This window comes from Staphylococcus sp. ACRSN, from assembly GCF_022346615.1.
Classification (GTDB): domain Bacteria; phylum Bacillota; class Bacilli; order Staphylococcales; family Staphylococcaceae; genus Staphylococcus.
The window spans coordinates 1-115,343 of sequence record NZ_JAKRNS010000002.1 but is presented as its reverse complement, the minus strand read 5'-3'; the positions used below and the strand labels follow the sequence as shown (position 1 = coordinate 115,343).

At 31.9% G+C, this 115,343-nt stretch carries 100 protein-coding genes and 1 riboswitch (1 of these 101 running past the window's edge); of the genes, 36 read left to right on the top strand and 64 right to left on the bottom strand.

What is annotated here, in order from left to right:
• From MHZ36_RS02255 to MHZ36_RS02245, 3 genes are all read right to left on the bottom strand, one after another.
• Nucleotides 1-146 carry the beginning of a betaine/proline/choline family ABC transporter ATP-binding protein gene (locus tag MHZ36_RS02255; protein ID WP_239229326.1) on the bottom strand. 1,033 nt of this gene lie to the left of the window's left edge, so only the first 146 of its 1,179 coding nucleotides appear in the window; it begins with the start codon at nt 144-146; the stop codon falls past the left edge of the window.
• A gap of 410 nt (nt 147-556) precedes the next feature.
• Nucleotides 557-1,114 (bottom strand): TetR/AcrR family transcriptional regulator, encoded by a 558-nt coding sequence (locus MHZ36_RS02250; protein WP_239229325.1) that lies wholly within the window; start codon nt 1,112-1,114, stop codon nt 557-559.
• A 102-nt stretch (nt 1,115-1,216) separates the two neighbouring features.
• Nucleotides 1,217-1,807, bottom strand: coding sequence for a YdeI/OmpD-associated family protein (locus MHZ36_RS02245; RefSeq protein WP_239229324.1), 591 nt, complete (start codon nt 1,805-1,807; stop codon nt 1,217-1,219).
• 188 nt (nt 1,808-1,995) lie between these two features.
• Here MHZ36_RS02245 and MHZ36_RS02240 point away from each other — a divergent pair, with 188 nt between their 5' ends.
• Complete coding sequence (locus MHZ36_RS02240) at nt 1,996-3,333, top strand: APC family permease (protein WP_239229323.1); 1,338 nt, start codon at nt 1,996-1,998, stop codon at nt 3,331-3,333.
• Nucleotides 3,334-3,548: 215 nt separating this feature from the next.
• Here the strand turns inward: MHZ36_RS02240 and MHZ36_RS02235 are convergent, their stop codons facing one another.
• From MHZ36_RS02235 to MHZ36_RS02220, 4 genes are all read right to left on the bottom strand, one after another.
• Nucleotides 3,549-4,727, bottom strand: a complete 1,179-nt coding sequence (locus MHZ36_RS02235; RefSeq protein WP_239229322.1) for an MFS transporter — start codon at nt 4,725-4,727, stop codon at nt 3,549-3,551.
• Between the two features lie 324 nt (nt 4,728-5,051).
• Nucleotides 5,052-5,819 (bottom strand): ABC transporter permease, encoded by a 768-nt coding sequence (locus MHZ36_RS02230; RefSeq protein WP_239229321.1) that lies wholly within the window; start codon nt 5,817-5,819, stop codon nt 5,052-5,054.
• On the bottom strand, nt 5,816-6,466 hold the full coding sequence (locus MHZ36_RS02225) for an ABC transporter ATP-binding protein (RefSeq protein ID WP_239229320.1): 651 nt from the start codon (nt 6,464-6,466) through the stop codon (nt 5,816-5,818). The genes MHZ36_RS02230 and MHZ36_RS02225 overlap by 4 nt, the downstream gene beginning before the upstream one ends.
• 136 nt (nt 6,467-6,602) lie before the next feature.
• The gene (locus tag MHZ36_RS02220; RefSeq protein ID WP_239229319.1) at nt 6,603-7,379 is read right to left on the bottom strand and encodes a CPBP family intramembrane glutamic endopeptidase; all 777 of its coding nucleotides are present in this window, start codon (nt 7,377-7,379) and stop codon (nt 6,603-6,605) included.
• Between the two features lie 178 nt (nt 7,380-7,557).
• Here MHZ36_RS02220 and MHZ36_RS02215 point away from each other — a divergent pair, with 178 nt between their 5' ends.
• Nucleotides 7,558-9,135, top strand: coding sequence for an FMN-binding glutamate synthase family protein (locus MHZ36_RS02215; RefSeq protein WP_239229318.1), 1,578 nt, complete (start codon nt 7,558-7,560; stop codon nt 9,133-9,135).
• A gap of 148 nt (nt 9,136-9,283) precedes the next feature.
• Here MHZ36_RS02215 and MHZ36_RS02210 read toward each other — a convergent pair whose 3' ends face one another.
• Nucleotides 9,284-9,799, bottom strand: coding sequence for a thioredoxin domain-containing protein (locus MHZ36_RS02210; protein ID WP_239229317.1), 516 nt, complete (start codon nt 9,797-9,799; stop codon nt 9,284-9,286).
• A gap of 185 nt (nt 9,800-9,984) precedes the next feature.
• On the opposite strand from MHZ36_RS02210, the gene MHZ36_RS02205 reads away from it, so the two are divergent.
• Entirely contained in the window at nt 9,985-11,061 is a 1,077-nt protein-coding gene (locus MHZ36_RS02205; protein ID WP_239229316.1) for a M42 family metallopeptidase, read from the top strand.
• Between the two features lie 307 nt (nt 11,062-11,368).
• Here MHZ36_RS02205 and MHZ36_RS02200 read toward each other — a convergent pair whose 3' ends face one another.
• Nucleotides 11,369-12,187, bottom strand: a complete 819-nt coding sequence (locus MHZ36_RS02200; protein ID WP_239229315.1) for an SDR family oxidoreductase — start codon at nt 12,185-12,187, stop codon at nt 11,369-11,371.
• A gap of 237 nt (nt 12,188-12,424) precedes the next feature.
• Here MHZ36_RS02200 and MHZ36_RS02195 point away from each other — a divergent pair, with 237 nt between their 5' ends.
• The 13 genes from MHZ36_RS02195 to hisIE all read left to right on the top strand — a co-directional run bounded on the left by MHZ36_RS02195 (nt 12,425) and on the right by hisIE (nt 26,747).
• Complete coding sequence (locus MHZ36_RS02195; RefSeq protein ID WP_239229637.1) at nt 12,425-13,963, top strand: AbgT family transporter; 1,539 nt, start codon at nt 12,425-12,427, stop codon at nt 13,961-13,963.
• 234 nt (nt 13,964-14,197) lie between these two features.
• A complete protein-coding gene (gene ppx / locus MHZ36_RS02190; protein ID WP_239229314.1) occupies nt 14,198-15,724 on the top strand; it encodes an exopolyphosphatase in 1,527 nt (508 codons plus the stop codon).
• 66 nt (nt 15,725-15,790) lie between these two features.
• Nucleotides 15,791-17,950: an RNA degradosome polyphosphate kinase gene (locus tag MHZ36_RS02185; protein ID WP_239229313.1), complete on the top strand. Its 2,160-nt coding sequence runs from the start codon at nt 15,791-15,793 to the stop codon at nt 17,948-17,950.
• 206 nt (nt 17,951-18,156) lie between these two features.
• Entirely contained in the window at nt 18,157-19,458 is a 1,302-nt protein-coding gene (locus MHZ36_RS02180) for a D-serine ammonia-lyase (protein WP_239229312.1), read from the top strand.
• Between the two features lie 378 nt (nt 19,459-19,836).
• Nucleotides 19,837-20,652 (top strand): ATP phosphoribosyltransferase regulatory subunit, encoded by an 816-nt coding sequence (locus tag MHZ36_RS02175; protein WP_239229311.1) that lies wholly within the window; start codon nt 19,837-19,839, stop codon nt 20,650-20,652.
• A 21-nt stretch (nt 20,653-20,673) separates the two neighbouring features.
• Entirely contained in the window at nt 20,674-21,291 is a 618-nt protein-coding gene (gene hisG, locus MHZ36_RS02170; RefSeq protein ID WP_239229310.1) for an ATP phosphoribosyltransferase, read from the top strand.
• The gene (gene hisD, locus MHZ36_RS02165; RefSeq protein WP_239229636.1) at nt 21,281-22,531 is read left to right on the top strand and encodes a histidinol dehydrogenase; all 1,251 of its coding nucleotides are present in this window, start codon (nt 21,281-21,283) and stop codon (nt 22,529-22,531) included. Before hisG ends, hisD begins: the two co-directional genes overlap by 11 nt.
• Before the next feature lie 5 nt (nt 22,532-22,536).
• Nucleotides 22,537-23,541: a pyridoxal phosphate-dependent aminotransferase gene (locus tag MHZ36_RS02160; RefSeq protein WP_239229309.1), complete on the top strand. Its 1,005-nt coding sequence runs from the start codon at nt 22,537-22,539 to the stop codon at nt 23,539-23,541.
• Nucleotides 23,519-24,097 (top strand): imidazoleglycerol-phosphate dehydratase HisB, encoded by a 579-nt coding sequence (hisB, locus tag MHZ36_RS02155; RefSeq protein WP_239229308.1) that lies wholly within the window; start codon nt 23,519-23,521, stop codon nt 24,095-24,097. Before MHZ36_RS02160 ends, hisB begins: the two co-directional genes overlap by 23 nt.
• Nucleotides 24,094-24,690 carry an imidazole glycerol phosphate synthase subunit HisH gene (gene hisH, locus MHZ36_RS02150; protein WP_239229307.1) on the top strand — a complete coding sequence of 199 codons (597 nt, stop codon included), beginning with the start codon at nt 24,094-24,096 and terminating at the stop codon, nt 24,688-24,690. Before hisB ends, hisH begins: the two co-directional genes overlap by 4 nt.
• Nucleotides 24,665-25,369, top strand: coding sequence for a 1-(5-phosphoribosyl)-5-((5-phosphoribosylamino)methylideneamino)imidazole-4-carboxamide isomerase (gene hisA, locus MHZ36_RS02145; RefSeq protein ID WP_239229306.1), 705 nt, complete (start codon nt 24,665-24,667; stop codon nt 25,367-25,369). Before hisH ends, hisA begins: the two co-directional genes overlap by 26 nt.
• Entirely contained in the window at nt 25,366-26,124 is a 759-nt protein-coding gene (hisF, locus tag MHZ36_RS02140) for an imidazole glycerol phosphate synthase subunit HisF (RefSeq protein ID WP_239229305.1), read from the top strand. The genes hisA and hisF overlap by 4 nt, the downstream gene beginning before the upstream one ends.
• The gene (gene hisIE, locus MHZ36_RS02135; protein ID WP_239229304.1) at nt 26,121-26,747 is read left to right on the top strand and encodes a bifunctional phosphoribosyl-AMP cyclohydrolase/phosphoribosyl-ATP diphosphatase HisIE; all 627 of its coding nucleotides are present in this window, start codon (nt 26,121-26,123) and stop codon (nt 26,745-26,747) included. The genes hisF and hisIE overlap by 4 nt, the downstream gene beginning before the upstream one ends.
• 71 nt (nt 26,748-26,818) lie before the next feature.
• Here hisIE and MHZ36_RS02130 read toward each other — a convergent pair whose 3' ends face one another.
• The 3 genes from MHZ36_RS02130 to MHZ36_RS02120 form a co-directional block, all read right to left on the bottom strand.
• A complete protein-coding gene (locus MHZ36_RS02130; RefSeq protein ID WP_239229303.1) occupies nt 26,819-27,724 on the bottom strand; it encodes an ABC transporter substrate-binding protein in 906 nt (301 codons plus the stop codon).
• A gap of 229 nt (nt 27,725-27,953) precedes the next feature.
• On the bottom strand, nt 27,954-28,469 hold the full coding sequence (locus MHZ36_RS02125) for a GNAT family N-acetyltransferase (protein WP_239229302.1): 516 nt from the start codon (nt 28,467-28,469) through the stop codon (nt 27,954-27,956).
• Nucleotides 28,470-28,538: 69 nt separating this feature from the next.
• Entirely contained in the window at nt 28,539-29,243 is a 705-nt protein-coding gene (locus MHZ36_RS02120; RefSeq protein ID WP_239229635.1) for an SDR family oxidoreductase, read from the bottom strand.
• A gap of 167 nt (nt 29,244-29,410) precedes the next feature.
• Here MHZ36_RS02120 and MHZ36_RS02115 point away from each other — a divergent pair, with 167 nt between their 5' ends.
• Complete coding sequence (locus tag MHZ36_RS02115; RefSeq protein WP_239229301.1) at nt 29,411-29,680, top strand: DUF1413 domain-containing protein; 270 nt, start codon at nt 29,411-29,413, stop codon at nt 29,678-29,680.
• A 210-nt stretch (nt 29,681-29,890) separates the two neighbouring features.
• On the opposite strand, the gene MHZ36_RS02110 is transcribed toward MHZ36_RS02115, so the two are convergent.
• From MHZ36_RS02110 to MHZ36_RS02045, 14 genes are all read right to left on the bottom strand, one after another.
• Complete coding sequence (locus tag MHZ36_RS02110; RefSeq protein ID WP_239229300.1) at nt 29,891-30,082, bottom strand: hypothetical protein; 192 nt, start codon at nt 30,080-30,082, stop codon at nt 29,891-29,893.
• Between the two features lie 199 nt (nt 30,083-30,281).
• The gene (gene uidA, locus MHZ36_RS02105; protein ID WP_239229299.1) at nt 30,282-32,075 is read right to left on the bottom strand and encodes a beta-glucuronidase; all 1,794 of its coding nucleotides are present in this window, start codon (nt 32,073-32,075) and stop codon (nt 30,282-30,284) included.
• 45 nt (nt 32,076-32,120) lie between these two features.
• On the bottom strand, nt 32,121-33,524 hold the full coding sequence (locus MHZ36_RS02100; protein ID WP_239229298.1) for a glycoside-pentoside-hexuronide (GPH):cation symporter: 1,404 nt from the start codon (nt 33,522-33,524) through the stop codon (nt 32,121-32,123).
• A 508-nt stretch (nt 33,525-34,032) separates the two neighbouring features.
• The gene (locus MHZ36_RS02095; RefSeq protein ID WP_239229297.1) at nt 34,033-35,247 is read right to left on the bottom strand and encodes a helix-turn-helix transcriptional regulator; all 1,215 of its coding nucleotides are present in this window, start codon (nt 35,245-35,247) and stop codon (nt 34,033-34,035) included.
• A 97-nt stretch (nt 35,248-35,344) separates the two neighbouring features.
• Nucleotides 35,345-36,703 carry a gluconate:H+ symporter gene (locus MHZ36_RS02090; RefSeq protein ID WP_239229296.1) on the bottom strand — a complete coding sequence of 453 codons (1,359 nt, stop codon included), beginning with the start codon at nt 36,701-36,703 and terminating at the stop codon, nt 35,345-35,347.
• 214 nt (nt 36,704-36,917) lie between these two features.
• Nucleotides 36,918-38,459, bottom strand: coding sequence for a gluconokinase (gntK, locus tag MHZ36_RS02085; protein WP_239229295.1), 1,542 nt, complete (start codon nt 38,457-38,459; stop codon nt 36,918-36,920).
• A gap of 35 nt (nt 38,460-38,494) precedes the next feature.
• A complete protein-coding gene (locus MHZ36_RS02080) occupies nt 38,495-39,175 on the bottom strand; it encodes a GntR family transcriptional regulator (RefSeq protein WP_239229294.1) in 681 nt (226 codons plus the stop codon).
• A 159-nt stretch (nt 39,176-39,334) separates the two neighbouring features.
• A complete protein-coding gene (locus MHZ36_RS02075) occupies nt 39,335-40,054 on the bottom strand; it encodes a MerR family transcriptional regulator (protein ID WP_239229293.1) in 720 nt (239 codons plus the stop codon).
• Between the two features lie 129 nt (nt 40,055-40,183).
• The gene (locus MHZ36_RS02070; RefSeq protein ID WP_239229292.1) at nt 40,184-40,879 is read right to left on the bottom strand and encodes a GTP pyrophosphokinase; all 696 of its coding nucleotides are present in this window, start codon (nt 40,877-40,879) and stop codon (nt 40,184-40,186) included.
• Between the two features lie 175 nt (nt 40,880-41,054).
• Complete coding sequence (locus tag MHZ36_RS02065) at nt 41,055-41,468, bottom strand: DUF2188 domain-containing protein (protein ID WP_239229291.1); 414 nt, start codon at nt 41,466-41,468, stop codon at nt 41,055-41,057.
• Nucleotides 41,469-41,726: 258 nt separating this feature from the next.
• Entirely contained in the window at nt 41,727-43,652 is a 1,926-nt protein-coding gene (locus MHZ36_RS02060; RefSeq protein ID WP_239229290.1) for an FUSC family protein, read from the bottom strand.
• Nucleotides 43,653-43,992: 340 nt separating this feature from the next.
• A complete protein-coding gene (gene budA, locus MHZ36_RS02055) occupies nt 43,993-44,691 on the bottom strand; it encodes an acetolactate decarboxylase (protein WP_239229288.1) in 699 nt (232 codons plus the stop codon).
• 151 nt (nt 44,692-44,842) lie between these two features.
• Complete coding sequence (locus MHZ36_RS02050; RefSeq protein ID WP_239229286.1) at nt 44,843-45,130, bottom strand: putative quinol monooxygenase; 288 nt, start codon at nt 45,128-45,130, stop codon at nt 44,843-44,845.
• 64 nt (nt 45,131-45,194) lie between these two features.
• The gene (locus MHZ36_RS02045) at nt 45,195-46,472 is read right to left on the bottom strand and encodes a pyruvate MFS transporter (protein WP_239229285.1); all 1,278 of its coding nucleotides are present in this window, start codon (nt 46,470-46,472) and stop codon (nt 45,195-45,197) included.
• A 256-nt stretch (nt 46,473-46,728) separates the two neighbouring features.
• Here MHZ36_RS02045 and uptA point away from each other — a divergent pair, with 256 nt between their 5' ends.
• Together uptA and MHZ36_RS02035 are read left to right on the top strand one after the other, a co-directional pair.
• Nucleotides 46,729-47,337, top strand: a complete 609-nt coding sequence (gene uptA, locus MHZ36_RS02040) for an undecaprenyl phosphate transporter UptA (RefSeq protein ID WP_239229283.1) — start codon at nt 46,729-46,731, stop codon at nt 47,335-47,337.
• Between the two features lie 1,611 nt (nt 47,338-48,948).
• Complete coding sequence (locus MHZ36_RS02035) at nt 48,949-50,901, top strand: fructose-1,6-bisphosphatase (protein WP_239229282.1); 1,953 nt, start codon at nt 48,949-48,951, stop codon at nt 50,899-50,901.
• Between the two features lie 188 nt (nt 50,902-51,089).
• On the opposite strand, the gene MHZ36_RS02030 is transcribed toward MHZ36_RS02035, so the two are convergent.
• Nucleotides 51,090-52,865 carry a cation:proton antiporter gene (locus MHZ36_RS02030; RefSeq protein ID WP_239229634.1) on the bottom strand — a complete coding sequence of 592 codons (1,776 nt, stop codon included), beginning with the start codon at nt 52,863-52,865 and terminating at the stop codon, nt 51,090-51,092.
• Nucleotides 52,866-53,478: 613 nt separating this feature from the next.
• Between MHZ36_RS02030 and MHZ36_RS02025 the strand changes: the two genes are divergently transcribed.
• Nucleotides 53,479-54,894 carry an anion permease gene (locus MHZ36_RS02025; RefSeq protein WP_239229281.1) on the top strand — a complete coding sequence of 472 codons (1,416 nt, stop codon included), beginning with the start codon at nt 53,479-53,481 and terminating at the stop codon, nt 54,892-54,894.
• Nucleotides 54,895-55,301: 407 nt separating this feature from the next.
• Here the strand turns inward: MHZ36_RS02025 and MHZ36_RS02020 are convergent, their stop codons facing one another.
• The 5 genes from MHZ36_RS02020 to MHZ36_RS02000 form a co-directional block, all read right to left on the bottom strand.
• Nucleotides 55,302-55,862, bottom strand: coding sequence for a cysteine hydrolase family protein (locus MHZ36_RS02020; protein WP_239229280.1), 561 nt, complete (start codon nt 55,860-55,862; stop codon nt 55,302-55,304).
• A 168-nt stretch (nt 55,863-56,030) separates the two neighbouring features.
• The gene (mhqD, locus tag MHZ36_RS02015; protein ID WP_239229279.1) at nt 56,031-56,627 is read right to left on the bottom strand and encodes a methylhydroquinone degradation carboxylesterase MhqD; all 597 of its coding nucleotides are present in this window, start codon (nt 56,625-56,627) and stop codon (nt 56,031-56,033) included.
• 45 nt (nt 56,628-56,672) lie between these two features.
• Nucleotides 56,673-57,569, bottom strand: coding sequence for a VOC family protein (locus MHZ36_RS02010; protein WP_239229278.1), 897 nt, complete (start codon nt 57,567-57,569; stop codon nt 56,673-56,675).
• Nucleotides 57,570-57,602: 33 nt separating this feature from the next.
• Nucleotides 57,603-58,559: a ring-cleaving dioxygenase MhqE gene (gene mhqE / locus MHZ36_RS02005; RefSeq protein WP_239229277.1), complete on the bottom strand. Its 957-nt coding sequence runs from the start codon at nt 58,557-58,559 to the stop codon at nt 57,603-57,605.
• A 64-nt stretch (nt 58,560-58,623) separates the two neighbouring features.
• Nucleotides 58,624-59,058 carry a MarR family winged helix-turn-helix transcriptional regulator gene (locus tag MHZ36_RS02000; RefSeq protein WP_239229276.1) on the bottom strand — a complete coding sequence of 145 codons (435 nt, stop codon included), beginning with the start codon at nt 59,056-59,058 and terminating at the stop codon, nt 58,624-58,626.
• A 228-nt stretch (nt 59,059-59,286) separates the two neighbouring features.
• On the opposite strand from MHZ36_RS02000, the gene aldA reads away from it, so the two are divergent.
• Nucleotides 59,287-60,714, top strand: coding sequence for an aldehyde dehydrogenase (aldA, locus tag MHZ36_RS01995; protein ID WP_239229633.1), 1,428 nt, complete (start codon nt 59,287-59,289; stop codon nt 60,712-60,714).
• 123 nt (nt 60,715-60,837) lie between these two features.
• On the opposite strand, the gene MHZ36_RS01990 is transcribed toward aldA, so the two are convergent.
• On the bottom strand, nt 60,838-61,806 hold the full coding sequence (locus MHZ36_RS01990) for a metal ABC transporter solute-binding protein, Zn/Mn family (protein ID WP_239229275.1): 969 nt from the start codon (nt 61,804-61,806) through the stop codon (nt 60,838-60,840).
• Between the two features lie 190 nt (nt 61,807-61,996).
• Between MHZ36_RS01990 and MHZ36_RS01985 the strand changes: the two genes are divergently transcribed.
• The gene (locus tag MHZ36_RS01985) at nt 61,997-62,275 is read left to right on the top strand and encodes a GNAT family N-acetyltransferase (RefSeq protein ID WP_239229273.1); all 279 of its coding nucleotides are present in this window, start codon (nt 61,997-61,999) and stop codon (nt 62,273-62,275) included.
• A gap of 442 nt (nt 62,276-62,717) precedes the next feature.
• Here MHZ36_RS01985 and MHZ36_RS01980 read toward each other — a convergent pair whose 3' ends face one another.
• Nucleotides 62,718-63,263, bottom strand: a complete 546-nt coding sequence (locus MHZ36_RS01980; protein WP_239229271.1) for a tubby C-terminal domain-like protein — start codon at nt 63,261-63,263, stop codon at nt 62,718-62,720.
• Nucleotides 63,264-63,418: 155 nt separating this feature from the next.
• Here MHZ36_RS01980 and MHZ36_RS01975 point away from each other — a divergent pair, with 155 nt between their 5' ends.
• From MHZ36_RS01975 to MHZ36_RS01955, 5 genes are all read left to right on the top strand, one after another.
• On the top strand, nt 63,419-64,222 hold the full coding sequence (locus tag MHZ36_RS01975; RefSeq protein ID WP_239229270.1) for a VOC family protein: 804 nt from the start codon (nt 63,419-63,421) through the stop codon (nt 64,220-64,222).
• Between the two features lie 568 nt (nt 64,223-64,790).
• Nucleotides 64,791-65,615, top strand: a complete 825-nt coding sequence (gene licT / locus MHZ36_RS01970) for a BglG family transcription antiterminator LicT (RefSeq protein ID WP_239229269.1) — start codon at nt 64,791-64,793, stop codon at nt 65,613-65,615.
• Nucleotides 65,616-65,891: 276 nt separating this feature from the next.
• Nucleotides 65,892-67,841: a beta-glucoside-specific PTS transporter subunit IIABC gene (locus MHZ36_RS01965; RefSeq protein ID WP_239229268.1), complete on the top strand. Its 1,950-nt coding sequence runs from the start codon at nt 65,892-65,894 to the stop codon at nt 67,839-67,841.
• Between the two features lie 16 nt (nt 67,842-67,857).
• Nucleotides 67,858-69,288: a 6-phospho-beta-glucosidase gene (locus tag MHZ36_RS01960; protein WP_239229267.1), complete on the top strand. Its 1,431-nt coding sequence runs from the start codon at nt 67,858-67,860 to the stop codon at nt 69,286-69,288.
• 18 nt (nt 69,289-69,306) lie between these two features.
• A complete protein-coding gene (locus MHZ36_RS01955; RefSeq protein WP_275432125.1) occupies nt 69,307-70,761 on the top strand; it encodes a glycoside hydrolase family 1 protein in 1,455 nt (484 codons plus the stop codon).
• A gap of 125 nt (nt 70,762-70,886) precedes the next feature.
• Here the strand turns inward: MHZ36_RS01955 and MHZ36_RS01950 are convergent, their stop codons facing one another.
• The 5 genes from MHZ36_RS01950 to MHZ36_RS01930 all read right to left on the bottom strand — a co-directional run bounded on the left by MHZ36_RS01950 (nt 70,887) and on the right by MHZ36_RS01930 (nt 75,681).
• Nucleotides 70,887-71,546, bottom strand: coding sequence for an NAD(P)H-dependent oxidoreductase (locus tag MHZ36_RS01950; RefSeq protein WP_239229266.1), 660 nt, complete (start codon nt 71,544-71,546; stop codon nt 70,887-70,889).
• Nucleotides 71,547-71,680: 134 nt separating this feature from the next.
• Nucleotides 71,681-72,484 (bottom strand): Cof-type HAD-IIB family hydrolase, encoded by an 804-nt coding sequence (locus MHZ36_RS01945; RefSeq protein ID WP_239229265.1) that lies wholly within the window; start codon nt 72,482-72,484, stop codon nt 71,681-71,683.
• 134 nt (nt 72,485-72,618) lie between these two features.
• Nucleotides 72,619-73,149, bottom strand: a complete 531-nt coding sequence (locus MHZ36_RS01940) for an NAD(P)H-dependent oxidoreductase (RefSeq protein ID WP_239229264.1) — start codon at nt 73,147-73,149, stop codon at nt 72,619-72,621.
• Nucleotides 73,150-73,238: 89 nt separating this feature from the next.
• Nucleotides 73,239-74,768, bottom strand: a complete 1,530-nt coding sequence (locus tag MHZ36_RS01935) for a sodium:solute symporter family protein (RefSeq protein WP_239229263.1) — start codon at nt 74,766-74,768, stop codon at nt 73,239-73,241.
• Nucleotides 74,769-74,799: 31 nt separating this feature from the next.
• The gene (locus tag MHZ36_RS01930) at nt 74,800-75,681 is read right to left on the bottom strand and encodes an N-acetylneuraminate lyase (RefSeq protein WP_239229262.1); all 882 of its coding nucleotides are present in this window, start codon (nt 75,679-75,681) and stop codon (nt 74,800-74,802) included.
• A 220-nt stretch (nt 75,682-75,901) separates the two neighbouring features.
• Between MHZ36_RS01930 and MHZ36_RS01925 the strand changes: the two genes are divergently transcribed.
• Nucleotides 75,902-76,771, top strand: coding sequence for an ROK family protein (locus MHZ36_RS01925; RefSeq protein WP_239229261.1), 870 nt, complete (start codon nt 75,902-75,904; stop codon nt 76,769-76,771).
• A 130-nt stretch (nt 76,772-76,901) separates the two neighbouring features.
• On the opposite strand, the gene MHZ36_RS01920 is transcribed toward MHZ36_RS01925, so the two are convergent.
• On the bottom strand, nt 76,902-77,699 hold the full coding sequence (locus MHZ36_RS01920) for a MurR/RpiR family transcriptional regulator (RefSeq protein ID WP_239229259.1): 798 nt from the start codon (nt 77,697-77,699) through the stop codon (nt 76,902-76,904).
• A 159-nt stretch (nt 77,700-77,858) separates the two neighbouring features.
• Here MHZ36_RS01920 and MHZ36_RS01915 point away from each other — a divergent pair, with 159 nt between their 5' ends.
• Entirely contained in the window at nt 77,859-78,533 is a 675-nt protein-coding gene (locus tag MHZ36_RS01915) for an N-acetylmannosamine-6-phosphate 2-epimerase (RefSeq protein ID WP_239229257.1), read from the top strand.
• 58 nt (nt 78,534-78,591) lie between these two features.
• Here the strand turns inward: MHZ36_RS01915 and srtA are convergent, their stop codons facing one another.
• The gene (srtA, locus tag MHZ36_RS01910) at nt 78,592-79,167 is read right to left on the bottom strand and encodes a class A sortase SrtA (protein WP_239229255.1); all 576 of its coding nucleotides are present in this window, start codon (nt 79,165-79,167) and stop codon (nt 78,592-78,594) included.
• A gap of 302 nt (nt 79,168-79,469) precedes the next feature.
• Between srtA and MHZ36_RS01905 the strand changes: the two genes are divergently transcribed.
• Nucleotides 79,470-79,979, top strand: coding sequence for a GNAT family N-acetyltransferase (locus tag MHZ36_RS01905; protein WP_239229254.1), 510 nt, complete (start codon nt 79,470-79,472; stop codon nt 79,977-79,979).
• 166 nt (nt 79,980-80,145) lie between these two features.
• On the opposite strand, the gene thiC is transcribed toward MHZ36_RS01905, so the two are convergent.
• The 3 genes from thiC to MHZ36_RS01890 form a co-directional block, all read right to left on the bottom strand.
• Entirely contained in the window at nt 80,146-81,882 is a 1,737-nt protein-coding gene (gene thiC, locus MHZ36_RS01900; protein WP_239229253.1) for a phosphomethylpyrimidine synthase ThiC, read from the bottom strand.
• 110 nt (nt 81,883-81,992) lie between these two features.
• Nucleotides 81,993-82,093, bottom strand: a riboswitch (TPP riboswitch).
• Nucleotides 82,094-82,230: 137 nt separating this feature from the next.
• On the bottom strand, nt 82,231-83,136 hold the full coding sequence (locus tag MHZ36_RS01895) for a phosphatase PAP2 family protein (RefSeq protein WP_239229252.1): 906 nt from the start codon (nt 83,134-83,136) through the stop codon (nt 82,231-82,233).
• Between the two features lie 369 nt (nt 83,137-83,505).
• Entirely contained in the window at nt 83,506-84,183 is a 678-nt protein-coding gene (locus MHZ36_RS01890) for a haloacid dehalogenase type II (RefSeq protein WP_239229251.1), read from the bottom strand.
• Between the two features lie 268 nt (nt 84,184-84,451).
• Here MHZ36_RS01890 and MHZ36_RS01885 point away from each other — a divergent pair, with 268 nt between their 5' ends.
• A complete protein-coding gene (locus MHZ36_RS01885; protein ID WP_239229250.1) occupies nt 84,452-84,718 on the top strand; it encodes a hypothetical protein in 267 nt (88 codons plus the stop codon).
• 574 nt (nt 84,719-85,292) lie between these two features.
• Nucleotides 85,293-87,392 (top strand): helix-turn-helix transcriptional regulator, encoded by a 2,100-nt coding sequence (locus tag MHZ36_RS01880; RefSeq protein WP_239229249.1) that lies wholly within the window; start codon nt 85,293-85,295, stop codon nt 87,390-87,392.
• A 244-nt stretch (nt 87,393-87,636) separates the two neighbouring features.
• Here the strand turns inward: MHZ36_RS01880 and MHZ36_RS01875 are convergent, their stop codons facing one another.
• From MHZ36_RS01875 to MHZ36_RS01845, 7 genes are all read right to left on the bottom strand, one after another.
• On the bottom strand, nt 87,637-89,097 hold the full coding sequence (locus MHZ36_RS01875; protein WP_239229248.1) for an ABC transporter ATP-binding protein: 1,461 nt from the start codon (nt 89,095-89,097) through the stop codon (nt 87,637-87,639).
• 11 nt (nt 89,098-89,108) lie between these two features.
• The gene (locus MHZ36_RS01870; protein WP_239229246.1) at nt 89,109-89,831 is read right to left on the bottom strand and encodes an energy-coupling factor transporter transmembrane component T; all 723 of its coding nucleotides are present in this window, start codon (nt 89,829-89,831) and stop codon (nt 89,109-89,111) included.
• Nucleotides 89,831-90,415, bottom strand: a complete 585-nt coding sequence (locus MHZ36_RS01865) for an MptD family putative ECF transporter S component (protein ID WP_239229245.1) — start codon at nt 90,413-90,415, stop codon at nt 89,831-89,833. Before MHZ36_RS01865 ends, MHZ36_RS01870 begins: the two co-directional genes overlap by 1 nt.
• A 224-nt stretch (nt 90,416-90,639) precedes the next feature.
• Nucleotides 90,640-92,367, bottom strand: a complete 1,728-nt coding sequence (locus MHZ36_RS01860) for a glycosyltransferase family 2 protein (RefSeq protein ID WP_239229244.1) — start codon at nt 92,365-92,367, stop codon at nt 90,640-90,642.
• A 60-nt stretch (nt 92,368-92,427) separates the two neighbouring features.
• Nucleotides 92,428-94,116 (bottom strand): teichoic acid ribitol-phosphate polymerase TarL, encoded by a 1,689-nt coding sequence (gene tarL, locus MHZ36_RS01855; protein ID WP_239229243.1) that lies wholly within the window; start codon nt 94,114-94,116, stop codon nt 92,428-92,430.
• 100 nt (nt 94,117-94,216) lie between these two features.
• Nucleotides 94,217-95,245: an alcohol dehydrogenase catalytic domain-containing protein gene (locus MHZ36_RS01850; protein ID WP_239229242.1), complete on the bottom strand. Its 1,029-nt coding sequence runs from the start codon at nt 95,243-95,245 to the stop codon at nt 94,217-94,219.
• The gene (locus MHZ36_RS01845; RefSeq protein WP_239229241.1) at nt 95,238-95,954 is read right to left on the bottom strand and encodes a D-ribitol-5-phosphate cytidylyltransferase; all 717 of its coding nucleotides are present in this window, start codon (nt 95,952-95,954) and stop codon (nt 95,238-95,240) included. Before MHZ36_RS01845 ends, MHZ36_RS01850 begins: the two co-directional genes overlap by 8 nt.
• Nucleotides 95,955-96,442: 488 nt before the next feature.
• Here MHZ36_RS01845 and MHZ36_RS01840 point away from each other — a divergent pair, with 488 nt between their 5' ends.
• Nucleotides 96,443-97,780, top strand: a complete 1,338-nt coding sequence (locus MHZ36_RS01840; protein WP_239229240.1) for an aspartate aminotransferase family protein — start codon at nt 96,443-96,445, stop codon at nt 97,778-97,780.
• A gap of 147 nt (nt 97,781-97,927) precedes the next feature.
• Here the strand turns inward: MHZ36_RS01840 and MHZ36_RS01835 are convergent, their stop codons facing one another.
• The 5 genes from MHZ36_RS01835 to pgsB are packed head-to-tail and all read right to left on the bottom strand — an operon-like array spanning nt 97,928 to nt 102,367.
• The gene (locus tag MHZ36_RS01835; RefSeq protein WP_239229239.1) at nt 97,928-99,520 is read right to left on the bottom strand and encodes a gamma-glutamyltransferase; all 1,593 of its coding nucleotides are present in this window, start codon (nt 99,518-99,520) and stop codon (nt 97,928-97,930) included.
• Nucleotides 99,521-99,522: 2 nt separating this feature from the next.
• The gene (locus MHZ36_RS01830; protein ID WP_239229238.1) at nt 99,523-99,681 is read right to left on the bottom strand and encodes a hypothetical protein; all 159 of its coding nucleotides are present in this window, start codon (nt 99,679-99,681) and stop codon (nt 99,523-99,525) included.
• Nucleotides 99,671-100,741 (bottom strand): CapA family protein, encoded by a 1,071-nt coding sequence (locus tag MHZ36_RS01825; RefSeq protein ID WP_239229237.1) that lies wholly within the window; start codon nt 100,739-100,741, stop codon nt 99,671-99,673. The genes MHZ36_RS01830 and MHZ36_RS01825 overlap by 11 nt, the downstream gene beginning before the upstream one ends.
• A 14-nt stretch (nt 100,742-100,755) precedes the next feature.
• The gene (pgsC, locus tag MHZ36_RS01820) at nt 100,756-101,208 is read right to left on the bottom strand and encodes a poly-gamma-glutamate biosynthesis protein PgsC (protein WP_042740332.1); all 453 of its coding nucleotides are present in this window, start codon (nt 101,206-101,208) and stop codon (nt 100,756-100,758) included.
• Nucleotide 101,209: 1 nt separating this feature from the next.
• Complete coding sequence (gene pgsB / locus MHZ36_RS01815; protein WP_239229236.1) at nt 101,210-102,367, bottom strand: poly-gamma-glutamate synthase PgsB; 1,158 nt, start codon at nt 102,365-102,367, stop codon at nt 101,210-101,212.
• A gap of 449 nt (nt 102,368-102,816) precedes the next feature.
• Here pgsB and MHZ36_RS01810 point away from each other — a divergent pair, with 449 nt between their 5' ends.
• Nucleotides 102,817-103,140 (top strand): hypothetical protein, encoded by a 324-nt coding sequence (locus MHZ36_RS01810; RefSeq protein ID WP_239229235.1) that lies wholly within the window; start codon nt 102,817-102,819, stop codon nt 103,138-103,140.
• 149 nt (nt 103,141-103,289) lie between these two features.
• Nucleotides 103,290-104,447 carry an ArgE/DapE family deacylase gene (locus tag MHZ36_RS01805; RefSeq protein ID WP_239229234.1) on the top strand — a complete coding sequence of 386 codons (1,158 nt, stop codon included), beginning with the start codon at nt 103,290-103,292 and terminating at the stop codon, nt 104,445-104,447.
• A 91-nt stretch (nt 104,448-104,538) separates the two neighbouring features.
• Here MHZ36_RS01805 and MHZ36_RS01800 read toward each other — a convergent pair whose 3' ends face one another.
• A complete protein-coding gene (locus MHZ36_RS01800) occupies nt 104,539-105,426 on the bottom strand; it encodes an AraC family transcriptional regulator (RefSeq protein WP_239229233.1) in 888 nt (295 codons plus the stop codon).
• A gap of 104 nt (nt 105,427-105,530) precedes the next feature.
• On the opposite strand from MHZ36_RS01800, the gene MHZ36_RS01795 reads away from it, so the two are divergent.
• Complete coding sequence (locus tag MHZ36_RS01795; protein WP_239229232.1) at nt 105,531-106,436, top strand: DMT family transporter; 906 nt, start codon at nt 105,531-105,533, stop codon at nt 106,434-106,436.
• A 103-nt stretch (nt 106,437-106,539) separates the two neighbouring features.
• On the opposite strand, the gene MHZ36_RS01790 is transcribed toward MHZ36_RS01795, so the two are convergent.
• The 7 genes from MHZ36_RS01790 to MHZ36_RS01760 form a co-directional block, all read right to left on the bottom strand.
• Nucleotides 106,540-107,511, bottom strand: a complete 972-nt coding sequence (locus MHZ36_RS01790; RefSeq protein WP_239229231.1) for an alpha/beta hydrolase fold domain-containing protein — start codon at nt 107,509-107,511, stop codon at nt 106,540-106,542.
• A gap of 108 nt (nt 107,512-107,619) precedes the next feature.
• Nucleotides 107,620-108,138 carry a GNAT family N-acetyltransferase gene (locus MHZ36_RS01785; protein WP_239229230.1) on the bottom strand — a complete coding sequence of 173 codons (519 nt, stop codon included), beginning with the start codon at nt 108,136-108,138 and terminating at the stop codon, nt 107,620-107,622.
• Between the two features lie 186 nt (nt 108,139-108,324).
• Complete coding sequence (locus tag MHZ36_RS01780) at nt 108,325-108,654, bottom strand: thioredoxin family protein (protein WP_239229229.1); 330 nt, start codon at nt 108,652-108,654, stop codon at nt 108,325-108,327.
• A 117-nt stretch (nt 108,655-108,771) separates the two neighbouring features.
• Nucleotides 108,772-109,746: a D-cysteine desulfhydrase family protein gene (locus MHZ36_RS01775; RefSeq protein ID WP_239229227.1), complete on the bottom strand. Its 975-nt coding sequence runs from the start codon at nt 109,744-109,746 to the stop codon at nt 108,772-108,774.
• Between the two features lie 106 nt (nt 109,747-109,852).
• Entirely contained in the window at nt 109,853-110,404 is a 552-nt protein-coding gene (locus MHZ36_RS01770; protein WP_239229226.1) for a GNAT family N-acetyltransferase, read from the bottom strand.
• Between the two features lie 533 nt (nt 110,405-110,937).
• Nucleotides 110,938-112,983 carry a glucose-specific PTS transporter subunit IIBC gene (ptsG, locus tag MHZ36_RS01765; RefSeq protein WP_239229225.1) on the bottom strand — a complete coding sequence of 682 codons (2,046 nt, stop codon included), beginning with the start codon at nt 112,981-112,983 and terminating at the stop codon, nt 110,938-110,940.
• 227 nt (nt 112,984-113,210) lie between these two features.
• The gene (locus MHZ36_RS01760; RefSeq protein ID WP_239229224.1) at nt 113,211-114,605 is read right to left on the bottom strand and encodes a YfcC family protein; all 1,395 of its coding nucleotides are present in this window, start codon (nt 114,603-114,605) and stop codon (nt 113,211-113,213) included.
• Nucleotides 114,606-115,343 lie beyond the last annotated feature (738 nt).

Genomic DNA, 115,343 nt, shown 5'->3' with positions numbered 1-115,343 from the left:
TTTATCATACGTAGTGCAGTCGTCTTACCACTGCCACTTGTACCGATAAATGCTATAAATTCCCCAGATTCTATATCCAATGAAATATTATCTACGGCTTTTTTCCCACCACCATAGATTTTAGTTAAATTCTCAATCTTTAACATATGGCCATTCCTTTCTAATGCTATGTAAGTTTTATTTTTAAATGCTAAAATCATAAAAAGGCTACTTGTGGATGTTATACAAATTCTAAAATAAGTAAAAACATGAGCACAAATAGCCCTACATTTGTATGATTGTATATAGCAATATTTTGAAAATGCTAAACACGACACATTCAAACTCTATTTTGTTCATCCTACAATTATTTAGATACCCTAACTTTCTCTAAAAAACACGCTATATTCAACTTTAATGAGTTACACACATTCGTTAGTGTACCAACTGGACGGTTTAGTTACAACCCTATAACTATCAAAATAAAGGGAATAACCGAAGTTTAAACATCGGCCATTCCCTTTACATGAAAGCGATACAGTCACATTTCAAAATTCCAAATATTTTATGAAACTTTTTATGAAAATGCATTGTTATCTGTTACTTTTGAATAATATGTTAGTCTTTCTAATATCTGTTCTCTCATTGATTCATCTATAGCATCTAAACCGAATATTTCAGATAACCATAATCCATCAACCGCAAGCCTCATGATTGTTGCATCTACTTTATCTAATCCATCATTTTCAATGTATGATTGCCATGACTTATAAGTATCTTGTAAAGGTGTTAGTAAATGTCTATTGTTCCCTTCAGCCGCTAACATGCTTGATGTTATTGCCGCGTTTTCAGAACGATGCTCTCGAGTAGCTTCGATAAAAGCACGCACCCACTTCCCTTGAGGTTGTGTATCAGATACAACGCGTTCATCTACATTATCACGATATAATTTGTCAGCATGCTCCACTAAACCTTGGATAAGTCCAGCTTTCGTTTTAAAATGATACAATAAACCGCCTTTACTTACACCAGCACGTTTAGCAACAGCATCTAAAGTTAAATATTCACTACCATATTCATTAACAATTGCTGCCGCCGCTTCTAATAATTGTATTCTCTTTGAAGTTCTAGGCATTCATACACCTTCTTTTTTTAATATAATATTACTGTTAGATATTACTACATTTTAATCAACATAACATATTTCATTTAAATAATTTATCCTAATGTTAAAAATTTATTTGTCATTCATTCCTTTACCATCCAATATATGATCAACGTATTTTTCAACACGCTGTTCCCTAGTAGATGCTCTTTTCGCTTGTCCTATATGATACATGTATTGGCGTTGTCTACCGGGCGTTAATTTGTAAAAAGCTTCCTTTAATTCAGGAAAATCTTCAAGCTTATTACTTAATTCTTCTGGCATTTCATACTCTTCTGTTGATTTCATCGGTACTTTTTCACCAGATTTTTCAACACGAATTGCCTCATTGATATACCATTTGATTTCATCTTCCCGCTCTTTAATCTCTTCAAGTGTTTTAAAACGCAATTGTCTTGCTGCTTGTACATTTTTTGTTTGTTGTATTAACGTTTTATAAGGATCTTCCATGATGGCACCCTTTTCAAATAACAATGCACAATAATGTTTAAAATCTTGAATAATAACAACATTTTTATTTTCCAAAGTATAACATGGATGCATCCACTTATAATCTTCATTCAGTTCAGTGTCTTGTATCCAAGATCTAAGCGTGACAAATTCTTCTTGCCATTGCTCTAACTTTTGAATAAATGCATCTACTTCGCTATTTTTTCCAACCATGTTTTATCCCCCAATTAAATGTTTTCTTTATATTCATATACTACTATGATTTGCCCCATTTAATCTATTATTAATCATATTTTTCACTTTAACAAAGTTTTCCGATGCATATACTAGGAATTAAAATAAAACTATGCTATTCTAATTTTATTCATTTTAGAATAATTAAATTTTTTAGGGGTGATTAAATGGAACAAACGCATAACTTGAAAAAGGTATTAGGTTTCACAGATGTCATGGGTATTGCTATAGGACAAATCATCGGAGCCGGTGTCATGTCGTTGACAGGTATTGGTATTCAAATGACCGGAAGTGGCATTACACCTGCATTTATTTTATCATCATTGATTACATTATTAACCATGTTTCCAATTGCTATATTAGGCTCTGCCTTACCAACAACTGGAGGTATGTATCAATATACAAGTAGACTATTATCACCAAAGACAGGTATTTTTTGGTTGCTATTATTTATGTTTGTACAGATTACTTTAGCACTTTATGCATTATCATTTGCACAATACCTAGAAGGTTTACTCCCTGGTATTCCAATTCGAACCGTTTCATTCTTATTAATCACAGTGCTCTTTCTAGTGAATATTATAGGTATTAAATCTGCTTCTATAGTTGGTAACCTAATGGTAATAACATTGATTATTGCGCTATCTAGTTTCATCGTATTAGGGTTCCCACATGTAGATTTCAAAGTTTTTAATGCACCAACAATGTTTCCTGATGGATTCACCGGCTTTTTTACTGCCGTAGGATTAGTGTCCTTTGCAACTGGTGGTGCTCAAGTTGTTGCTGAATTAGGTGGAGAAATGAAAAATCCTAAACGTGATATTCCAATCGTAATGATTGTATCAACAATATTTGTAGGTATACTTTATGCATTTATTGCTTCCATAGCAGTTGGTGTACTTCCTATACCCGAAGTTTCCGGAAGACCACTTACTAGTGTTGCAAAGGAAGTATTACCAACACCTGCATTTGTATTCTTTATGGTTGGTGGTGCAATGTTCGCCTTGGCTACAACATTAAATTCCACATTTACTTGGGTTACTAAAAGTTTGCTTATTGCCATTAAAGATGGTTATTTACCAAAATCATTAGGCAATGTAAATAAGCGCTTTGGTACGCCACACTGGTTATTATTCATATTTTATTTAATCGGTGTAATTCCAATTATCACAGGCATGTCTCTTAATGTTGTTGCACAACTTGGTACAGGTATTTCTTTAATTGTCTTTGCTTTTCCCGCACTCGCAGTTATACAGTTACCTAAAAAATATCCAGAAGCTTATCGTAATTCACCATTAAAAGTACCATATCCATTATTAGTAACGATATCTTGTAGTTCAATTATCGTTTTGATATATCAATCTTATTTACTTATTTCAGATTTAAAACCTGGGTATGTTATTGGTACTTTAATCTATTTATTGTTCGCTTTTGGCGTTGCACACCTTTCGAATAAAAAAGCCAACTTATCAGTTCAAAACATATATTTGCGCACTTCAGAATAATACATCTAAATTAAAAAGCATTTTCCCGATTTGGTAACGCACTGACGCTTTGGACAAGTATTATGCGTGATATCCTAAAGGCTCGAACGATCACCTGAGGTAACCATACAATTTCGAAAACTTAAGATTTTAAATATAAAAGAGAGCTAATCTTTTTCAGATTAGCTCTCTTATTTAGAGAATGTGGCTTTACATCCTAGATTCTTTTTATTTTTTTAAACTCGTTTTGCTTTATATTTAGAAATTTGATTTAAACTAAGAATCAAAATAAGTGCAATCACTGCAATTGTCGCCGAGAAATATGTCGTTGCAAAAACATTAAGCTTCGAAACAACTAGTCCACCAACAACCCCACCAATCGCTATACCAGCATTTAAACTAGACATATTCCAACTCATCACTTGGCTTGTATCGCCATCTACATGCTCTATAATACCACTTTGAACTGCTGGATTAGTACTCCATTGCATAATATTCCAAATGAAAATAACCGCAAGTAATATTACCGTTCCTGTTAAAAATAGGTTTAATAATAAAAGCATTACAATAAATAATGTCGTTGCAATGGCTAACCATCGTTTACTTGTCATTTTATCTGATAAGAAGCCTCCCATCGACGTTCCTATCATGCCCGCTACACCATTAATTAACAATGCTATAGAAACAAATGATAAATCATGACCACCTGATAGCATTAATGGATTGATATAAATAAATGTGACAGAATTTGCCACTAATAATAAAAATGTAATCCCTAAATATTTCCCAACTTCGGCCGGACGTAGTATCGTACCTCCTGAGTGTTTAGTCTCTGATTGATTGCGGTTTTTAACAGCTATCTCATCATTAGTTTTCGGAATATAAATGTACATCAATATACCAACAAACACACTAACAACAACAATAAAAATAAATGTAAAACGCCATCCCACTAGGTCGCCAATAATTGTCCCGATTGGTACACCAAAGACATTCGCACCACTAAATCCTGAATATACAATACCGATCATTTTACCACGATGTTGTGGTGCCGTTAGCAATGCAGTCAACGCCAATATTTTCACTACAATTAATGCTGCTGCTGCAGAAGATAATATTCTACCTATAACTAATATTGCAAAGTTTGGTGCCAATGCAATCATTAGATTACCTACAATGAATGCAAGTAATGTCCATAATAATACTGGTTTTGGTGAAAATCGGTTAGTTAGTTTAACAAGTATAGGACCTGCAATGGCAAATGTGATGGCATATAATGTTACCAATTGGCCGATAATGGCTTCAGATACATGTAAATCATTGCTCATCAAATTCATAATTCCCGCGACCATCATCTCAACCATACCTACGATAAATATGCTTAAAATAAAAGTAACTACGCGCATAGTTGACATATATAACGCTCCTTTCTATTCAGTTCTTTTAAAAATTCATAACTTCTCTATTATAAACCATGATATTAAGTGTTTAAATAACTTTTGATCATAACGTTATAATTACCACCGCTTATTTATAACTAAAGTGCTTTTTATATAAAACGACTTTATCCAAAACTTCATTACAATTTATCTATTATTATGTTCAAATATACTAAGTTTAATAAAAGAACTTGTTATAAAAAAAGAAGCTAAGTTAAACAAAAAGCAATCTATCCCTTTGCTTATTGTTTAGTACTTAACCTCTTTAATATTTCATTATATATAATTGTCTTTGAGTAGCTAATGTTGAACCATTTTTCTTCCAATAAGTTGATCTCGATGATTGAAAAATTGTTTATAGCTTAAATATGTCGCTATTAACGCAGACATAATTGTTGCTGTCGTATGAATAAACACAACCATTAACTGAAATTTAACTGCATCTAATGGTGCCACGCCCCCAATAATCAAACCAGTCATCATACCTGGAATGGATACGATACCGTATGTCTTAACAGAATCAATTGTCGGAACAATTGCAGTTTTAATACTTTGACGTATTGTATCTTTAGACGCTAACTTAGGATTGGCACCTAATGTCAATTTAGATTCAATTTGACTCATTTCTTTAACAAATTCTCTATCTAGGTTCTGATAGGCTAAATTAATTGCAATTAGACTATTACTTGCCAACATACCAGATACTGGAATGACTTCATTTGGTTTAAATTCAATTGCACCAGTTAATACTACTCCTACCAATGGCAGAGCTACACCAACAAAAATTGACCCTAACGAGATTAGAAACACATGATGCATTACAGAAGAAGCTCTTCCAACAGTATTCCATGCTGCATTTATAATAATGATGATGATAAAAACAATTAATATCCATTTTTGATTAACATTAAAAATAAAATGTAAAAGATAACCTAAGATTATTAATTGAATAACTGCTCGAATCGTAGATACGAGTAAATCTTTAATAATATGTAGTTTTTCCTTATAAGACACAATAATTGGAAAAAGTAATAACAATCCGGTCAATGCTAATGCCGTTGTACTCATTGCAATACTTCCTCCTTCTCTATATGTCCATCTATTAAGTGAACACGTTTATTAAAACGTCGTAAACTTTGGTCCTTGCTATGTGTAATCCATAAAATTGCTACCCCTTTATTCGCTAAGTTAAAGATGAGTTCCTCCACTTTATTTCTATTTTGCGTATCTAAAGCACTCGTTGCCTCATCTAACAACAAAATTTCAGGTGTATACATTAATTGTCTCGCTATCGTAATTCTCTGGCGCTCACCACCCGATAAACGTTGAACCTTTGAATCTAAACGATAATGATCTAATCCTACGGTTTTTAATAAACATTTTGCCTTCTTTTTATCAAATGACTTTTCTCGAATTTGTGATGGGAAAGCTAAATTATCCTCAATGGTAGAGTCAAAAAGGTCGCTTTGCTGTAATAAATAACTCACTTTCATACGTAATTCTTCAGGATTCAAACTTTCATACTCTTTATTATTATAATAAATGCTACCTTTTGTTGGGCTAATTAAATTACTTAATAATCGAAACAAGGTACTCTTCCCGCTTCCTGAAGGCCCTATAATAGCAACTGTATCACCTTTATTTATTGATAAATTAATATCTTTTAAAATCATTCTATTGTCTACTTCATAAGAGACATTTTTGATTTCTAGCATCTTCTTAACCTACCTCAATTCGTTAATACTATTTTTTATATAATACCCAAATTAACGTAAATCATGACCCAGTATCCTAATAATCAATCATCATTTTTTTAATAAATAGAACGGTTACTAATTTAGATCCTTAAATTTAACTACAAATAATCGTTATAAATGAAACAAAGTTTATCAATGAATGTAATGTTATTGCCACCGCTAAATTTTTACCACTTTTTAAATATACCAATGATAAACCTATAGCTATGATAAGATAACCCCCAATTTCAAATGGAGATGAAGCATTTATGACATGTATACTTGCAAAAATAATAATTGATAATAAAGTAGCTAAACCATATGTTATTTTTTTACCAAGTTCATGAATAATTAAGTGCCTAAAAATAAGTTCTTCAACAAAAGGTGTCAGTATAACAATATCGATAAATAGAAAAGGATACATCCAACGTTTATCAAATAATTGTTCCAAATTTTGTTGATTTTGAGTCACACCATATTGAAATGATTTTGGAAAAAATGTTATCAGCCATTCATAAATCGGTGTTGCAAATATAATTACAATATAAGTAGCGATAATCATTAATATGTATCGAGGAACCTGTTTAAATCTATTGAAGCTTAGTTTTATAAATGAAACTTTGGGATACAATTTGACAAAGCTTATAATGATGATTATTTCGGCCATAATACTTCCAAAAACACCAATCACATGCGTATCAAGCATAGTTTCATTTTTTATATTTAAAGTAATGGCTATAGCATAAATGATTGCGAAAATGACAATTGGCACTATATGAATAGACAATAAATATAATGGAATCAATACGAAATCCTTTTTTGCCACATTAGGTTTATCCCATGGTAATACATCGGCTGTTTTTTCCTTTTTCTCATTAATTATTTCAGTCATAGGTCACCTTCTTTATTTTTTATTTTAATATATCATAATCAGTTTTATTAATTATTATTTTTATTTACCCATTTTTAATATTCATTCAACTCTAATAATTATTATTTTAAATATATGAGTGACCGTTGTTGCAAAACATATTTATCGTTGTAATATATAAATAAATGGGGGGATATTTATGACTTTACTTACTATATTGCAATTTATTGTTAATACAATTTTAGTGTTATTTTTATTCAGTCTGTTAGTAATTGGGGGATTACTTATTTTCAAAGATAAACATCAAAAACAACATAGTGTATTACGTAATTATCCATTACTCGCACGTGTGCGTTACTTCTTTGAAAAAATCGGACCAGAACTTAGACAATATTTATTTTTACCAGATACAAAAGGCAAGCCATTTTCTAGAAATGATTTTACCAATATTGTTTTAGCAGGTAAATATAACTCTAGAATGACAAGCTTTGGGACTCAAGAAGCATATGAAGATGGATTCTATATACAAAACACAATGTTTCCACTGCAAACTAACGAATTGCACATTAATCAATCACCAATGATTTCAACATTTATTTATAAAATAGATAACGAACGCTTATTTGATCGTGAAGAACATAGAACTAAAACGCAGATTGACCCTTACTTTCTTACAGAAGAAGATCAAGTTATCATAGGTGCTCAATTAGAACATCCTTTTAAAATCAAACGTCTCGTAGGTCAATCAGGGATGAGTTATGGTGCATTAGGGAGTCATGCGATTACCGCATTGTCCAAAGGTTTAGGAAAAGCAGGTACTTGGATGAACACTGGTGAAGGTGGCTTATCAAAATATCATTTAACAGGTAATGTAGATATTATCTTTCAAATTGGCCCCGGATTATTTGGTGTTCGTGATAAAGATGGGCACTTTGATATTACTGCTTTTCAAGAATTAGCGAATAAAGATGCCATTAAAGCATTTGAAATTAAACTTGCTCAAGGTGCTAAAACACGTGGCGGTCATATGCAAGGTAATAAAGTTACTGAAGAAATTGCAGCAATTAGAAAAGTTGAGCCTTGGAAAACGATTAACTCACCTAATCGCTTTACAGATATCGATAGCCCAACAGCTTTACTAGATTGGGTATCTGAATTGCAACAATATGGCCAAAAACCCGTCGGCTTCAAAATTGTAATCAGTAGTGTATCAGAAGTCGAAAAATTGGTTAAATCAATGTTAAAAACAAATCAATATCCTGATTTTATAACGGTAGATGGTGGTGAAGGTGGCACAGGTGCAACTTTTCAAGAATTAGAAGACCGTGTTGGATTACCATTATTCACTGCTTTGCCAATATTGACAGCAGTATTAGAGAAGTACGGCATTCGTGATCGCGTTAAAATATTTGCTTCTGGAAAATTAATTACACCAGACAAGATTGCTATTGCGCTTGGGCTAGGTGCAGATTTAATCAACATTGCGCGTGGTATGATGATCAGTGTCGGATGTATTATGAGTCAACAATGCCATATGAACACTTGTCCAGTTGGAGTAGCAACGACTGACCCTAAGAGAGAACAAGGCCTAATTATTGATGAAAAACAATATCGTGTAACAAACTTCGTAACAAGTTTACATGAAGGCTTATTTAATATTGCGGCTGCTGTAGGTGTAAATACACCGTCACAGATATCTAAGGAGCATATTATAATTAAGCACAAAAATGGACAACTTCAATCAATAAATGACTACAAATTAAAATTAATTGATTAAATATACAAATAGAAACAGCTATGCGCACATCCGTTGCAAAAGTCATATAAATCAAGCCAGGCTGAGACATCATTTTGATGTCTCAGCCTGTTTATATCAAGGAAACAATTTAACTAAAGTTACAAATGATATTAAATACTCACTTATCTTATTTATTCAAAGGTAATTGTGCTTTTAATTTCGTTGCTATTTCCTCAACACTATCTTCAAGTGGATTAAATTCAAATTTGTTTCCATCTATAAATACTGTTGGTATACCACCAATACCTCTTTCAAATGTTTCTTTTGCAATTGCTAAAGAACGTTCATCCGCTGCTTTTTGAGGCTTTAGATTGAATTTTTGTTCCATTGTTTGTTCTATTATTGTAAAACTTTTTTTCCAATCTTCTTGTGTATCGTACAATTGATGGATAATATTCAGTGTTTCTTCAGGTTGTTCATAATCTAAATAAATATTGGCAATCGTACCTTTTAATAGCCCTTGCTTTGTCTTATCAAAATGCTTAATGCTATGTTTTACTTTTCCTGCTTTGATCAAATCACTTAAAGCTCGATCTGCAGCTTTGAAATAATTTTTACAATATGGACATGCAAAATTGATAAACGATTCTACCGTTATTGGTGCATTGACGTCACCAAATGTTAAATGCTTCACTTCTGTCATTGGAATATCCCCTCTCTTTTATTTATATATCTATTGAAACATTTAGAAATTATAAATGCACCGAATTAGTCTTAGTGTTTTACTAAGAATTGAAACGAATGCGTTCCGCAGTTAAATTGCATACATGATAAGTGCAGTGAATTCATGGTAAAATAAAGGTATTCTTAAAAATGGGAGGAATTTAAATGGATAATTCAGTTAAACTGCTTAAAACACTGACAGATATCGATGGTATTGCTGGCCATGAAATGCAAGTTAAATCGGCTATGAAAGATTACTTAACTCCTGTTAGTGATGAAATTGTAGAAGATAATTTAGGTGGTATTTTCGGCAAAAAAACAACTAAGACAGGCGATAAAACATTAATGGTGGCTGGTCACTTAGATGAAATAGGCTTTATCGTAACAAAAATCGATAAAGATGGTTTCTTAAAATTCACTCCAATTGGCGGTTGGTGGAATCAAGTAATGTTATCACAAAAAGTTACTGTAACAACTGACAATGGTAAAAAGATTCGCGGTATTATCGGTTGTAAACCTCCTCATGTACTATCGCCTGAAGAGCGTAAGAAAAACGTTGAAATTAAGGATATGTTTATCGATATTGGTGTTAAAAGTAAAAAAGAAGCAGAACAATTTGGCATTGATGTAGGTAATATGATTACGCCATATAGTGAATTTGAGTCTTTAGCAAACAGTAAATATTTAACGGCAAAAGCTTTTGATAATCGCTATGGCTGTGCTTTAGCTGTCGATGTATTAAATAATTTAAAAAATGATGCGATTGATATCAATTTAGTTGCAGGCGCTAACGTTCAAGAAGAAGTTGGTTTAAGAGGAGCAAAAGTGGCAACAAATAAAATTAAGCCCGATTTAGCAATTGCTGTAGATGTTGCTGTCGCATATGATACGCCTGGCATGTCCGGTCAAGTCAGTGACACAGCAATTGGCAATGGCCCTGTCGTAATTATCATGGATGCTTCAAATATTGGTCATGTAGGCTTTACAAAGCATATTAAAGCAGTCGCTAAAAAACATAATATCGCAATTCAATTAGACACTACAGCTGGTGGCGGTACAGATGCTGGTAGCATCCATGTCGCAAATGAAGGTACACCGACTGTATCAATTGGTGTTGCTTTACGTTACATGCATTCGAATGTTTCAGTACTTCACACTGACGATTATAAAAACTCAGTCGCTTTAGTTACTGAAATTGTAAAATCACTTAACAATGACGTTGTAGAACAAATTATCTGGTAAGCAATCAGTAATATAAGCAAAAGCGCATATCTTTTGTAATAAATTATATTTATATTGCCAATGGAGTCTGAGACTTTATTGGCATTTTTTCGTATGCACATTATGCGCTCTTGTTAACCATTAACTCATACCATTCTCACTGTACTTATTAATAACATTTTGAAAATATATGTGTTAAAAATAGCCCTTAAATGAATTCAGCAAATTCATTTAAGGGCTTTAACATTAATATTTTATTTCAAATTATATGACTATATTTTCTTGAAAACTTCTATTATCTAGCGCAGTCTTCTCTTATACTTACAAATTACTTTGTTGTATTTTTCCAATCATCATTACTTAACATTTCTCCTGGCCAAGTGTAAGCCATAACGCCGCCATCAATTGTAATAGCTTCACCAGTAATAAATGAACTATCGTCAGATGCAAGAAATGCAACTAATTTTCCAACTTCTTCTGGCGTTCCTAAACGACCTAATGGCGTCATCCATTTTTGATTTTCTCTAAATGTTTTACCTGCTTCATCTTCTTTTTTCCCTGTTAATTTATCTACTAATGGGGTTTCAATTGTTCCAGGTGCAATTGCATTTGCTCTTATATTTTCTCTCCCATATTCAATAGCAGTTGAGCGTGTAAAATTAATTACCCCACCTTTGGCAGCATTATAACCTGATCGATTTAAATCTGCAGCTTTACCTGAAAATGATGCCGTATTAATGATTGACCCACCATTTTCCATCATTAATGGTAAGGTGAATTTAGTCATTAAAAATGTACCTTTTAAATCGACATTCAATATACTATCAAACACTTCAACTGGATACTCATGTATACGTCCAGCCGCATTATCTATTCCAGCATTATTAAATAAAATATCAATTTCACCATATGTTTCTTTAATGGTATCTGCGAATTGTTCTACCGCAGTCGCATCTGAGACATCAACAATATATCCAGATGCCTTGTAACCAGCCTCATTTATTTCATTGACAACATCATAAACTTTATCAGTAATATCTACTGCCAAAATATGAGCACCTTCTGAGGCCATAACTTTTGCAGTTGCAGCACCTATACCTGTGCTTGTTCCCGTTAATACTGCGATTTTATTTTCTAGTCTTCCCATATTTTTACAACTCCTCTTCATATATTGATTACTTTCCCCTTTATAATTACTATTACCATTATCCTAAAAATCCAAACTTTCAAGGCTATAAATAATTAATAACTGGATATATAAAATTAATCGTCTTCCTCAAAAAACCTCCGTATATATGAAAAGTACAAATTTTAAGAATTTTCATTCTATTTGCATTTAAATTTTGTTATACTTTCGTTATCTAATTTTGGGAGGTAGATGATGATGTCTTCAAACTCAAAAAGGAAAGTATCGCCTATAAATAAATTTTTAAATATTGTAGAACTTATTGGTAATAAATTACCTGATCCTAGTATTTTATTCTTTCTAATGTGTTTAGGATTAGCCATATTAACATGGGTTATTTCACTTTTTCATGTTACCGTCAAACATCCTGGATCTGGTGATACTATCGAAATCAAAAGCATTATTAGCAAAGATGGTGCCATGATGATTCTCAATGATTCAATCAAGAACTTTTCTGAATTTCCTGCATTAGGACTCGTTTTAGCTGTTATGTTAGGCATTGGTGTTGCTGAAAAAACTGGTTATTTCGATAAGTTAATGATTCAAGTTGTACATAAAGCCCCTAAAAAAATAATTGTTCCTGTCATTATATTGATTGGTATTTTAGGCAATGCTGCAGGAGATGCTGCACCAATTGTTCTGCCCCCTTTAACTGCAATGGTCTTTATTAAATTGGGGTATCATCCAATTGCCGGATTAGCCATGGCATATGCTTCAGCAATTGGTGGTTTTTCAGCAAACTTTATGATTGGTATGTCTGATGCTCTACTTTATGCATTTACGAAACCTGCAACAGAAATTGTATCAGACAATGTACATGTGAATGTTGCTATGAACTGGTATTTTATTGCTGCTAGTGTCATCGTTCTACTACCTGCCGTCTATTGGGTTACAATGCGCTTTGTCATTCCTAGATTAGGTACTTATGATGATACTAACGCTGACATTAATACAGATAATTCTGACGATGGATTGACTCCTAAAGAGAACCGTGCAGTATTTTGGGCAAATATAAGTTTCTTTGCAGTCATTTTATTAGTTATTATTTGCGCAATTCCAGAGCATAGCTTTTTGAGAAATGCAAAAACAGGAAGTTTGCTCAATGATGCACCTATTATCAATGGTGTCGGTTTGTTAATATTAGTTCTTTTTTTAGTACCTGGCTTAGTATACGGCATTATGATGAAAGTATTTAACAGTACAAAAGATTTAGGTAAAATGCTTGCTGACTCGATGGCCTCTATGGGTTCTTTTATCGTTATTGTATTTTTTGCTGCTCAACTTTTGGCATTTCTAGAATGGAGTAACTTAGGGGTAATTGTAGCAGTAAAAGGCGCTGCTATACTTCAAGGTCAAAATGGCATCGTACTAATACTCGGCATTATATTGCTTAGTGCATTGATTAATTTACTTATAGGGAGCGCTTCAGCTAAATGGGGTATATTGGCTCCTATATTTATCCCTATGCTTATGTTAGTAGGATTCCATCCTTCCTTTACACAAATGTTATATCGAATTGGGGACTCAATCAGTAATCCTATCACACCAATGATGCCTTATTTACCATTGTTATTATCCTATGCACAAAAATATGATCATAATATGAAACTTGGTTCATTACTTTCAAGTTTGATGCCATACACAATTGTCTTAAGTATTGTTTGGCCTCTATTTATGATTTTCTGGTATTTACTTGGTTGGCCTTTAGGTCCAGGTGGCCCTTTAAAAATCAATTAATCTAAACTAAAAGTTGATATTAAATCAAATGGAATATTAGTAAATGGATATATCATAGCTAAAAATATTAGTCCTTAGATACTTCCCTAAATTTAGTATGATTTTATGAACAAATTTCATATTATAAGTAAAATTATATTGCACACAAAACTTTTCGGATCATGTAATATATAATTAAGATTTTGGGTAAATATAGTATAGATACTATAAGGACCTACATTATAGGAGGCATATATGGAACGAATAGGCTTAATAGATATTGGATCTAATACAATTCGCCTTGTTATTTTTGAATTTGATGCAAAGACTGGCTTAAATGAATTATTAAATATTAAGACACCTGCACGCTTGAGCCAATATTTAACAGATGATTTAGCGATGAACGATGAAGGAATCAATGTATTGACTAAAGCATTAAGTAGTTTTAAAAAAGTGGCACAGAAATTCAATGTTAATGAATTACATCCTGTTGCCACTGCGGCAATTAGACAATCAACTAATAGTGATGAAATTATTGCATTTATAAAAAAACATTTAGACGTTGAAATGACGATTGTTCCAGAAACTGATGAAGCTTTTTATGGATTTTATGCAATCACGCATACCACTGACATCAATGATGGTGTGTCAATAGATATAGGTGGTGGTTCTACAGAGGTTACATTATTTAAGGGAAAAAAATTAGTAGAAGCACATAGTTTTCCTTTTGGCGTAGTCACATTAAAAAAGAAATTTTTCGAAGGAAAAAATCATAACGATAAATCTGCAATTAAAGCAATGGAAAAATTCATTTCCAAACAATTTGATGAACTACCGTGGCTTAAGAAGCAAAATATTTCGCTAGTTGGTATTGGAGGTTCAGCACGAAATGTCGCACGTATTCATCAATCAAAGCACTCTTACCCTATCGGTGGCGTACACAATTATAAAATGTCAGCAGATCATATTGACGAAGTGTATTCGCTTATAAAGAAAAGCTCTAGAGATGAATTAAAAGATATAGATGGCCTAAGTAGAGATCGTGTTGATATCATCTTACCAGCAGTTTCAGTTTTCAAAACTTTATTTAATAAAATAAATGCAACTCAATTTACGTTTTCACGCAAAGGTTTACGAGAAGGTTACGTAATGAAATTATTAAGCGAACGTCATCCTATGGAATTTAAAAAAGAAAATATTCGTAAAGACGCTTTATATCATTTAGCTAATGAATATGGAATAGAAGAAGGAAGTGCCGAGCAACGTGTCAAACTTGCACAATCTTTATTGTCACAATTAATAGATTTTAAAGCCATCAACGTGACGAAAGTGGAGCAACGACTATTTGCTGAAGGCGCCTTTCTCTACTATTTGGGTAGTTTTATAGATTCTGATTCAAGCTCACCTCATACGTATTATATTATTGCCAATTCGATGATTGATGGCTTTTCTCACGAAGAACGCGTCAAACTTGCTTTACTTGCGAGTTTTAAAAATAAATCATTACTTAAATATTTTAGCAATGAGACCAATTGGCTTAAAGACAAGGACTTTGACAACATACAATATTTAGGTGGAATCATAAAATTCGTGAATGCTTTAAATATTTCTCATACGAGCTCCGTAGAAAAAATAAACCTCAACGAGGAAGATGGTAAATATACTTTATATATTTATTATTCTGGTGAACCAATCTCTGAAGAATACCAAGCTCAAAGGCAAAAGAAGCATATTGAGAAAATTTTAAAAGCAGAACTAACAATTATCTTTACAAAATCTTAAAATTCATATGATAAATTATGTTTATCAAAATATGATTTCAGTCTATAACGAGGTGTATTAGTACTTATGCAAAGAAATTTGGGAGAAAAAGATTTGAATTTACCACAGTATTATAATAACAGGGAACTTAGTTGGCTAGATTTTAACTATCGTGTGTTACAAGAGGCACAAGATAGAAATAACCCTTTACTAGAACAACTAAATTTTATTTCTATATTCAGTTCTAACTTAGATGAATTTTACATGGTCCGCGTTGCCGGACTTCAAGATCAAGTCAAACTTGGTTACGATAAGCCTGAAAATAAAGCGCAACTCACACCAAGACAACAATTAAATGCAATTAAAAGTAAAAACAAACGCTATGTAGATATGCAATATAGTCGCTATAACGAACTGGTTGAAGAATTAAAACAATACCAAGTTGAAATTGTAACACCTGAAGCACTTTCTGATTCCCTTTTGGAAGCGTTAGAAGTAGAATTCAAATCAAATATTTTACCAACACTAACACCATTAGGCATCGATGCATATCATCCATTCCCTAAACTAAATAATAAAAGTTTAAATATATTTGTTGATATCGATACAGATGATGCAATTAATTCAGCTATCGTTCAAATACCATCATTAATACCTCGTTTTTCTTACTTAAACGAAGGTGATAAACAATATATTATTATGGTTGAAGATATCATTACTCACTTTATAAATGAATTGTTTACAGGATACGAAGTGTTAAATACGTTTACCTTTAGAATCACTCGAAATGCTGATTTATCTATACATGAAGAAGGTGCAGAAGACTTATTGATAGAAATTGAGCGTTTCTTAAAGGAACGGAAAAGTGGTAGCGCTGTGCGTTTAGAAGTAGATGGACGACACGCCGCATATGAAGATATTGTGTGGATTATGAATCAATTAGATGTTAAAGATGAAGAAGTATATTTTGTAGATGGACCATTAGATTTAACAATGCTATTTGGGCTCGTAGACCATTTATCTCATAAATTAAGTCACCTAACCTATAGTAAGTATATTCCGCAATTACCAAGTTCACTAGGTGATAAAGATATATTTGATTTATCGTTAACACAAGATATCTTCTTCCACCATCCATATGAGTCCTTTGAACCTATTGTAGATTTTATACGTGATGCTGCATCAGATCCTAATACTATTGCGATTAAACAAACTTTATATCGAGTGAGTAAAGATTCCCCCATCATTAATAGTCTTAAAGAAGCTGCTGAAAAAGGAAAGCAAGTAACCGTACTAGTAGAATTAAAAGCACGATTTGACGAAGAGAACAATGTCCATTGGGCAAGAATGTTAGAAGATGCGGGATGTCATGTAATTTATGGTATGACCAACTTAAAAACGCATAGTAAAATCGCACTCGTTGTAAAACGTATAAATAATAAATTAACATCTTTTGTCCATCTTGGAACAGGCAATTACAATGATAAAACTGCAAAAATTTATACAGACATGGGTATCATTACTACTGACAAGCCTATTGCCGATGATGCCTTAAAATTTTTCAATTACCTGAGTGGTTATTCTATAAAACCTCACTATAATAAAATTATTGTCGCACCATTTGATATTAGAGACGTGTTTATTGATAGAATTGATTGTGAAATCAAAGCACATCGAGAACACGGAAATGGAAAAATCATTATGAAGATGAACTCTCTAACAGATAAAGATATTATTTTAAAATTGTTCCAAGCTTCTTGTGCAGGGGTTAAGGTTCAATTAATAATCCGAGGTATTTGTTGCCTCAAACCAGGTATTCCTGGCATCAGCGAAAATATTGAAGTCGTAAGCATTGTTGGACGTTTTTTAGAACATTCCCGTATATATTACTTCCATAATAATGGTGATGAAAAAATTTACTTGTCATCAGCAGATGCAATGACACGCAATATGATAAAAAGAGTAGAAATACTGTTCCCCGTAGAAGACAAGGCTATAGGACAAAGATTATTAAACTATATGGACTTACAATTAACTGATAACCAAAAAGGTCGCTTCCAAGACTATGAAGGTAATTACCACTACATTCAAAATAATTTATCACCTTTAAACTCACAAGCTTATTTAATGAAAGAAGCGATTGAATTCGGATCAGAACTTAAAAAACAAGCTTCAAGACCAAGTGGTATGACAGTATCTTCAAAAAATGGCTGGTTTTCAAAATTAAGAAATTCATTTAAAAAATAACAGATTAAATAGACAAATCATTTTTCCTCAAAAGGACGCAATTGCACGAAATATCAATACAACGTTTCATATTTCCAATCTACAATACATACCTATTGCTTATAGTATAGGTATGTATTGTTTACTTTATCCCCTACTTTATTCACAAATTTCTATTGCATATTTGCTATAATAAGTAAACGATTATCCACTTGAGGAGGTTAAAAATGATTAATATAGAACAATTGCAAAAATCTAATCCTTTAATGAAATCTTTACAGAATTATCAACCCATTTTTTGGCATAATCCCAATTATAGTAATAATGAATCACTTCCATTTACAGTAGCGGATATCCAAGATGCATCAGATAGACTGTCACGTTTTGCAAGCTATATTCAAACGATATTCCCTGAAACGTCATCACTTAACGGACTTATAGAATCACCTTTAAAACAAATCCCAGCTATGCAACAAAAGATTCATAATCATTTTGGCGAAAATACTCATGCCCAACTTTGGTTAAAATGTGATCACGAACTATCCATATCAGGATCAATCAAAGCACGAGGTGGTATTTATGAAGTATTAAAGTTCGCAGAGAAGATTGCACAAACAAAGGGTAATTTAACAGATAAAGATGATTATAGCATTTTAGCAACTGACACCTATCGCAATTTATTTAAACAATATAAAATAGCTGTTGGTTCTACTGGAAATTTGGGGCTAAGTATTGGGATTATGAGTGCAAAACTTGGTTTCACAGTTGAAGTCCACATGTCTCATGATGCACGTCAGTGGAAAAAAGACTTACTCCGACAATATGCCGTGAACGTCATTGAACATCAATCTGATTACCAATTCGCTGTCTCTGAGGGAAGAAAATTAGCTGAACACGATACGTCTTGTCACTTTGTAGATGATGAAGGATCAGCTGATTTATTTTTAGGCTATGCTGTTGCCGCTCTTCGTTTAAAAGATCAATTAGAATCTAACTCAATTACAGTAGATGCACAACATCCCTTATTTGTATATTTACCTTGTGGTGTAGGCGGCGGTCCAGGTGGTGTAACTTTCGGTCTAAAATTAATTTTAGGTCCGCATGTACACTGCATATTCGCCGAACCAACACATGCGCCTTGTATGCTACTTGGTATGATGACGCAACTTCACGATAAAATAGCTGTTACAGATATTGGATTAGATGGACGGACAGATGCAGATGGTTTAGCTGTTTCAAGACCATCTCGACTCGTTGGTCAAATTATGAACAGTCTACTTTTTGGTGTATTCACAGTGGACGATAAACAAATGTATCGTTACTTATCATTACTTCATGAAACAGAAGATATCTTTATCGAACCTTCTGCCACTTCTGGATTCGATGGTATCGCTTCAACAATCGCACATGCTGAAAAATCAGGCATAAAAACGCAACATGCAACTCATATTATTTGGTCTACTGGTGGCAATATGGTACCAGAAAACGAAAAATCACAATACTTACAAATAGGTGCAAAACTCAATTAATCAAATATAAATATTAATCATTATTAGCATCTATAATATGGCCGTTAATTTTACCTAATCATCGTTATTAACCAATATGATTCTCCTCTATTTCTTAGTTATGTATAAAATGGTAGCTTTAGTTCAATCCCTTTTTATACATAACTTTTTCCTTTCTATTTTCGGACATTCACTTGTTTATATCATTCGTTTTCACCTATTCAAACTAGGGTATTTTTATAACAAAACATTCTCATCATTTTAAAATAATAGTATTTGAAATTTTGTTATTTTCAGAAAATTTATTGAATTAAAAAAACAACTATGTTAAAGTATTATTTATCATTACACTTTAGTTCGGTAGAGAGTAAAAGCGAAATAGGAAAAGGTGGTCACAATATGAATACAACTGCACTAATAAAAAATAAAGAATATGAATTGTCATTTTTAAAACATTTTCAAGAGAATGACTTTAACCTTGTAGATTTCAGCTTTATAGAGTCATTATCTTGGCAATCATTAACAAAAGACGATTTACAACAAATGACTGAACGTAGTTTTTGGCAACATGATCATCATATTTACGCACTGCGCAATGATTTTACCGATCAATTATTACGTTATTACAGTAACTATCCACCTCAATATCAAAGGGTAGCCTATACAGGACCAATCGTAAGAGACAACGAAGTATATACGCAACTAGGTATAGAACATTACAATCCTACAATTAGCGATATGCAAGAAGATTTTCTAACATTTTACAAATTTATACAGACAACATTAGATGATGATATCGATTTTGTTATATTAGGACACTATCAACTTATAGATTTATTATTATCTCCTAATGAACAAACACAAACGATTTTAAATTTAATTCAAGAACGTAATATTTCAGAACTAACAACACAGCTAGGAACAGCTCATCCTGTCGTTCAATTATTAACAACAAAGACAACTGAACAATTAAACTTGTTAAACCAACTCTTTCCATATGATCACAAAACAATTCAAGCACTGCGTCGTTGGGAACAATGGTTTAAATCAAACGACATCACAAATATTCACCTTGATATTACACCTCAAGCCCCTCGTTCTTATTACAAAGGTGCATTTATGCGTTGTCACCTAAAAAACAACAAATCTAAACAGTTAACAGGTGGATTTTATAAAGGTGAATTAGAAGGTTTTGGACTTGGATTTATACTATAAAAATAAGAAGGAGAGAAAATTATGCTTACCGTAGCCTTAGCAAAAGGACGTTTATTAAAGAGCTTTATTGCTTATTTATATGATATAGATGAACAAAAATTAGCAGATGCGTTAGAACAAAGAGAGCGTCAATTATTAATTTCTGTGGATGATATACAATTTGTTTTAGTCAAAGGTAGCGATGTCCCTATTTATGTAGAACAAGGTGTTGCAGACGTTGGAATTGTTGGTAGTGACATATTAGAGGAAGGCAATTATACAATCAATAATTTACTAGATTTACCTTTTGGTGAATGTCATTTTGCACTAGCTGCTAAACCTGAAACAACTCAGTTTAAAAAAGTAGCTACTTCTTATACTAAAACTGCAAAAACTTATTTTGAATCACAGGGATTGGATGTAGAATTGGTTAAACTTTCTGGTTCTATCGAACTCGCTTGTTTAGTCGATATGGTAGACGGTATTGTCGACATCGTACAAACTGGAACGACATTAAAATCAAATGGTTTAGTAGAAAAAGAAACATTAAAAAATATTAATGCAAAATTAATTACCAATAAAGAAGCCTATTTTAAAAAATCAAATGAAATTGATTCATTTATTCAAACATTGGAGGTGTCACTCATTGATAATAGATAAAACAACGTTTCTCAATGACTATTTAAGCCAATCGGCACTCAATGAAGATTTGTACCCTGTAGTTAAAGATATCTGTGATACAGTCAAAACATCAGGTGATGCCGCCCTTAAATCTTATAATGCAAAATTAGATGGTGTTGAAATAGAAAACCTTAAAATACCATATAGTGATTTAGAAACAGCATATAATAATATAGATGAATCTCTTCGTGATGCATTAAACACAAGTCACGACCGAATCAAAGCTTATCAAACATCTATAAAATGGTCAGATAAACAAGGTACAGAAGAATGTTATGAAATGTACCATCCCTTAGAACGTGTAGGTGTCTACGTTCCGGGTGGAAAAGCAAGTTACCCATCAACTGTATTGATGACGGTCACATTAGCAAAAGTTGCAGGTGTCTCAGACATCACAGTTGTTACACCACCTCAAAAAAATGGCCTACCTGATGTCGTACTTGCCGCTTGCTATATTGCTGGTGTAGATAATGTCTTTCAAGTTGGTGGTGCACAAAGTATCGCAGCTTTGGCATATGGAACTGAAACTATACCAAAAGTCGATAAAATTGTCGGTCCTGGCAATCAATATGTAGCGTATGCTAAAAAGTATCTCTATGGTCAAGTTGGCATTGACCAAATCGCAGGACCTAGTGAAATAGCTTTAATCATTGATGAGACAGCAGATTTAAATGCTATAACTTATGATGTCTTTGCTCAAGCTGAACACGATGAAATGGCGAGAACTTTTGTTATTAGCGAAAATCGTGAAGTTTTAGAACATTTAGAAAGCACTATCCAACAACGTTTACGTACGGTAGAACGTCAACCAATTGTAGCAGCCAGCCTAAAAAACAATCACTTTTTAATTGCAGTTGCGAATAAAAATGAAGCAAGTGATGTAATGAATCAAATCGCACCAGAACATGCTTCAATACAAACAGTTAATCCTCAGGAGTACTTAAATAAAGTACGCTATGTCGGCGCATTATTTTTAGGCTATTATTCTCCTGAAGTTATTGGAGATTATGTCGCTGGTCCAAGTCATGTATTACCTACTAATCAAACAGCACGATTTACAAATGGATTATCAGTTAATGACTTCCTTACACGCCATTCTGTTATTAATTTAACTGAATCTACATTTAATAATATAGAAACGGCAGCGCGAACACTCGCGCATCAAGAAGCATTATATAACCATGAACAATCTATTAAAGTCCGAACAACGAAGGAGTAAGTGCCATGATAAGAATTAACAAAAATGAAAGTCCACTTCGTCCATTATCAAATGAGCAGCTTGCCGAAATCATTCAACAAGCAACATTTAATTTTTATCCTGATGACGAATATAATCGCTTTAAGCAAGCTTATGCTAATTATTTTAATTTAAAGCCTACACAAATCACAGCGGGTAATGGATCAGACGAGTTGATTCAAAAATTAATGCTAATTATGCCAGAAGGACCTGCTTTAACGCTAAATCCAGACTTCTTTATGTATCAAGCTTACGCAGGTCAAGTTGATAGACCTATTGAATTTGTAGACGCTGAAGATGACTTAACATTTAAACTAGATACGATTTTAAACAGAATTGATGAAGTCCGCCCATCATTTTTTATCATGAGTAATCCGCATAACCCTACCGGCCATCAATATACATTATCTTTTTTAAATACGATAGCGGATAAAATGAAAGCTATCGGCGGCTATTTCGTTATTGATGAGGCCTATTTAGACTTTGGTGAAGCTTATGATATTGAATTAGAATCACATATATTACAAATGCGAACTTTATCCAAAGCCTTTGGTATTGCGGGATTACGTTTAGGTGTACTAATAGGTACTGAAGAAACAATAAAACGGATTCAACGTATCGAGCATCCTTATCCATTAAATACAATCACTTTATATATCGCTATTTATATGTTTGAGCATAGTGAAATGACTGCTAGCTTTATTGAAGCACAGCGTAAACTAGCTTTAAAATTACGTGATATCTTTAAAAATGAAGTCTCAGATATTATTAAAATTTATCCCTCTGCGACCAATTTCGTTTTAACTAAAGGAGAAGCTGCACATAGTTTGGGTGAATACATACAGGCACACGGTTTCTTACCGCGATTATATGATGAGCCAAAGATGTCTGATTATGTGCGTTATTCTATCGCAACAAATGAGCAATTAGATCAATTAGCAGAAATTATTAAAAACTGGAGGATTCAATATGACTTATCAAAAAAAGCGTAATACTGCAGAAACCCAATTAAATATTACACTTGCAGATGATGCTAGCCAAAGTAATATCAATACAGGTGTTGGCTTTTTAGACCATATGTTGACCCTCTTTAGCTTTCATAGTCAGCTATCGATTCAAATCGAAGCAAATGGAGATACTGAAGTAGATGACCATCACGTAACAGAAGATATTGGTATCGTTTTAGGCCAATTATTATTAGAAATGGTCAAAGATCGTACAACATTCAAGCGTTACGGCCATAGTTATATCCCTATGGATGAAACACTATCTCGAAGCGTTGTCGACATAAGTGGTCGACCATATCTATCATTTAATGCCGAATTTAGTAAAGAAAAAGTCGGCACTTTTGATACAGAATTAGTAGAAGAATTTTTCCATGCATTAGTTATCAATGCACGTCTAACAACACATATTGATTTATTACGTGGCGGTAATACACATCATGAAATAGAAAGTATTTTTAAGTCCTTTGCTAGAGCACTTAAAGATGCATTATCACAAAATGACTATGACGGTATTCCTTCATCTAAGGGTGTGATTGAATGATTGCTATTATAGATTATGGACTGGGAAATATTCGGAATGTACAACGTGCTGTAAAACATTTGGGTTATGAGGCTATTTTAACTGATAAACAAAGTGAAATTGAAGCTGCAGAATTAGTCATCCTTCCTGGTGTAGGACACTTTAAAGATGCTATGCGTGCAATAGAACAGCGTGGTTTAGATTCTATTTTAAAAGCAATTCATAACAAACCTATCATCGGTATTTGTTTAGGTATGCAATTATTATTTGATTGGAGTGCAGAAGGTAATGTGTCAGGATTAAAGCTAATTCCTGGTAAAATTGTCCCTATCGACACACCCTATCCTGTACCACATCTAGGTTGGAATAACCTAATCAGTAATCAACAACAATTAACGAATGATGTATACTTTGTTCATTCTTACCAAGCTGAAATGTCTCAATTTGTAGTTGCTCATGCCGAATATGGTACGCAAATACCTGCTATTGTTCAACATAGACATTATATTGGCATTCAATTCCATCCAGAAAAAAGTGGTGAAGATGGACTAGCAATATTAAACCAAGCTCTGAAAGGCGGTTTCTTAAATGATCAAATTATGGCCAGCAATTGATTTAATCAATGCTACAAGTGTGAGATTGACAGAAGGAAAATATGATTCAGAAGAGAAGATGACTCGAACTGCTGAAGAAAGTATACAATTTTACAATCAGTTTCAGTGTGTTGATCGAATTCATATTGTTGATTTAATCGGTGCAAAAAACCAATCATCTATAGAACAAGACTATATTAAAACATTAAGAAATTTAACCGATAAACCGATGGAAGTTGGTGGTGGTATTCGAAGTGAATCCACAATCCAACACTACTTTGATGATAATATCGACTTTTGTATTATTGGTACTAAAGGAATTCAAGATTTAGAATGGTTAACCGAAATGGCACAAAAATATCCAAATCGTTTATACTTATCCGTCGACGCTTACCGTCGCGAAGTAAAGATTAATGGTTGGGAACAAGATGCACAACTGGATTTATTTGATTTAGTCAATCAAATCAATGATCTACCTCTTGGTGGCATAATATATACCGATATATCAAAAGATGGTAAATTGTCAGGTCCTAACTTTGAAATTACTGGGCAACTCGTTGAAGCAACGAATAAACACGTTGTGGCATCTGGCGGTATACGTCATCAACAAGATATAGCTCAACTTGAAACACTAGGTGTTCATGCCGCAATTGTAGGAAAGGCAGCTCACGATCCGAACTTCTGGGAGGGTTTATCATGATAAAGAAACGTATTATACCCTGTTTAGATGTAAAAGATGGACGCGTTGTTAAAGGGATTCAGTTCAAAGGATTGCGTGATATTGGCAATCCAGTAGACTACGCCCTTTATTATAATGAGCAAGGCGCTGATGAATTGGTTTTCCTAGATATTTCACGTACCGAGGCAGGTCACGACCTGGTATTAGACGTTATTGAAGAAACAGCCGAAAAATTATTCATCCCACTCACTGTTGGCGGTGGCATTTCAACGCTAGATGATATTTCAAATCTATTAAATCACGGTGCAGATAAAGTATCATTAAATTCAAGTGCCTTAAAGCATCCAGAATTTATTAAAGAAGCAAGCGAAAAATTTGGTAGTCAATGTATCTGTATTGCTATTGATAGTAACTACGACAGTGAATTGGAAGATTACTTTTGCTATACACATGGTGGTAAACAGCGTACCGATGTCAGAGTATATGACTGGGTCCAACAAGTTGAAGCTCTAGGCGCTGGCGAATTACTAATCACAAGCATGACACATGATGGAATGAAACAAGGATTTGATGTAACACACCTGCATGCAATTGAAGAATTAGTAAATATACCTATCATTGCTTCTGGTGGTGGTGGCAAGCCCGATCACTTTGTTGATTTATTTAAACAAACAGACGTATCTGCTGGTCTTGCTGCAAGTATATTGCATGATAAAGAAACGACCGTAAACGAAATCAAACAAACAATGTCCCAAGGAGGTATTCCAATAAGATGACACAACCCGACTTTTCTAAAGGATTATTACCAGCTATATTACAAGACGTTAATACTAAACAAGTCTTAATGCTAGGTTATATGAATGAAGCGGCCTATAAAAAAACGTTAGAAGATCGCATAGTATGTTTCTATTCAAGATCAAAAGAACGATTATGGACAAAAGGTGAAACATCAGGTCATACACAAGAAGTACGTAATATTCACCTTGATTGTGACCAAGATACCATATTAATTGATGTGGTCCCAAATGGTCCAACATGCCATACCGGTAGCCAAAGCTGCTTTAATACTGAGGTACCTTTTAATGTGCAACAATTAGAGCAAACTATAGATCAAAGTTCACTTTCTAATAAATCCAATTCTTATACGCAATATTTATTAAATGAAGGTCTTGAAAAAATCACTAAGAAATTTGGTGAAGAAGCATTTGAAGTTGTCATTGGTGCTATGAAATCAGATAAAGAAGAAGTAACTAACGAAACAGCTGATTTAATGTATCACTTGTTTGTCTTATTACATGCTCTAGATATCGATTTTAAAGATGTCGAATCTGTATTAGCAGAACGACATAAAACATCGAACAATTTCAAAGGTGAACGTACAGACGTTGAAAATTGGTAATACCTTCTTAACATATCAAACGCCATTATCACATCTTATATTTAAGATGCTAGATAATGGCGTTTGATAGTTTATTTTAATAGTTGTTGTTTAAAATTTTTCGCTTGTTGCTCTACAGAAATGATGTCAGCATAAATTGCTTCATCCATCGTATAATATATAACATGGTTATTTTGTACTGCCTTATTATTTTTCCAAATAGATGATTTTACAAATTCATTATTTGGCTTCTTACCATTTGTGGTTGGAATCAGTAAATAATCACCTGAAAAGTCATTAAACTTTTCTTTTGGCACTTTCATATATTTTTCTTTTGGCATAGCTGCTTTAGCATCGGAATCTTCTGCTAATCCAAAACCTTCATATATGGCTTCACTGCCTCTTCCAAACCTTGGACCAAATTGGTAAATATCTTTCGCCTGAACATCCATTATAGAAAAGGTCTTATCATCTCCAATTGCCTGCTTAATTGCTCGGCCATCTTTTTCTAATTTTTTGGATAAGTTATTAGCCTGTTTTTTTGCTAATTTCTCTTTATTAACTAATTTACCTAATTCTATATGTGTTTCTTTATAATCCATATTTTGAACCTTTATTGGAACAGTTGGCGCAATCTTAGCTAACTTTTTATTATTTTTGTTTTCTTTATACGTAATAATCAAATCGGGTTTTAATTTAGCTGCCGCTTCCACATCTTCTGGATTAATTTTTTTCACCTTATCCATTTTTAAATATTTAGAATTTGGAAATACATTAGTAATTGCAATTGGCTCTACACCTAATTTTTTAAAGTTACCATAATTTGCAGTCAAATCCAGTACGCGTTTTGGATGTTTAGGTATATTCACTTTACTTCCATCTGATGTAACATATTCCCTAACATCACTTTCAGTCTTGGCTTTTTTACTTTCTTCAGACTTTCCACAAGCTGCTAATAATAATATAAAACATAACATAACACTTAATAACTTTTTCAAAATATAAACCTCCCATTATCTATTAACTTTAATAATAATAGATAATGATTATCATTTGCAATGTATAATTGATATTATTTAAATAAATTAGTATAAGCAATAATTTACTGTATCTTGCATTTTAATTATCTATAGATTAAAGCACAACAATATTTTTAATTTACCTCCTACTCTTTCACTGAAAGGTTACAAAAAACGCTACTTATCGTAATAGATAAGCAGCGTTTTTTTATATGTTTTCAAATAGATAGACATCGCCAGTTGCTTCAAAATTATCGTACTGTTCATCTCGACTAAAACCTAAAGATTTTGCAGTCTGAATAGAAGGTATATTGTTAATTTTAGTATGTGCCACAATTCTATTGTCTATACGTTGCACTTTCTTTATATATTGAATAAGTGCCTGACAAGCTTCTTTTGTATAACCTTTTCTTGCATACTTTGGGCTTAAGCGATAAGCCAAATTCAACACAATATTGCCATCTAAAGTCTTATATTTTAAACCACACATACCAATCATTGTTTCAGATTCTTTTTCAATCATTAAACAATATCCAAAATCATATTGAGACCAGTGTGTCTGCCATTCGTTTAACATTTCTTTTGTTTCATCAATTTCTTTTTGTGGCCCAGCTGGATTATAAAGATTAGTCTTAGGATCGGCATGCAATTGATATAGTTCTTCTAGATAGTATTCAGTTGGTCTAATTAAAAATAAACGCTTCGTTTCTAATACAATATTCAAATTAAGCTTTAACCCCTTTATATTGAAATAAAGATATATATTACAGTTTATAAAGTAATATATATTTGTCTATACAGGTCTAACCGTAATTTCATTTACATTAACATGACTTGGTTGCTGTAAAGCATATACTACGGATGTCGCAATATCTTCAGGGTCTAATTTTTTACGCTCTCCCCAATCCGTCGCCCCGCTTAATGGTGTATCAACCATCCCCGGTGAAATACTTGTGACTCTAACTCCTGTTTTAGCCAATTCTTTTTCTAAGCCTTGAGTAATAGAATGAACGGCTGCTTTCGTCGCACTATACATTGTACTTTTCTTAGTAACTTCAAATCCGGAAATTGATGCAATATTGATAATATGGCCGCTTGATTGCTCTAAAAATGTCGGTAAAACGGCATTAATTCCATATAGTGTTCCTTTGACATTAACATCAATCATTGTATCCCAAGCTGCTACATCACCTTCTGAAATAGCTGAAGATAACATTTGACCAGCACTATTTACTAAGATATCAACGCTACCAAATTGTTGTTTCACCTTCGATACAACTGCCTCAACCGCTTCTTGTGAGGTAACATCTAATATTTCTGTAGATACCTCCGTTTCAGATAATTCAGTAACCTCTTCTTCAACCTGTTTAAGATTAGCTTCATTTCGACCTGTTAAGACAATTTTGACACCTTGTCTAGCAAGTGCTTTAGCTATACTAGCACCAATACCACTGCTACCACCTGTAATAATAGCAACTTTATTTGTTAATTTCATAATTGAACGTCCCCTCTTCTTTTTATAATTTTCTGTTACTTATTGTGCTTATTTTATCATTTAGTGTTTTTGATATAAAAGAATTAGTGCCGTATCATTATTAGAATATAGTAGTTATTAAGTATATAATAGAAATGTATATTTATGTTCTTAGAAAAGGAGGACAACCGATGGACTTTGAAAAACGACTTGCATCGTTACGAGAAGCACGTGCAAGAACGAGTTTTTCCTTTAAATTCGAAGCATTATTTGAACCAGACGAATGGTTAAACATGAGTTTAGAAACACGTAAGCATGCAGAAAAATCATTCAGAAATTTTATAACAACACACGATAAACTCCGTATCCCTTATACATCAGAAGAACATATTCGTATGAGAATGTACAATTCTGTTTATGAGTACAACGAAATCAAACATAACTTTAAAATGTATGTATGATTTATTCTTCCGTTATTAAACGATTAATGTATAACATAAAAAACCTACATGAACTGTGGTTATTCAGTCCATGTAGGCCTTTTTACTATTTTTGGGCGTATAATAAATCATGAAAGGTGATACTTGGGAGAAAAATATGCACTATTGGTTTTAAATGCTGTGGGCATACAGCTAGCACAATGCATTTTTTCTTAAGATGTCTACAGTGTATTAACTCGTCACTAATTGTGTCTTTTCTATACCATATTGGTATAACTTTTCAGCGTCTATATAAGATATATAATCAATACTTCTGTATCCATCTTTAATGTCATTAATAATACCTTGATTTACACCAGTGTGTGTGTAAATCTCATAACTACTTTCATTTGAAAAAATAACTTCTTCAATTACTTTTCTCATCTTAATCACTCCGTATTTTTTCATTCGTTAAGCTTTTATCTCTTCTCTACACTTCATATTCTACTTCATGATATAAGAGATTTAAAGTATTTTGTGATTGTTTTCACATAATTATCACTTTTATTATTCTCTTTTAATAAAGTAACAGTATATCATTTGACATTTATGTTATTTTTTTCACAAACATTCATATAGTTTATTATGATTTATATCCAAAGTCTGGAATACGAAGCCATCTCTGTCTTAAATAATGTGCCACAGCTTTAGGTCTTCTTTCCCTTGTAAAGATACCTTTTTTATTTCCTTGAACTCGAATAATACCACTAGATGTTTCAAAATCTGCAAAGTTCCAAGTCTGTTCACCTATAAACTGTGGATATTGATCAATAATCTCGTGATTTGCTTCATAATATCGAACTTGATATTCTTCTGTAAACAATTCATCATTAACCGAGTGTAATCCAGCTAGTGTATCTGCACCATATTCAGTGAACATAATCGGTTTATTAGGTTGTTTTTCGCTCCATCCATCCAACTCTTTTTTCAATGCTACTTTTGCTGCCTCTAAATCACCTGTCTGAGTATACCAACCATAATAGCGATTTAAGCATAAGACATCGACTAAATCTTGTACTTGGCAAACTTCAGGTTGTGCGGTTAACAATGTAACAATTGTGACAGGTCTTTTTTGTGGATCACAATGCTTTGCAAGGTTAATGAGTGGTTCAAAGTATGCCTTCGCACCTTTCTCTGTTGATGCCGGTTCATTCGCAATAGACCACATCACTACACAAGCATAATTCTTATCTCGAGCAATTAGTTCTTTTATTACTGCTTCATGTGCAGGTTTCGTCCCTATTTCTTCGAATGTCTTTCTATTTTCCGTTCCAGATAAAATCGCATCGAAGTTTAAATGGACACCTACACCAGTTGTTTCGTCAATGACAACGATACCTTGTTCATCAGCAAGTCGCATCATTTCTTCTGAATATGGATAATGTGATGTGCGGAAAGAGTTAGCGCCAATCCATTTTAGTAAGTTTAAATCTAGTACATTACCCACTTCGTTAATGCCTCTACCATGATAATATGTATCTTCATGTTTCCCAAAACCTTTGAAGTAAAAAGGTTTGTCATTGATTAAAAATTGGCCATCTTTTACTTTTACTGAGCGAATGCCTAAGCGTTCTGTATAGATATCAATTAGTTTGTTATCTGAATACAATGATACTTCAAATTGGTACAAATATGCATTTAACGGTTGCCACAAATGAGGTTGTTCTATTTCTATGATACCTTTCTGACCGCTTCCCTCTGCTACAACATTGCTAGATTCATCTAACAATCTAATACGTATATCTACATCATCTTTGTTAGTAGCAATATCATAATTTACTTGTGCTTTATCCTTTAAAACTTCAGGAACTAGCGTTATATCCTTTATATATGCTTTTGGTGTCGTATAAAGTTTCACCGGTCTATGCAACCCAGCATAGTTAAAGAAATCAAAGTTTGGGGTATTGGTTTTAATTGTTTTACCATGTTCATCAATACTTTCTTCATATTTACCTACTGGGAGCGTAGTTTCATCTAATATATTATTAACGCATACCGACAATCTGTGTTGTCCCGTTTGGATTCCATGGTCTAACTCAACTTCAAATGGTAAAAACCCACCTTGATGCGACACAATAACTTGACCATCAAGATACACAGTTGCTTTATGTGTTGCAGAACCAAATCGTAAAACAATGCGCTCATTCTGCAATATTTCCGGTATAAATATTGTGCGTTCATACCATACGTTACCAACATGATTTCTAATTTCTGCATTTACACCTTGATCATTGTATGAACCTGGAACTGCCATAACTAATTCTGTGTCTAGCGGTTGTTCAATATGAATTGGGTCGTCATCATGTTCTAATTTAAACTTCCATATACCATTTAAATCTGTAATTTGTCGTTTTTCATTCACTACTGGATATAACATAACTAATCTTATCTCCTCTCATTTTATAAACGTATTTATTTTTGATTAAAGTTCTTCTCTAAGCGCTAATTCTTTAACAATTTGTTTATGCTTTTGGTCTGTAAGTGGATATGCAAAAAAGAATAATATAACAGCAAGTAGGCAGGCTGTTCCTGGAACAATAAAGTATAGTACTTTTAATCCTAATAACGTACCATCTGATTGTGCTGCGTTTGGCACATATCCAATCAGCATTAAAGATAATCCTGGTAAAAATCCTGCTAATGCTTGGGATACTTTTCTTGTAAAGCTATAACTTGAATAAATAATACCTTCAGATCTCATGCCAGATTGCCATTGTCCATATTCAACCACGTCAGCAATAAATGCCCATGTCACTGTATTTGGTATAACTAAAAATAGTTGTGCAATTGTATTTAATATCAAAAATGGTATTGCCTCGTTTGCAAATAATGTAAATGTGATAAATTGCATTATGACAAATCCTGATACACCAAATACTGCTGTCATTTTTTTACCAATTTTTTTACTTAAGAATGTCGTAATTAATAGCCCTGGAATAAGTACTAAGAAATTCAATGTACTTACAAGTCCAACTAAATTTGGTTCACCAAGTACATATTGGAAATAATAAAGTTGTGATGATTGTTGCAAGAATAAAGCCATAATCGTTAATAATGTATAAATAGCAAGAATAATAAATGGTCTATTTTTCAATAAGTTTTTAAATGCTTTACGTCCTAAACCTTTTTCTTTCGGTCTTTCTACAATATGTCTTTCCTTAACACCCTTATAACAAATAATATGGAATACCACACCACAAATAGCTAAAGCACCAACTGCAATTGGATATCCTGTTGCATGATTTGGAAATAAGTTAACCATTGGAATAATAACAATGCCTGAAATGAACATTGCACCTTGTGAACCTAAATTACGAAAAACTGATAATTGTGTTCGATCATCCGCATTAATCGTCATCGAAGCAGATAATGAACCATATGGAATATTTACAAAAGAATACGCCATATTGAACAACATATATGTTGCAAATGCCCAAATAACTTTTCCGGTATAACTGATATCTGGAGAAATAAATGTGATGACCGTTAATATAGCTAACGGTATAGTACCGTATAATATGAATGGTTTAAATTTACCTTTTTTGCCAAAATTACGTCTGTTGTCTACCATTGTGCCAACGCCTGTATCAACAAATGCGTCAAACACTTTTGATACTAGAAAGACGAGCCCACCATAAAATGGAGAAATACCAAGTATGTCTGTAAAAAATTTCAGTAAATATATTTGCCCCATATCAAACATCATGCCGTTTCCTAAATCCCCAAAACCGTATGATAATTTTTCCTTAAATTTTAATCTCGGTGATTGAATTTCTTTAAATTTCTTCAATTTTCTATTTGCTGGTTTTAGTTTTGCTGTAACCATATTGATTACCTCTTTCCCTAGAAACAAAATATTGTGAGATATCTTTTATGCTATTTTGTTTGATAGTGTGTTTTTGTGTGCTTGTGCTAGTGATTGTGGCCAACAATCTAATCCAGAGAATAATGTAAACGCTTTCTCTTGAACTCAAATTTTTTTACCTTTCACGTATGTTCTTTTTATAACTAATTAGAATTGACATAAGTGATTTATTTGAGATCTTAAGTTCATTATATTTTTTCCATAAAAATAGTTCAACGAAAAATAACAACGTTGTTATTTTGTGTGGAATTTAAATATAGTCATAAAATTATATTCAACTAACTTAAAGTCGATGTTTACTATACTTATCATGGAATAACTAAATGAAATTGTATATTGTTTCTATTGATATTAAATTCTGCTTAAATTTTTGCTATTGTTTAATATATACCTATGTATATTCACTTTTTATAATTATATTGTTATTTTTATAATTATTTTTACACAAATGTACTTTTACAATTCCAAACTATCCCCACCCTCTTTGCTCCATACGAAATTTCAACGGTGTGATACCATAATGCTTTTTAAAACATTGTGCAAAATAACTTTGTTCTTTAAAACCAACATTTTGTGCAATTTCAGAAATTGACATTTTTGTTCTCAGTATTAAGTCATGACCTTTTTTTAATCTTAATTCTAAAATAAATTGTGAAATTGACTTATGAATTTCGTGATTAAATATTCTAGATAAATAACTTGGTGCCAAATCTACTTGTTGCGCTAACATTTTCAAAGTAATATGATCGCTTAAGTTGCTTTCTATATATTGTATGACTTTACTGATTTTCGGACTATATTCATTCGCTTTAATTTTCATTGCTGCTTCTGAATAATCAATAATTAATGATTGTATATACTCATTTATTTGTTGTACATCTTTTGACTTATTTATACGTTTGGCGTAACGCGCAGATAATTCATCTATTTTAATTAAATTCACACCAGCTTTTTCTATCGCTTTTCTACAAAGTGTATTTAGTGAAAAGGCTTTATATTGCTCATTTGACACACCGTCACCTCTCCTTTGTAAACCTGTAACTGATAAATTAATATGTTTTAAAATAGCTAAAGCTTCGTGTACATTACCATATTCAACGGCAGTTAATAACTGATTTTCCATTTTATATCGATTTTCTAAGTCTTCTAATGTATAGTCCATTTGATCTCGTGTTTCTGCGATTCCAGCATCACTCATGTGAAAATTAAAATCAATGCACTCTATTTCATATAAGGTATTTCTATTTTTTAAAAATTGTATGGCTAGACGACATAATTTTTTAGCCTTCACATGATGACAAAGTGGAATTTTTAAAAGATATTGCTTCAAGATAACGATGTGAGATCGCTCAATTTCTAAATTATTTAATATATCAAGACATTGTTGCTCATTTGGACGATGCTCAATATAAGGACCAATGAAATAAATTTGCTTATATTTTTTAAATTTAAAAATCAAATAATTAATGCCTAAACGATTAGTATAAAGATAAATTTTATTACTATTCATAGTTTGAATAAATTGCTTTAATTGTTGTTTGAAATATTTCCTTTTCGTGTTAGTAAAAGGCGTTTTAATTTTATTTATCACTCCTTTAATATCATCTTGATGGTACGCCTCTATCTGAACACCTAATAATTGTTCACCATGTGCTTGTAACATATCTAAAGTTTCCTCATTCAAAAAAACACCTCATTCCTATTTTTTCATTATATCGAAAAAACAAGAATAAGGTGCATTTTTTATACTTTATATTCCTTTATAAAATAATAAAGTATTTTTATACAAACAGACTAAGTACTAATATAAATACAAGTCCTGAAACTGAAATAATCGTTTCTAGTAATGACCATGTTAAAAATGTTTCTTTAACTGTCAATCCAAAGTACTCTTTAAACATCCAAAAGCCTGCATCGTTCACATGTGACAAGATAACACTACCTGCACCAATTGCTAATACAACAAGTGCTACATTAACGTCTGTAGCTTGCAGTAATGGTAATACAATACCAGTTGATGATACTGCTGCTACTGTTGATGAACCTAAAGCAATTCGTAATACAGCTGCTACAATCCATGCTAGTAATATAGGAGACATTTCAGACCCTTCAAACATTTTCGCAATCGTATCACCGACGCCACCATCAATTAATACTTGTTTGAATGTGCCGCCACCACCAATAATCAAAATCATCATACCAATAGGATATATTGCATTTGACACTGAATCCATGATATCAGCATTTTTTCTACCTTGTTTTATACCCATTGTAAATATTGCAAATAATACTGCAATTAACATTGCTGTACCAGCAGTACCAATAAAGTAAACAACAGATTCAAATCCATTTTTAGCTTCTTCGTGACCTGTCACTAATTGAACAATCGTAGATAATAACATTAAAATCACAGGTGAAATTGCTGTTAGTAAACTCAATCCAAAACTTGGCATTTCTTCTTCTGAAAATTCTTTCTGTGCACCTAGAGATGAAATGTCACCTTCACGTTTATAAGCAGATGGCGTAAGCTTTTGTGCAATTTTATTAAATATAGGACCTGCAATAATAGTCACAGGAATTGCAATAATAATACCATAAAGTAATACATGTCCTAAATTTGCTTTCAACTCTTTAGCAATAACAACCGGACCTGGATGTGGTGGTAAGAAACCATGCGTAACAGATAGTGCCACAACCATTGGTAAACCTAATTTTAATTGCGATACATTTGCGCGTTTTGCAATCGTAAACACAAGAGGAATCAATAATACAAGACCAACTTCAAAAAACAGTGCAATCCCAACAATAAACGCTGCAATTAGCATCGCCCACTGTACATGTTTTTGACCAAATTTATTTATTAATGTGTCGGCAATACGTGTAGCACCACCACCATCAGCAAGTAACTTCCCTAATATCGCACCTAATCCAAAAATAAGTGCAATATGACCTAATGTACTTCCCATTCCATTTTCAATTGTTTCGATTATTTTATCTAAAGGCATTCCTAATAAAATAGCAGTGACAATAGATGTAATAATCAACGAAATAAATGTATTTAGTTTCAAGAATATTATAAGTCCCAATAATACAATAATCCCTATTACCACTGTAATGAGTGGCCATATTGTTTCAAACATAATCATTCTCCCCTTCCAAAATCAAATTCAAAATAGATTTGAAATGAATCTATTTAAATTTGATAACGCTTTCTTTTATTGTTAAATTTTTTTGCCATTCTATTTATTACTAAAAATCAAGGTTACAGTTAGAAAATGATTCAACTTATGTATTATTCATATATATGTCAAACCATTTTCCTGATACCTTATAGAGACGAATTGCGAGAGTGTCTTAGTCTTGCATATGTTGACGTTGGAAGTTAGCTATTTCAGTATATCTATCTTCCAATGAACGACTTAAATTAATAAAAATACTAATCAACTGTTGATACACTTGCACATTATCTTGGTTAGGCGCATGTGCATTAGTCGTGCCCACCATTTCTTCGATAATAGAGAAATCATCAATTTCACCAAGTGCTTTTAATCCTAATACACAAGCACCCAGACATGAACTTTCATAACTTTCAGGAACAATGAGATTAGTATCAAATATATCTGCCATCATTTGTCGCCAAATTTCACTTTTAGCAAAACCGCCTGTTGCTTTAATCGTAGTTGGTGTCTCATTCATCACCTCAATAAGCGCTAAGTATACTGTATATAGATTATATAAAACGCCTTCTAATGCTGCTCTAATCATATGTTCTTTTTGGTGAGTTAATGTTAAACCAAAGAATGATCCTCGTGCATCAGCACTCCATAATGGTGCACGTTCACCAGCTAAATATGGATGGAAAATTAAACCTTCGGCACCCGGTTTAACACGATTTGCAATCTTAGTCAAAACATCATATGGATCTACACCCAAACGTTTTGCTGTTTCAACTTCACTTGCTAACAATTCATCACGTAGCCAACGAAGTACAACACCGCCATTATTAACTGGTCCACCAATTACATAATGATCTTCAGTTAATACATAGCAGAAGATACGACCTTTATAATCTGTACGTGGTTTATCTATTACAGTTCTAATTGCACCTGATGTACCTATCGTCACAGCAACTTCACCTTTTTTAAATGCATTAACTCCTAAGTTAGAGAGCACGCCATCACTTGCACCAACAATAACCGGCGTTTCAGGGTCAATACCCATCAATGCAGCATATCTATGTTTCATCCCAGTCATAATATGTGTGGTCGGAACGATCTCAGGAAGTTGTTCTTCTGTTATGCCTAATAAAGATAATGCTTCATCATCCCAAGTTAATGTTTCTAAATTGAACATACCAGTTGATGATGCCATTGATTGATCAATGACAAATTTTTCAAATAGGTGGTAGAAAATATAAGTTTTTATATCTGCAAACATTGCTGTTTGATTATAAATTTCTTGTTGCTCATGTTTCATCCAAAAAATCTTAGATAGCGGTGACATTGGATGAATTGGAGTGCCAGTTCTTTTATATATTTCAATTCCATTATGGTCATTTTTTATGATATCAGCGTATTTACTCGCACGATTATCTGCCCATGTTAAATTTTCAGTAAGTCTTTGATTACTCGCATCCATTGAAATAAGACTATGCATTTGAGCACTAAAAGAAATGAGTTTTAAGTCTTCTTTAGCTATATTTGCTTCTCGCATCACATATTTAATAGTCATCAATACAGCATCAAATAGTTCATCAGGATTTTCCTCAGATACATCTACGTTAGGTGTATGCAATGGATACCCAATATTATGTTTCATGATAAATTGACCTTTTTCATCGTATAAAACCGATTTCGTACTTGTCGTTCCAATATCTACACCTATCATGTATTTCATAATACATCCTCCTATTTCTTACAAATCACTTTTGCTTAACTAAGCCAAAAACTGTCGATGTCTTCTCCTACATCATCAAAATTTAAATGAAAGGCTTCTCTCAACCTCATAGCATCCTGATTCGCAATGGCTTCTATAAACACTTCATGATTTTTATGAATTCGTTCAAAATCTTCTGGATTTTCTATCATACGCCTTCTCATTGATAACAATACAAGTGCCTCCATTACAAGCTTCAAATTATTCCAATAAGTTTTCAAATATTGGTGCTTTGATGCTAGTATGGTTACCTCGTGAAATTTCATATCATGTTCGGTAAATGCTTCCGCATCTTCGAATTGTACAGCCACTTTCATCATTTCTAATTGTTTACGCAATTCTTTAACAATATGATCATGATTTAGTGATTTAATACGAGTAAAAGCAAAAGATTCTAACATGATTCTTAAATCATAAAGCTCTTTTTTTTCTTTATCTTCAAATGGTAAGACTTCTGCTCCCATTCTTTCTAAATTGATTAATTGATCTTGCTTCAGCAATTTAAATGCATCACGTACAGGTGAACGACTTACATTAAATTCTTTGGCAATTTGATTTTCCGTTAAAAGTGCGTCTGTTTTAAAAGAACCATCAACTATCTTTAATCTAATTTCAGCAGCGATTGCTTCTCCTTTAGAAACACCCTCTAACCATCTTTCAGGATATTCATAATTCACTATGAATTCACCTCTTAACTTGGTTAATATACTTGTATACAAGTATGGTAATACACAACCACAAATATTGCAAGCGTTTGCAAATCTTTGTACTAAGGGAAAACAAGACAAAAAAACCGAAATAACAGTCTTCAAACTAATTATTTCGGTTCCAAATTTTTATTTTGTAGTTGCTATACAATAGTTCGTTTCTTTACACTTCACACACTCTAATTTTCTAGTATTTGGCGTATGTTTTGCTATGACCCAACTTTTAAAACTAGGGCTAAATAAGCATTGGCAATTGAGACATAAATATTCACGTATTTGATGATGTTGATATGTAAGCAAATTTGTGAATATCATTAAAATTGGAAAATTTAAAACTACAGGTTTCCAACTTTTATTTAAAATACTAAATATAATTATACCGTATTGAATAAATGCAATTGGTAGTAGTTTTTTTATAAAAGAACTAGATATTTTGTTTTGATATTTATTTCTTTTCATTATTTGATGTGTATTTAGTAATTTATTTAATGGTGCTATACTCGATTTACTTATGTAATTTTGGTATTGCTTAATCTCCTTTTGTAATTGACTTAACTTTTTTATCTCTTTTTCAACTTCTGCTTCTCTTTCGCTTACCATCGTTCTTATTACTTTTAAATCTACTTGCTCATTTATAATAATTTGAATATCTTTTAATTTGAAACCAAATGATTTAAGTATGAGAATAACTTGCAGCGTTTCTTTACTTTCTTCGTCAAATAACCTTCTGCCATGAGGAGTTATTGTTGATTTCCTAGCATTTAACAATCCTTTTTTCTCATAGAATTGTACTGTTCTGACTGTTACATTACATAGATCGGCTAATTCACCAGTTTGATATTGTTTCATTTAATTCCCTCCTTCCAATAATATTAGTATATTACGTTACGTAATTAGCAAACATTACAAAAAAAGTTAGTATGAAGGACATATCCAACTTACTAACTTTTTCATTACACTTATTCTTATTTAAACACTTCACACATCAAATACTTCAGTTCTAATATTTTGCATTTTACCTTCAACAGCTGTTATATCATTGGCACATTGTTTTAATACGTCACGATATTTTTCCGTATTTGTATCATTTTTATATCGTATTTTATGTTCCAAACTTGCCCACATATCCATACCAATCGTTCTTATTTGAATCTCTACAGGAACGATTTCCAAAGAATGCGCTAAAAATACAGGTACCGATACAACAACATGTAAACTACGATACCCATTATCTTTAGGGTTTTGAATATAGTCCTTACGCTTGATTAATTTAACATCATCTTGTTTTAATAAGAGCGATTCTATCACATAAATATCATCAATATAATTACAAACTACTCGAATACCCGCTATATCTTGAATATGTGTTTTCGCCGATTCCGAAGATATCTCACAACCCTTTCGTTTTAATTTATAAATCAAGCTACGAAGATCTTTCACACGTCTTTCCATATGATGGATTGGATTATGTTTATACAGTTGTTGAAAATGATCATCTAATATATCTAATTTAGTACTAATTTCTTTTAATGCAGAAGAATATAATTGTTCTAGTTCGACAAAACCAATCAACATATCAAAAGCAGATTCACTATTACTAAACTGTCCTAAGTTCTCTTTAAATTCTTCTTTCAAATCTTCAATGTTTAGTGAAGATTTCCTTTCCATATACATGCATTGTGCCTCCATTTAATACAATCATAATCCATATCTCTTTTTAAAATTACGATTCCTTTTAATTGTAAAATTCATTTGCACCTTTTATTTTTTTACTAAATAATTCTATTTAAATACTAAAAATGTAAAAACATTTTTTTGCATTAATTAGTACAATACTTCTATCTAATTATTATTCATCTTTCTTATGTTCTATAATTTCTGTAGACCTATTATCAGCAATATTTCTTGCTCTTTTCATTGCATCTTCCTTTTTATCGAAACTGTCAGAAGCTTGTTTTGCTCCATCTGATTTAATTTTCCACACATTATCTTCGAAATATACATGCACATCTTTTTCATTTAATTTAGGATTTGATGCGTTATCTTTTTCATGTTTTTTAATTTTTTTATGTTTTAATGCTTTTAATTCATTTTCAGATGCATCTTTATACCAAGATTCAGCCTGTTTTGTTGCAATTGGAATAACTCTATCTTCTTGATAACCGTCTTTTAACATTGCATTACCGATATCAATCGCTTTTTTACGTTCTAGAGTATCTAAATTCTTCCAACTTTGAGGGTAATCATCCATGGTCCAAGGCATAAAAAAACTCCTATCTTTGCTTTAATACATATTAAATACCTCTTTTTTAAATATATTAAACAGTTTTAAAATAGTGGTTTAGATTTATAATAAGCTAAAATAATATCTTTTTAGACCTCCTTCTATATATGTTCACACAACCGTCAGTCTTCAAAAAGCCATATTTATTAATACTATTTTATTAAAATATCTTTCCATAGTTTTTCAATATGCCAAAAAGACCAATCTGACATAAATACAGATTGGTCTTAATTATTTTTATTGATGTAAAAGAGAAATGTTTTTTCTCGCATTAATACAATTATTTTGAATATGATCTAATGCATTTGTAATATAAGTGTATTGAGGTAACTCGGGTATGGATTGTACTTTAATATTCGTACCTCTTTCAAAATGTTTAGCAATATTTTCAAAGATGAGTAAATATTGAGCCATAGTTTCATCTGAAATGTGATAGCGTTGTTCATTGTTTAATGCCCTTCTAAATATAAAGTTTAATTCCTCTAATGCATACATGCTTGGGTAATAATATTGAATTGCTTGCTTATTACTAAACAACTCCCCATTTGCACTATTGTAAACTTGAATCATATTATTTAATTTAACGCTTAACTTTAGCATTTCATTTTTTTCGTAATCAATTGATTTATACTGATTACTCGAAAATAAATAATGAAACATAACCGCTTCATTACGCGCTACATCTACTAATGTTTTGGGTAACATTGAAGATGCTGTTTTTTTACCAATAAGTAATAAGCAGACAACTGCTATCAAAATACCTACAATTACGTCTATAATTCTAGGGAATGCAATTTGAATCGATAAGTGCTGTGAAGCTAACCCATTTAATAACAGAACTTGTATCGTAATAAATATGACTGCTATTGAATAGTTAGCACCAACTAACATCTCAGTTAATCCTGCAGTGACAGCTAGTAATATAATAGCTATTGGTATCGGGGGTGCTGATAATAGAATAAGTGAAAGTACGAGCACACCTAGTATTGTGCCCACACCTCTAGCGCCCGCACGCTCAAAACTTTGTAATGTTGTCGAACCTAATAGTATTGTATGCGTGCTTAAAGGTATCCAATAAGCCTTATCAAAGTCGAACATCAAAGCAATAAAAATTGAAATACCCATAATCACCGTATAACGAAGTGTACTTCTAAATGTAAAAGAATCTAAAGTTAAATTATTGATTAATCGATGGCCATATAGCGGCATTCTATAATCAACTTCATGTTCTACGCTTTCTTGATCTGCATTCATAATTTCATCAACTTTAAATATATTATCGACCAAATTTTTATATTGATCATCAAATTCCACTTTTTCAGTCCATTGATTTCTTCCCATACGTTTTGAAAATACTAATTTAATTACAAAATCCGCCATTTCCTTTATCTCTTTAGGTAATGGACGCGCATTTTTTTCATTGAGCTCTAATAGCTCTGAAAAAATACCTTGTGCTGTATTATGTAACAGTAATATACGTTGAAATCGTGGTGAGCCTTTTGATTTTGCAGTACTTGATGTAATCAATTGATTATCAGAATTTCTAAACGCTGTAACTGCAAATTGAGAAGCTTTTTGAAACGCTTCAGGATTATCAAAATTATGAACCAACTGTTTTATCATATTAAAGTCATTTTTTATTGCTTTCATTTCTGCTGTTTCCCGGGAAATAATGATTGTTATAAGCACCATCAAAGTAGCAATTAAGCCACCTACAAACATGCATAAACCTCTATACAATGCATCTTCTGGTGCAAAAGGAAGGTTGATTGGCAAACTGAATGCCACGATAAAAAATATTGAAGAAGGTCCAGGTATATTTAGTGAACTGAAAATGTAATATGGAATCACAGTTATAACTAGCAAAAGCACACCAAATATAAGCGGTTGATTTACAGCAATGGTACCAAGCATCATGGCAATTGATAAGCCAATAGTCGAGAATAATACAACACGAAGCTTTGCTTGTGCAGGTCCACCAAAAACATAAATATGTGCTAATGTTCCTGTAGCAATCAATAATCCAGTAGAAAAATGATTGGTGAAATAACCTACGAACAGTGGGATTAACATCAAAATACATTGTCTAATTCCCTTAGCAACATCGATTTTCATTGTATTGACTCGAATTAAGGATTTTAAGTATTTAATCAATGTTGACATAAGCATCTCCTTTTATTAATTTGTTAATAGATTGTTAGTATTGCTTGTTTGTTGCATTTAAAAACAATCAATTTGATTCGAAAAAATAATATGTTCTTGATACAACACGTTGAATTTTGCAACTTAATTTTAAGGCATTTACTTTAACTAATATGAATTTAGAACATTGAATATTGGAAAAAAATAACTTCGGTCAGTAAAAGTGTTACTTTCTTATTTTATCATTTTTCCAATATTCTTCTAGTTCCTATAAATAACATAAATTATTGTTACCCACTTTCATTTTCTAAAAATATTTCTAATAAAATTAAAATGTAATATACATTTACTTAATAACTAACTATTCTATTTCATTTATATCTTCAGCTACTGTTGAATGATCTATTGTTGATTCTAAAAATGCTTGATTATTTACCGGAAAATGCTGTTCTAATGTTTCGATATTACTGATATCTATTGCACCACTATTGAGTTCGAAATCTAAAATATGTCCACCTACTGTTTTATCTTCATTAACAAAATGTAGATGAAAACCACTAGCTGCAATACCATGGAATAATTCAGGTGTATAGAAACCAACTACAGTACCATTTATTTGTTCATATATAAATTCCGGTTGCTTATCTGCAGAATATTTAAGTTTTGTGTATGGCTTTTCTTGTTTTGGCATCATTCTAACGTGCATCGTTTCAAATTTACCTGTTATCTTAATCGCAAAAAATATATTTTCGCTTGCTGCACGTCTTTTCATATCATCTAAAAGCGTGTTCGCATCTGTTATATGACGTACAAAATAAGATTCATCTGCTTGGAAAGGTGTTACCGTTGCATAGGGTGTACATTCCGTTCCATCTAGTTGTCTGAAACCACCTCGCGCATCAGCATGATATGCAACACCATTTAATATGATAACTTCACCATCACAACCAGTTAATGTTCCAATACCTAAATCTCCTTTTTTTAATATATCCGAAATTGGCGCTGTCCCCTCTAATAAACCAGCCATTAAAGTTCCCAAAGTACCATGTTGATATAACATAGCGTATTCTCTCCTTTTTCATCTCTTTATCAAAGATATTACATATTAATCACATTAAAATTATACACGCTTTATTTCATTTAGAATAGTATCGCGCTTATAACATAAAAAAGCCTAGATGCTTATATATCATCTAGGCACTTTATTTCGATTAAGCTTTATCTTGCAATACTTTAATTTCTGGTTTTTCTACTAAATATTGGCTTACTTCTTTGAAAAAATGTTGAAAATGTGCAGAATTATTATGTGCTTCAACTGCAGCTTCATTTTCATAGCGTTCAATAAAAGCAAATGTGTTAGGTTCATTTGTTTGTTCAAAATGTTGATAGAATAATGAACCAGATTCATTATTTGCACCTTCCACTAAAGGTTTTACTAATTCTAAATAATTATCGCGCTGTGCTGGATCTACTTTCATAATGGCATTAATTGTAATCATTTATATTCCCTCCTAGGGTAATCAATTATACTCAATTCTTTCCCTATTGCAATGATTACAAACTTTATAAATCTTTTTTCTCAATTAAAAGTGGTTTATCAGGTGATACAAAGAACCACATAATAATCGCAAAAATAACAGGAATAATTACAAGTTCAAGTGTCATTGTCCACCCAACAATATCAACCATCATACCAGCAAGTAGTGGGCTTAATAATGCGCCGATGTTGCCCCATAAGTTCATCCAACCTGATACAGAACCTGAGAAATTTCGACCTAAATCTGTTGCAGCTGCCCAACTCATGCCAGTTGCGATACCTATACCACCCAAACATAGTGATAGCCAAAAAACATTCACTACTAAACTCTCTGCTTGAATCGACATAAATAATGAAATACTAAAAATAATAAATCCGATAATCGCAATTGATGCTCTAGCTACAAATCGTGATTTTCCACTTTGTAATAATTTATCAGAGATTGCTCCACCAAACAGAATTAAAACAAACATTGCAATCCATGGTGCACCTGCTGCCCATGCCATATCTGGATCACTTAATTTAACATGATATTGTTCAGATAAATAAGTCGGTAACCATATTAGGAATAAAGAAACAACAAACTGAACAACAAAGTATTGTGCTGCAATTGCGTAAAAACTAAAACGTTTAAAGAATAAATTCCATGGTGCATTTGACTTTTCCGTTTTGATAACATCACGATTTTCCATGATATAACGTTTTTCCGCTTCGTTGACCATTTTATGCTGTTCTGGTAAATCTTTTGCAATAACTACCCAAAGAACCGAAATTAAAAGTCCTACAAGACCAAAAATGTAAAACACCGCTTGCCATCCAAACATATTTACAATAGCAATCGTTACAACAGGTGCAATTACTGGACCAAAATATGAACCTGCTAATAGTACGCTTGAAGCACGTCCCTTTTCACCTTTTGAAAACCAAAAAGAATTGAACACTGCATTCGACGGATACATCGGTGCTTCCCCGATTCCAAATAAGAAACGAACTGCGTATAATAAACCATGATTTTTAACTACACCCGTTAAAATCGTAAATGCACTCCACCAAACTAACGCAATCGTTAACATTTTTTTAGAACCAAACTTTTCTGCTAAAAATCCTGAAGGTACTTGCATTAAGGCATATCCCAATGAGAAAAATGACGCTAATAATCCAAATTGTGTCTTATTCATGTGTAAATCTTCCATCATTGGACCAGCAATTATTGATATATTTGAACGGTCCATATAAGCAATAACTCCAATAATGAAGAATGCAATTGCAAAATACCACCTAATATTCGACTTCTTCTCTACCATATACTCTCCACACTTTCTCCCTAAAGTTACAAGTCATCATATGACCTATTGTTTCTCTAGATATTACCACAATATGTAATCGCTTACAATAACTATTTTTATAATTGGGACATTCTTTAAATCATTGTTTAATTCATACTAAAGTACTACTGATTTTTTCTGCAGAGATTTAAAATTTAGATTATAATAAAGACATGTGCTTTTATATTTCATTATATTTAAAATGCTCAATATCAAAGGAGTTTACTGTTTTATTATGGAACAAATATTAACGAGTTTTATAAGTACCTGGGGTTATGTTGCAATCGCTATACTAATACTTTTTGAAAATATTTTACCTTTTATTCCTTCTGAAATTATTTTAACCTTTGCCGGATTAATGTCTGTAAAATCAGATTTAACTATCCCAATGCTTTTTATAATTTCTACTGTTTCATCTTTAATTGGTTTACTAATTTTATATTATATCAGTAGACTCGTTTCAGAAGAAAAATTGTATCGTTTTGTAGATAAGTATGGTAAGTGGATAAAATTAAAAGGAAAAGACGTTGAACGCGCCAATGTTTGGTTTAAAAAATATGGTACGCTTGCAGTTTTTATATGTCGCTTTATTCCTGTATTACGTGTTTTAATTACTATTCCTGCTGGCATCAATAGAATGAACGTTATTATCTTTATGATTTTGTCTTTAATCGGAACAACGATTTGGAATTTTGCATTAATTTATTTAGGCAAAATGTTAAGTGGGAGTTGGGACGCTTTAATGAACGGTTTACATACATATTCTTATATTATGTATGTCATTATTGCTATTGCTATTATTTATGTACTTATTCGCTTATTTAAGAAAGATCGTGTTAGTTAACATTAGCAACCTATTTAACAAAAAATAGGCTTGTATTGCTAGTGTTAAGCACTTCCATCGTTTTCCATTAAATGTTTACCATCAAACTACAGTTTGAGTCTGGGACATAAATCCTAATAAAAAAGCGAGTAAATGCGTTTAAAAACGCATTTACTCGCTTTTTATATTTTTCAAATTGTAACTTCTCGTACTGCACTGTCGTCTCAAACTGTTTTTTCAACTGGCATTGCTTCCTGAGTATTCTGGGCAAAATATTTCGTAAACAAATATAATTTTATATTAATAAGTGTATTGTTCCGATTTTGTAACGTGTTCACCCTTAAGACGGTTGTATGAGTGATAGCTCGAACCATTTCATAGACAGTCACGTACAAAACCTTGAGATTTTAAATATAAAAAAGACTAACTCCCCCTTTAGAAGTTAGCCAAAACCGTTCAATTTATTTCTCCCTTGTCGTTAACATTAGCGAATCAGCACTAAACATTAACCTTACTGATAATATTGCATCATAACTTAACCCCTTTTAAATTATGATGTCGAAGTGTTCAAGTTTATACAAAATGCACTTCATTCATATTGTATAAACATTGAATACACAGATAAATAAATTCACAAAGTGAATATTCTGTACCGACATGACAGATAATTAAATTTACCTATGTGACTTATCCTTCCTATATAAAGACACTAAGACAAGTGATTTTAACGTTTTTTATATTTTGAATATATAATATCTACCCTGTACTTAAACGTTGCGATAACATTCATCACAAAAGCAATTGACATGAGACATCTAGAAGATGTACCTTGTGATAATGCATAACCTTTTCGCAAAGAATTTATATTTAAATTCAAAAAATAACAATAATCATAACTGTAACGTAACTACTATGTATTGCGTAGTAAAATCACTTATTCAAACCATAGTAACAATGAAAATATTCATTAATGCTTGCTAGTCAATTACCCCTTTTTATAATCGACAACTTAACAAAAATTAATATTCCTAAGGAAAGTATGATTTATAATAATTACTGAAAAGGTTAACAAATAAGTATTTTCACTTCACTATTATTTAATCAGTATTTTCAACCCCAATGTAAACTAAAAAAATAACTCCCTTATAATTTTGTTACATGCATTTATTATACAAAATCATGAAAAATTTTAAAGTGGTTTATGCAATTTTTTTGTAAAAATTTTCTGTTTTTTCACATAAAACCACTATAAACGCCTATATAAAGGTGTTTGTAGCATCAAAAACAAATATAGTAATTATACTCTATTAAAGTAATATAATCCTATATCTATTCGTCAGCATTTTATATAATACAAAACCTTTATACAAAATAGGCAAAATATTATATTTGAGTAACATAGGTGTTTTTAAAGCCATAAAGTGATTATTTACTATTATTTTCCAACTTTATATTTAAGCACAAACAAAAATAACAAAAGTCCAATCCATATTTTAGAATTTATGCATTGTTCATAATATAATATGTACTAGACAAATATAATCCATTTAATGCTACAATATAATCAATTAGAGAAAACGCTTGCAATGGTGTTTTTTATACGAAAATAAATCAACTGGAGTGACACTAATAATGCCAAGAACAACAGATAAAAGCGTAAAGAGCAGATATTTAGATTTACTTGCAGAACAATTTAACAACAAAGAGGAATTAGCTACAGAAATTATTAATTTAGAGTCTATTTTAGAACTACCAAAAGGCACAGAACACTTTGTGAGTGACCTACATGGTGAGTTCCATTCATTCCAACATGTACTCCGTAATGGTTCTGGAAATGTCAGATCAAAAATTAATGATATTTTTCAAGATACATTAACACGTAAGGAAATTAATGAGTTTGCTGCCCTTGTTTACTATCCAGAAGAAAAATTAAATTTAGTTAAAAATAGTTTTAATTCAAAATCCGAACTAAATGAATGGTACATTACAACAATTAATCGACTCATTAAACTAATTACTTACGCATCTTCAAAATATACACGCACAAAATTGCGTAAATCATTGCCTAAAAATTATGTGTTTATTATTGAAGAGCTATTATATAAAAGTAATAAATATAACAACAAGAAATCTTACTATGACAAGTTAATCAATCAAATTATCGATTTAGAGCAATCAGATGATTTGATTATTGGTTTATCATTTACCGTACAACATTTGGTTGTAAATCACTTACATGTTGTCGGGGATATTTATGATCGTGGACCAGATCCAGATAAAATTATGGAAACTTTAATTGATTATCCATCTGTCGACATTCAGTGGGGAAATCATGATGTTTTATGGATTGGTGCGTATGCTGGATCGAAGGTATGTTTAGCAAACCTATTAAGAATATGTGCGCGCTACGACAATCTCGATATTATTGAAGATGCGTATGGTATTAATTTGCGTCCATTACTTACACTTGCTGAAAAATACTATGATGGAACAAATAAAGCATTTAAACCCAAAAATTATGAAGATTTAACAGATAGAGAATTAGAACAAATTACAAAAATACACCAAGCCATAGCAATTATTCAATTTAAATTAGAAGCACCTATCATCAAGAGACGTCCAAATTTTGAAATGGAAGAACGTTTAGTACTTGAAAGTATTGACTATGATAAGAACGAAGCAACACTTTATGGCAAAACATATAATCTTGAAAATACATGTTTCCAAACTGTAAATCCTGAAAATCCAAATCAATTAATTGATGAAGAAAAAGAAGTTATGGATAAACTTCTATTATCAGTACAACAATCCGAAAAATTAAAACGTCATATGACATTCTTAATGCAAAAAGGTAAACTGTACTTACCTTATAATGGCAATTTATTAATTCATGGTTGTATTCCTGTTGATGAAAATGGTGAAATGGAATCTATGACGATTGACGGTGTGAAATATTATGGTAGAGAATTATTAGATCACTTCGAGTCATACGTAAGAGAGAGCTTCGACAATAAAGATGTACAAGATGATTTGGCGACAGACCTAGTATGGTACCTATGGACAGGAAAATATTCATCATTATTTGGTAAACGTGCAATGACTACGTTTGAACGTTATTTTATTTCAGACAAAACTGCCCATAAAGAAACCAAAAATCCTTATTATCATTTACGCGAAGATGTTAATATGTGTAAAAAAATGTTGAAGAACTTTGGTCTCGATCCAGAACAAGGTCATATAATTAATGGTCATACCCCAGTCAAAGAAATAGATGGCGAAAATCCAATCAAAGCTGATGGAAAAATGATTGTTATAGATGGTGGTTTTTCTAAAGCCTATCAATCCACAACAGGTATTGCCGGCTATACGCTACTCTATAATTCATTCGGTATGCAACTCGTTGCTCATCAACATTTTAATTCCAAGAAGCATGTATTATTAAATGGTGCTGACGAGTTATCAATACGTCGTGTTGTTGATAAAGAATTAAAACGTAAAAAAATTCGTGATACAAATACAGGCGAAGAAATACAAGAGAAAATCAATATTCTTAAAGAGCTTATGCATGACCGTTTTGTACAATAAATTTAGCATTACAAGGGACTTTCTTAAATAAGTCTTGATTGATTTTTAAAATGATACTCTAAATCAAATTGAAGTAGTTAGTCCAAACCATCATCAGTATATTCAAATATAATAAAAAGAGAGCAGATTGAAATTTATAACAAACTTCAATTAGCTCTCTTTTTTAATACATATTAATTCTATATCAATTAGATATTTTGATGTAAATACGCATCTTTCAAGTAACCAATCACACCATTTTCATTATCCAATGGATTATTATTAATTCGTTTGAAATTAACCACATTATTACTACTAATATGGTATAAAATCATATCATTATCTGTGAGTTGGTCTTTTTGATCAATTGGTAACTCCAATATATTATGTTGTGTAATAAATCTATTGAACCAGTGCGCTGTAAAGTGCCAATCAAATAATATGTGATTACGTATTGGCCCATCTAAGTTTGTTCGTGCATGTTCATCACTAAATGAAACTGGCATAATGTCCACATTGTTCAAACCAAATTCTGGAACAAGTTCATTAAATGCTAAACTGTTAAACACAAATGATTGTGTCATAAGCAGACATTTATTATATCTTGTCATATCCGCATAAATGCGATCACTACTCGATAATAAATTACCTTCAAACACTTCAAAATCCAAATCTTTTGCACGTTGAGACGTATTATCGAAAAGATTAAAAGTCATGACAGGTATATTATGTTCTCTTAGTTTAGCTCCTAAATGAAATGAAAATTCACTTTCCCCTACTATGATAACGCCAGGTGGTTCATTACTAGATAAATGCATTACTTTACTTAACGGTAAAAAGCTAAATCCATAAATCACCACTGTTACAAATACTAAACCAAATGTAACAGGTGTAATATATTCTGCCAATGGCGTATTTTTTTCAACAAACAATCCCGCAAAAAATTGTGCTACGGTCAACACTACAATACCGCGAGGTGCCATTAAAGAGACCATGGCTCTTTCACGTTTTGAAATTTCTGTATTGATGGTCGCCAATAATACTGAAATTGGTCTTACTAAAATAATCATTACCGCACAGAATATAAAGAGCTTCCACGAAATAACATTTTTCAATACATCCAATGTAAGAGATGAAGTAATCAATATAAACACTGTAGAAATCATGATTGATGATGTATTTTCAATAAAATGATCCGATTCTTTAAAGATTAAATCATGGCGCTTCATTCGAGCCATCATTAAACCAAATATAGTAACTGCCAATAAACCGGATTCAGGTAAAAACTCATCACATATTGCGAAGATTAATAAGATAAATACTAATTGCACCGGCGGCATTAGATTTTGTGGTATTAGGTCTCTTTTGATTAACCACATAAACAAATACGATGCTGCAAATCCAATTACAATTGCAATAACTAATCTAAAAATAAAACTGAATAATATTGGTAAATTAAATCCTTGTTCCATAATTTCAAATACATAAAACGCACCCAATGCTAGCATTGGACCTATTGGATCTAAAATGATACTTTCCCATCTCAAAATTGAATCTACACTTTTGCGTACCTTGGCCTGTTTTAACAATGGTTGTATCACCGTTGGACCTGTAATTAAAAACAATCCACCTAAAACTAAAGAAATCGACAGTGAAAATCCTAGCACAAAATGTAGTGCAATAGAACCAAGTATCCAAGCGATGACCGCACCAACAGTAATAATTCGTACCACTGCTTTCGAGATACCTTTAAGTTCTCTAAAATCTAAATTACTACTTCCTTCAAATAGGATAATAGCTACCGCCAAAGAAACTAACGGACTAAATACCGATTCTCCCAAACTTTCTTGAGGATTTATCAACCCAAACACTGGACCTACTAATAGACCGACAATTGCCATTACAACAATAGAAGGCCACTTAATACGCGAGGCAAACCACTGGCTAAATATACCCAACGCTAAAAATATGACAATCACTAACATTAATGGCAAATTTAATAAAGACACATTTACTCCCTCTCTCTATTTTTAATTTAAAACATCTTCAATAATGCAATAAAACACCTTCAATTTCCCCATAAAATGCATTAAGAAAATATCCTACCAAAAATTTTCATTCAACGCATTTAAAGAACCTTCATTATCTACCCGTAACTTCAAATTTTATTCAAATGGTTGATGCGACACTGATGTAATCAATATTCCAAATAGGTATATATTCAATTGACAATGCCTGAACTCAAATCAAAATTACCAATTCCGTCACAATTATATTAATAGCGTACAACTTATCATTTGATTGTTACCACTATGCTATCTTTTCCAAACTCTTTTCATATTGATTACAATCAATTTTTTAGACCTTTACAATGCGTTTTCATAATTCTATAATTATTATGAAAAATTTTATATAAATTAAGCAATAAATAAAGAAATGAGATGACTGTATTGAAGTTATGAAAGTATATCAATCAAACCTTTCACAAAAATTGTTTCACATACATCATTTTACTTTTACTTTCATTGATAGTGGGTAATTCAACCCCAAGTTCGATTTTCAATCACTAAAATAGAAAGCGAAGAAAGGTGAACTATTGTGAATCAAAATATTAAGTATAAACAATTTATCCTACCTGTATTGGTCGGTATTATCATTTGGTTGATTACCCCATTCCGACCGGATGGTGTAGATGCAACAGCATGGCATATGTTTGCTATATTTGTAGCGACAATCATTGGTTGTATCACACAACCCTTACCTATTGGCGCAGTTGCAATTATTGGGTTTTCTTTAACTGTATTAACTAACACGGTCAAAATAGATACCGCTGTTGCTGGATTTGGTAATAGTAGTATTTGGCTAATTGCTATGGCTTTCTTTATCTCTAGAGGCTTTGTTAAAACAGGTTTAGGTCGTCGTATTGCATTACAATTCGTAAAGTTATTTGGTAAGAAAACTTTAGGTTTGGGCTATTCTTTAATTGGTGTTGATTTAATTTTAGCTCCTGCAACACCAAGTAATACAGCAAGAGCAGGTGGAATCATGTTTCCGATTATCAATGCCCTGTCTCGATCCTTTGGATCAAAACCTGAAGATGGCACACAACGTAAAATGGGCTCATTTTTAATATTTACAGAATTTCATGGAAACTTGATTACTGCAGCAATGTTCTTAACTGCTATGGCAGGTAATCCACTTGCTCAATCGCTAGCGAAACACCAAGGTGTAACAATTTCATGGATGAGTTGGTTCCTAGCTGCGCTTGTTCCAGGACTCATTTCATTAATATTAGTTCCACTTATTATTTATAAATTATATCCACCAGAAATTAAAGAAACACCAAATGCAAAATCATGGGCTCAAAATGAATTAGAAGAAATGGGTGTTATGAGCAAAAGTGAAAAATTCATGATAGGTATTTTTCTTATAGCACTTATCTTATGGATTTTAGGTAGCGTCATACATATTGATGCAACACTAACAGCATTTATCGCTCTATCTTTATTACTTATTACTGGTGTACTAGCTTGGTCTGATATCTTAAATGAGACAGGTGCTTGGAATACTTTAGTTTGGTTCTCTATCTTAGTTATGATGGCAAATCAATTAAATGAACTTGGCTTTATTCCATGGTTAAGCAAGTCGATTTCTGGTAGCTTAGGTGGATTAAGTTGGCCAATTGTGCTAATCATCTTAGTCCTATTCTATTTCTACTCACACTATTTATTCGCAAGTTCAACTGCGCATGTTAGTGCTATGTACTCTGCATTACTCGGTGTAGCAATTGCCACTGGAGCACCTCCGTTATTTAGTGCATTGATGTTAGGGTTCTTTGGAAACTTAATGGCGTCAACAACACATTATAGCAGTGGTCCTGCACCAATCTTGTATTCTGCAGGCTATGTTACACAAAATCGCTGGTGGACTATGAATGCAATTTTGGCCATCTTTTATTTTATCGTTTGGCTTGGTATCGGATCATTATGGATGAAAATCATCGGTTTAATGTAAATGTTGCCTTATTTTTAAATTAATCCTAAAGTCTCATTATTCATGAGAAAGTAATAGGAATTTAAAGTGTCTGGGACATAAACATCTCTAACTAAAGAATAAACGTCAATTTCAATTGGTAGTGTAATTTGAGTCATGGTACCTCGTTAATTTAGTTTAGTAGTGTTTATTAAATTATACGAAAAGGCCTTATTTTTTGAATAATAAACTATATATTGTACCGATTTTGTACCGTGCTGACGCCTAGGGGAATCGTATGAGTGAGAGACTACAGGCTCGAACCATACCCCAGGCAAGCATGCACGGTCAAAATCGTAAGATTTTAAATAAAAAGAGGGTTAATCCATAAAGGATTAACCCTCTTTTTATGAGATTGGTATTTATGTCCCAGACACTTTCTACCTTATTTATAAATTATTAGACCAAGTTGCTGTCGATTCAATTGCTGCATATCTTGTTAATATCTGCTCAAGTAAAAATTGATGCTTAGCTTGATCATTATCTGTGACTGCATCTTTTAATAATGTGATTTTATAATCTTTATCTGCTGCTTCAACTGCTGTTGATAATACGACACCACTCGTACTGACACCTGACAATACAATATGCTCAATATTCATATCACGTAGCAACACTTCCAAATTACTACCCGTAAAAGCACTTAATCGATGCTTTACGACAACAGGGTCCGTTGATTGTAATTGTAATTCATCAATGATTTGTGTAGATGAATCCGACTTAGACATCGGTTGACCACTCGCCTTAAATTGTGAAAACATTTTATTATTCTCAGAAACTTCTAGGTAATCACCTGTAAATGCGACTCTAACGAAAATAACTGGAACGTTATGAGCGCGTGCAGCAGCTATTGCCTGTTGATTCGCTTTAATTACCGCTTCATTTTGCTCTATACCGTTCACAATTCCATTTTGCATATCCATTACAATTAATGCACTATTTTTTGTCATGTCATGTACTCCTTTAATTCAAACATATTTACTCTATATTAAACTATATCCAACTTAAAATAGAATTACGAAACTTTGAATTATATAGTAATAGCTAAATACCAAAAAAATTGCACAAACAACGCATCTACTATACTTAGATGCTGTTTGTGCAACTTCACTAGCTATTTAACTTTGCATAATTACTTTCTGACCAGCTATAACACCTGTTTGTGTTAGTTCGTGACTGTTCACCCATACTTCAGTAACATCTGCACCAGTTTGTTTAAATAATGATATAACATGTTTACTTGCTTCCATTGTTACAATTGGATCTCTTTCCCCCATTGAAAGCAACACTTTCATATGACTTAAATCTTTCTCATTCATTATATCTAATGGATATAATGGAGCATACAACAATGCTGCCTTAAATGATATCGATTCATTTAATATCATGCTAATTGCAATATTTGAACCATTTGAAAAACCAACCGGAATGGATTGTTCTACATCAAAATCATACTCTTTAGCGGCTTCTTTAATAAAATTAGCTAATCGCGTAGTTCTATATTTTAAATCTTCAACATCATATTGACCCTCGCCATGACGTTTAAAGAAACGATTCATACCATTTTCTGAAACTTCACCGCGAATACTCAATACATTATAATCTGCATTTAATGCTGAAGCTAACGGGATTAAATCATTTTCATCGCCACCAGTACCATGTAATAAAATGAACGTAGGTGCATTAGGCTTACCTTGTTTAAAAATATGTTCCATCCATATCATCTTCCCTTCAAATTAAGCTTATTTGTTAATCACATATTAAATTCGAATTGGTGGTAATTGGCGTAATAACGACTCTCTGTTATCTTCAAATTGTGGTGGAATCATTAATCGCTCACCTAATTTGTCAAACGGTTCATCGACTGTAAAACCTGGACCCTCAGTTGCAAATTCAAAGATAATACCACCAAGTTCACGCATATATATCGCTTTAAAGTAATTACGATCTTTCACTTCAGTAACATGATAACCTTTACCAATCATTTTTGCTTGCCATGCACTATGTGCTTTATCGTTTGGAACAGACCATGCAATATGATGTACAACACCCACACCGAAGCGAACACGATTTTCAGGTCCCTCTTTTTTTACCATGACATGATGACGCCAGTCACCTATAGTTGCTAAATGAATATATGCTGCATCTTCATCAATTTGTTCTAATCCCATATCATCTACTAAAGTTGAAGCTGTAGCTACTGGATTCTCAGTCAACATCGTCACACCATGGAAACCTATAATGTCGTTACCAGTTGATGCTTTATCATCTTCAACAAGAGCGAGTGATAAACCGTGCACGTCTTTAAATTGTATCGTTTCTTGCCCAAACAATGTTGTAACTTCAACTGTTATATCATGTCTTTTTAAATGACGCTCCCACACCTCTAGCTTACCCTTAGGTATTCTAAAAGCAATAGTACCAACTTGTCCTGTTCCGGAACGTCCTACATGTTCATTTGGCCAATTAAAGAATGTTAATATCGTACCATTATCTACATTATTATTTGAAAAATATAAATGATACGTACTCGGATCATCAAAATTCACTGTCTTTTTAATTAATTTCAAATTTAAAACATCTCTGTAAAATGCAATGTTTTCTTCTGGATTACCAACAATTGCTGAAATGTGATGAATATGTTGTATTGCTTCCATAGCCTACACTCCTCTTTGCGTTTCACTTTTTCTTTAGCGTTTAGTATTAAATGGTCTAATTTCTGATTCTATATAATCACGTTGGTTTTCTAAAAATGGTGGTAGTGATAGATTTTCTCCAAGTGTTTCATAAGGTTCGTCACCCATAAATCCAGGTCCATCAGTAGAAACTTCAATCAATATATGACCAATTCGAGCATATAATGCTTCAAAGTAAAATCGATCTACTAATCCTGAATTACCAATTCCCACTTCTTTATATTTTTGTTCCCATTGTGCAATTGCTTCATGGTCTTTCAATCTAAATGAAACATGATGAACTTCACCGTATCCTTGTACCGCTTCATTACTAGTTGTATCTTCTCTCAAGATAACTTGGCCACCATTACCACCATCTCCTACTTCTAATAAAGCGACATTTTGTTCTTCAACGATTGCTTTCATTCCGTATATTTGTTCTAATATTTTTTTGAAATCTTCAAAATAACTCACTGTAATTTCAATAGGTCCTAATCCATAAATTGCTTTATCAGTTGGTACTGGTCCGTTTAACCAAGGTTTGCCTGGAGCTACACCACTGTTATTTTCATCTGATACAAGTTGATATTTTTGTCCATCTGATTCTTCAAAAGGAAGGACTTTTTTATTAAATAAAGTTTGAATGCCTTCATGTTTCACACCATACTCATCAAAACGTTGTTCATAATAGCTTAATGCTGCATCATCTGGGACTCTAAAGGAAGGTCTTGTAATTGAATTTGTACCAGATTTGCCTTTCGGTATATTTGGAAAATCAAAGAATGTCATGTCTGTACCTGGTGAACCTTCATCGTCTGCAAAGAAAGTATGATACGTATATATATCATCTTGATTCACTGTTTTTTTAACAAGTCTCATTCCTAGTACATCAGTAAAAAATTTATAATTTCTTTCAGCATCATCTGTAATTGCTGTAACATGGTGGATTCCTAATAATTGATTGTTTGTCATAATTAAACACTCTCCTTGAATTTATCTCGATTTCGAAGTAATTTTATTTAAAATTTTAAGTGCTTTAATCCTCTGTAGATTGAGCACTTAATTTCTTTAACGCGCGTTGCAAGATTTCTAGTTCTTCGTCAGTTAATACTGAAAAGGTTGATGTGAGCGTTTCAGCATGTTCTGGAAAAATACTTGCCATCATTTTGTGACCTTGTTCCGTTATTACTGCTTTAGTAACACGTTTATCTTGTTGATCACGCCTTCTTTCAACATAGCCTTTCTCAACTAGCTTATCTACTACATAAGTGATACTACTACTTGCGATAAGTACACGCTCACCTATTTTCTGAATAGGTTGTTCACCTTTACTATATAGTAGTTCTAATACTGCAAATTCAGTAACATTTAAACCATAACGTTGAACATCTTTTCTTACAATCTGTTCTAAATGATCCGTTGTTCTATTTAATCCAATAAATGCATTTAATGACTCTGTCGTTCGTTCCATCACATCACCAACTTTCAATTTATTTCGATTTCGAGATAATTGTAACGCCGTTCCATATAGAAGTCAACAGTTTGAGTATAAAAAATATACTTATGTGCAATAATGGCTATTTGAAAGCCTTTATGCATACTATTTATTTTTTAAAATAAACAGTATAGTGATTTTGAAAATAAATTCTTTCGTTTTCATATCCTATATATGTGGTAGAAGTATATCGTGGAGGTGTCAATTTTGAATAAATTATTCGTAAATAATGAATTTATAGAAAGTCAATCACAAGACACAATGGACGTTATTAATCCGGCAACAGGTGAGAAAATAGATACAATCACTTTTGCCACACAAGAAGAAGTTAATGATGCTATAGAAAAATCTAAACAAGCACAATTAGAATGGGAAAAGGTACCTCAACCGAAACGTGCCGAACATGTTAAATTACTAATACCTTTATTGGAAAAACATAAAGACACCTTAGCTGAGTTATATGTTAAAGAACAAGGTAAAACATTAGCATCTGCTAAAGGAGAAATAGATAAAGCCATTCATTTTATTGATTATATGACTAGCCTAAGTTTTTCAAATAAAGGCGAAGTCTTACAAAACAGCAGAGAAAATGAAACCATATTGCTTACTAAAAAGCCTATTGGTGTAACAGCAGGAATTGTACCATGGAATGCACCCATACTAGTATTGATGAGAAAAATCATTCCTGCCGTAATTACTGGTTGTTCAGCTGTTATAAAACCAAGTGAAGAAACAACCTTAATTACACTTAAACTTGCTGAATTGTTACGTGATTCTACAATTCCAGCAGGGTTAATTCAAATTGTACCGGGCACTGGTCAAACAGTCGGAACACAGTTGTCTCAACACCCTGACATCCAACTTATTTCTCTAACAGGTAGTATGAAAGCCGGTAAATCCGTTTACGCAGAAAGTGCCAATACAGTTAAGAAAGTCAATTTAGAACTTGGTGGTAATGCACCTGTCTTAGTCACTGAACACGCCGATATTGATAAAGCAGTAAATTATGTTGTAACTGCTAGAATCAATAATGCAGGACAAGTTTGTACCTGCCCTGAACGGGTTTTTGTGCACAAAGAAGTACACGAAGCATTTGTATCTAAACTTAAATCTAAAATGGAACAATTAACTGTTGGAGACCCATTTGATGATAATACTGACTATGGTGCAATTATTAACCAACAACAATTAGACAGTATTGATGAAAAAGTGAAAAGTGCAGTTAATAATGGGGCTACGTTAGTGACTGGTGGTAATAAAATCAATAGCTCAGGGTTCTTTTATGAACCAACAATATTAGATAATATTCAAACTACTGACACTGCATTTAAAGAAGAAATATTTGGTCCTGTTATTCCAATTATTGAATATGAAGATTTCGACAAAGCAATTGCAGAAGCAAACAACACTAATGCTGGCTTATCATCATATATCTTCTCAGAAAACTTAAAGCAAATTATGCAAGCAACTGAAGAATTAAAATTCGGTGAAGTTTACGCTAATTGTGAAGCTGAGGAAGTCGTTAATGGTTATCATGCTGGCTGGAGAGAATCTGGTCTAGGTGGAGCTGATGGTATTCATGGTTTCGAAGAGTACTACAATACAACTGTTTCATATATTAGATATGATTAGCAAGCATAATAACATAACTCTGAGCTTTTCCATATATGGATAAGTTCAGAGTTACTTTTTTATATGAAATCAGACCAAGTAGAAAAAGTCTACTTGGTCTGATTAATTAATATATTCTAAATTTTATTTATTCAAAGCTTTGTCTAGTGCTTTAATATTCTTTTTCATTAATGATTGATAAGAAATATCTTTTTTCTGTTTATCTTCTTTAGTTAATGTAGCCATATTGTGGAAACTTACTGGTGTCGTGTTTGTTTCTTTCTTAATAACATCCGTCACCTTAGATGAAATGTTTTGTTCATATAAGACATAGGGCTGCTTTGTATCTTTGATATTATTAACGATTTTCATTAATTGTTTTTGCGTAGGTTCTTCATTGTTCATTCCTGTTACACCTTCTTGTTTAAAGCCATAACGTTTCGCTAAATAACCAATTGAATCATGTGAGATTACAACAGTATCTCTTTTTGGATTCTTAGTAATCGTTTTTAATTGTGAATCAACATTTTCGATATCTTTAGTTACTTTTTTATAATTACTTTCATAATATTTTTTATGTTTTGGATCTTTTTTAATTAAAGTTTCCTTGATTTCTTTAGCAAATTTTTTATCTAGCACTGGATCTAACCATACGTGGGGGTCTTTGCTACCTTCTGCATGCTCATGTTCATCATGTGATTCACCTTCATGCTCATGTTCGTGTTCTTCTCCCGCAAGAACATCATTCTTGTTTAATTTATCTGCTAAAGGTAATTTTAAGTCTTTATTATTAATCGACTTAGCAATTTTTTTTGCTACTGGATCCATTTCATCACTGGAATAGATAAATAAATCGCCCTTCGAAATTTTTATCATATCCTTTTGAGTAGGTTCGAATGAGTGAATATCTGCACCAGCTGGGTAAATTGATTTTACATCAACATATTTACCACCCATTTGTTCTGTTAAATTTTGAAAAGCATATGCAGTAGTATAAATTTCTAATTTATTCTTACTGCTTACATCTTTTTTCTTATCTTTATCAAGATTGCCACAAGCACTTAATAACATTACTAAGGCAATAAGCACTATATATTTCAAACTTTTCTGCAAAGCACACGCCTCCAAATCGAAATTATTACGTTCAAACTATAAACTTATTTTCTAGATATTTCAATGACTATTTTTAATTTCTTAAAATTTTTCAAAATACTTACTTTAAATCTTCTAATTAAAACAAATTGTTTATCAAACATCAAAACGTGCTATTTATTAAATATAAACTTATTTGAGGAGGATAAAAATGGCTGAAATTAAACAAGGCACTAATAAATTCTATATCGGTAATGATGAAAATAACCCTCAAGCAGAAATCACGTTCAATAAAGTAGATGACAAGCAAATTGACATTAATCATACAGGTGTACCTGACGAAATGGGCGGACAAGGTATAGGTTCTAAGTTGGTAGAAAGCGTTGTGGAATATGCTCGTGAAAATGATTTAAGCATTGTAGCCTCTTGTCCCTTCGCAAAAAACGTCATTGAAAAACATTTAGAGTATCAAGATGTATACGCAGGTTAATTAATTTATTTGCATTAAAAAGGAGGTCGAGATTTATTTCTCGGCCTCCTTTACTTGTTATTAAAATTAACCATAAATCTTCGCTAATAAATCAATCACTTTTAATAATAATGGCATAGCTGTATCAGTCATTTGATTACCTCCCCTTATTAAAAAAATAAACCGCCTAGTTATAGTTATAAATAGTCTACATATACTATGTAATTTTTGAATTTGTGGCATTATAATCTAAGCATTTAAAATATAAATCCTAATATTATAAAAGTTATAAATTCATAAAAACCATATACTATAAATAGGATGTCGATAATTACATTCCCTAAGCATTTCCTTTTAATCTTATTTTTTAAAAAAATTATTTTATTTACAATGAAGTTACTTCGTTGTAATCTTTATTTCCTTCGGCTTAATAATATTAAGCCTTTTCCAACATAAACACATTCTAATTAGACTGTTTTCTTTGATTTTCTTGGTATTCATAAAATGCTTGAAATAATAAAATGAGCATTGCTGGATGATATGTTTCATTTACAATGGCAATGTCATGTTGCGATGCAATTTTAAAGCGTTCCGACTTAGTTTGCATAATTTCACTATTTCCTTCAATAACTTTTACACTACGAGAAATAAATCCAGATTGAAACTTTAATACGTCACCCTTGCTACCTTCAAATAGCATTGTTGGCTTCATTCCAAATTTTGTGCGGAACATTCCAATCACATTACCATTTTTCTCTACTTGCCATACCGTTTTAAACGGTGTTTTTATTGTTCCACTAACTGTTTTTTCTTGAATTATACGATACGTATCTTGTCCATCCGTGATTTCATAATTATGTTTCTGATGTCCAAACAATGAAAATGCCTCTTGTGTTGTTGATGTGTAAAATAATCTAAGTGAGAATACAGCGTTTTCTTGTTCATCATATACATCAATTGCAGATTTAGAAGCACTAAAAAAGTTTTCTTTAAAATAATAATGTTTCATAGTACAACTCCCTATCCCCTTATTTATAATACAATTATAAATAGAAAGTTCTATATTTTGAAATATATTGCGTTTCTATCATTGACCTAATATACTTTTTATACTAAAATCAACATGTAATAAATTTAAATACAAGATACTTTTAGGAGGCTAATATGTCTTTTCATGATGAACATGCGACACAAGTAACGAATATAACGTTAAATGTAAAAGATTTAGAAACTATGATTCACTTTTACCAAACAACTTTAGGATTTAGTCCTATAGATGAATCATCAACTTCAATTACTTTTAAAGTTGGAGATGGTGGTCACACACTAACTTTAAATGAACTTTCCAACGGCCGACAACCTAGTCTACGAGAAAGCGGCCTATTTCATATAGCTTATCTATTACCAAGTAGAAGTGATTTAGCAGATTTTTTATATCACGTCACACAATTAGGTATTCAAGTCGGCGGTGGAGATCATCTTGTGAGTGAAGCACTATACTTTAACGATCCTGAAGGCAATGGCATTGAAATTTATCAAGATAGAGATGCTAAAGTATGGCAATGGGAAGACGAAAAAGTAAAAATGGATACACTTGCCGTAGATGTGAACACATTGCTCACTCATCAATCTCAAGAAGGTTGGCGTGGTCTTCCAAGTGGTGCGAAAATTGGTCACTTACACTTGAAAACGATAGATATCAATAAAGCATATCAATTTTATGTAGAACAACTCGGCTTAGAACTTGTTTCTACATTACCGAATGCTTTATTTATGTCTACAAATCACTATCATCACCATATAGCAGCTAATACTTGGCAATCAAGTATATTACGAACAGAGAATAATAACACACTTGGACTTACCAGTATTGACTTGTATAAACCGAACACAGATCATACTAGATTATTATCTCCAGAAGGCTTTAACATTACGATTCATAGTGATAAATCAACAGTTCCAGAATAAAAAATTTATTCAAAAAATTGTTTCAGATATAAAGTTCTTGGACAGTATAAGAAGGTTTTTGATTTTATGATAACCACTAATAGTATAAGTTAAGGCATATTTTAAATTTTACACATAAGGCACCTCGTTAATTTAGTTTAGTAGTGTTTATTAAATTATACGAAAAGGCATTATTTTTTTAGCGTTTCAGTGTAAAATTATATATTAATACGATGAATTTAGGGAGACGCTTGAGAGAATAGGACAAGATGAAGACTACAGTCTGAAGCTGTCCTCTAAGAAAGCGATCTAATAATATGAAGCATTGAATAAAAAGAAGCGCTCAGATAAATTAATTTATCTGAGCATTATTTTTCTAGTGCTTATGTCCCAAATTTTTTTGAATCTCAATTTATATCATTTTCTTGTAAATATTTCATCTTCATCAACATAGACACATATAATAATTCTGATATTCAATAATATAAATAAATAAAGCAAATTACTTTGACATAACATAATATTACATCTTATATTTAATATATAAATTAATTAGAACATGTTAAATAAGTCTGGGGTGATTTACTTTATGAAAATCACAAAAATTTTAAATAATAATGTAGTTATATCGAAAATCAATCACGAAGAACGCATTATTATGGGAAAAGGCATTGCATTTGGGAAATGTAATGGTGATTTGATTGAGAAGGATAATATCGAGAAGGTTTTCCGTTTAACTAGTGTTGAACAAGAACGTATGTTGCAGTTACTAAAGGAAATTAATCAAGATGTCTTAATTACAACTCAGGAAATTATCACTGCTGCAAATCAACTATATGAGACACCTGTTGCAGAATCTGTATATATCGCTTTAACTGATCATATTGATTATGCAATAAAGCGTACTCAGGAAGGACATTTAATTAAAAATCCTTTACTTTATGAAATACAAAAGTTATATCCTAATGAATTTAAATTAGGAGTGAATGCTATCAATTCAATAAAAAGTAAATTTGGTGTTCAATTACCTAAAGACGAGGCAGGATTTATTGCAATGCATATTGTGAATTCTAGTCTCGATGAAGAAATTGGAACAATCTATGAAATAACTAAAATAACTAAAAACATCATAGATATTGTGAGATATCACTTTAATCTGCATATTACTGAAGATGAGTTAAATTATTCTAGATTTATGACTCACCTTAAATTTTTTAGTCAACGGTTATTAAACAATGAATCATTAAATGAAGTAACTGATGAAAGTTTATTAAAGTCACTACAACAAAAACATGTAAATTCAGATCAATGTGTCGACAAAATTTCAGATTTTTTAAGAAAGAACTATAAACATGTATTGTCAATTGATGAGAGAGTTTATCTTATTTTGCATATTGCAAGATTATTAAAATAAGAATGTAAGCGTTGACATTAATGTGGTTAAGCGCTATACTTATCTCAAATTAATATTAATTGTTGCTTTTGGCGCTACACATTAGCGTTTGAGGTTGTAACTTTAAGTAGGCAAAACTCAGAGTATAAACATGATGAATGTCCATTCATTGCTGTTTTATTCTGAGTTTTTTTGTTTTCTTTTTGAAGCTAGTAAAAAATAAAATGTGGCCACATTATTTCACTAGTAGTAACTTATTATTTTGAAGTTTATACAAAAAAACTGGGGTGGTTTTTTATGAAATACGAATCTCTGGCAAGAGATATTGTCCATAATGTTGGTGGTAGCGATAATATTTTATCTTTAACACATTGTATTACAAGATTGAGGTTTAAACTAAACGATGAATCTAAAGCAAATACGGAATTTCTTAAGTCACATGATGATATTGTCACAGTAATGAAATCTGGCGGGCAATATCAAGTTGTCATCGGTAATCACGTCCCAGACGTGTACGATGCTGTCAATCGCGTTGCGAACCTTCAAGACAGCGAAGGTGGTTCACAAGAGCAAGAAAGTTCTGGAAGTCTACTCAGTCGTTTTATTGATTTAGTATCAGGTATATTCCAACCTATTCTTGGTGTATTGGCTGCAGCTGGGATGATTAAAGGATTTTCAGCTTTATTTTTAGCATTGGGATGGATTACTGAAAAATCTGGGACATATCAAGTGTTATACGCTATTGGAGATGCCTTATTTTATTTCTTCCCTATATTTTTAGGATTAACTGCAGCCAAGAAATTTAATACCAATCCATTTTTAGGTATGGCAATTGGTGCTGCATTGGTATACCCTACCCTGGTTTCAGCGATGGAGTTAGGTGCAGAGGGTGCTAATACACTGTTTTCAGGCTCAATGTTTGAAGTTCAATCTAGTCTCACATTTGCTGGATTACCTATTATCTCTATGACTTATACGTCAAGTGTAATTCCAATTATTATAGCGGTATTTTTCGCATCAAAATTAGAGAAGAAATTAAAGAAAATTATTCCTGATGTCATTAAAACATTTTTCGTTCCATTTTTCACATTACTTATTATCGTACCTATTACATTTTTAGTAATTGGACCAATTTCTTCTTGGATAGCAAATTGGATAGGTTCTGGTGCATTAGCTATCTATAGTTTAAGTCCAATTTTAGCTGGTCTTTTACTAGGTGCCTTTTGGCAGATTTTTGTTATCTTTGGATTACATTGGGGCTTAGTAGCAATTATGATTAATAATGTTTCAACAACTGGTTATGACATCATTAATCCACTAATATTTGCTGCATCCTTTGCACAGACTGGTATTGTGTTTGGTATTTTCTTAAAAACTAAAAATAAAAAGTTAAAATCCATTTCACTACCCGCTGCAATATCAGGTATCTTTGGTGTAACAGAACCAGCAATTTATGGTATTACGTTACCAAGAAAGAAAATGTTTATCTATAGTTGTATTATTGCAGGTATCTTTGGAGGATTAATTGGATTTGCTGGAACAAAACTTTATTTCATGGGTGGATTAGGTATCTTCGGATATACAACATTTATTGGTAAAGCGGGACTAGATTCTTCGGTTTGGATAGGCGTATTAGCTACCGTATTAGCCTTGATTGTAGGTCTTATTGTTGGCTATATTGCACATTCAGACAAAAATGAACAGACTGAGAAAGTTAACGACAAGCAAGAATCAAGTATTAAAGAAACAACTCATACTATTAACGGTCAACTGGAATTACAGCAAATTGTTAAAGATGATTTCGTTAAATCACCATTATCTGGTGACATGATTAAACTAGAAAAAGTAAGTGATCCAGTTTTTTCATCTCTCGCTATGGGTAAAGGGATTGCCATTAAACCAACAATAGATACAATTTTCGCTCCATTTGATGCAACAGTAGAAAGTCTATTTCCTACTGGTCATGCAATCGGACTTAAATCTGAAAACGGGACAGAGCTACTCATTCACATAGGTATTGATACCGTGAAGTTAAATGGTAAAGGCTTTAAGCCATTAGTAAATCAAGGTGATGAAGTCATTGCCGGACAACCATTAATTGAATTTGACAGCCAGTTTATTCAAGAACAAAACTTTGACGATACCGTTATGATTGTAGTCACAAATTCAAATTTAAGCAAAGACGTTATTGTTGAAAATAAGGTTCATATCGATAAGCAAGATGATTTGTTATCTATTATTTATTAAATATGGAGGTTATTAAATGTCAATATTAAACAAAGATTTTTTATGGGGTGGCGCAATTGCTGCAAATCAAGTTGAAGGTGCGTATAAAACAGGTGGCAAAGGTTTAAGTTTAGTAGATTTATTGCCAGCTGGCGAAGATAGAAAGGAACCCCTTTTCAATCCAGCAAAGGCACTCAATCAGAATTTTGATTTTTACCCTAGTCACGAATCTATTGATTTTTATCATAAATATAAAGAAGATATTAAATTATTTGCTGAAATGGGTTTTAAAGCATTAAGAGTATCTATTTCATGGCCAAGGATTTTTCCTAATGGTGATGAGCGTGAACCAAATGAAGCTGGTCTTGCTTTCTATGATGAGCTATTCGATACTCTTGAGCAATATGGTATAGAACCTATTGTGACAATCAATCATTTTGATACACCTTACTACTTAGCAGAACAATATGGTGGTTGGTACAACAGAAAAACCGTCGACTACTTTGTAAACTATGCGACTGTGCTATTTAAGCGTTATAGTAAACGTGTTAAATATTGGATTACCCATAATGAAATCAATATGATTTTACACATTCCCTATATCGGTGGCGGCTTAATTATTAAGGATACTGATAATAAGGAACAAATCATGTATCAAGCTGCACATCATCAACTTGTTGCTTCTAGTTTGGCAACAAAGATAGCTAAAGAGATTGATCCGACAAACCAAATCGGCTGTATGTTGGCAGCTGGTGATGTATACCCTAATACCTGTAACCCAGTAGATATCATGGCTGCAGTTAAAAAAAATAGGGAGCAATATATTTTCATTGATGTACAAGCCCGTGGTGAATATCCTAGCTATAGTAAACGCCTTTTCGATGAACTTGGTGTTGATATCAATAAAGCAGTTGGTGACGAAGAATTATTAAAACAATATACTGTTGATTATATTTCCTTCTCATACTATTCAAGTAGACTTGAAAGTGGTGATTCTGAGGTAAACAAATATAAAGAATCGGGTAATGCTTTTGCTTCATTAAAAAATCCTTACTTAGAAGCTTCCAATTGGGGATGGCAAATTGATCCAGTTGGTTTACGCGTTACAATGAATCAAATTTATGACCGCTATCAAAAACCACTTTTCATCGTTGAAAATGGACTTGGTGAAATTGACGAACTGTCTGAAGATGGCGCAATTCACGATTCATACCGAATTAAGTATTTAAGTGAGCATTTAACACAGATGAAAGAAGCGGTCAAAGATGGTGTGCCATTGCTTGGTTATACATCATGGGGATGTATCGATATTGTGTCTGCTGGCAGTGGCGAAATGAAAAAGCGTTATGGCTATATTTTTGTAGACCGAGATAATCGTGGAAACGGATCATTAAAACGAATACGCAAAGACTCATTCTACTGGTATAAAAAAGTGATTAATTCAAACGGTGAAGATTTATCATATTAATAAACTGGAGGTAATACAATGTTTCATATGAATTCAAATTTTCCTAAAGACTTTTTATGGGGTGGCGCTACTGCGGCTAACCAAATTGAAGGCGCTTATAATTTAGATGGTAAGGGTATGTCCACTGCTGATTTTATTGAATTTATACCTAAAGCACAACGTACTAAAGATAACGAAATGGAAATCACTTCCGACAAAATCAAACAAGTTCAGACTGCAAATTATCAAGGTCGCTTCCCAAAGCGTGACGGTATTGATTTTTATCATACTTATAAAGAAGATATCGCTTTATTTGCTGAAATGGGCTTTAAAGCATTTCGAATGTCAATACATTGGTCTCGTATCTTTCCTAACGGTTATGATACAGAACCTAATGAGGAAGGACTTGCTTTCTACGACAAAGTATTTGATACTTTATTATCACATAACATTGAGCCTGTGGTAACTTTAAGCCACTATGAAACGCCAATTGGATTAACTGAAAAATATAATGGTTGGGTCGATAGAGCTGTAGTTGACCACTTTGTAAGATATGCTGAAACCGTGTTTACACGATACAAAAACAAAGTGAAATATTGGATTTCATTTAACGAAATCAATATCATTAATATTTCACCTTATACTGGTGGTGGCATACTTTCAGACAAAGAAAAAGACCCCTTATCTGCATCTTACCAAGCACTACACCATCAATTTGTTGCCTCAGCATTAGCAACAAAAAAATTAAAAGCGATTATTCCTAATGCAAAAATGGGTTGTATGTTAGCAAGAATGAAGTACTATCCTAATACATGTAATCCTGAGGATGTATTAAAAGCACAACAAGATAATCAAGGTAATTTATTATATACAGATGTACAAGCGAATGGTGAGTATCCTAATTATTTCAACAAGTTTGTAGTGGAAAATAATTTATCTTTAGATATTTCTGATGCTGATTTAGCTATTATTAAACAATACCCAGTAGATTATATTTCATTTAGTTATTATATGTCACTATTATCATCTACTGAACCAGAGGGTAAAACAACTAATGGTAATTTAATGAACAGTCTAAAAAATCCTTATTTAGATGCTTCCGATTGGGGATGGCAGATTGATCCAGTTGGTCTCCGAATCGTACTGAACGAACTATGGGATAGATACCATAAGCCTTTATTTATTGTTGAAAATGGACTCGGCGCTATAGATGAAGTAGATGATAACCAAGTTCACGATCAATACCGTATAGACTATTTACAACGTCATATTACCGAAGCTAAAAAAGCAATTCAAGATGGCGTTGACTTAATCGGATATCTGGCATGGGGACCAATTGATTTAATTTCTATGTCTACAAGTGAAATGTCTAAGCGTTATGGATTTATTTATGTGGATCAAGATGATTATGGTAATGGTAGTAAGAAACGAATTAAAAAGGACTCTTTCGATTGGTATAAGCATATTATAGCAACTAATGGGGATACACTTTAAAGACTTATTGTACCTTTTATTAGTTATTGTAAAATTATAAAAAACAGACTTAGATATTAAGCATATCTAAGTCTGTTTTTTATTTTTTCACTACATTTATAATTTATAATCTTCTCTTTTAACTATTATTCTAACCACTCAATCACATCTGATTGAGATTGACGTATTTTTGCTTTAGGATCTGTCTCTCTATAGCCAAATGCAACCATAACTGAAGGAGCGAAATGTGTTTCGTCTAATATCCCTTCTTCTGCCAACAATTTTGTAACACCATCTAAATCAAATCCTTCAATTGGACATGAATCTATATTTAATAATGCCGCACTTGTCATCATGTTCCCTAATGCTATATAGGTTTGTTTACGCGCCCAATCCAATAACGTACGTTCGTTATCATTAATATGGAAACCAGTTTGGAAATTATCAAATTTTTCTTCTGTCGCTGGAATTGATTCTGGACTATATTGTTTAACTTCACGTAATAAATGTTGAACATAAGGTGATTTAGCAATCACGTTCTTTCTCGCCAATATTAAGACAAAATGACTTGCCGTATCTAATTGACCTTGTGCTCCCCAACTAATTTCTTTAAGTTTATTACGTAGGGTTTTATTTTGTATTACAACAAATTTCCAAGGTTCGAGCCCTAGTGAACTCGGAGAAAGCCTACCCGCTTCTAAAATTGTATTAAACTCTGAATCACTGATTGTTTTTGTTGCATCAAAACGCTTTGTTGCATGTCTAAAGTTGAATGCATTAATAATTGTATCTTGCATTTGAGTCATGATTACTGTGCCTACCTTTCGATTTGAATCATATTATAAATATAAGTATAAGCTACTTAGAAACTCGGATTAAAGTAATCTGTTTATACAATATCAATTAATACATTTATATAAATGCTATAACATACAACTTTTTATTTTTGCTTTAATACCTTTTCTTCGATCACTGTTAATACGCCTTGGTCATCGTTTGATGGTGCTACATGATTCGCAATTTCGAATAATGATTTATCATGACTATTCTTCATAACATAACTATGTTCGGCAAGTTGTAACATATCTAAATCGTTATTTGCATCGCCAAATGTCATTAGCTCTGCAGTTGATAACCCCCACTTTTTTAATAATCGTTCTAGCGCATAACCTTTTGTAATGCCTGGTATGATCAAATCGATACTATCATGTCCACTTGATACTAGCTTAACTTCACCTTCAAAATATTGTGTTAGCTCATCCTCTAAATTTGGATGTGTATCACGGTTAATATCTAAAGCAACTTTTACGTATTCATCATCAGGCAAATCTTGAAATGAATCTATCTCTTGTAATTGATGATAGTAGAATTTCACCACATTTTTAAATATTTCAGGTGTATCTTTCAATATATACGCACTGTTCAATCCACAAACAATTAAATTGGATATACCACGTTCAATATTTAAATAATCAATAATACGTTGATATAATGCACGATCGAATGATTGATAATCTAATAAATTTATACCATCATATATTACTGCACCATTTTCAGCTACAAATAGCATATCTCTTTCCCCAAAAATAGATTGTAACTTTGCATACTGATTACCACTTGCAGCAATAAACTTAATATTCTTCTCTTGAAGTTGTTTATAAATGTTTTCAAATCTTTCCTTATCGTACGTTTTTTTTGAGTCTAAAAATGTCCCATCCATATCAACCGCGATTACTTTTACCATGTGTGCTCCCCTCGAATCCTTTGTTATATATTTACTTTATTATATCTATTATTTACATCTAATCATAGCGAAGCGACGTATAAATTTCATAAAAAAAGACCCATGTTTTTAGCACATGGATCCTTATATAACATTTATTTATCTAGTGTTTTAATAAATTCTATATATTGTTTGGCATTTTCTTCTACTAAGCTTGGTGTGATGTTTAATGCACCATACAATTTGTGTATGCCTGCAAAATTTGCCTTTACAAATCTAGTCGTTGCAATCATCGGGCTCAATAACTCTTCAACAGAATATTTTACGTTACCATCTTTAGTATAAGATTCTGGTATTGAACCAATAGAAACTGCTATCGCAAAATCTTTATCAGCTAATGCATTTCCAGTTGAACCATATGCCCAACCATAAGTGAATACATCATCTAAATATTGTTTAAGTAACGGTGGACTGCTATACCAATATAACGGATATTGAAAGATGATACGATCATGTGCTTCTAGCAATTTTTGTTCTCTTTCGATATCAATCTTGCCATGTGGATATTCAGGATACAATTCATGAATTGTAACTAATTCCTCATGTTCAGATAGCATTTCTCTCCATTTTTTATTTACAGTAGAATTATTTATATCAGGATGGGCAATAATTACTAAGGTCGACATTGATAAATTCCTCACTTTCAATCATTTTATTATTAGCTATATCTTAACGATTACTTTTATAAAATGAAAATAATATGCCCTGTCTCAAATTATTCTTGTTCTACTTTAGACTTTGAGATATATGTTGTCTCTATATGCCTATCAAATATTGTAAGTCCCTGAACCTTTGATGTACCTGGAACAACAATGCTAATAAGGTAAGAAAAAATAAATGCAATCACAAATGATAAAATAGAAACAAAGAAAGGCGAATTTCCACCACCAATGCCATTAAATAAATAAGCGAAAATAATGCCGCAAATCAAACCGCATATAACGCCAAATGTGTTTGTTCTCTTGGTGAATATTCCCACAGCAAAAATACCTGCTAAAGGTACGCCGACTAATCCAGTTACGAGTAAAAATAAATCCCATAAACCATTTGAGTTTGAAACGATTAAATAGATTGACATACCATAACCAAATAATCCAGATATAATAATTATCCATCTTGCAAACAACACTTCTTGTTTTTCTCCGGACTTCCCAAAGAATCGATGTTTAATATCAACTGAAATACATGCCGATATCGAATTTAAACTTGAAGAAATTGTCGATTGTGCTGCCGCAAATATCGCAGCTATTAGTAAACCTGCTACAAAAGGAGGCATCTCTGTAAGAATAAAATATGGAACGACTGACGATGTATTAAATCCTTTTGGTAATGCTGCCTCATGACTATAAAATGAGTATAGCATTGTCCCCATACCATAGAATAGTGGTGCAGATACTAATGCTAAAATACCATTCATCCATAGTGATTGCTTAGTTTCTTTCATAGATTCTGATGCTTGATAACGTTGTACTACATCTTGGCTTGCTGTATATTGATGTAAATTATTAAATATGTTACCTAAAAAAATAATAGGTATCGACGCCGCTGCTGCATTTAATTTCCAATTATCAACACTAATGACCTTTTTATGTTCAACTGCATCAGAAATCAACGTACCAAATCCACCTTGTATATGTGTTACACCTAATATAATAATGGCTGCTGCCCCACCTAAAAGAATGACACCTTGTATAAAATCACTCCACACTACACCTTCGAATCCTCCTAAAAATGTATAAAGTATACACAATATGCCAACTAATGAAGCCACTAATATAGGGTTCATATCGGAAACAGATGTAATGGCCAAAGTTGGTAAATAAATGACGATGGCAACTCGACCCAAATGAAATAATACAAATAGTAGTGACCCCATAACCCGCACACTTGGACCAAAACGTGCCTCTAAATATTCATAAGCAGATGTAACTTTTAACTTTTTAAAAAATGGTACATAAAAATATATAAGTATCGGTATAATAGCAACAATTGCAATATTACCAGCGATATATGCCCAGTCTGTTAAAAATGCTTTCTCCGGCGTAGACATAAAAGTAATGGCACTGAGCGTTGTTGCATATATGGAGAACCCTATTGCCCAAGATGGTAATCGACCACTTGCTGTAAAGAAACTATCTGTATTTTGGCTGGCCCTTTTGGTAAAGTATGCCCCGACCAATAACATAACTATGAGATAAATGATAACTGCTACCCAATTCCAAAATCCAAATCCAACTTGTTGCATGCATGTCATCCCCTAACTAGAAATATCATTCTTATAAAGAATATGCTTTGATTAATTGGTCGAGTCTACTTCTGTTACTTTCTTTAAATGGTTTAAACGGTTTTTTAGGTAATCCGCTATCAATACCACGATATTTTAATATCTCTTTCAATGTGGGATAAATGCCCATGTCCAAAACATTTTCGATAATATCATTCGTATCATGTTGTATCTGATAAGCTTGCGCTACATCACCTTTTTGTACCAATTCAAATATTTGTCGCGCTCTTTTACCATTAATATTATAAGTAGAACCTATTGCACCATCTACACCTGAAATAGCTGCTTGTACTAACATTTCATCAAATCCAGAAAGAATTAATTTGTCAGGAAATGATTTACGTATACGCTCAAGTAAAAAGAAATTAGGTGCAGTATATTTAACCCCAATAATTCGCTCATGACTAAATAATGATTCAAATTGTTCAATTGAAATATTAACACCCGTCAAATCAGGTATCGCATAAATTATCAAATCGTTTTGTGTAGCTTCAATTAATTCAAAATAGTAATCCTTGATTTCCTCAAAAGAAAAAGGATAGTAAAAAGGTGTTACTGCTGAAATTGCATCATATCCAAGTTCTGTAGCGTATTTTCCTAATTCGATTGCCTCCTGTAAATCTAATGATCCAACTTGCGCAATCATTTTTGTATCATCACCTACAGTTTCCTTTGCTATCTTAAATACCTGTTTTTTTTGCTCAGTATTTAATAAAAAGTTTTCACCTGAACTCCCATTCACATACAAACCATCAAGATTTTCATTATCTATTGCATTTCGTACAATTTCTCTTAAACCTTCTACCTTAATCATTCCATTTTCATCAAATGGTACTAATAACGCTGCAAACAAGCCATTCAATTCTTTTTTCATATAACACTTAACCCCCAGTTTGTAATCACTTCTTTATATAGCAAGAAAATTCCATATCATCTTTAATCTACAAATGGAAAAAGTAGCTATTTACAACCCAAATTGTAAACGCTATCATAATGACTATCAATACTTTATTGAAAAATAAAATCATAATTATGTTGTTTGAATGAAAAATTTTTTCAAAAAGAAAAAACATTATATAGAAGAGGATGATGAAATGACAACTTATAAAATTGCAGTAGATATAGGAGGCACCTCAATCAAAGCTGCTGTCATAGACAATCAAACCATCATTGATTATATAAACATACCTACGCCAAACAATGTTGATGAGCTAATTATAGATTCTGTCTTTCAGCTTGTTGAGCAATTTCAATCTCAATTTGAACTAAGTACGCTCAATGTTGGTATCTCTACTGCAGGTGTAGTTGATGAAATTACAGGAGAAATTATTTATGCAGGGCCAACCATTGCTAACTATAAAGGCGTTAACTTTAAGCAAGTCTTAAAGCCATTAGATGCAAAAGTTCACATTTACAATGATGTGAATGCAGCATTATTAGGAGAACTGTCACTTAATAATTATCAATTTGAAAATATATTTTGTCTAACACTTGGTACGGGGATTGGAGGTGCATTTTATTCATCTAAAAATGATTTGTATAACGGTGAAAGATCTAGAGCAAATGAAATTGGTTATATGCTTTACAGACCTTTTGAAAATACAACTTATGAACAACGTGCTTCAACATCAGCACTCAAATCACAATTAGATAGACATCCTAAATTAAATAATATGGATGTACGTACATTATTTCAAAAAGCTGAATTTGGAAATCGTGCTGCAGAAAACTTGTTAAATAATTGGGGCTACTCAATTGCTGAAGGTATTGCTCAGATTCAAATACTATATGATCCGGGTCTCATACTTATTGGTGGTGGTATTTCTGCACAACAAGAACGTTTGTTACGCTATATCACACCTCATGTTGATAGTTATTTGCCACCAAATTATGGCTTTGCATCTATACAAACCATGAATGCTATGAATAATGCAGCACTATTTGGTGCTGTTTCAAAGTTTTAACTGCCTGCCATATTTTAAGTGCACATCATGTACTATGAGACAATATGAATGACATTATTATAGTTCATACTAAAAAATTAATTAATAAAAAAGTCTGATCTTAATTTATTACCTAACTAAGCAAGATATATTAATTATCCAATATAACTTGCTTAGTATTTTGATAAACTTGGTGCATATAGTCATCATCAAGTAATAAGTAACTAACAATATCAATTAAAAATAACGTCGCAATTTGAGTATTAATAAATCTAGTATCATTAATTCTCGACTGATCTGTCGTAATTAAAACAAGGTCCGCACATTCAGTGATTGAACTTCCTTCATAATTTGTAATCGCAACAACAAATGCACCACGATCCTGTGCGATTTTAGCAGCGGAAATTAACTCTTGTGTTTCTCCACTATTTGAAATAGCAACAAAAGTATCTGAACTCGTTAATAACGAAGCGACTATTTTCATTTGATGTGCATCTGTTGATACATTTCCTTTTAATCCTAATCGCATCATACGGTAATAAAATTCAGTAGACGACAAACCTGAACTACCTAAACCAGCGTAAATAATTTGTCTGCTTCTATTTATCTGATTGACGAAACTTTTAATCTTTTCATCAGAGATAAATTCACCCGTTTGTTGAATAATATCTTGATGGTATTTATGAATACGTTGAATTAACGGACTATTTTCAATATCTCTATCCGTCATCTCTTGTTGTAAATTAAATTTGAGATCTTGAAAATTCTCATAATCCAATTTATTGCTAAAACGCGTTATTGTTGCAGGTGATGTACCTATCGCGTATGCAAGTGAATTTATAGTAGAAAAAGTATCATTAAATTCATTTTTTTGAATATATGCAACAATTTGTTTATCTGTTTTCGTGAAATGTTGACGGTAACGTTGGACTCTATTTTCAAATTTCATAACTATTCCCCACCTATTCTCAATTTTCTTTAGTATAAATGAAAACATTTTTCATAACAATAAAATATATTGATTAATATTTTCTCGATGTTATATTTAATCTATTAGTAATATTCTTTTTAATTTTCAAAACTACTAAACGTTATGGAGTGTGTCGTTATGTTATTACCTCAAGGTTTAATTGTTTCATGTCAGGCATTGGAAGATGAGCCTTTACATTCATCTTACATTATGTCCAAGATGGCTTTAGCTGCTTATCAAGGTGGCGCTGTGGGGATTAGAGCAAATTCAAAAGAAGATATAATTGCAATTCAAAAGGAAGTTAATCTACCTATTATAGGTATCGTTAAAAGAAATTATAAAGGATCCAATGTCTTTATTACTGCTACTCGTAGGGAAGTTGATGAATTAATTGATAGTGGTTGTGAAGTTATTGCATTGGATGCAACAATGCAAACACGACCTAACGAATCACTAGAAGATTTAGTTCATTATATCCGTACTAAAGCACCAAATGTTGAAATTATGGCAGATATTTCAACGCTTGAAGAAGCGGTAAATGCTGATGTATTAGCATTTGATTATATTGGCACAACACTCCGTGGATATACAACATACACGAAAAACCATGTATTATATGAAGATAATTTTCAATTTCTTAAAGAAGTATTAGCACATGTTAATGCCAAAGTCATCGCAGAAGGCAACGTAATTACACCCGAAATGTTAAAAATTGTGAATCAATTAGGTGTACATTGTACAGTAGTTGGTAGTGCTATAACGAGACCAAAGGAAATCACTCAGCGCTTCGTAAAAGCATTAACAAATGATTAAAAAATGACCCGACCGTATATAAATTGTATCGTTTATATACGGTCGGGTCTTATTAACTTTATACAGCTTTTGCTACAAATATTTTACGCTTTTCCCATTGACCTGTTTCTTTATTGTAATCATCACAAGTAATTAAAGTCAGTTGATGTTGTTTAGATTTTTGTTCGTCTAGTACTTTTATATCAGTTGGCTTCACATCATAAACTTTAGTAATTTTATATTGATATTTAGCTTTTCCCACTTTAAAGTTCACGATACTCCCTTTATGCGCTTTAGGTAAATTTGAAAATTGATAAGTGTCTGATCCTTCAAATGTATGGCCAGCAATTGCAATGTTTTGATCACTCAACGATTCATCCGCTTCAACTAAACTAATGCCTCTGTCTAATTGCTTTGGTGTTGCAGGTCCTGGATATACTGGTGCTTTAATTTTTGCATCAGGTACTTCAATATAGCCAACCATCTTAGATTTATCCTTAGGAATTTCTCCATTAAAATTTTGCTCTTTATCATATTGTGTTATTTTATCTTGATTAGATTTTTCCGTTAAATAATTATCGATATGAGGTTTAGCCAAAAAGTAAATCGCAATTAAAATAAAAACAACACCTATTATCCTTAGCAACTTATTCATTACGTCTAACTCCTTTAAATATCAAACAATTTATATTTCAGAACTTAAGTATAGCACAACACATTTACTATTGGTTTCTTCTATTTTATAAATTTTATAGCACAATAATACGTACTTTCGCAATTTTTCCTTATAAAATATTGCGAAAGCATTATATTAAGTGTTAAATAGTATTAAATAACTTAATTCATGGAATACAATTTTAATCTTTCTTTGATTATAGAATATGAAATATGAATTTTACATTTTAAGTAGTTAATTAATGAAGTTAAAAATCTTTTCAATTAAGGTGGGATTTACTTATGATTCGTCATGCAAAGCAATCAGATTTACCTAATATTTTAGAAATATATAATGATGCTATCTTAAATACTACAGCTGTTTATACTTATAAACCGCAAACGTTAGAATCACGTGAAATTTGGTTTGAAAATAAAATCAAGCATAAAGAACCTGTCCTTGTTTTTGATGAGAACGGTGAAGCAATAGGATTCGCTACCTATGGTTCGTTTAGAGATTGGCCTGCATATCAATACTCAATTGAACATTCCATCTATGTTAATAAACATCATCGTGGAAAGGGAATCGCTTCAAAACTGCTTGCAGAAATCATACAAACTGCGCGTAATAATGGCTATAAAACTCTTGTCGCAGGTATCGATGCTACCAATGATTATAGTATTTACTTACATAAAAAATTTAAATTCAAGCACTCAGGTACAATTCAAAATGTAGGTTATAAATTCGATACATGGCTTGATTTAGCGTTTTACCAACTGGATTTAAATCCCATTGAAAAGACTCAAAAATAACTCTTATATAAAAGCCCTTAAGTAAATTTAAAATTCACTTAAGGGCTCTTTCATAAATTGTTTAATAATCCATTGTTTTCTCAAAGATAGATAACTGATAGACATTAAATAAATTAGAAACAACTATTTTAAAAATGATCTTATCCTCTCACCTTTTTGTATATCTTTAACGATAGATGTTACTTCCTTTAGAAACAAACTCTGCTGATTTTTGTTTCAGACCCTCTGTCTTTAAATCATTTTGCTTTCTTAAATCATGAGAAATACGCATCGAACAGAATTTCGGTCCACACATACTACAGAAATGTGCTACTTTTGCTGCTTCTGCTGGTAATGTTTCATCATGATATGAACGTGCTTTGTCAGGATCTAACGAAAGGTTAAACTGGTCATACCACCTGAACTCAAAGCGTGCTCTACTAATTTCATCATCTCTTTTTTGGGCGCCTTTAATCCCTTTTGCAAGATCAGCTGCATGCGCTGCTATTTTATAAGTGATTACACCTTCTCTAACGTCCTCTTTGTTAGGTAAACCCAAGTGTTCTTTTGGCGTCACGTAACATAACATTGCTGTACCGTGACTAGCAATTTGAGCTGCACCAATTGCCGATGTAATATGATCATAAGCAGGTGCGATATCCGTTGTCAGTGGACCTAATGTATAAAAAGGAGCTTCTTGACAATGAAAATCTGCTAAATCTTGATTTTCTTTAATCTTTTGCATAGGTACGTGACCTGGTCCCTCTATCATTACTTGAACATCGTGTTCCCAAGCAATAGCAGTAAGTTCACCCAGTGTTTTCAGTTCTAAAATCTGACTTTCATCATTAGCATCATATATTGATCCTGGTCGTAAGCCATCACCAAGTGATATAGAAATATCGTATTGACTCATAATTTCGCAAATTTCTTCAAAATGTGTATATAAAAAACTTTCTTCATGATGTGCTAAACACCATTGAGCCATAATAGAACCACCTCTTGAAACTATCCCTGTAAGCCTATCAACTGTTGTGGGTACATATCTCAACAATACGCCAGCATGAATTGTAAAATAATCTACGCCTTGTTCTGCTTGTTCAATCAATGTATCGCGGTAGATTTCCCATGTTAAATCTTTGGCCGAGCCATCTACCTTTTCTAATGCTTGATAAATTGGCACCGTTCCAACCGGTACTGGTGAATTTCTCAATAGATATTCTCTTGTTGCATGAATATTTTTTCCTGTAGATAAGTCCATAATTGTATCTGCACCCCAATGAATGCCCCATACTAATTTTTCTATTTCAGCTTCAATAGAAGAACTTACAGCTGAATTTCCGATATTAGCATTGATTTTCACTTGGAAATTTTTCCCAATAATCATTGGTTCTGATTCAGGGTGATTAACATTATTTGGAATAATTGCACGCCCCCGTGCAATTTCAGAGCGTACATATTCAGCAGATACACCTTCTCTTGTTGCAACAAATTTCATTTCTTTAGTGATTATACCTTGTCTTGCGTAATGCATTTGTGTTATATTTTTTCCTTGTTTACACTTTCTCGGATTATATATAAACGGTGTTTCCACAAACTTTTTGTGTTTATCATTTTTAAAACCATTATCCAATGAAACAATGCTTCGTCCTTCGTAAAGGAAAGTGTCTTCTCTATCTATAATCCATTGTTCTCTGACTTTAGGTATTCCTTTTTGTACGTCTACTTTATAGTTATCATCATGATATGGACCTGCCGTATCGTAAACAATCACTGGTTCATTTATCGTAGTGCCTTCATCAGTAACCGTAGGAGAAAGTTGTATTTCTCTAAATGGCACTTGGATATCCGGTTCTGCACCACTAATCCATAACCTTTTACTTGATGGAAATTGCTTTTTTAATTCTATTTTTTCTTGTTTCATAAAAAAAACTCCTTAGCATTTATTATTGCTAGGAGACCTGGTAAAAAATTACATATTTAGTGAAGTGAAATGACAGTACATACTTATCCTATTACTTAGTATAAATTTTGTACTGTGATTTTCTGCTTCCCTACGCTGGTACTAACCAGATCAGGTTCAAAGGGTTGAGACCATTGTCTCTTTCAGCTAACAAGCACCCCTAGCAATTTGATATTTAATTCTTATTTTAACTTAACACTAATAAAAAATAATTACAAATTTATTTAGAATTCAAAATGATATAATAACAAAGAAAAAGACTAGAATCTAAATTCAATTTAAATTCTAGTCCCTTATTTCAAAATTATATTAAGTAATTTGATTTTTATCATGCCATTTATAAATAATATAATCAGCTGCTATGATTAATAATAATATTAAAGTAAATGCCATTGTAACATCACCTAAAAAATGTGCCCCAATACGTAATCTACTAGCACACATTATGATAGTAAACATAAAACCAATTAAAAACATACGTTTTTGTGCAACGCGTGTATTAAAATAAAACGCCATAAACATTAGAAACGCTGCATCCGTTGTATGACCAGATGGAAAGGAACTATGCCCAGTATTACCATTCACAGTCAACCAATTCGTAAAATATGCACCGTGATGACCTATTTCATAAGGTCTAGCGCGCCCCCACATTTCTTTCAAACTATCAATTAATTCTAAACCTATTAACAGTACTAAAAAACTGACAAATGCAACTTTAAATAACCTCTCAAGTTCCAAAGCTGTTACCTGTTTAAGCCAAAATTGATATACACTAAATGCAATGATAATAAGTAAAATGAATGTGATTACATAGCTTGTACCTAATGATAATGTATTACTCGCATCACCTTCATTGCTCGCTACCCCCATTGGTTTATGTTTTTGAATATTATCTATAGTAGAAAAAATATATTTAAACGTTTCTGACACAAATAAATTTGTTTTAATAAGTGTATAGAGAAATGTCATTAATAAAATGATATACTGAGCTACTCGATTTTTAAAGTGTGTAAATACATAGAAATTCAATATAATCATTGAAATAATTAAAATGAGTGTTGGTGGAAAAAGCCCAAAATCTTGAAATACTGTTCCAAAAATTGAATTTTGATTCATAAAATGTTGGGATAATGGAAGATCAATAAATAATGCAAATAATAGAATGATTAATAATACCGGTATTGTAATTGCTGTAAATCTTTTTGAAATAACCATAGTTGCCTCCTGACAAACGTCTTTTTACAAAATAACTCTTTTTGTTATTTTATTATTCATGAATTTTATTCTATTTTAACCATACCCAATTAATACTATTTTATGTTTAAATAAAATTAAATTTACAATAAAAATTAATTCCCTTAAACCCATACCTTCGCATTTTATCAACACTGAAGTCATCAAAATTATTAAATGTGACATTATTGTTAGGTCACAACTTTGATTATTCATGTTACATTTAATTCTGTAGCGAATATAGTTTTTTTAATTTTAAAGTTCTCCTTATTTTTATATGCATATTTAGCCTCGCTAAATATAAAAAAAGCAGTAAATTCATGCCGACTTAAACATGAATTTAACTGCTTTTTATTTATTATTTAACTCTATCCACTTGTTCATTTCACTAACATTACTCACTGTTATAGTTGGAGTTGGGCCATTTACATCGAATTTTTTATTTGTTCGATTTACCCATGCAGTGTCAAAACCGAAGTTACTAGCACCAGTAATGTCCCAAGAATTGGAAGAAACAAATAATATATCTTCTCTATTCATATGATAATATTCTAAGACCAACGCATAACTTGCTGAACTCGGTTTATACTGCTTAATTTCATTCACACTAATCAGTGTATCAATATAATCGCTTAGTTCAGAATTATCAATAAGTGGCATTAACATATTGTCATTACCATTTGAAAGTATGCCTACATCAATATTTTTATCTCTTAAATCTGATAGTGATTTTGGAATCTCTTTATAGTAATTTAAATTGAAAAATGATTCAAACAAGCGGTTTATATCTTCTCTATTATATTGAATATCGTGTACATTCAATGTATGTCGCAATGCATCTTTTGTTAGTTCATCAAACGCAATATATCGCTGCATAACTTGCCTCATGAACATATGTCGTAATTGGGTTTTTCTCCAAAGCTTTGTGATTGAATTTGCTGTATCTGTATCAAACTCGATCATTTCATTTTTTAATGAATCCATATCAAATAAAGTTCCATACACATCAAAAATAATAGCCTTATACATACTTTCCCTCCTCTACAACTTACCATTTAAAAATTAAACTTACTTATTATTTTACACAATTAACACACATTCAAAACAATTTTAAATTAAAATTTTTACAGTTTTTGTAATCAAAGTTAATTTATTCACATAAAATATTATGTTTCAGATGTTCATCAATTTCTAATAATGATGTGAAAGAATGTAAATTTTATGTAAATTATGCAAACAATCGCTTTAAACTTTTATTAACTTGGCAATATATAAATAAGAGAGGAGGCTGGTTGTTATGAGAAAAATTTTCTTGGTAGATTTGTTTAACCTCTTCATCATTACGCTAGGATATATGGGATTAATCACACTCACTTTACTCGCATTTGATTTATTCGAAATTAAAACAACCGGTTCAGTATTTTTAGAAGGATTGAGTCAAATTACAGTTTTCAAAATTTATAGCAACACAATTTTCGATGGTTTATTCACTCTATTCTTAACAATTACAATCATTTTATTTCTTTATAAAGCTTTCGACCTATATCAAAAAGATAAATCATAAAATAGAACATTACGTTATTAATAAGTCATATATCCAGAGATTGTCAATTAGACAAATTTTCTAAAAGCATTTCCAACAAACATCATTTTATATAACAAAATAATTGTATATTGTATTACAACAATATTAGTTATATAATATTATCAGAGAATGTACTTGTGTGTTATGTATCTATCGGCTAATTAACTTGCCATCTATCATCATAGTTATATTCCATTCCCAGAATTAAACTTTATGCACCCATTTAAACAAAGTATATAATACTACATTCTCTACCAATCTTCGTTCGACACGAACGAAAAATAAGAGAACTAAAATCACTTTCAGGCAGTGTTTTTAGTTCTCTTTTTATTACATTTTTATTTCTTATATAATTATTTTATTACTATAAAGCATATAATTATTAATAATCATCCCTCAATTTTCAAGAAATTACTTTTAAAAATACATTTTATTAATTTACATTATCTCTTTAATAATTTTGTGTGATATGCATTTCTTTTTTCTATCACAGTTGTACAATGATTTTATTACTATTAGCAGATAGTTCCAATTTTTAACTAAGGTGATTTTTATGATTAGTACTTTAACTGTAAGAAATGCTTATTCAACTGAATTCTGTCGCTGCATAAATCAAATTATAGTTTTGCTTCCTTTAAATAAGCCTTGTAAAGTTAATTTAAATGGAATTATCATGACAGTAGAAAATGGATTAATTATTAATAATTCAGATTTATACCAAATGATAGATTTGGATGAAGTGGTAGAGTTATGTATTCCATTACCTATATTTTTCGAGCAAGATCATTTTTCTTCTCGTTCTTACTTTGATTTTGCTCAAATAAATAATGCTGATCAATTTAGAAATCTAGTATTAGAAATATTATATAATGAAGCATATTTAAATAATGATAAATTACACTACATTATAGATATCGCAGACTTTTTACTTAGAGAAGCCAAAGTAACATTACATACTGTTTATATTCCAACATTAAGAACAAAAAATGTATTAGCACAAAAGCTAATACGACATATCAATAATAATATCCAAGCACAAATAACAACACAAAGCGTCTCTACAATATTTTATATTTCACAATCTTATATTTCGATTTTATTTTCAAAAGTATTAAATATTAACTTTAAGTACTATGTGACATCATTAAAAATTGCTTTATCCTTGTTTGATTTAGTTCAGCATAACAAGCCCATACATGAAACAGCTGCAATTTATAATTTTCATAATGTAAGTACCTATTCGAGACATTTCAAACGCTTTATACATATGCCACCAAAAAAATTTATACAACATTATCGTAATAACAAAGGAACTCATCCAATAGAGTTCCATACTAGCATTGAATCCATATCTAACTATCTATCTAAACGTAAACAACATATCTCATTAAAGAACAACGTCATTTCCAACATTAAACTTAATGAATTACACTATAATCATTATTTTGAAGAAATGATTACCTTGATACATTTAAATAATTTATATGAGCTCATCAATTTTTCAGAAAGTTATTTCGAAGATTTAACATCTACTAATTTTTCAAAAGTAAATTTATATATCAAAAACGCGAATGTAAGCTACTTAAATAATTTAGAATTACAAAAATTACTTAATACCATTCAACGTTTAGTAAACAAAGATTTTAACATTACTTTCAGTATTTCAAATGACAGCATTTTTCAAAATATTGAACGCTCTGTCATCTCTCCTTTATCAAAAACATATAAAAAGGGAACGATATTTAAATTTTTAACTTTAGTCTTTAATACCGATGCTTGGGAAATCGACTCATTACGCTTAACAATTCAAGTTTTACAGTCTAATTATAAATACTTAAATTTAGGTATTATAATTGATGAAATTATAAACCAATTTCCGGATATATCAGAAATTGTCAATGTCATACAACAGCTTTCAATCGACTATTTTTATATGAATCTCGACTTAAATTCATTTAATCATTTAATACAAAATAAGTTCTTTACATCCTGTAGAGATTTAAGACAATCACTTATGCAATTTATAAGCTATCTTATACCAGAATCAAAAAAATTAATTCTAAATAATATTACTTATAGTAGTTTAATAAAGTATTTTAATAATAGTATTAGCGATAGTCATATACTATTAATGCGTTTGATCCTTGATTTAAACGGAAAAATTGCAGGTCTTGGATATCCACTTTATGCAACGGATGAAGATCAAGTGATGTTAATAGACCAACATCAAAATACAATGCCAATTGTCTACATATATAGTTTAATTCGACCATTTGTAAATAAATATACGTCTCTGATACCCAACGGTATTACAAGTAAGATTAACAGTGATTACCATTTATTATTAATTAATAAAAATAATACACTAACAAACGCTGCACCTTTAGTGATGTCAGTAAACAGTGATTTCACCTGTGATTATTTTATTTTTAATAGAATTTTAAATGCTGAACATGGCATTATAACGAATATGATTTCATCACATTTAAATCATACATTTATCGAACCAGATTTATTAAAACAGATTCAAAAATCAAACCAACCCTTAGCTACACTAGCACTGCATAAGTATAACGTACCATTATCCTTTTCATTAGAAACTTCGACTTTGCAATACATTATGTTGTCACCTAATAATCAAGATAAGTATTAATTGATGCCTATTAAACTATTCTTCTTACATTTTTTGTTTGTTACTGATTACATAAGGATAATCATAAAAAGATCAAACAAGTCTCTTTGTATCTACACCATAATTAATCATCACATTATATGTGAAACGGTTTGAGTAGGTACTGAAGACTGCTTGATCTTTTTAAATTTGATTAATTTATAAATGTAAGGAATCGTTTCTGATAAATTTTCAGTATTTCTAATTTTTTAAAATACTTTTCTGCTTACCAATCAAAATATCGAAATAATAAATTCTTATTATGCGAATGAGTTGTAAATTGATTAACTACACTTCCATGTTCAAATACAATCACTTCATCTGCACATGATGTAACAAACTCATAATCATGCGTGATCAATAATATCATATGACCTTGTTGCGCTAATTTATCCAATAGTTGACTCAATGTACGCATATTGGCACCATCTAACCCACTGGAAGGTTCATCAAATATTAATATTTTTCGATTAGATTCTAATGCGCTTGCTATTGCTAATCGTTGCATTTCACCACCCGACAGAGACAAGGGATGACGCTCTATATGTTCTGATATATCAAGTTCCTTTAATAACTGAAGTAAATGTACATCCGACAATGTAGGATTCGTTAAACGCAATTCTTCTTCAATATTTTCAGCAAATAATTGATTATTCACATCTTGAAATACTAAGTACGCCATGTTTAACAAATCATTTTGTTTATATTGTTTATCATCAATAAATATTTTACTTTTCATCTTAGACTCTAATCCAGCTATACAACGTGCAAAAGTTGATTTTCCAGCACCATTTTCACCAATTAAAGCAGTTATTTTTCCAAAACCTAATTTAACATGCTCTATATTTAAAGTTGCTTCTTTTTGTGTTTTATATTTAAATACTAATTTATTAATCTGCATTGTTGCTTTACTGTTATTTTTTAAACCTTTATATTTCAATTGTTCCACAGTAGCACTTCTTAATCCTAGCTTATGTATGATTTGTTGAGGTAGCGAAACAAATGCATTGTTCTGATATTGGTCTACGATACGCCCTTTCTCCATAATAATAAAACGATCTGCAAGGTCTAATAAATAATGTAAGCGGTGTTCCGCTATAACAATCGTTTTACCTTCATTTTTCCAAATCCTAAGCATTTTTTGTAATTTTTTTATAGTCGTTATATCTAAATTTGACGATGGTTCGTCTAAAATGATAATTGAATGACCTGTAATATCGACTGAAGTACACGCAATGATTTGCTTTTCTCCACCAGATAATTCTAATATAGAACGATTTAACAAATGTTTGATTTCAAATGTACTTACACTTTTCTTTAAATTATGTTGAATCACTTCTTTTTTCAATCCAAAATTTTCTGCCTCAAATACAAGTTCACTCGTAGTATTCAAACAAAAAAACTGACTTCTTGGATTTTGAAATACAGAGCCTAGTTTACTCGAAATATCATATAAAGATTGTTGAAAAATCGACTTACCATTGATGCTTAGTTCTCCAGATAGCGCTCCATGATATAAATTGGGAATAATACCATTTAATACCCTAATTAATGTTGTTTTGCCACTCCCAGAAGCACCTGTTATACAAACTATTTCGCCTTGATTAATTTTTAAATTAATCTCCTTGAGCTGACTTTCATATTTTGCTTGTTCATATTGAAAAGAAACATTTTTTATATCTATCATATACCTCTACCTCAAATTAAATAATACAATACACAAAACACAACTGCTACAATCATCAAAACCCAATCAAATAATCTAAGTTTTAATGTAGTCATTACTGTTCTACTATAATTTAATGCCAGTCCTCTTGTTATTGATGCCATTGTTAATTCATTACCAATTTTAATCACACTGTTTAACAATGGTACTAATCTATACTCAATAAATTTCACTGGATGTTTCAATGCAAATTTTAAATTTATCCCTCTCATTTTCATTGCATCTCTGATTGCTTTAGATTCTTCTCTAATCGTTGGTATAAATCTGAACATCACCGCTAAAGGAATAGTAAGCTTTCTAGGAAATTCCATGCGCTCTAAGCTAGATATAAATTGTTCTACTTCTGTCGTCTTTAATATATAATATCCCATTAATAAAGCTGGCAAAAACCTTGTTATTATACCCGCTACAATAAAAATCAGGATAGTCAGTACTGGATTATATTGCATAGCTATCATTGATTCTACTAACCATGCCATAATGATAAGCATCATGAAAATAAAACCTATCCAATATCTACCTATAACAATAATTAAAACTGAAGGAATAATCATAAATATTAAACGAATATAAACTACTGGCACCATATCATTCACAGTTAAACTCACAAGAGAGATTATAAGTATTAATAGCAATTTAGTCCTTGGATCCAAAAATTTGTTATTTCCATCTTTAACCAAAACATCGTTCATCATTAAATGATTCCCGCGTGTTTAATATGTTTTTTTAAAATTTGAGAGGCAATCCATATGCCAAACCAAGCACCAATAAAAGTTGTTAACATAATAACTGGCACCATTTGTATTGAAAAAATACCTTCTACTGTGCGTTCATATGCAATACCGTACTTCTCTTTTATAAATTGTAAGTAGTCATTTCTCATAAAGTAAAATGGTAATAAATTACCAATTGGCCATATTGAAAAAACGATATAACCTATATAGTTTAATTTTAAATTTTTATAATTTCCTATTGAAATAATCCAATCAGCAATCACGATAATTGGAACACTTAAAATTAATGCAATCCAAGGATGTCCCATAATAGCTAACATTAAACAAATAATAATTCCACAAATTGATAACGCACCAAACTTTTGGGTTTTAGTAATTAATAACAATATCGGTATGCCTCCGATAAGCCCTATCATAGCTGGTAGTAATAACATAAATATTGGTATAATTCCCAAAATACCTGGTGGAGCAATAAAGATAAAATATAGTGCTGTAAATAGACCAATATTTATCAAATCTTTTACGTCGATTTTATTCTTTTCCATTTATAAATCCCTTCAATCAATAATTTACGTACATTTTTATAAATTAATTATAGTTTTATTAAAACCATACTATAATTGAAAACTATTATCAATAAACTGATAATAAAAAACAGAATAGGGTATCAAGTTTCAAAAAAATTACTCTTCTAATAACATTAACGATCTGATGTCTATGCTAAATTAAAACAAGCTAAGACAATATATGCCTTAGCTTACTTAACCTTTTAATAATTCAACTTTAAATCCCTTAGTTCAATATTGAACTGCTCTTTCAATAATTTTGTTTTTAATTTATCTGGTACTTCTATTTGGTACGTAAATTGCTTTTTATCTTTTGTTTGAGACAAATATCCATAAGTAAATGACGAATTTGATTTAATTGTCGTTAATCCTTCACTTAAAATATAGTTAAATTCTAAACATTGCAATTGAAGATAATGCTTACCAATCAATTTTGCTTCTAACATATTTGATAACTTGTTTTCTATAATATAAAACGATAAATTATCAAAGTCTTTTGTAAAATATGGTGTAAATCTGTAGTATTTATCATCATATTTTGCAATCGTACTCGTTTCTTTTCCATATCGGTATTTCGATCGTTTATTACCTATACGTTTAGTTATTGTAATCTGATCAACGCGCATTTCTAAAAATAAGTCCCAAGTTCTCTCTTTCACTAAAAATGGTATTAACTCATTTAAGCCAATATTGAATTTGAATTTTGACTGATCATTTACTTTTAGAGGGATATAAATCAATTCTCTTTTGTTGCGTGACACCAGTTTTAATTGTATCTTTGAAGCTAGCTGATTAGGATTTATAATCGACTTTAAAAATTCAATTTCTAAATTAAACCCAGACTCATCAAATGTAAAATCTGACATATTAATATCTGGTTTCATTTCATTTTCAAAATGAAATTCAGGTTCACTCTCTCCAAACTGTAATATCAAACTATTTTTATGCGCACTGATATTATAAATGTCGCCATTTTTATAACCTGCTTCGACCTTTTGATAATGTTCGAGGTCTTTTTTACGAGCGTAGTATAGTAATGGCTTAATACTATCTTTCACTTTATCATCAATACGCTCAGGAATTTCTCGAATAAAGTCACCGATTGCATCCATCCATTCAGCTTTTTGATCCTCTGCAATTCTCAATGAGAATTGTGTTGTCCTTGAAAAACTATAGTGACGCTCAATAAAAATGCGTAACACTTCATCGACATTTTTTAATGTGGGACTCGCTAATATAGATTTTACGATTAATGTCATTGTATGATAATAATCTTTAGGCGACACGTATGCTGCACTCATATGTTCACCGTCACGCCTGGTTGCATAATAATATGCTTTATCTGCAAGTACACCTATTTTCTGAGCATTTACATATGCTTGCATCGTAAATATTTGGTCTTCTGCACTACGGATGTGTTCAGGAAATTGAATACCGAATCTCCTTAATAAATCTGTTTTGTAAAACTTCGTAGGACTCAGTGTATAAATAATTCTAGATTGCTCAATTGTGACATCACTATTCGTTTCAGTGAACATTGACCTTGGAACACCACGACCATTCACACCTTCCATTTTCACTAAAACGACATCTTGCTGATACTTGTTTACAAAATTTGCTACATCTTTCAAAGTATCTTTGTGTATATAATCATCAGAGTCTACGAAAAAAACATATTCTCCTTGTGCCAATTGTAACGCTGTATTCCTTGGCTTTCCTGGTCCACCTGAATTTTGTTCCAGTTGCTTAATCGTCAAATTCATCTTACTTTGATACGTATTTGCAATATTTACCGTTTCATCTGTAGAGCAGTCATCTACTAGTAGCACTTCAAAGTGTTTTTTATCAAATGTTTGGTTATTCAAGCTATCAAGTAGTTCGGCTATATATTTCTCGGAATTATAACTAGGTATAATTACTGAAAATTTCATTATTTATTCCACCTTTTTAAAGTCGTATCTATATCTGCATAACCCATTACATCCAAGTTACTAACTGCCGAATACATTTCTAACCAATCTCTCACTGGAACGTCCATCCTGATATTTAAAGTGCTTATCTAAGAATGGCTCTACTTTTTCTACTTCAAAATCTCCTTGTTCCAGAGCTGTCATAAGTTCTGTAAATGTTTCAACAATTTTCCCTGGGACAAACGTTTCATAAGGTTCATAAAAATCACGAGAGGTGATATAGTCTTCTAAATCAAATGCATAGAAAATCATTGGTCGCTTAAATACTGCAAATTCATAAACAAGTGATGAATAGTCACTGATTAAAATATCTGTAACAAATAAAATATCATTCACTTCTCTAAATTCTGATACATCCACAAAATAGTGCTCGTATTGTCTTGGTATTTCAAGCTTGTTTTTGACGAATGGATGCATTTTAAACAATACAACTGCATTGTTCGCTTCACAGTAACGAGCTAATCTAGCAAAGTCAATTTTAAAGAATGGATAATGTGCAGTATGGTGACCATTACCTCTGAATGTAGGTGCAAACAACACTACTTTCTTACCTTGTATCATTGGTAATTCCGTTTCCATTTCTCTTACAATTTGTTGTTCATAATATTCATCAAACAAGGTATCTGTTCTTGGTACACCAGTAGGTATAATATTCTGCTCTTTTATGCCAAATGCTTCTCCATAAAACGGTATATCTGTCTCCGAAGATACAAACGCTTTCGTATAGTTTCTATGGTTTACAGAATTAAAGAATGGTCCACCTTTTTTACCAGCTCTACTATAGCCTACCGTTTTAAAAGCACCAACTGCATGCCATACTTGTATGATTTCTTGGCTTCTTCTAAATTTAACTTTATACAACAATGGGTGAAAGTCATCTACAAATATGTAATCAGCCTTTCCTAATAAATATGGAAATCTAAATTTATCTAAGAAATTTCTTCTAGCTGAAATATTTGATTTAAATAATGCATGTATTTGATAATGTTGGTCTAAATTTTGACGTAACATTTCATTATATACGTATAAAAAATTTCCTGACATGTCACTACGAGAATCTGAAGTAAATAAGACCGTGTTGCCTTTTCTCAGGTGGAAAAACCGAGTTAAATTAAATATTGTTTTGAATGTAAAGTCACGTAAATTATAAGAATATTTATTATATTTACCTTTCAATTCATTAATCTTTAACTTTAACGGATTTGTCTTTGGGTTTGGGCTTTTAAATTTTATATCTAATACAAACTCATTCACTTCACTTGATATTACCGGACTTACACTATATTCTGTTTGTTTTGAGTTGCCTCCCTTTTTAAACACCCATTTATAGTAAGCGAGAAGGTAATTATTTTTACTATTTTTTGTTTCTTTCTCTTCATATTCTATTAGTGCTTCTTCTGTTAAATCATAGTTATTAGGATCTAATAATGTATCATTGATCTGTGCGATATAATCATAGTCTGCCTTATAAATGACAAGGTATTCATCACTTGGTAAATAATTCCCATCATTTAAAATTGCAACATTAAATCTTGCTTTAAAATGATTGTCTTGAATTTCTACATGATTGGCCTTAAGTTGCATTGTTTCAGTTAAATTCCTTAAATAGATTGCTTTATCTTTTAACTCGATACCTTCTACATGACCTTCAATATATAACTGAATTCTTTCCCAATAAATATGATCAATCACGAATTTTGATTTAGTCAATTTAACAAATCCTCTCTTAATACAAAACTTCATATTCCATGTAGTATATTTCAAATAAAAATGCTTTCTAATTAATTATTTTTAAATAGCTTAGATACCTTTACATTGTCCACTTAATCACAGTTTTACCCCATGACGTTGATAAGTCCGCTTCAAATGCTTTTATCGCATCATTAATTGTTTTAACTTCATATTCCTCACCTTTTAATAAAGACAATTTCTCAACAATATCTGGATTATCTTTATATAACTTGGCTATATCTCTAAAGTCTTGCGCACTGCTACGACTACTACCAAATAATGTAATACCTTTTTCTAATACCATTCTAGTATTGATTTCAACAGCATATTCACTAACGCCTAAAAGACTTATGCTTCCTTCCGGTGAAATTAAATCAATCATTTGATTGATTGCTGCCTGACTACCTTTACCACCTACACATTCAAATCCATGATCAAATGTCACACCATCAGGTATATCATGAATATGGTAAACTTCATCAACAAATGAGAAATGGCTCAATTTAAAGTCTGTTTTACCGAATGCATATATTTTGGCATCTGGATATAATTTGTGTAGTAACATGGCAGTTATATAACCTAAATTACCATCACCCCATATACCAAAACTATTTCTATTCGATATAGACTTTTGTTTAAAACGTTGTATTGCATGCCAACTCACACTTACTAATTCAGAATAGGCAATCGTACTTAAATCCTCAACAGAATCATCAATTTCAACAAGTCTATCATGATCCATAAACACATAATCTTGCATAAAACCATCAAATCCACTTGATCTAAACTTACTACTCGGTAAATAATTCTCTGAAATAACAGCATCTACTTCAGTAGGCGTATTCGGAACAAGTAATACCTTTGTACCCACACTAAATCTGCCGAGTTGATCATAAACAACTTCTCCTACACCTTCATGAATGAGTGACATTGGCAACTTTTGATTTAACACGCTTTGATTACGACTACCGGTATAATATCGTTGATCTGCTGCGCAAATAGATAAATATAGTGGACGTACTACTACTTTATCGCTTTTTATATTTTCATTATTATATGTGACTTCGATTTGTCTTGGTGCAACGAGTTGATATACTTGGTTAATCACTCGACATCCCACCTTTAATAATTGAATTAGCAACTTTAAGATCATAAGGTGTTGTTATTTTAATATTATATAATTCGCCATTCACTAATTTAACTTTTTCTCCACTAACAACTAAAATCTTACAAGCATCTGTCAAAATCTTCTTATCTGTTGCAGATAATTTGTTATAATTCGTTCTCAATAAATTGATATTAAATGATTGTGGTGTTTGCCCTTGATACATTTCACTTCTAACTGGTATGGATTGTATTGATTCACCATCATTCGAAGTAATGATGGTATCTGTAGCAGATATTACTGTATCCACCGCTCCTTGTTGCAACACTTGATCAATATTCTCTTTGATAATTCTTCTTGTTAAAAATGGTCTCACAGCATCATGTGTAACAATCACGTCCTCATCCGTAATGCCAAATGTTGTTTCAATAGATGAAATAATATTCATAATCGTTTCGTTACGATCTGAACCACCTTGAACGATATTAATTCGTTCGTCATCAATACCGAATTTATTCAAAGTATCCCGCGTATGTGAAATCCATTTTTGTGGTGTAGCAATGTATATCTTGTCAAATTCATTTGTTAATAAAAATTTTTCTACAGTATGCACAAGAATTGGTTTACCATCCAAATCTAAAAATTGCTTTGGCAAAGGTACATTCCCCATTCTTGAACCAATGCCTCCAGCTAAGATGCCAGCATAAATCATATAAATTCCTCCCTAAGAACTACATTATTTATCAAACTACTGTGTGCTAAGTGACATGAACTTTTATAATGACAAGGCATAACCGTGTCTCCCAATTCATTTGTTTTAGATTATTAAAACCCCTTACATTTTTCCTTTTTGTTGTTATACCCTTCGTTGATATGTCTTACCCAACATTTATAAATTTATATCTCCTTTTTATTTAAAAGACTCTATTTTAATTTTAAAATTGTTATTTTTCACTATTTGAGAAAATAATATCTATTTTTAGTTTTATTCAATTTTAAATTTTCAGAATATATTTACAAGTCAGATAATCATTAGTATATTTTTACATATAACCTAGATAGGCAATCCTGTTTTTTATAATTTATAACTTTTTCACCTATCATATAAACACAAAAATTGAGGTACTTTGTATTTTCAAAACAATTAACTCGAATGATAAAGTGATTTAATTCACACCATACCTTGGAGGCGAATACATTATGTCTAAATCAGAAAAAATCATAAAAGAAGATCATCAATACTTTGCTAAACCTGGCAGAATACCATATTATCCACTAGCTATCTCACACGGCTATGGTGCCACTTTAGTCGATGTAGATGGAAAGGCATATATTGATTTATTATCAAGTGCTAGTTCCCAAAATGTAGGCCATGCACCTGAGCCTGTTACACAAGCGATCAAAGATCAAGTAGATCGTTTCATCCATTACACACCTGCTTACATGTACCATGAACCTTTAGTTAAACTTTCTAAAAAATTATGTGCCATCGCTCCTGGAAATTATGAAAAACGTGTACTCTTTGGTCTTTCTGGATCTGATGCTAATGACGGTGTTATCAAGTTGACCAAAGCATATACTGGACGACCTTATGTCATTAGTTTCATCAATGCCTATCACGGTTCAACCTATGGTGCTTTATCGATGTCAGCAATTAGTTTAAACATGCGTAAAAAGTATGGACCAATGCTACCTGGTTTCTATCACATCCCTTATCCTGATAATTATCGAGGCATGTATGGTAATACAGAACCCAATTCTGTTAAATCGTACCTTGCACCACTTGAGGAAATGTTTGAAAAATATGTACCTGCTGAAGAAGTAGCCTGTATTATGATTGAAACTTTCCAAGGTGATGGCGGTCTGTTAGAACCTGTCGAAGGCTATTTTGAAGCCTTACAAGCCCTGTGCAAAAAACATGGTATTCTATTAGCCGTTGATGATATTCAACAAGGCTTAGGTCGTACTGGCGAATGGAGCTCAGTTTCACACTTCGACATTGAACCTGATATTATAACTTTTGGTAAATCATTAGCTGGTGGTCTTCCAATGTCAGCAATCGTCGGCAGAGCTGAAATCATGGACCATTTGGATGCACCAGCACATTTATTTACAACCGGAGCAAATCCTGTAAGTTGTGAAGCCGCATTAGCAACACTAAAAATGATTGAAGATCAAAATTTATTACAAGCTAGTAAAGATAAAGGTGCTTACGTGCGAAACCGTATCGATCAATGGGTTGAGCAATATGCCTCCATCGGTAATGTCAGAGGTAAAGGTTTATCCATAGGCATCGACATTATTTCTGATAAAGTAAATAAAACACGTGATGCAGATGCTGCTTTAAAAATTTGTAATCGTTGTTTTGATAACGGCGTAATCATCATTGCGGTTGCAGGTAATGTATTAAGATTCCAACCACCTCTGGTCATTACTTATGAACAACTAGATCATGCACTTAATGTATTAGAAAGCGCAATTCAAGATTTACAATCTGGTAAGTTAGACGATTACAATGTCGATGGACAAGGTTGGTAAGTTAATTCAGTGTTCATATACACATTTGTTCTATTAATTGGTAAAAAAAAGAGTAGATACCCTTATGAATTGCTATAAGGATATCTATTCTTTTTTTGATTTTTAAAACTATATAACATTCAAACTTATGACACGTATATTGTCACTTTACCTGTTACCAACATCATGCCCAATTTCTACTGTCTTGTCATTTTTATTAAATAAAGCTGCCTGTACACTACCAAAGTTTGGATCATTTCTTTTTTCTTCAATTTGGAACCCTAAACTTTTGAATATGTCGATATCTTGTTTGGATGTTGCATTTTCATAGAAAATTTTTCCACCATCGTTATAGAAACGAGGTTTATCAATTGATTCTTGCAATGTTCCATTGCCTCTCAAGTAATCGACAAGCACTTCATTAATAGTAGTCGGTATTTTGTTACCTCCAGGTGTTCCAATGCCTAAGTAATAATCTGGTCCGACAACGATACTAGGTGCAGTAAATGATCTTGGCTCCTTATGTTTACCTGCATAATTTGGACTTGCAGGGTTGCTAGAGAAGTTTGAAAGTGAGTTATTCATATAGAATCCTTCTTTCATATACTTACCAGTACCAAAGAAACTAGACAATGTATTGGTTGTACTCACTAGCTTACCTTTCTTATCAATAACAACAAAGTGTGTCGTACTTGTGTTATCCATATTAGTTGTATTGAAGTTACTGTTAAAATTCACTTCATTTAATCTACCTAAAAGATAATCTTGAGATAAATATTGATCATAGTCTTCATCTTGTCCGTTGACGATATCTCTATTTCTATACATCAACGCTCTTGATTTTAATATTCCCGTTATATAATCCAATCGATTATCTGGTGCACCTTTATTATCAGTAGACTCATCTATTTTCATGCCTTGAAGCATCAATGTACCACCTAGTGGATTTGAGGCAGAATATATTTTTGTATTTAAATAGTCTGTACCTACTGGTTCTTTTTTCGTTGTTTTGTATGATTTAAAGTCTTTCTCTGTCAATTTATCATCAACTTGCTTGGAAATACTTTTACCAATTTTATCGTAGAAGTAATCTGGTCCTTTGTCTCTAATACCTCTTAGTGTTTTAGCTAATTCAGGCTGTTTGATAACATCTCCTTCTCTCTTTGTCTGCTTACCATCAAAGAATGAAGAATCTCTATCTACATCTGAACCATATAACTTCAAACTTCGTTCTAATTCAGAATCTACTTCAAAACCATCTTCTGCAAGTGGGATGACATAATTTAATATTTTCTTTTCATCCATTTTCCCTGCATCTTTGTGTGCATCATGTAAACCTCGAACAAACCCCGGCGTACCGATTTGGTCTTTAGATTTATAATTAAATGATGAGATATCTTTGTATTGCCATTGTTTAGGTGCAACATTTGCTTGACCATCATATGCTAACATTGCGCCACCACCACCTAAACCAGATGAATGTGGCTCTGTCACCGCTAATGCATAAGATATCCCTACGGATGCGTCAACTGCATTGCCTCCATCTCTAATTATTTTCTCACCTACACGTGTTGCGATAGGGTTATTTGATGCTACACCGTAATTTTTGTCTGATGTATCTTGTTTATGATCAGCAATTTTATTCTCATATAAATCGTCTTTATCATAGTTGTCTTTTTTTGTGACTAAAAAAAATAACACAGAAATTATGATAGTAAGAATGAGTATTACGATGAGCACGCGTTTATTATAAATGCTCATACTCAGGCTCCTTTAGACAAATATTGATGATGTGTTGATTTAAGTTCATTTAACTCATATTGATCAAGGCCTTCATTTGCTTTTGCAAAAACAATCAATAGGAAAATGACTAACACGACTATAATCACTGAAAGACTCACCCAGTTTTCTTTAATGTTCATATACGTAACCTCCATTCTCTTTTTTTAGTTTTACGCTATCACTTTGCAAATTATTTAACAGTTTTACTTCTTCTACTTTATTTGGTCTTGATTCAGTTATTTTTCCACCTTGTGACTTTATAGGCGTTACCATAAATTGCGATTTCTTGCCGTCCCAATTTTGTTGAACGGTTAATCCTTGTTTATTTTTTGAAAGAAAGCCTTCTGAAGTAACATTACCTAAACTATAAAAAATACTTGTCTTTTTGTAATTTTCAATTTCTTGAACAACAGAGTTGTGACCAACAATTACGTCTGCACCAGCATCTGATAATGCGTGTGCATATTGCCTTTGTCTTGTTGTAACACTTCTTTCATCAGGGATACCCCAATCGACATTGACAACAACATAATCATTATTTTCTTTTAGCTTTTTAATTAATGGTATAAATATGCTAGGTTCTAAGCTAATGGATGTCGTATTTTTTAAAGGATCAGTGTAATCTGATTCAACATCTGAAAAGGAAACTGTAGCAATTTTTTTCCCTTTTACAGTTTGTTGTACAGTCTTACTATTTATTGGATTAGATCCATTACCTGTTAAATAGTTATAACCGGCTTTTGATTCAACTGCTTTGCTGAAATCTCTAGCAGTTATATTATCTGTCACTTGATTGATAATATTTAAACTTTTAATATTCAAACTTTTTAAAAACATAACGTTGCTTAAATTTCCTTTAATATTTCCATTTTTGTCATTTGCAAATTCAGAAAGTTTTAAGCTTGCTGTGGAGTAATCACTCCCTTTTAAGATATCTTTTATAGCACTAAACGAATCGTTGATATTATTTTTACGAATATGTTTATTTAATTCTACATTGCCTAAATAAGTCATCCTGATATCATTATTTGCTTTCGCCATAGCTTTAACTGGATATGTTTTTATTGATGTCATTGTAAATACTAAAAGTACTACTGCTGCTAATAAGATAATACTGGTGTATATGGTGTTGCGTTTTTTATGACGCTTGGTCCACTTTAATACACGTTCATCTATAGAAAGTCGTTTTGAATTCTTCATATACATGCTCCTTACTAATTAATAAAGCTATAAAAGAATAAGATGACGTAAGTAATACATGTTAAAAGCATACATGTAGATAAAGTAATAATGACACCTTGTTTTTGAATCGTGTTTGCAATAATACCTGGTATCACAACCCCTATACCTGACATTTCTACCATTTCAAATGGGGTCAGTGGGTAGATTAAATCAAATATAAATTTCAATACCATTCCAGTTAGTATCATCGCTGCAAACTTTCTCCTACCATATAATATGACGAATCTGCTCACACCATGATTCACAATAAAATATGTAATACAACTGATGATCAGCACGGACAATAACATAACTGGTTGATCAAAGATTAAAGCTAAATAACCTGGAACTACGAGTCCAGCTGGACTAATACCGAATTTTTCGGCAAAGATTAAACTTAATACAATGCCCACAAATAATGAAAAATATAACTCTGAACCTATCATATTATTTGATCCCTTCTATATATTGCGCTATTTGTTTACCTGGTCCGTGAATATTACCAACACAAAAAATTAATGCATTGTTTGATTCTGAATGTAATGCTTCTTCAACTGCTTTCATACTTTTTCCTTCAAAGTTCAAATATTTTTTATTTGGCTGTTGTTTCATTGCTTCAGTAACCATTTGTGTACTTTTACCGGTACAAATTAAAGTGTCAAATTCAACATTTGGAATAAAATCATTCACAAATTGTTTTGTTCTATCCACCCTATCTGCACGACAATTGAGTATGATAACTATCTTTGAATAAGGATAATTGTAATCTTCAACCTTATTTAATATCGCAATTGTCGATTTTGGTTCATTTGCAGCAAATGCATTTACATAAACATTCGTCGTGTTATTGGCATTAAAGTATTTAACTTCAACGGCACCCACATCAGGAGGTGCATTGAGCATACCTCTAAGAGCCGTTTCTCTATCAATACCTAACGCTTCCGCAACACCCATGGCAATTGCTACATTATCTGGAAAGACTATGTATCCAAATTGTCTTAAATAAGATTCCGGAACTTCATCTTTATCTACCACAATTAGTTTGGTCTTACGTCTTTTCGCTACTTTTGCAAAAAAATCTGTATAATCATCCTTCATAACAATAAGATGACCTTTGTAAGGAATTGTGGCCGTAAACGCTTCTGCTACTTCTTTTAATGTTGGACCAAGCACATCCATATGATCCTCCATCACATTTACAATGACACCAATATTAGCCTTAACCAATTCTCGTTGAAATGTAAGTTGATAATCTGGATTTACTGCCATACATTCGTTTACTAAAGCATTTGCTTTTTGTTTTACTACTTTACGAATAATATCTCGTTGTTCACCTATGTTGGCACCCTGAGGCTTTCTATATACGGGATACTCTCTCGGTGTAAACCAATACAACATACGCGCATCTGTACCTGTTGTCTTTCCAATAACTCGATAATTGTCTTCACGTAACGTGCTATATATCAATCTTGTAATGGTAGATTTACCTCTTATACCATTAATGTTTATGCGTATAGGTATTCTTTCTAATCGTCTGGAATGTTTCTTTTTTTCGACGATACCCAACCATAGAATTAAACCTACACATATTATGATTAGTAGCAAATTTGGTCCCTCTTTTCATCAGCATATTAAATTTTTATTTGAATGCTTAATAGTTCAATTAAGAATTAGGAGACTTATATTTATTCTTATTAAAAAAAGAGTTAACTAACTTATTTCTAGTTAGCCCCTATCATTCAATACAGTCATGCTATCATGGTGGTATTGAGATAGTTTTAATTGTTTGAAGGACTGATTAATTAATTGTAAATCCGACTTTACAAACAAAGTAATTTTACACACCGATACCCATCGAAGTATTGATATGACAATGATTTAATAACAGAAAATAATCTTATAAAAATAACAAAGAAATTTTAATAATTTTTATGTCTATTGATATTATGATTTCTAAAAAATATAAACTTTACTGCATCTTTACATGATATTAAAAATTAAGTGTTACATTATATGTGTAGTAATTATTAACTATATCTTTAGGAGGCAGTTCATTGAGTAGATCTGTAAAATTTGCAGTTTCAATCTATCTAACAATCGTAGCAGTATTATGTTGTAGCTATTTAATCATGATTTTAATTGGTAATTTTCAGGGGAACGATATGCGCGGCGCTGTCTTAGATGCTGATAATAATAAAAATGTTGAACAAATAAATCAAAATGATAATACAAATAATAACCAAGGACAAACGACATCAGAAACAAGTCGTATTCCCAAAGATAAGCAATCAACTAATTCAAAAAATGAATCAGTTCAATACCAAAAATTAACTCATACATCATCAGTAGATAATAATAAATCTACGAGTCATGTATGAGTTTTATTAATTTATTAATTATTTTTAATCAAATATTTACATTAACATTACTACTTAACTTCCTTTTTTTTATAATAAAACACTTGATACCTTCGCTTAAGATATAATGATATTGAATAATTTCATAATGTTGAGAGCGAGGTTTTATTATGTCTAAAATAACTGAAACAGAAGTTGTGCGCATTTTAAGTGATTTAATCAGCATTAAATCCGTAAATGAAAATGAAATTGAAGTTTGTAATTATTTAAAGGAATTATTAGATAAACACGGTATTACTGCAAAGATAATTAAATTATCAGAAACGCGTGCAAACCTTGTTGCTGAAATAGGTAATAATGGACCCGTCTTAGGTATTTCTGGACATATGGATGTTGTTTCAGAGGGTGACGTTTCTAAGTGGCAATATGATCCTTATAAATTAACTGAGGTTGAAGGAAAGCTTTATGGACGTGGAACGGCTGACATGAAATCAGGTTTAGCCGCATTAGTTATCAGTATGATTAACATCCATGAAACAGGTACTTTAACATATGGTAGAATTCGATTACTTGCTACAGCTGGAGAGGAAATCGTGGGCGAGGGTGCCAAAGCTTTTCAATCGCAAGGATATATGGATGATATATGTGGCCTCATTATAGCTGAACCATCCGAAGATAGGATTATTTATGCACATAAAGGTTCTATGGATATACGCGTTACTTCAAAAGGTAAAGCAGCCCATAGTTCAATGCCAAACTTAGGCTATAATGCTATAACTCCACTTATTGATTTTGTTTATAATGCAAATGACGGATTTAAAAAGTTTAATCAGTCAAATCCTTTACTTGGCCCTCCAATCATGAATGCGACAATATTCAAGGGAGGTAATCAGGTCAATTCATTACCCGAATATGCAGAAACAGAATTCAATATTCGTACAATTCCAGAACATGTTAATCACCAATTTGTAAGTTATTTCAATTCTATTTTACAACAAATTGAAACAGAGCAAACTCAAATTACAATAGATACTTATATGTCTAGACCACCAGTATTTACCACAGGAAACAATTCACTCGTACACCATGCACAATCATTTGCTATGAAATATCTTAACACTTCTCTTGAAGCACAAGCTTCACCAGGTGTAACAGATGCCTCTGACTTATTAGTAGATAAAGATGAAAATTTTCCATTCATTATGTTTGGTCCAGGCAACGTTAGCCAAGCACATCAAGTTAATGAACATGTAGAAAAATCCATTTATTTAGCCTTTGTAGCATTGTTTACAGAAATGTTACCAACCTATTTAAAGAGCTTAAATTAAATAGATAAACACCCATATTACATTTTGAGTTAGTGGCTATACAGAATACTCACTAACCTTTATGTGAAATATGGGTGTTTTAATTTGTGATTTATGCATTGATTGCTTGCAATCGCTTTTGATATTGTTTTGGCGTTTCTCCATATTTTTCTTTAAATAATTTAATATAATAACTCGTTGTCGAAAAACCACAAGCCATTGCCACTTCAGTTACAGAGTGATTTTTATAACTAAAAAGCATGTCTATACTTTGTTCCAATCTATAATTTAAAACATATTGAAATGGTGTTTGATGCATGTATTGTTTGAAAATTTTTATCGTTTCAGACTCACTCATGTGAATGATAGTGCTTAAATCTGACAATGACAATTTAGTTGTTGCATTGTATTGAATATATTCAATCAATTGTTTCACACGAATATCAAAATGATACGTAATCGTCGTCACTTGATTATCCATAATTCTGTTAATATATTTTAAAATCTTATAATAATTAATGGTAATGTCTATCATGTAATCGTTTGACTTTTCTTCGTAACATTTCCCTGCCTCGTCTATCAATCTCAAGATTTCAATTTGTATATCATCTTGCTGACTTAACTTTAAATATGGAGATTTATCAGCATTATTTACTATATGTGTAACATAATTATATTCCATATAATTCGAAGCATCTGGCAATTCAATATTCCAACAATAAAAGGCGGTATCTGGTAATTTTCCAGTAATTTCATGCACTGTATTTGAGTTAATAAATAACCCTTCTCCCTGATTTACAGTTTCTATATTTTCTGAAATAACTATTTCTAATTGTCCTTTTATTACAAATATAAATTGTAATGCTTTATGCCAATGTAATGGAATATAACCAAACAGAGTTTGATTTAGTACTGTGTGTAAAATAATATGTTTCCATTGTTGATTCGGATATTGTATGAGCTCTTCCCTTGTATCTGTAACAATAATTTCATTGTACATAGTTCTTCACCTCAATATATTGCTATTTTTAAGTGATTTTTAGATATTATATCACTTAAATTTCGCTTATAGTTAAAATATAATTATATTTTACAGGTGATCATATGCAACTTATAAATGAAAAAAGAATTTTAGGGATTTTTTTGGCGATAGCAGGTGCTTCATTTTGGGGATTAGGTGGTACTGTATCTGACTTTTTATTTCAACATCGACATATAGAAATAAATTGGTATGTAACTGCACGTTTATTGATTAGTGGGATTTTGTTACTAGTTATTTCTAAATTGTTTAACCCTAATATATCGATTTTTATAATATTTAAATCAAAACAAAGTATTTGGCAATTAATGATATTTTCAATATTCGGTATGCTTTTAGTGCAATATTCTTATATGGCATCTATCAACTATGGGAATGCTGCAGTAGCAACATTGTTACAATATATTGCCCCACTCTATATTATTCTATGGTATGTTTTACGCGGAAAAGAGCGGTTTAAATTTTTTGATTTAATAGCAATCGTACTTACACTTTCAGGGACGTTTTTATTGTTAACTAATGGCTCACTGAGTAATTTAACCGTTCCAATGCCGAGTGTTTATTGGGGTATTATTTCAGGAATTTCATTAACATTTTACACACTTTATGCAACACGATTATTATTACGTTATCCATCTGTTCTTGTCGTTGGATGGGCAATGCTTATTTCCGGAATTTTATTAAACTTTAAGGCACCAATATGGGATGTTAATATTACAAATATCAGCCTCTCAACTGGGATATACCTTGCTTTTGGCATCATTATTGGCACAGCCATCGCTTTTTTATTCTTTATTCAAAGTTTGAACTATCTTACTGCCAAAGAAACCACGTTATTTGGAACCATTGAACCCGTCATGGCTATTGTATCTAGCGCTGTATGGTTACATGTTAAATTCCTACCGCTTCAAATCATAGGTATTATATTAATCATTATCTTAATTTTATCATTATCTTTGAAAAAGCAATAATTGAATCATAAAGAAAGGGAGTGTGAATTGAAATTTGTAAATTTCAACTCACACTCCCTTTAATTTAACTTTTGCACTATTTCATTTTTTACAGTAGCCTTTGCTATTGCTTCAAAATACATCTTAATTTCGTAATCACCTGTCTTCTTTCAGGAATATCAAACACAGGATAAATATGGAATAAATTATAGCCGATGATAAATTCATGTGGCACCTTATACTGATTCAATAAAGTAGATAAGCGACGTACATCCGGGTATAGTAATTCTTTTGTCCCTACTATCAATGTGATGTGCCCTAATCCTGTTAAATTTCCATTGATTGGAGAAATGCGCCAATCCTCTATAGGTAATTCCGATGCCCATTGTTTTATAAAATATTTCAATCCATGTACACCAAGCATTGGATCCTTATTTTTATATTTAAAGATATCTGGATTACTTAGGCTAGCATCTAGTACTGGAGAAATTAACACTAAATTATCTGGCTGATTAATACCTTGCAACTTCATCAATTGCGCAAATGACAATGCAATTTGTCCTCCTGCTGAGTCACCAATCAGCGTAATACGTACCCCGTTTTGATATTTATTTTGTATTCTATTATAAATGACTTCTAACATATTAAATGTATCTTGATAATTTGCATGGGGCACCTTTGGATAAATCGGCATAATAACAATTGCATTTAACTCATTGGCAAGTTGATCTACAAATTGAAAATGCGCATCTAAAGGATCTTTAAACCATGCACCGCCATGAATATAGAGCACCACATCTTGTACTTCATCTTTTTGTTCATTGATTATGTATGTTGTAGCACCTGTTATTGTTTCACGCTTAATTCCACATTTAAATTGATGATTTAATGTCGTATGTGGACCATAGGTTTCAACTTGAATGTTTGATTGAGCTTGCCTTGCCCCTTCTACAGTTAAAAAAGCCTTTTTCGTTTGTTTTATTTTTAACATTATCTCATAAATGAAACTTTTATAACTGCGCTTCTCTTTTAGCTTTGCATAACTATATGTACTTAAAATTACCAAAAATGGTAATATAAATATTCTTTTTAACATGTCATCGCCTCCTTTTCCAATGATAATAAAGTTATCGCATTTTGAAAAAGGATTTATTCTATTTTAAGTATATTTCACTTTTTTATAAAAGAGGTAATTCACTAATAACTACCAAATAATATTATTTTCTTCATTTAGCCCCTCATTGAGTAACTTAGCCATATACAGTTCATCAAAATAGTGATCATCCATAAAAATAGATTGTCTTTTAATACCTTCAATCTTAAAACCTAATTTTTCGTAAAAATTGACTGCAGGTGTATTTGTTGTAATCACCGTTAGTTCTAGTCTTCTCAATCCTTTTCGTTCTGCCCATTTTAATGTTTCCTCAAACATTTGTGTCGCATATCCCTGTTTTCTATACGCATTTATCATACCTGTATTTATATAGCCGATGTGTTTTATTTTAGATATTGTACTTATATGAACCATCAAATAACCTACAATTTCACCCTCATCGGTTTTAACTCCTATATAAAAGTTGAACTTGAGTTCCTCAGACAACTGCTGATGATTAAAGTTTCTTTCGTCTGGCAAATATAACATAAATTGTGATTCTTTATCGATTTGTTTCATACAGTGATACAGTGCTTCTGCTTCATTTGGGCAAATGCGTTCAATTCGCATAACCCCACCTCCCACTACTAATTATCACTATAATACAATATTTCATTTAATAATGATACATTTTATTAAATGAAACCAACTTTTATTTTACGCAATTTATAATGTAAAAAAAGTCCCACACAATCAGTTTATTGTAATTAACCAATAGTGTAGGAACCTACGATAATATATTATATACTTTTCTCTCTATCTTTCTATACTTTGATACATTAGCATTAAATGTTTTTCAAATTCCTGCATATCGATAAAACGTCCCTGCCTATGCATCTCTTTACCTTTTAGATAAATTAAATCCACGGGAACAGTAAAGATATTTAACTCTCCTGCAATCGCTTCTAATTCACTTTGATTGATTACACCTAGTGCAACACCAGGATATTCTTGAACAAGTCCCTTTATTTGTGGCAATACTGCATGGCATACACTACAATTATCTCTCATCACATGGATGACCGCTAAATCATGAGCATCTATAAAATTTTGAAATGAATTGATTGTTGATAACGTTTGATTCACCCTACGACCACCTTCCTTAGCTCATAAAGTGTATATCATTATGATATAAAAAAATACCTTTTCGCAATTTATTTGCTCTGAAAATGACTTTATCATTTTCATATAAAGAACGCATTATTATTTTTGGTCAGTAATCAACTGTTGAATACGGTGTCTTGTTTGTTCTGTATATCCTTGTAGACCACCAGTATGAATAAATAATATGTTTTCTTGTTTATCATAATATCCTTGCTTTATCTCTGAAATTAATCCGCGAAATGCTTTTCCAGTATAAGTTGGGTCAAATATAATACCTTCTTGTTTTGCAATTTCAATATAAAAGGCTAATTCTTCATCTGTAGACTTGCCATACCCTAATCCAATATATTGATCATTGATTTGAATCGTATCAAAATCAGTCATATCGCTATCCAATTCATGAATAATTGCTTCCACCTTTTCTTTAAATGCCTCCGAATTTTGGTCTACCGCATATCCAATAATTTCTATGTTCTTTTTATTTATTTGATTTCCATACCATAAACCCGCATATGTGCCACCTGAACCAACTGCCACGTTAATAGAATCAAAATGTAAATTCAATACTTTTGTTTGGTTCATAATTTCTTCATATGCATTTATATAACCGTGTGTGCCAATCCAATCTGAAGCACCTACAGGAATAATAAATGGTTGCTTTCCTTTGGCTATTAACTGTTCCTTAATTTCTGACATTGTATCTTCTCTAGAAACACTTGAGTCTATTTGATGAATATGAGCACCAAGCATAGTGCCTAAAAATAAATTTCCTTCAAATATCGCTTCATCGCCTCTTAATACTAAATGGCATTCTATATTATATTTTGCACATAAAGCCGCCGTTGCACGTGCATGATTTGAAGTAATAGCTCCTGTCGTTATCACCGCATCATAATTATTATCAAATACATATTGAATTGAGTACTCTAATTTTCTAACTTTATTACCAGATATTTCTGCGCCAGTATAATCATCTCGTTTTACATAAATATTTTTACCAAGCTGTTCACTTAAATAATCTAACTTTTGAATTGGTGTATTTAAATTAGCAACATTTAATTTGCGTTGTAACAATGATCATTCCTCCTATGATTACCTTTGTTCCATTTAATATGTACTAAAAGTGATTAAATTTTGGAAACACTTAACATGTAAAATACTTCAGCATGAATTAGAGTGATTACTTGTTATAATCATACTTTAATAGTGAATAACGATTCATATCTCTGTATGCCTCACCATCAAACATATCTTCTAAATCCGTTCCGACAAAAGAGAAACCTGATTTTTCCGCTACTTTATTACTAGCAATATTGCGAACATCTGCCTTAATAGTCAATTTGTTCAAGCCAAATACTTCAAAGGCAAGGTAGCACAAATGTTGAACGCATTGCGTAGTAATCTGACGGCCTGCGTAACTTTTAGCAATCCAATAACCAATTTCTGCCTTTTTATGTTGCATTTGGATGTTATGTAGATCAATCGTACCAATCAACTCATCTTTAAAATAGATAAGATATAACCGACCTTTATTTTGTGCTTGATGTTCTAACATCATTGTTAAATATTGTTGTTCATCTTCAAGTGTCATATCCTCTTGAATAAAGTCTAGAAAGGTCGCCAAGTGTTGATAGTTAGATTTTATTGTATTATACAACGCTTCTGCCATATATAATTCTGGCTGTACAAGTCTAATTTGAGATGTAACATTAATCGATAGTTGATATTCCATATAATCACCCTTTATATCTATTTACTTTATAGTAGATATAAATTCAGAATTTTTCAATATTTAATTTACGTAAACAACAAAATATTAAATGTAGTAATTTATAGCAAACACAAACATCACATTGTCTATAAAAAAACACATAGTCTAGTACATAAATACCCAATCTCAAAGAAGAGGGCTAATCCTTTATAGATTAGTCCTCTTTATATTTAAAATCTTACGATTTTGACCGTGCATGCTTGCCTGGGGTATGGTTCGAGCCTGTAGTCTCTCACTCATACGATTCCCCTAGGCGTCAGCACGTTACAAAACTAGTACAATATATAGTTTGTTTTTCAAAAAATAAGGGCTTTTCGTATAATTTAATAATCACTACTTATAACATATGGCATGTTTCTTAAAGATAAATCAAGAAAACGCCAATTTCTATATAATCTCAATAGAAATTGACGTTTATTTTTTAGTCAGAGATGTTTATGTCCCAGACTCTTAAAATGATTTTTAATAGTATAACAGTATGCTATACACAATGATTATCTCACTGTAATAAGTAAGTCTCCACTTGTTACATGTTCAACATCTTGGACTTTAAAGTTTCGCTCTTCTAAGTTTGTTAATACTAACGGTGTCACAATACTTGGTGCATGTGCCTTAATGTAATCAAGGTCTACTTTCATAATCGGTTGCCCTTTTTTAATGTGTTCATCCGTTGCTACTAAACTTTCAAATCCTTTACCTTCTAACTTCACAGTATCAATACCAATATGAATCAATAATTCTAAACCGTCATCAGAAACCAAACCAATTGCGTGTTTTGTTGGGAAAATTGTTTTAACCGTACCGTCAAATGGTGCTACAATCGTTCCCGATTCTGGAATAAAACCAACACCTTCACCCATCATTTTCTGAGCAAATACTTGGTCAGGAACCTCACTTAAAGGTACAATTTTTCCACTTCCTGGCGCAAAGATTTCAATCAGTGTTTGATTATCTGCTTTATCTTGACTATCTGACGGTGGTACTTGTACTACCGCTTCATCTGTAATTGTAGTTTCACTTGGCTTTGTAATTTCACCGTTCATAATTCTAGCCATATCATGCTTGATTTGATCTGATTTCGGACCAAAAATTGCTTGCATATTATTACCAACTTCAAGTACACCTGATGCCCCAAGTTGTTTTAATGAATCTACATCGACAACAGATTTATTATTAACTTCAACTCTAAGACGTGTAATACAAGCATCTAAATGTTTAATATTATCTTTACCACCCATTGCCTCTAACACTTTAAATGGTAAATCATTTTTGGCTACAGTATTACTTTGCATGTCTTTGTCTTCTCGACCCGGTGTCTTATAATTAAATTTCTTAATAATGAATCTAAAGATAAAGTAATATAACACACCATAAACGAGTCCTACAGGTATAACGAGCCACCATGCTGTTTTATTCGGCATAATATTTAATAGTAAGAAATCAATAAATCCACCTGAGAATGTGTAACCTAAATGAACATTAAGTAAATACATAATCAAGAAACTTAAGCCATCTAGTAACGCATGAATAAAGAATAATAAAGGTGCTACAAATAAGAATGAAAATTCTAGCGGTTCTGTAATACCAGTTAAGAATGATGTTAAAGCGCCAGATAACATCAATCCTCCGACAACTTTACGATTTTCTTTTTTAGCTGAATGATATATAGCTAATGCCGCAGCAGGAAGGCCGAACATCATCACTGGGAATTCTCCTCCCATAAATTTACCGGCTGTTAATGATACATTATCACGAATTTGATCTATAAAGATACGCTGATCACCGTGAATGATTTGTCCTGCAGCATTTTTATAACTTCCAAATTCAAACCAAAATGGCGCATGGAATATATGATGCAAACCAAATGGTATTAATAATCTTTTGATAAAACCAAATAAGAATACTGCTAAACCTGTATTTGAATCTAGTAAACCTTCACTAAATGCATTTAGGCCATGTTGAATTGTTGGCCAAACTAATGCCATTGGAAAGGCTAAAATAAATGAACATGTTGCCATCATAATAGGTACGAAACGTTTTCCAGCAAAAAATCCTAAATAACTCGGTAGTGATATATTATAAAATTTATTATAACACCAAGCTGCCAGTGCCCCGACAATTATACCGCCAAACACACCCGTTTGTAATGTTGGAATACCTAATACACTCGCATAACCACTCGCTGCGTCATCGACGTTTTTAGGTGTAATTTCTAAAAATGCACCCATTGTTTTATTCATAACAATAAAACCAACAAATGCTGCAATTGCGGCTACACCATCCCCACTTGCTAATCCAATAGCTACACCAAGCGCAAAAATAATTGGTAAATTATCAAAAATAATACCGCCTGCGCCTTCCATCATTTTAGCTACATTCTGAAAACCTTCTACTTTAATAAATGGTAAATAAGACTGTAAAAATTCTCCTTGAAAAGCTGTCCCAAGAGCAAGTAATAGTCCAGCAGCAGGTAAAATTGCAACTGGTAACATCAACGCTTTCCCAATACGTTGCAATTGCCCAAAAAGTTTCTTAAACATAAATAACATCCCTTCTTAACTCACTAATTGTATGTTAATGGCATACAAAAAGGCATGAACAAACAAAGACTATCCATCTATAATAGTCATTTCGTTTGCTCATGCCTGCCTCACCAGTAACACGCAATATGATATTGTATTTGAAGTCATTATATAATGAAAGCGCTATTTTTACAATATCTTTTTCTATATTAATTAGAAATTACTTACTTCAAGAAAACGAGTGTCTAATAACCTAATAGCAACGCTAAGGTCATAGCTAAACTACATACAATTATCCATAACACAATCAGTTTCCAGGCAAATTTCAACCATTGTACGTATGTAATCTTACCTACTGCTAATGCTCCCATCAAAATTGCAGATGTCGGAAACAATACATTGCTGATTGCATCACCATATTGAAAAGCCAATACAGTAAGTTGTCTATTGATACCTAATAAATCAGAGATTGGAACCATTAATGGCATAGTCGTTAATGCTTGACCAGAACCTGAGGGAATAAAGAAATTTAATAAGAATTGTAATACAAACATCATTAAAATCACAATTGTAGGATGTACACCGTGTAATAACATCGTCATACCATGTACGATAGAATCAATAACTTTCCCATTTTCTAATATGACAATTATACCTTTAGCAAACCCAACAATCATGGCGCCAAAAAGGATGTCTTTCATCCCTTCTATCATCGCATCAAATGTACCATTCACGCCTAATCCTCCGATAATTCCTGCTAATAAGCCTGCAAGAATAAAATTAGCGCTCATTTCATTAAATGACCATCCAAACGTAAATATGCCGTAAACATTCAATAAAATGGTTAGACTGATAAGTAAAAGTCCACTGGCTTGCCGTTTACTGAAGCGTGGTTTATCTACTATATCTTGCTTCACCGCTTCTTTCTGCTCTAATTCATAAACGATACTATTGGACAAATCTGCCTTTACTCTTCGACCATACAACATGACTACAGAAATTGCTACGCTTAATACCACAATATAAATCATCGTACGAAGTCCCCATCCTGAGAACATAGGTAATTCTGCAACCGATTGTGCGACACCAACAGTAAAAGGATTTAGCATGCCGCCCAAAAAACCACTAGCGGCACCAAGTATAACCATTGACACACCAGTCATAGCATCATAACCTAACGTTCGTGCAATTATAATTCCAATTGGTACAAAGATAATTGTTTCTTCTGCTAATCCTATCGTAAAGCCTAGTATTGAAAATGTTAGCATTGTTAAAGGTATCATCAATATTTTAAGTCTACCCAATTTTTGCATTGCCGTATTCACACCATTTTCAAATGCACCTGTCTTATGGACTATACCAAACGCCCCACCTACTAAAAAGATATAAAATACGATTTCCCCACCACTAATCAAGCCTTCAGGGATAGCACGAAAAATATCAAAAAAAGATACACCATGCTGTTGAATTTCATGATACGTTCCAGAAACTACGAGTGTTTGTTCTCCTTTTTTCTCTCTATCATAAGTACCAGCAGGTATAATATATGTTAATATGCTTGCACAAATAATAATTGAAAGTAACAATGCGTATGTATGTGGTGTTTTCATACACTTTAATTTATTAAATAGTTTATCCATGATTAGATTACACCCCTTTGTTACACATTTAATATGTAACTTTACTCTATACATACATAACCTATTTTCCAGGAAATATTCAATCACATTAATTTTACATATAAAATAAGAGCCTGGGACATAAACATCTCTATCTAAAGAATAAACCTCAATTTCTATTGATATGATATAGTAATTAACGTTTATTTTTTAGGCTGATATGAAGTTTTACTATGATGATGTTAGCAGTTTTCGAATTTACCATATAGTATTGTTACAAGGATCTTAAATACAAATTTTGCTATATCATTATTAGGAATTAAAGTTGAAATATGCATAGGTAGTGTAGTTTGAGGCATGTTATAATCTTTATACAAAAGGCATCTTGTTAATTTAGTTTAATAGTGATTATTAAATTATACGAATGGACCTTATTTATTTGAATAACAAACTATATATTGTACTGATTTTGTAACGTGCTGACGCTTAGAGGAATAGTATGAGTAAGAGACTACAGGCTCGAACCATACCCCAGGCAAGCATACACGGTCAAAATCGTAAGATTTTAAATATAAAGAGGACTAATCCATAAAGGATTAGCCCTCTTTTTTGAGATTGGGTATTTATGTCCCAGACTCTTCCTACGATTAGTCAAGGTATCATATTTAAAATAAGCATTACTGAATTAAACCGTTCAATTTAATTTTTTTGAATAAGGTGTTAAACTAGATTTGATTGTACGTTTGGCTAATGTGGGGA

What these genes read in the sequence shown, in the direction of transcription:
- MHZ36_RS02250 (WP_239229325.1), bottom strand. Translation starts at nt 1,114, where the DNA reads ATGCCTAGAACTTCAAAGAGAATACAATTATTAGAAGCGGCGGCAGCA.
- MHZ36_RS02245 (WP_239229324.1), bottom strand. Translation starts at nt 1,807, where the DNA reads ATGGTTGGAAAAAATAGCGAAGTAGATGCATTTATTCAAAAGTTAGAG.
- MHZ36_RS02240 (WP_239229323.1), top strand. Translation starts at nt 1,996, where the DNA reads ATGGAACAAACGCATAACTTGAAAAAGGTATTAGGTTTCACAGATGTC.
- MHZ36_RS02235 (WP_239229322.1), bottom strand. Translation starts at nt 4,727, where the DNA reads ATGTCAACTATGCGCGTAGTTACTTTTATTTTAAGCATATTTATCGTA.
- MHZ36_RS02230 (WP_239229321.1), bottom strand. Translation starts at nt 5,819, where the DNA reads ATGAGTACAACGGCATTAGCATTGACCGGATTGTTATTACTTTTTCCA.
- MHZ36_RS02225 (WP_239229320.1), bottom strand. Translation starts at nt 6,466, where the DNA reads ATGCTAGAAATCAAAAATGTCTCTTATGAAGTAGACAATAGAATGATT.
- MHZ36_RS02220 (WP_239229319.1), bottom strand. Translation starts at nt 7,379, where the DNA reads ATGACTGAAATAATTAATGAGAAAAAGGAAAAAACAGCCGATGTATTA.
- MHZ36_RS02215 (WP_239229318.1), top strand. Translation starts at nt 7,558, where the DNA reads ATGACTTTACTTACTATATTGCAATTTATTGTTAATACAATTTTAGTG.
- MHZ36_RS02210 (WP_239229317.1), bottom strand. Translation starts at nt 9,799, where the DNA reads ATGACAGAAGTGAAGCATTTAACATTTGGTGACGTCAATGCACCAATA.
- MHZ36_RS02205 (WP_239229316.1), top strand. Translation starts at nt 9,985, where the DNA reads ATGGATAATTCAGTTAAACTGCTTAAAACACTGACAGATATCGATGGT.
- MHZ36_RS02200 (WP_239229315.1), bottom strand. Translation starts at nt 12,187, where the DNA reads ATGGGAAGACTAGAAAATAAAATCGCAGTATTAACGGGAACAAGCACA.
- MHZ36_RS02195 (WP_239229637.1), top strand. Translation starts at nt 12,425, where the DNA reads ATGTCTTCAAACTCAAAAAGGAAAGTATCGCCTATAAATAAATTTTTA.
- ppx (WP_239229314.1), top strand. Translation starts at nt 14,198, where the DNA reads ATGGAACGAATAGGCTTAATAGATATTGGATCTAATACAATTCGCCTT.
- MHZ36_RS02185 (WP_239229313.1), top strand. Translation starts at nt 15,791, where the DNA reads ATGCAAAGAAATTTGGGAGAAAAAGATTTGAATTTACCACAGTATTAT.
- MHZ36_RS02180 (WP_239229312.1), top strand. Translation starts at nt 18,157, where the DNA reads ATGATTAATATAGAACAATTGCAAAAATCTAATCCTTTAATGAAATCT.
- MHZ36_RS02175 (WP_239229311.1), top strand. Translation starts at nt 19,837, where the DNA reads ATGAATACAACTGCACTAATAAAAAATAAAGAATATGAATTGTCATTT.
- hisG (WP_239229310.1), top strand. Translation starts at nt 20,674, where the DNA reads ATGCTTACCGTAGCCTTAGCAAAAGGACGTTTATTAAAGAGCTTTATT.
- MHZ36_RS02160 (WP_239229309.1), top strand. Translation starts at nt 22,537, where the DNA reads ATGATAAGAATTAACAAAAATGAAAGTCCACTTCGTCCATTATCAAAT.
- hisB (WP_239229308.1), top strand. Translation starts at nt 23,519, where the DNA reads ATGACTTATCAAAAAAAGCGTAATACTGCAGAAACCCAATTAAATATT.
- hisH (WP_239229307.1), top strand. Translation starts at nt 24,094, where the DNA reads ATGATTGCTATTATAGATTATGGACTGGGAAATATTCGGAATGTACAA.
- hisA (WP_239229306.1), top strand. Translation starts at nt 24,665, where the DNA reads ATGATCAAATTATGGCCAGCAATTGATTTAATCAATGCTACAAGTGTG.
- hisF (WP_239229305.1), top strand. Translation starts at nt 25,366, where the DNA reads ATGATAAAGAAACGTATTATACCCTGTTTAGATGTAAAAGATGGACGC.
- hisIE (WP_239229304.1), top strand. Translation starts at nt 26,121, where the DNA reads ATGACACAACCCGACTTTTCTAAAGGATTATTACCAGCTATATTACAA.
- MHZ36_RS02115 (WP_239229301.1), top strand. Translation starts at nt 29,411, where the DNA reads ATGGACTTTGAAAAACGACTTGCATCGTTACGAGAAGCACGTGCAAGA.
- MHZ36_RS02110 (WP_239229300.1), bottom strand. Translation starts at nt 30,082, where the DNA reads ATGAGAAAAGTAATTGAAGAAGTTATTTTTTCAAATGAAAGTAGTTAT.
- uidA (WP_239229299.1), bottom strand. Translation starts at nt 32,075, where the DNA reads ATGTTATATCCAGTAGTGAATGAAAAACGACAAATTACAGATTTAAAT.
- MHZ36_RS02100 (WP_239229298.1), bottom strand. Translation starts at nt 33,524, where the DNA reads ATGGTTACAGCAAAACTAAAACCAGCAAATAGAAAATTGAAGAAATTT.
- MHZ36_RS02090 (WP_239229296.1), bottom strand. Translation starts at nt 36,703, where the DNA reads ATGTTTGAAACAATATGGCCACTCATTACAGTGGTAATAGGGATTATT.
- gntK (WP_239229295.1), bottom strand. Translation starts at nt 38,459, where the DNA reads ATGAAATACATGATAGGTGTAGATATTGGAACGACAAGTACGAAATCG.
- MHZ36_RS02075 (WP_239229293.1), bottom strand. Translation starts at nt 40,054, where the DNA reads ATGAAACAATATCAAACTGGTGAATTAGCCGATCTATGTAATGTAACA.
- MHZ36_RS02070 (WP_239229292.1), bottom strand. Translation starts at nt 40,879, where the DNA reads ATGTATATGGAAAGGAAATCTTCACTAAACATTGAAGATTTGAAAGAA.
- MHZ36_RS02065 (WP_239229291.1), bottom strand. Translation starts at nt 41,468, where the DNA reads ATGCCTTGGACCATGGATGATTACCCTCAAAGTTGGAAGAATTTAGAT.
- MHZ36_RS02060 (WP_239229290.1), bottom strand. Translation starts at nt 43,652, where the DNA reads ATGTCAACATTGATTAAATACTTAAAATCCTTAATTCGAGTCAATACA.
- budA (WP_239229288.1), bottom strand. Translation starts at nt 44,691, where the DNA reads ATGTTATATCAACATGGTACTTTGGGAACTTTAATGGCTGGTTTATTA.
- MHZ36_RS02050 (WP_239229286.1), bottom strand. Translation starts at nt 45,130, where the DNA reads ATGATTACAATTAATGCCATTATGAAAGTAGATCCAGCACAGCGCGAT.
- MHZ36_RS02045 (WP_239229285.1), bottom strand. Translation starts at nt 46,472, where the DNA reads ATGGTAGAGAAGAAGTCGAATATTAGGTGGTATTTTGCAATTGCATTC.
- uptA (WP_239229283.1), top strand. Translation starts at nt 46,729, where the DNA reads ATGGAACAAATATTAACGAGTTTTATAAGTACCTGGGGTTATGTTGCA.
- MHZ36_RS02035 (WP_239229282.1), top strand. Translation starts at nt 48,949, where the DNA reads ATGCCAAGAACAACAGATAAAAGCGTAAAGAGCAGATATTTAGATTTA.
- MHZ36_RS02030 (WP_239229634.1), bottom strand. Translation starts at nt 52,865, where the DNA reads ATGTTAGTGATTGTCATATTTTTAGCGTTGGGTATATTTAGCCAGTGG.
- MHZ36_RS02020 (WP_239229280.1), bottom strand. Translation starts at nt 55,862, where the DNA reads ATGACAAAAAATAGTGCATTAATTGTAATGGATATGCAAAATGGAATT.
- mhqD (WP_239229279.1), bottom strand. Translation starts at nt 56,627, where the DNA reads ATGGAACATATTTTTAAACAAGGTAAGCCTAATGCACCTACGTTCATT.
- MHZ36_RS02010 (WP_239229278.1), bottom strand. Translation starts at nt 57,569, where the DNA reads ATGGAAGCAATACAACATATTCATCACATTTCAGCAATTGTTGGTAAT.
- mhqE (WP_239229277.1), bottom strand. Translation starts at nt 58,559, where the DNA reads ATGACAAACAATCAATTATTAGGAATCCACCATGTTACAGCAATTACA.
- MHZ36_RS02000 (WP_239229276.1), bottom strand. Translation starts at nt 59,058, where the DNA reads ATGGAACGAACGACAGAGTCATTAAATGCATTTATTGGATTAAATAGA.
- MHZ36_RS01985 (WP_239229273.1), top strand. Translation starts at nt 61,997, where the DNA reads ATGGCTGAAATTAAACAAGGCACTAATAAATTCTATATCGGTAATGAT.
- MHZ36_RS01980 (WP_239229271.1), bottom strand. Translation starts at nt 63,263, where the DNA reads ATGAAACATTATTATTTTAAAGAAAACTTTTTTAGTGCTTCTAAATCT.
- MHZ36_RS01975 (WP_239229270.1), top strand. Translation starts at nt 63,419, where the DNA reads ATGTCTTTTCATGATGAACATGCGACACAAGTAACGAATATAACGTTA.
- licT (WP_239229269.1), top strand. Translation starts at nt 64,791, where the DNA reads ATGAAAATCACAAAAATTTTAAATAATAATGTAGTTATATCGAAAATC.
- MHZ36_RS01965 (WP_239229268.1), top strand. Translation starts at nt 65,892, where the DNA reads ATGAAATACGAATCTCTGGCAAGAGATATTGTCCATAATGTTGGTGGT.
- MHZ36_RS01960 (WP_239229267.1), top strand. Translation starts at nt 67,858, where the DNA reads ATGTCAATATTAAACAAAGATTTTTTATGGGGTGGCGCAATTGCTGCA.
- MHZ36_RS01955 (WP_275432125.1), top strand. Translation starts at nt 69,307, where the DNA reads ATGTTTCATATGAATTCAAATTTTCCTAAAGACTTTTTATGGGGTGGC.
- MHZ36_RS01950 (WP_239229266.1), bottom strand. Translation starts at nt 71,546, where the DNA reads ATGACTCAAATGCAAGATACAATTATTAATGCATTCAACTTTAGACAT.
- MHZ36_RS01945 (WP_239229265.1), bottom strand. Translation starts at nt 72,484, where the DNA reads ATGGTAAAAGTAATCGCGGTTGATATGGATGGGACATTTTTAGACTCA.
- MHZ36_RS01940 (WP_239229264.1), bottom strand. Translation starts at nt 73,149, where the DNA reads ATGTCGACCTTAGTAATTATTGCCCATCCTGATATAAATAATTCTACT.
- MHZ36_RS01935 (WP_239229263.1), bottom strand. Translation starts at nt 74,768, where the DNA reads ATGCAACAAGTTGGATTTGGATTTTGGAATTGGGTAGCAGTTATCATT.
- MHZ36_RS01930 (WP_239229262.1), bottom strand. Translation starts at nt 75,681, where the DNA reads ATGAAAAAAGAATTGAATGGCTTGTTTGCAGCGTTATTAGTACCATTT.
- MHZ36_RS01925 (WP_239229261.1), top strand. Translation starts at nt 75,902, where the DNA reads ATGACAACTTATAAAATTGCAGTAGATATAGGAGGCACCTCAATCAAA.
- MHZ36_RS01920 (WP_239229259.1), bottom strand. Translation starts at nt 77,699, where the DNA reads ATGAAATTTGAAAATAGAGTCCAACGTTACCGTCAACATTTCACGAAA.
- MHZ36_RS01915 (WP_239229257.1), top strand. Translation starts at nt 77,859, where the DNA reads ATGTTATTACCTCAAGGTTTAATTGTTTCATGTCAGGCATTGGAAGAT.
- srtA (WP_239229255.1), bottom strand. Translation starts at nt 79,167, where the DNA reads ATGAATAAGTTGCTAAGGATAATAGGTGTTGTTTTTATTTTAATTGCG.
- MHZ36_RS01905 (WP_239229254.1), top strand. Translation starts at nt 79,470, where the DNA reads ATGATTCGTCATGCAAAGCAATCAGATTTACCTAATATTTTAGAAATA.
- thiC (WP_239229253.1), bottom strand. Translation starts at nt 81,882, where the DNA reads ATGAAACAAGAAAAAATAGAATTAAAAAAGCAATTTCCATCAAGTAAA.
- MHZ36_RS01895 (WP_239229252.1), bottom strand. Translation starts at nt 83,136, where the DNA reads ATGGTTATTTCAAAAAGATTTACAGCAATTACAATACCGGTATTATTA.
- MHZ36_RS01890 (WP_239229251.1), bottom strand. Translation starts at nt 84,183, where the DNA reads ATGTATAAGGCTATTATTTTTGATGTGTATGGAACTTTATTTGATATG.
- MHZ36_RS01885 (WP_239229250.1), top strand. Translation starts at nt 84,452, where the DNA reads ATGAGAAAAATTTTCTTGGTAGATTTGTTTAACCTCTTCATCATTACG.
- MHZ36_RS01880 (WP_239229249.1), top strand. Translation starts at nt 85,293, where the DNA reads ATGATTAGTACTTTAACTGTAAGAAATGCTTATTCAACTGAATTCTGT.
- MHZ36_RS01875 (WP_239229248.1), bottom strand. Translation starts at nt 89,097, where the DNA reads ATGATAGATATAAAAAATGTTTCTTTTCAATATGAACAAGCAAAATAT.
- MHZ36_RS01870 (WP_239229246.1), bottom strand. Translation starts at nt 89,831, where the DNA reads ATGATGAACGATGTTTTGGTTAAAGATGGAAATAACAAATTTTTGGAT.
- MHZ36_RS01865 (WP_239229245.1), bottom strand. Translation starts at nt 90,415, where the DNA reads ATGGAAAAGAATAAAATCGACGTAAAAGATTTGATAAATATTGGTCTA.
- MHZ36_RS01860 (WP_239229244.1), bottom strand. Translation starts at nt 92,367, where the DNA reads ATGAAATTTTCAGTAATTATACCTAGTTATAATTCCGAGAAATATATA.
- MHZ36_RS01845 (WP_239229241.1), bottom strand. Translation starts at nt 95,954, where the DNA reads ATGATTTATGCTGGCATCTTAGCTGGAGGCATTGGTTCAAGAATGGGG.
- MHZ36_RS01840 (WP_239229240.1), top strand. Translation starts at nt 96,443, where the DNA reads ATGTCTAAATCAGAAAAAATCATAAAAGAAGATCATCAATACTTTGCT.
- MHZ36_RS01835 (WP_239229239.1), bottom strand. Translation starts at nt 99,520, where the DNA reads ATGAGCATTTATAATAAACGCGTGCTCATCGTAATACTCATTCTTACT.
- MHZ36_RS01830 (WP_239229238.1), bottom strand. Translation starts at nt 99,681, where the DNA reads ATGAACATTAAAGAAAACTGGGTGAGTCTTTCAGTGATTATAGTCGTG.
- MHZ36_RS01825 (WP_239229237.1), bottom strand. Translation starts at nt 100,741, where the DNA reads ATGAAGAATTCAAAACGACTTTCTATAGATGAACGTGTATTAAAGTGG.
- pgsC (WP_042740332.1), bottom strand. Translation starts at nt 101,208, where the DNA reads ATGATAGGTTCAGAGTTATATTTTTCATTATTTGTGGGCATTGTATTA.
- MHZ36_RS01805 (WP_239229234.1), top strand. Translation starts at nt 103,290, where the DNA reads ATGTCTAAAATAACTGAAACAGAAGTTGTGCGCATTTTAAGTGATTTA.
- MHZ36_RS01800 (WP_239229233.1), bottom strand. Translation starts at nt 105,426, where the DNA reads ATGTACAATGAAATTATTGTTACAGATACAAGGGAAGAGCTCATACAA.
- MHZ36_RS01795 (WP_239229232.1), top strand. Translation starts at nt 105,531, where the DNA reads ATGCAACTTATAAATGAAAAAAGAATTTTAGGGATTTTTTTGGCGATA.
- MHZ36_RS01790 (WP_239229231.1), bottom strand. Translation starts at nt 107,511, where the DNA reads ATGTTAAAAAGAATATTTATATTACCATTTTTGGTAATTTTAAGTACA.
- MHZ36_RS01785 (WP_239229230.1), bottom strand. Translation starts at nt 108,138, where the DNA reads ATGCGAATTGAACGCATTTGCCCAAATGAAGCAGAAGCACTGTATCAC.
- MHZ36_RS01770 (WP_239229226.1), bottom strand. Translation starts at nt 110,404, where the DNA reads ATGGAATATCAACTATCGATTAATGTTACATCTCAAATTAGACTTGTA.
- ptsG (WP_239229225.1), bottom strand. Translation starts at nt 112,983, where the DNA reads ATGTTTAAGAAACTTTTTGGGCAATTGCAACGTATTGGGAAAGCGTTG.
- MHZ36_RS01760 (WP_239229224.1), bottom strand. Translation starts at nt 114,605, where the DNA reads ATGGATAAACTATTTAATAAATTAAAGTGTATGAAAACACCACATACA.